Annotated in this window: 99 protein-coding genes, 4 tRNA genes, 1 pseudogene and 1 riboswitch (2 of these 105 cut by a window edge); of the genes and pseudogenes, 36 read left to right on the top strand and 68 right to left on the bottom strand. The window is 39.6% G+C overall.

From position 1 onward, the window contains the following. Positions 1-486: the 5' portion of an exodeoxyribonuclease III gene (gene xthA, locus A9500_RS00785; protein WP_065243539.1), read on the bottom strand. 318 nt of this gene lie to the left of the window's left edge; the window shows 486 of its 804 coding nt (coding positions 1-486); the start codon lies at positions 484-486; the stop codon falls past the left edge of the window. Positions 487-537: 51 nt separating this feature from the next. Beyond that, positions 538-1,230, bottom strand: coding sequence for a TIGR01621 family pseudouridine synthase (locus A9500_RS00780; protein WP_065243538.1), 693 nt, complete (start codon positions 1,228-1,230; stop codon positions 538-540). A gap of 18 nt (positions 1,231-1,248) precedes the next feature. Here A9500_RS00780 and cls point away from each other — a divergent pair, with 18 nt between their 5' ends. Beyond that, complete coding sequence (cls, locus tag A9500_RS00775) at positions 1,249-2,709, top strand: cardiolipin synthase (RefSeq protein WP_049375991.1); 1,461 nt, start codon at positions 1,249-1,251, stop codon at positions 2,707-2,709. Positions 2,710-2,770: 61 nt separating this feature from the next. On the opposite strand, the gene A9500_RS00770 is transcribed toward cls, so the two are convergent. Further along, positions 2,771-4,291, bottom strand: coding sequence for a Na+/H+ antiporter NhaC family protein (locus tag A9500_RS00770; RefSeq protein ID WP_005696292.1), 1,521 nt, complete (start codon positions 4,289-4,291; stop codon positions 2,771-2,773). Between the two features lie 60 nt (positions 4,292-4,351). Next, positions 4,352-4,529, bottom strand: a riboswitch (Lysine riboswitch). Positions 4,530-4,825: 296 nt separating this feature from the next. Here A9500_RS00770 and A9500_RS00765 point away from each other — a divergent pair. From A9500_RS00765 to aroA, 3 genes are all read left to right on the top strand, one after another. After that, the gene (locus A9500_RS00765) at positions 4,826-5,230 is read left to right on the top strand and encodes an H-NS family nucleoid-associated regulatory protein (RefSeq protein WP_049366998.1); all 405 of its coding nucleotides are present in this window, start codon (positions 4,826-4,828) and stop codon (positions 5,228-5,230) included. Between the two features lie 71 nt (positions 5,231-5,301). Continuing rightward, positions 5,302-6,138: a formyltetrahydrofolate deformylase gene (gene purU / locus A9500_RS00760; RefSeq protein WP_005696295.1), complete on the top strand. Its 837-nt coding sequence runs from the start codon at positions 5,302-5,304 to the stop codon at positions 6,136-6,138. After that, positions 6,138-7,436 (top strand): 3-phosphoshikimate 1-carboxyvinyltransferase, encoded by a 1,299-nt coding sequence (aroA, locus tag A9500_RS00755; RefSeq protein WP_065242682.1) that lies wholly within the window; start codon positions 6,138-6,140, stop codon positions 7,434-7,436. Before purU ends, aroA begins: the two co-directional genes overlap by 1 nt. 81 nt (positions 7,437-7,517) lie before the next feature. Here the strand turns inward: aroA and A9500_RS00750 are convergent, their stop codons facing one another. Both A9500_RS00750 and folE read right to left on the bottom strand, forming a co-directional pair. Continuing rightward, a complete protein-coding gene (locus A9500_RS00750) occupies positions 7,518-8,693 on the bottom strand; it encodes a multidrug effflux MFS transporter (RefSeq protein ID WP_049370462.1) in 1,176 nt (391 codons plus the stop codon). A 110-nt stretch (positions 8,694-8,803) separates the two neighbouring features. Continuing rightward, positions 8,804-9,460, bottom strand: a complete 657-nt coding sequence (gene folE, locus A9500_RS00745; protein ID WP_049370463.1) for a GTP cyclohydrolase I FolE — start codon at positions 9,458-9,460, stop codon at positions 8,804-8,806. Between the two features lie 155 nt (positions 9,461-9,615). Here folE and moeA point away from each other — a divergent pair, with 155 nt between their 5' ends. The 4 genes from moeA (at position 9,616) to yedF (ending at position 13,310) form a co-directional block, all read left to right on the top strand. Next, a complete protein-coding gene (moeA, locus tag A9500_RS00740) occupies positions 9,616-10,833 on the top strand; it encodes a molybdopterin molybdotransferase MoeA (protein ID WP_065243537.1) in 1,218 nt (405 codons plus the stop codon). Then, positions 10,833-11,555 carry a molybdopterin-synthase adenylyltransferase MoeB gene (gene moeB / locus A9500_RS00735; protein WP_065243536.1) on the top strand — a complete coding sequence of 241 codons (723 nt, stop codon included), beginning with the start codon at positions 10,833-10,835 and terminating at the stop codon, positions 11,553-11,555. The genes moeA and moeB overlap by 1 nt, the downstream gene beginning before the upstream one ends. Positions 11,556-11,775: 220 nt before the next feature. Next, a complete protein-coding gene (yedE, locus tag A9500_RS00730; protein WP_065243535.1) occupies positions 11,776-12,999 on the top strand; it encodes a selenium metabolism membrane protein YedE/FdhT in 1,224 nt (407 codons plus the stop codon). A 41-nt stretch (positions 13,000-13,040) separates the two neighbouring features. Further along, entirely contained in the window at positions 13,041-13,310 is a 270-nt protein-coding gene (gene yedF / locus A9500_RS00725) for a sulfurtransferase-like selenium metabolism protein YedF (RefSeq protein WP_005696304.1), read from the top strand. 101 nt (positions 13,311-13,411) lie between these two features. On the opposite strand, the gene A9500_RS00720 is transcribed toward yedF, so the two are convergent. From A9500_RS00720 to rsmI, 5 genes are all read right to left on the bottom strand, one after another. After that, entirely contained in the window at positions 13,412-14,251 is an 840-nt protein-coding gene (locus A9500_RS00720) for a hypothetical protein (protein WP_065243534.1), read from the bottom strand. A 119-nt stretch (positions 14,252-14,370) separates the two neighbouring features. After that, positions 14,371-15,750: a Re/Si-specific NAD(P)(+) transhydrogenase subunit beta gene (pntB, locus tag A9500_RS00715; protein WP_065243533.1), complete on the bottom strand. Its 1,380-nt coding sequence runs from the start codon at positions 15,748-15,750 to the stop codon at positions 14,371-14,373. 10 nt (positions 15,751-15,760) lie between these two features. Next, entirely contained in the window at positions 15,761-17,302 is a 1,542-nt protein-coding gene (pntA, locus tag A9500_RS00710) for a Re/Si-specific NAD(P)(+) transhydrogenase subunit alpha (protein WP_065243532.1), read from the bottom strand. 308 nt (positions 17,303-17,610) lie between these two features. Next, positions 17,611-19,059 carry a metalloprotease TldD gene (tldD, locus tag A9500_RS00705; RefSeq protein WP_065243531.1) on the bottom strand — a complete coding sequence of 483 codons (1,449 nt, stop codon included), beginning with the start codon at positions 19,057-19,059 and terminating at the stop codon, positions 17,611-17,613. 81 nt (positions 19,060-19,140) lie between these two features. Further along, positions 19,141-19,989, bottom strand: a complete 849-nt coding sequence (rsmI, locus tag A9500_RS00700) for a 16S rRNA (cytidine(1402)-2'-O)-methyltransferase (protein ID WP_049368847.1) — start codon at positions 19,987-19,989, stop codon at positions 19,141-19,143. A 69-nt stretch (positions 19,990-20,058) separates the two neighbouring features. Between rsmI and A9500_RS00695 the strand changes: the two genes are divergently transcribed. The 4 genes from A9500_RS00695 (at position 20,059) to dolP (ending at position 23,406) form a co-directional block, all read left to right on the top strand. Beyond that, positions 20,059-21,780, top strand: a complete 1,722-nt coding sequence (locus A9500_RS00695; RefSeq protein WP_065243530.1) for a penicillin-binding protein activator — start codon at positions 20,059-20,061, stop codon at positions 21,778-21,780. A 3-nt stretch (positions 21,781-21,783) separates the two neighbouring features. Next, positions 21,784-22,143 (top strand): YraN family protein, encoded by a 360-nt coding sequence (locus A9500_RS00690; RefSeq protein ID WP_005696312.1) that lies wholly within the window; start codon positions 21,784-21,786, stop codon positions 22,141-22,143. 12 nt (positions 22,144-22,155) lie between these two features. Further along, positions 22,156-22,740, top strand: a complete 585-nt coding sequence (locus A9500_RS00685) for an SIS domain-containing protein (RefSeq protein WP_065243529.1) — start codon at positions 22,156-22,158, stop codon at positions 22,738-22,740. A gap of 84 nt (positions 22,741-22,824) precedes the next feature. Further along, on the top strand, positions 22,825-23,406 hold the full coding sequence (gene dolP, locus A9500_RS00680) for a division/outer membrane stress-associated lipid-binding lipoprotein (RefSeq protein WP_065243528.1): 582 nt from the start codon (positions 22,825-22,827) through the stop codon (positions 23,404-23,406). A gap of 52 nt (positions 23,407-23,458) precedes the next feature. Here the strand turns inward: dolP and A9500_RS00675 are convergent, their stop codons facing one another. The 4 genes from A9500_RS00675 to A9500_RS00660 form a co-directional block, all read right to left on the bottom strand. Further along, entirely contained in the window at positions 23,459-24,265 is an 807-nt protein-coding gene (locus A9500_RS00675) for an IS3 family transposase (RefSeq protein ID WP_179854540.1), read from the bottom strand. Next, positions 24,262-24,636, bottom strand: coding sequence for a transposase (locus A9500_RS00670; RefSeq protein ID WP_065243527.1), 375 nt, complete (start codon positions 24,634-24,636; stop codon positions 24,262-24,264). The genes A9500_RS00675 and A9500_RS00670 overlap by 4 nt, the downstream gene beginning before the upstream one ends. 90 nt (positions 24,637-24,726) lie before the next feature. Then, positions 24,727-25,815: a 23S rRNA (cytidine(2498)-2'-O)-methyltransferase RlmM gene (rlmM, locus tag A9500_RS00665; RefSeq protein ID WP_065243526.1), complete on the bottom strand. Its 1,089-nt coding sequence runs from the start codon at positions 25,813-25,815 to the stop codon at positions 24,727-24,729. After that, positions 25,808-26,701 carry a transcriptional regulator GcvA gene (locus A9500_RS00660; RefSeq protein WP_065243525.1) on the bottom strand — a complete coding sequence of 298 codons (894 nt, stop codon included), beginning with the start codon at positions 26,699-26,701 and terminating at the stop codon, positions 25,808-25,810. The genes rlmM and A9500_RS00660 overlap by 8 nt, the downstream gene beginning before the upstream one ends. A 482-nt stretch (positions 26,702-27,183) precedes the next feature. On the opposite strand from A9500_RS00660, the gene A9500_RS00655 reads away from it, so the two are divergent. From A9500_RS00655 to A9500_RS00640, 4 genes are all read left to right on the top strand, one after another. After that, positions 27,184-28,215 (top strand): branched-chain amino acid aminotransferase, encoded by a 1,032-nt coding sequence (locus A9500_RS00655; RefSeq protein WP_065243524.1) that lies wholly within the window; start codon positions 27,184-27,186, stop codon positions 28,213-28,215. 286 nt (positions 28,216-28,501) lie between these two features. Further along, positions 28,502-28,768, top strand: coding sequence for an oxaloacetate decarboxylase subunit gamma (locus A9500_RS00650; RefSeq protein WP_049370319.1), 267 nt, complete (start codon positions 28,502-28,504; stop codon positions 28,766-28,768). A 15-nt stretch (positions 28,769-28,783) separates the two neighbouring features. Next, a complete protein-coding gene (gene oadA / locus A9500_RS00645) occupies positions 28,784-30,574 on the top strand; it encodes a sodium-extruding oxaloacetate decarboxylase subunit alpha (protein ID WP_065243523.1) in 1,791 nt (596 codons plus the stop codon). A 10-nt stretch (positions 30,575-30,584) separates the two neighbouring features. Continuing rightward, positions 30,585-31,889, top strand: coding sequence for a sodium ion-translocating decarboxylase subunit beta (locus tag A9500_RS00640; protein WP_065243522.1), 1,305 nt, complete (start codon positions 30,585-30,587; stop codon positions 31,887-31,889). Positions 31,890-31,981: 92 nt separating this feature from the next. On the opposite strand, the gene A9500_RS00635 is transcribed toward A9500_RS00640, so the two are convergent. The 4 genes from A9500_RS00635 to A9500_RS00620 all read right to left on the bottom strand — a co-directional run bounded on the left by A9500_RS00635 (position 31,982) and on the right by A9500_RS00620 (position 38,123). Beyond that, the gene (locus A9500_RS00635; RefSeq protein WP_065243521.1) at positions 31,982-35,431 is read right to left on the bottom strand and encodes an acyl-[ACP]--phospholipid O-acyltransferase; all 3,450 of its coding nucleotides are present in this window, start codon (positions 35,429-35,431) and stop codon (positions 31,982-31,984) included. After that, complete coding sequence (locus A9500_RS00630) at positions 35,428-36,069, bottom strand: MerR family transcriptional regulator (RefSeq protein WP_065243520.1); 642 nt, start codon at positions 36,067-36,069, stop codon at positions 35,428-35,430. The genes A9500_RS00635 and A9500_RS00630 overlap by 4 nt, the downstream gene beginning before the upstream one ends. Positions 36,070-36,205: 136 nt before the next feature. Further along, the gene (locus tag A9500_RS00625; protein WP_065243519.1) at positions 36,206-37,768 is read right to left on the bottom strand and encodes a peptide ABC transporter substrate-binding protein; all 1,563 of its coding nucleotides are present in this window, start codon (positions 37,766-37,768) and stop codon (positions 36,206-36,208) included. Next, positions 37,761-38,123 (bottom strand): YbaN family protein, encoded by a 363-nt coding sequence (locus tag A9500_RS00620; RefSeq protein WP_065243585.1) that lies wholly within the window; start codon positions 38,121-38,123, stop codon positions 37,761-37,763. The genes A9500_RS00625 and A9500_RS00620 overlap by 8 nt, the downstream gene beginning before the upstream one ends. A gap of 230 nt (positions 38,124-38,353) precedes the next feature. On the opposite strand from A9500_RS00620, the gene prlC reads away from it, so the two are divergent. Then, a complete protein-coding gene (gene prlC / locus A9500_RS00615) occupies positions 38,354-40,393 on the top strand; it encodes an oligopeptidase A (protein ID WP_065243518.1) in 2,040 nt (679 codons plus the stop codon). A 113-nt stretch (positions 40,394-40,506) separates the two neighbouring features. Here the strand turns inward: prlC and rpsO are convergent, their stop codons facing one another. From rpsO to A9500_RS00570, 10 genes are all read right to left on the bottom strand, one after another. Then, positions 40,507-40,776: a 30S ribosomal protein S15 gene (gene rpsO / locus A9500_RS00610; RefSeq protein ID WP_005628925.1), complete on the bottom strand. Its 270-nt coding sequence runs from the start codon at positions 40,774-40,776 to the stop codon at positions 40,507-40,509. Positions 40,777-40,908: 132 nt separating this feature from the next. Beyond that, the gene (locus tag A9500_RS00605; RefSeq protein WP_257005655.1) at positions 40,909-41,463 is read right to left on the bottom strand and encodes a substrate-binding domain-containing protein; all 555 of its coding nucleotides are present in this window, start codon (positions 41,461-41,463) and stop codon (positions 40,909-40,911) included. Between the two features lie 7 nt (positions 41,464-41,470). Then, positions 41,471-41,626, bottom strand: coding sequence for a substrate-binding domain-containing protein (locus A9500_RS10840; RefSeq protein WP_257005654.1), 156 nt, complete (start codon positions 41,624-41,626; stop codon positions 41,471-41,473). Continuing rightward, positions 41,619-42,395, bottom strand: coding sequence for an ABC transporter ATP-binding protein (locus A9500_RS00600; protein WP_083180188.1), 777 nt, complete (start codon positions 42,393-42,395; stop codon positions 41,619-41,621). The genes A9500_RS10840 and A9500_RS00600 overlap by 8 nt, the downstream gene beginning before the upstream one ends. After that, positions 42,388-43,401 (bottom strand): iron ABC transporter permease, encoded by a 1,014-nt coding sequence (locus A9500_RS00595; protein ID WP_065243516.1) that lies wholly within the window; start codon positions 43,399-43,401, stop codon positions 42,388-42,390. Before A9500_RS00595 ends, A9500_RS00600 begins: the two co-directional genes overlap by 8 nt. Then, a complete protein-coding gene (locus A9500_RS00590; RefSeq protein ID WP_065243515.1) occupies positions 43,391-44,431 on the bottom strand; it encodes an ABC transporter substrate-binding protein in 1,041 nt (346 codons plus the stop codon). Before A9500_RS00590 ends, A9500_RS00595 begins: the two co-directional genes overlap by 11 nt. Positions 44,432-44,520: 89 nt before the next feature. Further along, complete coding sequence (gene modD, locus A9500_RS00585; protein ID WP_065243514.1) at positions 44,521-45,366, bottom strand: ModD protein; 846 nt, start codon at positions 45,364-45,366, stop codon at positions 44,521-44,523. Positions 45,367-45,375: 9 nt separating this feature from the next. After that, positions 45,376-46,125, bottom strand: a complete 750-nt coding sequence (locus tag A9500_RS00580) for an ABC transporter ATP-binding protein (protein WP_065243513.1) — start codon at positions 46,123-46,125, stop codon at positions 45,376-45,378. Further along, on the bottom strand, positions 46,122-47,135 hold the full coding sequence (locus A9500_RS00575) for an iron ABC transporter permease (protein WP_065243512.1): 1,014 nt from the start codon (positions 47,133-47,135) through the stop codon (positions 46,122-46,124). The genes A9500_RS00580 and A9500_RS00575 overlap by 4 nt, the downstream gene beginning before the upstream one ends. A gap of 2 nt (positions 47,136-47,137) precedes the next feature. Further along, complete coding sequence (locus A9500_RS00570) at positions 47,138-48,136, bottom strand: iron ABC transporter substrate-binding protein (protein WP_065243511.1); 999 nt, start codon at positions 48,134-48,136, stop codon at positions 47,138-47,140. Positions 48,137-48,281: 145 nt separating this feature from the next. Between A9500_RS00570 and A9500_RS00565 the strand changes: the two genes are divergently transcribed. Together A9500_RS00565 and A9500_RS00560 are read left to right on the top strand one after the other, a co-directional pair. Further along, a complete protein-coding gene (locus tag A9500_RS00565; RefSeq protein WP_054418701.1) occupies positions 48,282-48,797 on the top strand; it encodes an MnhB domain-containing protein in 516 nt (171 codons plus the stop codon). Beyond that, positions 48,766-50,761 (top strand): annotated as a pseudogene (locus A9500_RS00560) (TonB-dependent receptor plug domain-containing protein). The gene A9500_RS00565 and the pseudogene A9500_RS00560 overlap by 32 nt, the downstream one beginning before the upstream one ends. Before the next feature lie 55 nt (positions 50,762-50,816). On the opposite strand, the gene hldE reads toward A9500_RS00560, so the two are convergent. Then, entirely contained in the window at positions 50,817-52,247 is a 1,431-nt protein-coding gene (gene hldE, locus A9500_RS00555; RefSeq protein WP_065243510.1) for a bifunctional D-glycero-beta-D-manno-heptose-7-phosphate kinase/D-glycero-beta-D-manno-heptose 1-phosphate adenylyltransferase HldE, read from the bottom strand. Between the two features lie 97 nt (positions 52,248-52,344). Between hldE and A9500_RS00550 the strand changes: the two genes are divergently transcribed. From A9500_RS00550 to rnb, 4 genes are all read left to right on the top strand, one after another. Continuing rightward, positions 52,345-53,280 carry a Kdo(2)-lipid IV(A) acyltransferase gene (locus tag A9500_RS00550; protein ID WP_065243509.1) on the top strand — a complete coding sequence of 312 codons (936 nt, stop codon included), beginning with the start codon at positions 52,345-52,347 and terminating at the stop codon, positions 53,278-53,280. A gap of 243 nt (positions 53,281-53,523) precedes the next feature. Beyond that, on the top strand, positions 53,524-54,279 hold the full coding sequence (locus tag A9500_RS00545; RefSeq protein WP_065243508.1) for a Nif3-like dinuclear metal center hexameric protein: 756 nt from the start codon (positions 53,524-53,526) through the stop codon (positions 54,277-54,279). 85 nt (positions 54,280-54,364) lie between these two features. Beyond that, the gene (locus tag A9500_RS00540) at positions 54,365-55,153 is read left to right on the top strand and encodes an SDR family oxidoreductase (protein ID WP_049383399.1); all 789 of its coding nucleotides are present in this window, start codon (positions 54,365-54,367) and stop codon (positions 55,151-55,153) included. 66 nt (positions 55,154-55,219) lie between these two features. Next, on the top strand, positions 55,220-57,199 hold the full coding sequence (gene rnb, locus A9500_RS00535) for an exoribonuclease II (protein WP_065243507.1): 1,980 nt from the start codon (positions 55,220-55,222) through the stop codon (positions 57,197-57,199). Positions 57,200-57,409: 210 nt separating this feature from the next. Here rnb and A9500_RS00530 read toward each other — a convergent pair whose 3' ends face one another. Genes A9500_RS00530 through malQ form a run of 3 tightly spaced genes read right to left on the bottom strand, consistent with a single transcriptional unit; the run spans position 57,410 to position 63,659 of the window. Further along, positions 57,410-59,074, bottom strand: coding sequence for a PTS transporter subunit IIBC (locus A9500_RS00530; protein ID WP_049371258.1), 1,665 nt, complete (start codon positions 59,072-59,074; stop codon positions 57,410-57,412). A 10-nt stretch (positions 59,075-59,084) separates the two neighbouring features. Beyond that, positions 59,085-59,876 (bottom strand): endonuclease/exonuclease/phosphatase family protein, encoded by a 792-nt coding sequence (locus A9500_RS00525; RefSeq protein ID WP_065243506.1) that lies wholly within the window; start codon positions 59,874-59,876, stop codon positions 59,085-59,087. Between the two features lie 9 nt (positions 59,877-59,885). Beyond that, a complete protein-coding gene (gene malQ / locus A9500_RS10420; RefSeq protein ID WP_083180186.1) occupies positions 59,886-63,659 on the bottom strand; it encodes a 4-alpha-glucanotransferase in 3,774 nt (1,257 codons plus the stop codon). A 195-nt stretch (positions 63,660-63,854) separates the two neighbouring features. On the opposite strand from malQ, the gene A9500_RS00515 reads away from it, so the two are divergent. After that, on the top strand, positions 63,855-64,568 hold the full coding sequence (locus A9500_RS00515) for a GntR family transcriptional regulator (RefSeq protein ID WP_065243505.1): 714 nt from the start codon (positions 63,855-63,857) through the stop codon (positions 64,566-64,568). 78 nt (positions 64,569-64,646) lie between these two features. Here the strand turns inward: A9500_RS00515 and tehA are convergent, their stop codons facing one another. Beyond that, positions 64,647-65,591 carry a dicarboxylate transporter/tellurite-resistance protein TehA gene (gene tehA / locus A9500_RS00510; RefSeq protein ID WP_065243504.1) on the bottom strand — a complete coding sequence of 315 codons (945 nt, stop codon included), beginning with the start codon at positions 65,589-65,591 and terminating at the stop codon, positions 64,647-64,649. A gap of 157 nt (positions 65,592-65,748) precedes the next feature. Further along, positions 65,749-67,038: a serine--tRNA ligase gene (serS, locus tag A9500_RS00505; protein ID WP_065243503.1), complete on the bottom strand. Its 1,290-nt coding sequence runs from the start codon at positions 67,036-67,038 to the stop codon at positions 65,749-65,751. A 238-nt stretch (positions 67,039-67,276) separates the two neighbouring features. Here serS and A9500_RS00500 point away from each other — a divergent pair, with 238 nt between their 5' ends. Then, positions 67,277-67,495, top strand: coding sequence for a YdcH family protein (locus A9500_RS00500; RefSeq protein ID WP_049357594.1), 219 nt, complete (start codon positions 67,277-67,279; stop codon positions 67,493-67,495). 51 nt (positions 67,496-67,546) lie between these two features. On the opposite strand, the gene A9500_RS00495 is transcribed toward A9500_RS00500, so the two are convergent. Together A9500_RS00495 and A9500_RS00490 are read right to left on the bottom strand one after the other, a co-directional pair. Beyond that, on the bottom strand, positions 67,547-68,425 hold the full coding sequence (locus tag A9500_RS00495; RefSeq protein WP_065243502.1) for a DMT family transporter: 879 nt from the start codon (positions 68,423-68,425) through the stop codon (positions 67,547-67,549). Then, the gene (locus A9500_RS00490; RefSeq protein ID WP_065243501.1) at positions 68,425-69,225 is read right to left on the bottom strand and encodes a hypothetical protein; all 801 of its coding nucleotides are present in this window, start codon (positions 69,223-69,225) and stop codon (positions 68,425-68,427) included. The genes A9500_RS00495 and A9500_RS00490 overlap by 1 nt, the downstream gene beginning before the upstream one ends. Positions 69,226-69,358: 133 nt before the next feature. Here A9500_RS00490 and A9500_RS00485 point away from each other — a divergent pair, with 133 nt between their 5' ends. Both A9500_RS00485 and proA read left to right on the top strand, forming a co-directional pair. Beyond that, positions 69,359-70,021 carry a trimeric intracellular cation channel family protein gene (locus A9500_RS00485; protein ID WP_065243500.1) on the top strand — a complete coding sequence of 221 codons (663 nt, stop codon included), beginning with the start codon at positions 69,359-69,361 and terminating at the stop codon, positions 70,019-70,021. A 15-nt stretch (positions 70,022-70,036) separates the two neighbouring features. Next, positions 70,037-71,290 carry a glutamate-5-semialdehyde dehydrogenase gene (gene proA, locus A9500_RS00480; protein WP_065243499.1) on the top strand — a complete coding sequence of 418 codons (1,254 nt, stop codon included), beginning with the start codon at positions 70,037-70,039 and terminating at the stop codon, positions 71,288-71,290. A 66-nt stretch (positions 71,291-71,356) separates the two neighbouring features. Here proA and A9500_RS00475 read toward each other — a convergent pair whose 3' ends face one another. The 10 genes from A9500_RS00475 to seqA all read right to left on the bottom strand — a co-directional run bounded on the left by A9500_RS00475 (position 71,357) and on the right by seqA (position 84,202). Beyond that, a complete protein-coding gene (locus A9500_RS00475) occupies positions 71,357-72,205 on the bottom strand; it encodes a DUF808 domain-containing protein (protein WP_065243498.1) in 849 nt (282 codons plus the stop codon). Positions 72,206-72,244: 39 nt separating this feature from the next. After that, positions 72,245-74,404, bottom strand: a complete 2,160-nt coding sequence (gene dnaX / locus A9500_RS00470; protein WP_065243497.1) for a DNA polymerase III subunit gamma/tau — start codon at positions 74,402-74,404, stop codon at positions 72,245-72,247. A 16-nt stretch (positions 74,405-74,420) separates the two neighbouring features. Next, positions 74,421-74,963 (bottom strand): adenine phosphoribosyltransferase, encoded by a 543-nt coding sequence (apt, locus tag A9500_RS00465; RefSeq protein ID WP_065243496.1) that lies wholly within the window; start codon positions 74,961-74,963, stop codon positions 74,421-74,423. 113 nt (positions 74,964-75,076) lie between these two features. After that, complete coding sequence (gene lpxM, locus A9500_RS00460; RefSeq protein WP_065243495.1) at positions 75,077-76,036, bottom strand: lauroyl-Kdo(2)-lipid IV(A) myristoyltransferase; 960 nt, start codon at positions 76,034-76,036, stop codon at positions 75,077-75,079. A gap of 9 nt (positions 76,037-76,045) precedes the next feature. Next, complete coding sequence (locus A9500_RS00455; protein WP_065243494.1) at positions 76,046-76,813, bottom strand: TSUP family transporter; 768 nt, start codon at positions 76,811-76,813, stop codon at positions 76,046-76,048. A gap of 10 nt (positions 76,814-76,823) precedes the next feature. Next, positions 76,824-77,696: a penicillin-insensitive murein endopeptidase gene (gene mepA, locus A9500_RS00450; RefSeq protein WP_065243493.1), complete on the bottom strand. Its 873-nt coding sequence runs from the start codon at positions 77,694-77,696 to the stop codon at positions 76,824-76,826. A 63-nt stretch (positions 77,697-77,759) separates the two neighbouring features. Further along, positions 77,760-78,833 carry a chorismate synthase gene (aroC, locus tag A9500_RS00445; RefSeq protein WP_065243492.1) on the bottom strand — a complete coding sequence of 358 codons (1,074 nt, stop codon included), beginning with the start codon at positions 78,831-78,833 and terminating at the stop codon, positions 77,760-77,762. Positions 78,834-78,848: 15 nt separating this feature from the next. Next, positions 78,849-82,190, bottom strand: a complete 3,342-nt coding sequence (gene mscK, locus A9500_RS00440; protein WP_065243491.1) for a mechanosensitive channel MscK — start codon at positions 82,188-82,190, stop codon at positions 78,849-78,851. Positions 82,191-82,203: 13 nt separating this feature from the next. Next, entirely contained in the window at positions 82,204-83,556 is a 1,353-nt protein-coding gene (menE, locus tag A9500_RS00435) for an o-succinylbenzoate--CoA ligase (protein ID WP_065243490.1), read from the bottom strand. Positions 83,557-83,560: 4 nt separating this feature from the next. Then, positions 83,561-84,202, bottom strand: coding sequence for a replication initiation negative regulator SeqA (seqA, locus tag A9500_RS00430; protein WP_065243489.1), 642 nt, complete (start codon positions 84,200-84,202; stop codon positions 83,561-83,563). Positions 84,203-84,272: 70 nt separating this feature from the next. Here seqA and A9500_RS00425 point away from each other — a divergent pair, with 70 nt between their 5' ends. The 3 genes from A9500_RS00425 (at position 84,273) to fur (ending at position 86,175) form a co-directional block, all read left to right on the top strand. Beyond that, on the top strand, positions 84,273-85,058 hold the full coding sequence (locus A9500_RS00425; RefSeq protein ID WP_065243488.1) for an alpha/beta fold hydrolase: 786 nt from the start codon (positions 84,273-84,275) through the stop codon (positions 85,056-85,058). Between the two features lie 124 nt (positions 85,059-85,182). Continuing rightward, positions 85,183-85,707 (top strand): flavodoxin FldA, encoded by a 525-nt coding sequence (gene fldA / locus A9500_RS00420; protein ID WP_065243487.1) that lies wholly within the window; start codon positions 85,183-85,185, stop codon positions 85,705-85,707. 33 nt (positions 85,708-85,740) lie between these two features. After that, positions 85,741-86,175: a ferric iron uptake transcriptional regulator gene (fur, locus tag A9500_RS00415; protein ID WP_049366031.1), complete on the top strand. Its 435-nt coding sequence runs from the start codon at positions 85,741-85,743 to the stop codon at positions 86,173-86,175. 106 nt (positions 86,176-86,281) lie between these two features. Here the strand turns inward: fur and argG are convergent, their stop codons facing one another. The 3 genes from argG to A9500_RS00400 form a co-directional block, all read right to left on the bottom strand. Further along, complete coding sequence (argG, locus tag A9500_RS00410; RefSeq protein WP_065243486.1) at positions 86,282-87,616, bottom strand: argininosuccinate synthase; 1,335 nt, start codon at positions 87,614-87,616, stop codon at positions 86,282-86,284. A 51-nt stretch (positions 87,617-87,667) separates the two neighbouring features. After that, a complete protein-coding gene (locus A9500_RS00405) occupies positions 87,668-88,498 on the bottom strand; it encodes an NAD(P)-dependent oxidoreductase (RefSeq protein WP_065243485.1) in 831 nt (276 codons plus the stop codon). A gap of 71 nt (positions 88,499-88,569) precedes the next feature. Further along, the gene (locus tag A9500_RS00400; RefSeq protein ID WP_065243484.1) at positions 88,570-89,430 is read right to left on the bottom strand and encodes a phosphoribosylaminoimidazolesuccinocarboxamide synthase; all 861 of its coding nucleotides are present in this window, start codon (positions 89,428-89,430) and stop codon (positions 88,570-88,572) included. 222 nt (positions 89,431-89,652) lie between these two features. On the opposite strand from A9500_RS00400, the gene prfC reads away from it, so the two are divergent. Then, entirely contained in the window at positions 89,653-91,236 is a 1,584-nt protein-coding gene (gene prfC, locus A9500_RS00395; RefSeq protein ID WP_014065633.1) for a peptide chain release factor 3, read from the top strand. A 130-nt stretch (positions 91,237-91,366) separates the two neighbouring features. Here the strand turns inward: prfC and A9500_RS00390 are convergent. The 7 genes from A9500_RS00390 to gloB form a co-directional block, all read right to left on the bottom strand. Next, positions 91,367-91,441 (bottom strand) — tRNA-Gln (locus A9500_RS00390). 47 nt (positions 91,442-91,488) lie between these two features. Then, positions 91,489-91,563, bottom strand: a tRNA-Gln gene (locus tag A9500_RS00385). 27 nt (positions 91,564-91,590) lie between these two features. Further along, positions 91,591-91,675 (bottom strand) — tRNA-Leu (locus tag A9500_RS00380). Between the two features lie 5 nt (positions 91,676-91,680). After that, positions 91,681-91,757 (bottom strand) — tRNA-Met (locus A9500_RS00375). A 123-nt stretch (positions 91,758-91,880) separates the two neighbouring features. Beyond that, positions 91,881-92,624 (bottom strand): phosphodiester glycosidase family protein, encoded by a 744-nt coding sequence (locus tag A9500_RS00370; protein WP_065243483.1) that lies wholly within the window; start codon positions 92,622-92,624, stop codon positions 91,881-91,883. Then, positions 92,608-93,930, bottom strand: a complete 1,323-nt coding sequence (gene hemA, locus A9500_RS00365) for a glutamyl-tRNA reductase (RefSeq protein WP_065243482.1) — start codon at positions 93,928-93,930, stop codon at positions 92,608-92,610. The genes A9500_RS00370 and hemA overlap by 17 nt, the downstream gene beginning before the upstream one ends. A 135-nt stretch (positions 93,931-94,065) precedes the next feature. Next, positions 94,066-94,767 (bottom strand): hydroxyacylglutathione hydrolase, encoded by a 702-nt coding sequence (gloB, locus tag A9500_RS00360; RefSeq protein ID WP_065243481.1) that lies wholly within the window; start codon positions 94,765-94,767, stop codon positions 94,066-94,068. Between the two features lie 28 nt (positions 94,768-94,795). On the opposite strand from gloB, the gene A9500_RS00355 reads away from it, so the two are divergent. Beyond that, positions 94,796-95,494: a class I SAM-dependent methyltransferase gene (locus A9500_RS00355; RefSeq protein ID WP_080971646.1), complete on the top strand. Its 699-nt coding sequence runs from the start codon at positions 94,796-94,798 to the stop codon at positions 95,492-95,494. Here the strand turns inward: A9500_RS00355 and A9500_RS00350 are convergent, their stop codons facing one another. Next, a complete protein-coding gene (locus A9500_RS00350) occupies positions 95,495-95,833 on the bottom strand; it encodes a YegP family protein (RefSeq protein ID WP_049355357.1) in 339 nt (112 codons plus the stop codon). A gap of 179 nt (positions 95,834-96,012) precedes the next feature. Here A9500_RS00350 and ycaO point away from each other — a divergent pair, with 179 nt between their 5' ends. Beyond that, positions 96,013-97,776, top strand: a complete 1,764-nt coding sequence (ycaO, locus tag A9500_RS00345) for a 30S ribosomal protein S12 methylthiotransferase accessory factor YcaO (protein WP_065243480.1) — start codon at positions 96,013-96,015, stop codon at positions 97,774-97,776. A 153-nt stretch (positions 97,777-97,929) separates the two neighbouring features. Beyond that, the gene (gene gyrA / locus A9500_RS00340; RefSeq protein WP_065243479.1) at positions 97,930-100,575 is read left to right on the top strand and encodes a DNA topoisomerase (ATP-hydrolyzing) subunit A; all 2,646 of its coding nucleotides are present in this window, start codon (positions 97,930-97,932) and stop codon (positions 100,573-100,575) included. 98 nt (positions 100,576-100,673) lie between these two features. On the opposite strand, the gene A9500_RS00335 is transcribed toward gyrA, so the two are convergent. From A9500_RS00335 to sstT, 6 genes are read right to left on the bottom strand one after another with little or no spacing between them, the layout of a single operon-like run. Further along, positions 100,674-101,231 carry a molecular chaperone gene (locus tag A9500_RS00335; protein ID WP_065243478.1) on the bottom strand — a complete coding sequence of 186 codons (558 nt, stop codon included), beginning with the start codon at positions 101,229-101,231 and terminating at the stop codon, positions 100,674-100,676. A gap of 23 nt (positions 101,232-101,254) precedes the next feature. After that, positions 101,255-101,860, bottom strand: a complete 606-nt coding sequence (locus A9500_RS00330; RefSeq protein WP_065243477.1) for an NAD(P)H-dependent oxidoreductase — start codon at positions 101,858-101,860, stop codon at positions 101,255-101,257. Beyond that, positions 101,857-102,312 (bottom strand): NfeD family protein, encoded by a 456-nt coding sequence (locus A9500_RS00325; protein ID WP_065243476.1) that lies wholly within the window; start codon positions 102,310-102,312, stop codon positions 101,857-101,859. Before A9500_RS00325 ends, A9500_RS00330 begins: the two co-directional genes overlap by 4 nt. 52 nt (positions 102,313-102,364) lie before the next feature. Then, a complete protein-coding gene (locus tag A9500_RS00320) occupies positions 102,365-103,279 on the bottom strand; it encodes an SPFH domain-containing protein (RefSeq protein WP_049366068.1) in 915 nt (304 codons plus the stop codon). Between the two features lie 45 nt (positions 103,280-103,324). After that, positions 103,325-104,773 (bottom strand): molybdate ABC transporter ATP-binding protein ModF, encoded by a 1,449-nt coding sequence (gene modF / locus A9500_RS00315; RefSeq protein ID WP_065243475.1) that lies wholly within the window; start codon positions 104,771-104,773, stop codon positions 103,325-103,327. 58 nt (positions 104,774-104,831) lie between these two features. Further along, a complete protein-coding gene (gene sstT, locus A9500_RS00310; RefSeq protein WP_054418625.1) occupies positions 104,832-106,073 on the bottom strand; it encodes a serine/threonine transporter SstT in 1,242 nt (413 codons plus the stop codon). A gap of 273 nt (positions 106,074-106,346) precedes the next feature. On the opposite strand from sstT, the gene A9500_RS00305 reads away from it, so the two are divergent. Beyond that, positions 106,347-106,796 carry a LexA family transcriptional regulator gene (locus A9500_RS00305; protein ID WP_081000808.1) on the top strand — a complete coding sequence of 150 codons (450 nt, stop codon included), beginning with the start codon at positions 106,347-106,349 and terminating at the stop codon, positions 106,794-106,796. Positions 106,797-106,874: 78 nt separating this feature from the next. Here the strand turns inward: A9500_RS00305 and A9500_RS00300 are convergent, their stop codons facing one another. The 4 genes from A9500_RS00300 to aceE form a co-directional block, all read right to left on the bottom strand. Further along, positions 106,875-107,426 carry an NlpC/P60 family protein gene (locus tag A9500_RS00300; RefSeq protein WP_054418623.1) on the bottom strand — a complete coding sequence of 184 codons (552 nt, stop codon included), beginning with the start codon at positions 107,424-107,426 and terminating at the stop codon, positions 106,875-106,877. A gap of 163 nt (positions 107,427-107,589) precedes the next feature. After that, on the bottom strand, positions 107,590-109,014 hold the full coding sequence (gene lpdA, locus A9500_RS00295; RefSeq protein ID WP_054418621.1) for a dihydrolipoyl dehydrogenase: 1,425 nt from the start codon (positions 109,012-109,014) through the stop codon (positions 107,590-107,592). Between the two features lie 91 nt (positions 109,015-109,105). Beyond that, positions 109,106-110,992 (bottom strand): pyruvate dehydrogenase complex dihydrolipoyllysine-residue acetyltransferase, encoded by a 1,887-nt coding sequence (gene aceF, locus A9500_RS00290; RefSeq protein WP_065243474.1) that lies wholly within the window; start codon positions 110,990-110,992, stop codon positions 109,106-109,108. Positions 110,993-111,080: 88 nt separating this feature from the next. Further along, on the bottom strand, positions 111,081-113,747 hold the full coding sequence (aceE, locus tag A9500_RS00285) for a pyruvate dehydrogenase (acetyl-transferring), homodimeric type (RefSeq protein ID WP_065243473.1): 2,667 nt from the start codon (positions 113,745-113,747) through the stop codon (positions 111,081-111,083). A gap of 307 nt (positions 113,748-114,054) precedes the next feature. Here aceE and mgsA point away from each other — a divergent pair, with 307 nt between their 5' ends. Continuing rightward, positions 114,055-114,513 (top strand): methylglyoxal synthase, encoded by a 459-nt coding sequence (gene mgsA, locus A9500_RS00280; protein WP_065243472.1) that lies wholly within the window; start codon positions 114,055-114,057, stop codon positions 114,511-114,513. A 71-nt stretch (positions 114,514-114,584) separates the two neighbouring features. Here the strand turns inward: mgsA and A9500_RS00275 are convergent, their stop codons facing one another. Continuing rightward, a protein-coding gene (locus tag A9500_RS00275; protein ID WP_065243471.1) for a YdgA family protein crosses the window boundary here: on the bottom strand, positions 114,585-115,343 show its 3' portion. 747 nt of this gene lie beyond the right edge of the window; 759 of the gene's 1,506 nt are visible here — the last part of the coding sequence; the start codon falls outside the window, past its right edge; the stop codon is at positions 114,585-114,587.

Below are 115,343 nucleotides of genomic sequence, written 5' to 3'. Positions count from 1 at the left end.
GCCAATATCTAAATCGCTTGGACTGATATTCATATCGCCCATAATTAACACTGGATTGGCTTTATCGTGATCTTGTTCTAAATAGCATTGAAGATCCGCATAAAATTTTTCTTTTGCCGGAAACTTGGTTTCATGTGCACGACTTTCGCCCTGTGGGAAATAGCCATTAATTACCGTTAACAAACCAAATGGCGTTTCTAAATCCGCCATAATTATGCGTTTTTGCGCATCTTCATTATCAGTTGGAAAACCACGACGCACCGCTTTTGGTTCTTGTTTGGTTAACAGTGCTACACCGTAATGCCCTTTTTGCCCATGGTGAAAAACGTGATAGCCCAGATTGTCTGTAATTGCATAAGGAAAATCTTCATCCGCGACTTTAATTTCTTGTAAACCAATCACATCCGGTTGGTATTTTTCAATAATTGCTTCGAGTTGATGAGGGCGGGCACGTAAGCCATTAATATTAAAAGAGATAAATTTCATTTTTATTCCTAATGTGAAAAATTGTGGCTATTATACAAAATAATTGAAATCTTAACCGCACTTTTCCTGTTCAGTTGACTCAGCACTTGCTGAACTAAATTTTTGAATCTGAGATTGAACAGCATCACGATGCCACCACTCTCCTTCTTTCGGAGGGGTAAACACATCAAATGCTTTACCTTTAAATTCAAATTGCAATCTTGCGGCGTGTAAATAAGTGCGGTCAATATTTTCAGTGTTTTTAGCATAAAGCGCATCGCCTAAAATGGGACTAGCTAAGCTTTTCATCGCTACACGCAATTGATGAGTTTTGCCTGTTTGTGGCTTTAAGATAAATAATCGTAAATTAGGCTCACAACTCACACTTTCAAAACGCGTAATTGCAGGATTTTCTTTCGATTGGCAAAGTTTCCAAGCCCTATTACGAGACTTTTGCATATCGCCGACAATCAATCCTTGCTTCTTTTTTGGTTTTTGATTACTGAGTGCAAGATAAGTCTTTTGAATATGATGTTCAGAAAAAAGTCGGAAAAATTCAGCCGCACTTTCGGCATTTAATGCCAAAATAAGTAAACCTGATGTCACTTTATCTAATCGATGAACAAGCCAGGCTTGTGGCACATCAAGCTGCCTGGCAAGCAAAGTGGTTAAACCAATTTCACTTTGATCTTTATGCACACTTAGCCCACAAGGCTTATAAATAATGATAAAATCATCAGTCTGATAAACAATGTCTAATTTCATAAGTGCGGTCAAAAATTAATGAGTTTTGAACATATTATACTGGTTTATATTATTCCCGTGTTAATTTGGGTGGCAGTTATTTCTGTCACATTGCGTTTACTCGTCAAAAAACAAGCGGTTTCTGCTACGTTGTCATGGCTGATGATTATCTACCTTGTGCCACTGATTGGCGTTATTGCTTATTTAATTTTTGGTGAGATTAAACTCGGTACTCGCCGAGCCAAAGTATTTCAATCATTAAAACCTAAATATACACAATGGCTTCAGCAGCTGTCTGGGCAAAAAGATCTGGTTGCGCATTCCCAGGATCCTCGTTATCGTGCTTTATTTAAACTAGTTCACCATCGCTTAGGTATTCCAAACATTCGAGGTAACGAATTACATATTCTTGATACCCCAGAAAGCATCATTCGAAGTATCATTCGTGATATTCAACAAGCGCGTCATTCCATTAATATGGTGTTTTATATTTGGAGTAATGATGGATTAATTGATGAGGTAAAACAAGCCTTAGAAGAAGCCGTACAGCGCGGGGTTAAAGTTTGCCTTTTACTCGATTCCGTAGGTAGTAAAGCCTTTCTTAAAAGTGCTATTTGTAAAGAAATGCGAGCGAAAGGCATTGAAATTACAGAAGCGCTACATGTAAATTTATTCCGGATGTTCTTCAGCCGAATTGATTTACGCCAACATCGTAAAATCATCATCATCGATAATCAAATTGCCTACACAGGCAGTATGAATATGGTGGATCCGAATTTCTTCAAACAAGATAGCAACGTAGGCAATTGGATCGACGTGATGGTGAGAATCAACGGCCCTGTTTCACCAATTTTAAACAGCTTACATGCTTGGGATTGGGAAATTGAAACGACAGAAGAATTACCCCTGTTATTACCAAATTGTCCCCTTGTTGAAATTGACGATAATGACACCCATTCTGTACAAGTTATTGCGAGTGGCCCCGCGTTCCCGGATGATTTAATTGCGCAATCTCTTGCAACGGTTATTTATGCGGCAAGAGAAAGCATTGTGATCACATCACCTTACTTTGTGCCAAGTCACAACATTGCTGAAGCATTACGTATTGCCGCATTCCGTGGTGTTGATATCACGCTTATTTTACCTAAAAACAATGACTCCTTGATGGTTCGTTGGGCGAGTCGAACATTCTTTGATGATTTACTCGAAGCTGGCGTCAAAATTTATCATTTTGAAGCAGGGCTTCTGCATACTAAAAGTGTGTTAATCGATAATAAACTTGCACTCGTTGGTACAGTAAATATGGATTTACGTAGCTTCTTGCTTAACTTTGAAATCACTGTTGCTGTAGAAGATCGTAATTTTGCCAATGAAGTCGCTACACTTCATGAAAATTATTTAGCGAATTCTTCTGCACTCAATATGCAAGAATGGATCAATCGTCCTTTCTATCATCGAATCATAGAGCGGTTATTTTTCTTGTTTAGTCCATTACTCTAATTTTCACAATAAATACAAGAAGGGCGTACATAAGTACGCCCTTTCTTTTTATCTTTTATGATTAACGTTTTTTCACGATAAACACCAAAGCTACTAAAACAGCTGCTGTTGTCACAAATCCAGCTAAACCAGATTCTGTAAAGCCAACCACAATGTAGCCCACAGCACTTGCTGTCGCAACAGTTGCCGCATAAGGTAATTGTGTCGTGACGTGATCCATGTGGTTACATTTTGCTCCAGTTGATGACAGAATCGTTGTATCCGAAACCGGTGAACAGTGGTCGCCACATACCGCGCCAGCCATGACGGCAGATAGGCAAGGAAGTAATAACTCTGGAGCAGAGTTGGTCGCCATTGCAGCTGCGATTGGTAACATAATGCCAAATGTCCCCCAACTTGTCCCGGTTGAGAATGCCATTGCTGAACCAAGGATAAATAAAATCACAGGTAAAAATTGAACAGGAATACTGCCACTCACTAAAGAAGATAAGTATTTACCGGTTTGTGCATCACCCACCACTTTATTGATTGTCCACGCAAAGAATAGGATTGCAATTGCACCTAACATAGATTTAATACCGGCAATCCACGCTTTTCCGTATTCTTGTAAAGAAACTTGACGCTCAAGAATAATCAATAATGTTGACATAGCAACCGCACTTGAACCACCAACAACAAGCGAAATACCTACTGTTGTATTTTCAAATGCACCTAAGAGGCTAAATGGTTTTCCATCTGCCGCTAAAGCCTCACTACCCGTATGAATCATCATGAAAACAGTGACGGTAATTAAGACTAAAATCGGTAAAATTAAGTTGCGAACTTTACCTTTCACACCTTCAATGACTTCTTCTTTATAATCTCGCTCCATAGCTAATTTTTCATGACGTGCCATTGATGCAATATCAAAGGAGAAATAAGCCACAAAGAACACCATCAATAATGAGAAAATCGCATAGTAGTTCATTGAACTCATGGCAACGAATGCCCCCATCGGTGTATAAGAGGTAATAGAATATGTCGCCAATAGACCTGCCACGAGTGTAATAATGTATGCACCCCAGCTTGATACCGGCATCATGACACACATTGGTGCAGCAGTGGAGTCAAGGATATACGCTAATTTAGCACGAGAAACTTTAAAACGATCGGTTACTGGACGTGCAATGGCACCCACTGCAAGACTATGGAAATAATCATCAATAAAGGTTACAAACACTAAAGATGCCGCTAATAATTTCGCACCACGACGACCTTTAATTTTATTTTGTGCCCACTCAGCAAATGCACGGTTGCTGCCTGATACGGTTAAAAGTGCGGTCAATACGCCAAGTAAAACTAAGAAAAAGACGATATTCATATTTGAATTCATGCCTTCTTCGCTACTATAAACTAATGCCACAACATTATCTTTTAAATAAATAAGTGCATTCAATGGGTTGAAATCAACCAACATTAACGCACCGACAATAATCCCTGCACTGAGGGAGACCAAAACCCGACGAGTTGCAATTGCTAAAATAATCGCAAGTAATGCGGGTATAATTGAATAAATAGATGAAGAATAATCGACTAGTTCCATTAAGTTATACCTAATAATTTAATGGAGACAACGGCAAGAAAAGACACAATGATGACCAGACCGAACCGTAGCGCTCCATAGTTAACACACAAAAACTATGACAGTCACGTTCCTTTCGAAGACGTGACCAACCGAATAAGATGACGCCTATTCGATTTCGGCAATCATTCCTTTCCTTTCCCTTCAACGCTATCCACTCTAGGAAAATACTTATAATGACCGCACCTCTACTGTTGTATAGGATGTGGAAAGATTACATTAAAACGAATAACATTACCAATAAAATCTTATCATCTTAGATAAAATTTTCTTTTTTTCAAAAAAGTTACATGTATTGTTAACATTTTATGAACTATTATTACAATAAATACTCAATTACAAAGTAGGGAATATTTATCGTTATTGTCATAATGAAGTCTGACCAATTAATTTTGAGTTTTAATTGCAAGATTTAATATTTACCTAACTTCTACTTTTCGTTATTATAGCTAACAGAGATAAATTAAATATTCACACATCATATAGGGGTTATTTATGAATGAATTGACAAAAGGTTTAACAAATCTTCGAAGTTTACGTGCTGCGGTACGTGATTTAACATTAGAGCAAGCAGAGAGCTCACTTTTAAAATTACAAACTGCAATTGAAGAAAAGCGTGCTCAAGCCGCGGAAATTGAACAAGCAGAACAAGAACGTCGAGCACGTATTGCAAAATATAAAGAATTAATTAAACAAGAAGGCATCACTGCTGAAGAATTAACTGCAATTATTGGTGCTGCACCTTCTTCAATTCGTAAAAAACGTGAACCTCGTCCAGCAAAATACAAATATACTGATGAAACTGGTCAAGAGAGAACATGGACTGGCCAAGGTCGTACACCTCGTGTGATTCAAAAGGCCTTAGATAAAGGTGTTTCTTTAGCTTCTTTTGAAATCTAATTTTATTATCGACTATGTAGAACCCATTTTTATGGGTTCTCTTTTTTTATTTACCTGGCAAAACATTCATTATGTTAGAAAAGAAAATATTACTGACCGACTGTCCTGATGATAAAGGCTTAATCGCTAAAATCACCAACATTTGTTACAAACATCAATTAAATATCCTCCACAATAATGAGTTCGTTGATTTTGAAACGAAACATTTCTTTATGCGTACTGAATTGGAAGGCATTTTTAATGAAGAAACCTTGTTAGCTGACTTAAATTATAGTTTGCCGGCTGGGACAAATTGCCACCTAATCAGCGCAAAACGTAAACGAATCGTGATTTTAGTCACCAAAGAAGCGCACTGCTTAGGTGATATTTTAATGAAAAATTACTACGGTGCATTAGATGTAGAAATTGCGGCAGTAATTGGAAATCACGATAATTTACGCGAATTAGTTGAACGCTTTGATATTCCATTCCATTGTGTCAGCCATGAAGGACTCACGCGCGTGGAACACGGTAAATTGCTCGCTGAAAAAATTGATGAATATGCACCTGATTATATTGTTTTAGCTAAATATATGCGTGTATTAAATCCTGAATTCGTGGCGCGTTATCCAAATCGTGTGATTAATATTCACCATTCATTCTTACCCGCATTTATTGGGGCAAAACCTTATCAACAAGCCTATGAGCGCGGCGTGAAAATTATCGGTGCAACAGCTCATTTTATTAACAATGAATTGGATCAAGGTCCGATCATCATGCAAAACGTGATTAACGTAGACCACACCTACTCTGCCGATGCAATGATGCGTGCAGGCCGTGACGTGGAAAAAACCGTATTAAGCCGTGCACTCGATCTTGCCTTACACGATCGTATTTTTGTGTATAAAAACAAAACGGTGGTCTTGTAATGAAAGCTATCACCTTAGAGCCGATTTCCCGTATTGAAGGTGAAATCAACTTACCGGGTTCGAAAAGTTTATCGAACCGTGCATTATTATTAGCGGCATTAGCTAAAGGCACCACAACGGTTACTAACTTGTTAGACAGTGATGACATTCGCCATATGTTAAACGCCCTCAAAGCTTTAGGGGGGAATTACCAACTATCTGAAGACAAAACTTGCTGCGAAGTTGAGGGCTTAGGTGGCGCGTTTCAGGTTGAAAATGGCTTATCACTGTTTCTCGGCAATGCCGGTACGGCCATGCGTCCTTTAACAGCGGCGCTTTGCTTAAAAGGCAACACAGAAGGCGAAGTTATTTTGACTGGTGAGCCACGTATGAAAGAGCGCCCAATCAAACATTTGGTTGATGCGCTTCTTCAAGCGGGTGCCGATGTTCGTTATTTAGAAAATGACGGCTACCCTCCACTTGCAATTCGCAATCAAGGGATTAAAGGTGGCGTAGTTGAAATTGACGGTTCAATTTCTTCTCAATTTTTGACCGCACTTTTAATGGCTGCTCCGCTTGCTGAGGGCGATTTAGATATCCATATTGTGGGTGATTTAGTCTCAAAACCTTATATTGATATCACCCTCGAGATGATGAAAGATTTTGGTATTTCGGTTGAAAACCACAACTATCAAGTGTTTAAGGTGAAAGGTAACCAATCCTATGTGTCACCGGGCAAATACATGGTAGAAGGTGATGCGTCATCTGCCTCTTATTTCCTTGCCGCCGCCGCGATTAAAGGCAATGTAAAAGTGACAGGAATTGGCAAACATTCCATTCAAGGCGACCGCCTATTTGCTGATGTACTCGAAAAAATGGGCGCCAAAATCACTTGGGGTGAAGATTTTATTCAAGCGGAACAAGCTGAGCTTCACGGTGTTGATATGGATATGAACCACATTCCTGATGCAGCCATGACGATTGCCACAACCGCCTTATTTGCAAAAGGTGAAACCGTTATTCGCAATATTTATAACTGGCGTGTGAAAGAAACTGATCGCCTTGCTGCAATGGCGACTGAATTGCGAAAAGTCGGTGCGGAAGTTGAAGAAGGTGAAGATTTTATTCGTATTCAACCGCTTGCGATCTCCCAATTTAAGCATGCTGAAATTGAGACCTATAACGATCACCGTATGGCAATGTGCTTTGCGTTGATTGCATTATCGGATACACCTGTCACGATTTTAGATCCCAAATGTACGGCTAAAACGTTCCCAACATTCTTCGATGAATTTGAGAAATTAAGTGTTCGAAGCTAAAACTGAAATAACAAAAGGCGAACAAATGGATGTTCGCCTTTTTCTTTTTTAAAACACCGTAAAAAATGACCGCACTTTTCACTACTCTGCTGAAGTTGGGATTTTATGACGAATCGACCAATAGATAGCGAGTCCCAATACCCCACAAGCTAAAATCACTAAAGCGGTTGAATAGAAAATATTGCCGATACCCACCAGTGGAGAGACGATGCCGCCTAAAAAGAAGGGGGCAAAACCTAATAATGCAGAAGCACTGCCCGCATATTGACGTTCACTTTCCATCGCTAAAGTAGAAATCGCAGGGAAAGTAATGCCCATTAATAACAACATAGCAAAAAAACCGATTTCAACAAATAACCAGTGCGGCTGAATAATTAATACGGCAATGGTATAAAGTGCAGCAACCACAAAAGCCAATACGCCAATTGCTAAAGCCTGACGATTTGGCAATTTACCACCAATATTTGCCCCGATGACTAACGCAGCACCATTGGCCCCAAAACATAAACTAAAGATAAATGCACTTAATCCATAGAAACTTTGTAAAATAAATGGTGAAGCAGCAATATAAGCAAACATTGCGCCAAGTAAAAAGCTTTCAATACCAACATAACTCATAAATAAACGGTTTTTGATAATCACACCAAAGGTTGAGAATGTGGCAAATATTGAACCTTGTAAGCGATTTTCGATGCTTAAGCTTTCTTTTAAACGGAAGCAGAAAAGCAAAACAATCACCCCAATCAAAGCAAGGAAAACAAATACCCCTTTCCAGCTAATGTATTCCAACAATAAACTACCAAGAATTGGCGAAATAATTGGTGCGATCCCATTAATTGTCATTAATAAACCAAAGAAACGTGTCATTTCACGCCCTCGATAAAGATCCGTTGCGACAGCACGAGAAATAACCACACTTCCTGCCGAAGAAAGTCCTTGAATCACTCGCAAGACAATCATCGATTCAATATTCGGTGCATAAACGATTAAGACTGTGCTGATAATATAAATAACTAATGAAATAATAAGCGGAATTTTTCGCCCAAATTTATCACTGAGCGGCCCAAGAAGTAATTGCCCTACTGCTAAACCAATCATAGCGGTAGTGAGCGTAAGTTGCGTCATTGAGGCGCTTGTTTCAAAAAAACTCGCGAGTTGTGGCAGTGAAGGTAAATAAAGATCCACCACAAATGGGCCAAAGGCTGAAAGGACACCGAGTAATAAAACAAGAAACAATTTTGAATTGGCTTTTATCATGAGAATCCTCAATAAAAATCAAAATAGAAATAAAAAAATGAAAGGGGCTAATTTTACTTATATTCGCACAATAAATAAACAAAAAAGCACCGAATCCTCAGTGCTTTTTGTTATTTCTGAATGGAAGATAAAAATTCCTTTCGAGTTTCGCGATCTTCTAAAAAGACCCCGCCATAGGCTGATGTCACAGTATAACTATGAGTATCTTTTACCCCGCGCGCTTTCACACAGAAATGTGTCGCTTTCACATAAACTGCCACATCATCGGTTTCTAAAATGGTTTGAAATGCCGTTAAAAGCTGTTCGGTTAAACGCTCTTGTACTTGTGGACGTTGCGCAAAAAACGCCACAATGCGATTGATTTTAGACAAGCCAATCACCCAATCTTTTGGATAATATGCCACAGCAACATTGCCATCAATCGTCACAAAATGATGTTCGCAAGTACTGGTTAAGGTGATGTCATTCACTTGCACCATTTCGCTCACTTTCATTTGGTTTTTGATTTTTGTCATTTTCGGGAAATTGGCATAATCCATTCCACTGAAAATTTCATCAATAAACATTTTAGCTAAGCGATTTGGTGTTTCTTCTAGGCTATCATCACGTAGATCTAACCCAATCAATTTCATCACTTCACGCATATGCGAAGCAATCGCCACACGGCGCTCATCTTTACATTGAGTCGGATCAATCATTGGTGTTTCGATGCCTTTGGCAACCAAGGCTCGGCGGACATTTTCCGCATCAGGTGAAATCGCGTTCATTCACTTTCCATTTATAAAAAAATAATGCGGCATTTTAGCAAAAGATGAATTATTCGTAAAATGCGAAAAATCACCCTAATTTATTAATTTCCTTCATATTGTATTTCGGGCTACAATATATCCACTTTTATTTCGCTCAACCCAAAGGATTGATTATGTTGCCACTTGAAGATGCCTTGGCGCAAATGCTCAACCAACTTCCCTTCCCAACAAAAACTGAAACTCTGGCTTTAACTGAAGCCGCTGATCGTGTGTGTGCGGAAGATGTAATTTCTCCGATTAATGTACCGTCTTTTGATAACTCCGCGATGGATGGCTATGCAGTTCGTTTAGCCGATTTACAGCAATCTATGACACTTTCTGTCGCAGGAAAATCTTTTGCGGGTAATCCATTTCAAGGGGAATGGGTAGCACAAAGTGCGGTCAGAATTATGACGGGTGCGATGATTCCTGAAGGTGCCGATGCGGTGGTCATGCAAGAAGAGGTCACCGTCAATGAAGATGGTACAGTTACCTTTGCGGCATTACCTAAAGCCAATCAGAATATTCGTCGCATTGGTGAAGATGTGAAAAAAGGTGATGTGGTCTTACATCAAGGCGATGAGTTAAATACCGTTTCTTTACCTTTGCTCGCCTCATTAGGTATCGCTGAAGTCAAAGCTTACCCACGTTTAAAAGTGGCCGTGCTTTCAACCGGTGATGAATTAGTCCCCGTCGGTCAACCGTTACAAGCAGGACAAATTTACGACACTAATCGTTTCACCGTGAAGTTAATGCTAGAAAAATTAAATTGTGATGTGCTTGATTTCGGTATTCTGCCGGATAACCAAGCGGAATTTGAAGCGGCTTTTGTGAAAGCACAAGCGCAAGCAGATCTGGTTATCACAAGCGGTGGCGTTTCAGTGGGTGAAGCTGACTTCACGAAAACTGTGTTAGAAAAAGTCGGTCAGGTGAATTTCTGGAAAATTGCGATGAAACCCGGCAAACCATTTGCATTTGGTAAATTAGAAAATGCTTGGTTCTGCGGTTTACCCGGCAATCCGGTCTCTGCATTAGTGACATTCTATCAATTGGTTCAACCGGCTATCGCTAAATTAAGCGGTAAAAAACACCCGAAAAAACAACCGCACTTTCAAGCGATTGCCCAAACTAATTTGAAAAAAGCGCCTGGCCGTTTAGATTTCCAACGTGGTTTCTATCAAATTAATGAAAATGGTCAACTTGAAGTGCATCCAGTGGGTTTCCAAGGCTCGCATTTATTCAGTTCTTTTGTGAAAAGTAACTGTTTTATTCGCCTTGAAAAAGATCTTGGCAATGTGGCTGCAGGCGAAATTGTCACCATTGAACCCTTTAATCACCTATTGGGGCAATAATGGCTGAATTAAGCTACGAAGAAGAACTGCGTTATAACCGCCAAATTATTTTAAAAGCGGTCGATTTTGACGGACAAGAAAAACTCAAAGACAGCCGCATGTTAATTATCGGCTTGGGCGGTTTAGGTTGTGCTGCAAGTCAATATCTTGCAGCCGCTGGCGTGGGTCATTTAACCTTATTGGATTTTGACACTGTATCGCTTTCTAATTTGCAACGTCAGGTGTTACATACTGATAGCCGATTAAATATGCCTAAAGTGGAATCAGCAAAAATTGCGTTACAACAGATTAATCCTCACGTAGAAATTGAAACCATCAATGCACAACTTTCCGAAGAAAAACTCGCGGAAATCATACCGCACTTTGATGTGATATTAGATTGTACCGATAACGTGGATATTCGTAATGCGCTCGATCGTGGTTGTGAGAAAGCGAAGATCCCGCTAATTTCAGGTGCGGCGATCCGTTTAGAAGGGCAAGTTTCTGTCTTTACTTATGAACCCAATACTCCAACCTATCGCCAACTTAGCCAGCTCTTTGGGCAAAATGTTTTAAGTTGTGTTGAGGCGGGCGTACTAGCCCCAATTGTGGGTGTCGTAGGCTCTATTCAAGCCTTAGAAGCCATTAAAGTGCGGTTAAAAATCGGTTCAAATTTATGTGGACGTTTGTTGTTAATCGATGGATTAACCATGCGTATCCGAGAAATGAAATTACCCGTCTAATAGTTGGACAGACATCAAGTCTGTCCTTCTCTCAAATTACCTACAAATAATTATCCCTCCCCTCGTGCATTAACAAAAAACAAATGCTATTATCTTGCTCGACAATTCATTTGTCTTATATCGCAAGTTTTGTGTATAGGAAAATGGCAGACACTTCAAAATATCTTCATTTTATACCTCACTTGCAAATCATCATTTCAATTTAAGGATTTATTCACTAATGAAAGAGATTTTGCAGCAATTCAAACAAAATTATCTGATCAAATACTGGAATCCTGTCGCTGCAGTTATTGCTGCCGGACTCATTTCAGCTTATTACTTTGGGGTAACTGGCACTTATTGGGCGGTTACCGGGGAATTTACCCGTTGGGGTGGACATGCTTTACAAGCGCTAGGCGTCGATGTATCCGACTGGAGCTATTATAAAATTATCGGCATGCAAGGCACAATCTTCACCCGTATTGATGGTGTAATGATCTTAGGTATGTTCGCCGGTTGTATTTCTGCTGCACTTTGGGCAAATAATGTGAAATGGCGTAACCAGCCGCACAAACGCCGTATTGTTCAAGCTCTCATTGGTGGTGCATTAGCCGGTTTCGGCGCTCGTTTAGCAATGGGCTGTAACCTTGCCTCTCTCTTCACGGGTATTCCACAATTTTCGGTTCATGCTTGGTTCTTTACTATTGCGACTGCTGTAGGTACTTATGCCGGGGTAAAAGTCACCTTACTGCCGATATTCCGTGTGAAATTAGAATTGAAAAAAGGCGCGGCAAAATTACAAGAAACTGACCCGAAACAAGCTAATCGTCGTTTCTGGATTGGTATGGTGATCTTTTTTGCTTACCTAATTGCTTCACTTTATGTGATGACAAACTCCGTCAAACTGGGTTTTGCGATGCTTTGTGGTTTAGCATTTGGCTTATTAATTGAACGTGCTCAAATCTGCTTTACCTCTGCCTTCCGTGATTTATGGGTAACGGGCCGTGCTTATATGGCAAAAGCCATCATCTTCGGTATTATCGTGGGTACGCTTGGCGTATTTAGCTACATTCAATTAGGCGTACCAGCCAAAATCATGTGGGCGGGTCCAAATGCCATTATCGGTGGTTTATTATTTGGCTTCGGTATTGTATTAGCAGGCGGATGTGAAACCGGTTGGATGTATCGCTCAATGGAAGGTCAAGTTCACTTTATGTGGGTAGGCGTGGGTAATGTTGTTGGTTCAACCTATTTAGCCTACGCCTGGGACGATCTTGCCCCTGTACTTGCGTTAGATTACGAAAAACTTAACTTATTGAAATCCTTTGGCCCAGTTGGCGGTTTATTAGTAAATTACGGCTTGCTTATTCTCTGCTTAATCGCTGTTGTTTGGTGGGAACACCACTTCTTGAAAAAAGCCAAAGCAAAAATCGCTGCAGCAAATCCACAAGCTTGTGGTTGCTAATTAAATATTAACGAATTCATTCAAAAAAAGAGGACATTATTATGGCATTTACCGTTGTTCAAAAATTAGATAAAGATCCAAAAGACATCACCCCAGATTATACGTTAGATACGCTAGGTGAACCTTGCCCGTATCCAGCGATCGTGATGCTCGAAACTATGCCACAATTACAAAAAGGCGAAATTTTAGAGCTATTAAGTGACTGTGCCCAATCCATCAACAACATTCCTGTTGATACTAAAAACCACGGTTACACACTATTAAGCGTGGAACAAGATGGCACTAAATTACGCTATTTGATTCAACGTTAATGTAAAAAGTGCGGTCAATTTTGACCGCACTTTTATATTTTTTAGCAAGACACATCTGATAAAAAACAACTCCATTTTACTATCAGCGCTTACATTGAATCCTATTCATAATACTCATATTGATAAGTCTTTTTGGTTTTCCATACACCATCTTTGTTATAGATTATCTCTTCAATAACATTGCCATGTTTATCAAATTGGTATGATACGGTTATCCAGTTGATGCGTTTTCCAACGCTAAAAATTTCACTTTTTAATAAGCGATGATTTTTATCAAAATAATTTTTCACACTATTGATAAAAACGTTTAAAGATTCGGTAAATGAACCATCATTTTCGTAATGATAAGTATCGCAATCTCTTTCTACATTATCTTCAATACGACATATTTTGCTCAGTTTACCATTCTCATAATCGTATTTTTTTATATCGGACGTTGTTTTATTCTCTACATCATACTCTTGAGTTTTGAGCAAAGTACCCGCTTTATCATAAAAATGTTCTTTATATGATGATGAAAAATCTGGTGTGTCCTTATATTCCACAAACTGCACCACACCACTACCATCCTGATTTTCTAAATAACGATAAAATTTACTAAAGGTTTTTAGCTCTGGGTTAGTTTCAGTCACATTATCATCTTGAATTTCTAATAATCGATTCTGATCATCATACTTATAGTAACGAATTGTGATCTTTTCTTTATCAAAAAGAACGCCCTGTTCCTTTTCTTTTATCAAAAAGCCTTGTTCGTTATAAAAGCTATCTAGATAACTTACTGTCCCATTATCGGGCAAGGCTGAATTACCTTCTTCCTTAGATTTAATCGACTTAACTTTTCCTTGCAAATGATGTTTTGTCCAGTCATTCTCAATTGGAAATAATGCGAAAGCAGAAGTTGAAAAAGAAAAAAATAATAAGAAAAATAAGGATTTATTCATAAAATTCTCTTTAAAAATAAAATATTGAATTATTCTAAATAATTACAAGAAAAATTCAATCGATAAAAAACCGCACTTTAATCTCTCAAAGTGCGGTCAGTTTTACTTCAGTTTTTTGCTTATTTGTTTAATGCTGTAAGAATGTCATCAACACGTTCTTTTGCATCACCAAAGAGCATTTGAGTGTTTTCTTTGAAGAATAATGGATTTTGAACGCCTGCATATCCCACCGCCATAGAGCGTTTGAATACGATAACGTTTTGTGCTTTCCATACTTCTAACACCGGCATACCTGCGATTGGGCTGTTTGGATCTTCCATTGCCGCTGGGTTTACGGTGTCGTTTGCACCGATAACCAATACCACATCGGTATCCGCGAAATCATCATTGATTTCATCCATTTCAAGCACGATGTCATAAGGCACTTTCGCTTCCGCTAAAAGCACGTTCATATGACCCGGTAAACGACCTGCAACAGGGTGAATACCAAAACGCACGTTAATGCCACGTTCACGCAATTTCGCCGTAATTTCTGCGACTGGATATTGCGCTTGTGCTACCGCCATACCGTATCCTGGTGTGATGATCACAGAGCTTGCATTTTTGAGTAATTCAGCCACTTCTTCTGCGGTTGTTTCACGGTATTCGCCTTGTTCTTCATCAGAAGATACTTGAACATAATTACCAAAACCACCAGCGATAACACTGATAAATGAGCGGTTCATCGCTTTACACATAATGTAAGAAAGAATCGCACCAGAAGAACCCACTAATGCACCAGTGACGATAAGCAAGTCATTGCTTAGCATGAAACCTGCTGCAGCCGCTGCCCAACCAGAGTATGAGTTAAGCATTGAAACCACAACCGGCATATCCGCACCACCGATAGATGCCACTAAGTGCCAGCCGAATGCAAGTGCAATCGCGGTCATGAGTAACACTGGGAAGATATTATCTGGGTTGTTTAAGAAAGCGACCATCAATAAAGCCGAAACTACTAACGCCGCTAAATTTAATTTATGGCGATGTGGCAACATTAATGCTTTTGAATTGATTTTGCCGCTTAATTTACCGAATGCTACGATAGAACCCGTGAATGTTACCGCACCGATGAAGATCCCTAAGAATACTTCAACGTTATGGATATTCATTAACACAGGATCAGTTTCGTGTGTTAAGCCGTAACTGTTAAAGCCTACGAGCACTGCTGCTAAACCTACAAAACTGTGAAGGATCGCAACGAGTTCAGGCATTTCAGTCATTTCAACTTTTAATGCACGTTGAACACCAATCACGCCACCGATGATCATCGCAATAATGATCCATAATGTACCTTCAGATTGTGGGCCGAAAATAGTTGCAACAAGGGCAATTGTCATACCGACAATACCATACCAACAACCGGCTTTTGCCGTTTCATGTTTAGAAAGACCGGCTAAGCTCATAATGAAAAGTAATGCAGCGATAATATAGGCTGCTTGTACTAAACCTTCAGACATCATCTTCTCCTTAACCTTTTCTAAACATCGCCAACATACGTTGGGTTACACGGAAACCACCAAAGATATTGATGCTTGCCACCAAGATTGCCACAAAGGCTAATGCATCAATAAAGAAGTTGCCTGTTGGTTGTCTAATTTGCAGTAATGCACCTACAATGATGATACCTGAAATCGCATTGGTTACCGCCATAAGTGGAGTGTGTAAAGCGTGGCTGACGTTCCAAACCACGTAGTAACCAACTACACAAGCCAATACGAATACGGTGAAGTGAGAAAGGAATGCCGCTGGCGCCACAGACGCAAGCCAGAGGAATAACACTCCCACACCTGCCATCACACCGTATTTGATGCGAGGATCCGCTGGTTTTTCTTCCTCTTTTTTAACCGCACTTTGTGCCGCTTTCGCTTCTTGTTTTGGTTGTGCTGACACTTGGATTTGCGCTGGTGGAATTTCTTCACCATCACGTACCACAGTCACACCGCGTAATACCACATCTTCAAAATCGATATTGATATTACCGTCTTTTTCTTTACAAAGTAGTTTTAATAAATTAACTAAGTTTGTACCGTAAAGTTGGGAAGATTGTGTTGGTAAACGACTTGGGAAATCGGTATAACCAATGATTTTTACTTGGTTTTCAGTGGTGACGACTTTTCCTGCTTCAGTGTAAGCACAGTTACCACCAGTTGCAGCCGCTAAGTCCACTACCACAGAACCTGGTTTCATGGAATCAACCATTTCTTTTGTGATTAAGCGAGGTGCAGGTTTACCCGGAATCGCTGCAGTGGTAATAATGATATCCACTTCTTTGGCTTGTTCCGCATAAAGCTCCATCGCACGACGGTTAAATTCTTCTGACATCACTTTCGCGTAACCATCGCCACTACCGCCTTCTTCTTTGAAATCAATTTCTAAGAAAGACGCGCCCATACTTTGTACTTGTTCTTTTACTTCAGGACGAGAGTCAAAAGCACGTACAATCGCACCAAGGCTATTCGCTGCACCAATCGCCGCTAGACCTGCAACACCCGCACCAATGACTAACACTTTTGCCGGTGGCACTTTACCTGCGGCGGTAATTTGTCCAGTGAAGAAACTACCAAATTCATGAGCTGCTTCAATCACCGCACGATAACCAGAAATATTCGCCATAGAGCTTAATGCATCAAGCGCTTGCGCACGGGAAATACGTGGCACAGAATCCATCGCTAATACATTAATTTTTTTCGACGTGAGTTTTTTCATTAAATCCGGATTTTGTGCGCGCCAAATGAAGCTCACAAGTGTTGCACCTTCCTTCATTTGATCAATTTCTGCATCCGTTGGTGGATTCACTTTAAAAATCACATCCGAATGCCACACTTCTGAACTTGAGCCAATTTTTGCGCCGACGTCGATAAATGCTTGGTCTTCAAAACTTGCTTTGAATCCCGCATCGTGTTCTACGATGACGTCAAAGCCCAGTTTTAAGATCTGCTGAACCGTTTTTGGCGTCGCCGCCACACGATTTTCACTCTCAAGCAGTTCTCTAGGTACACCAATTAACATAAATGTTTCCCTCTGGTTGATGAAATTTCAGACAAACTCACGCCTGTCCCTGTCTCTTAAATGACAAAAAGTCATGCGACGATAAATGTATCACTTATTAAGGTTATTTGGGGAATTTTTTTAACTGGTTTTACAAGATATTGTGATAGGGATCATAAAAGAATCGAGATAAACGCGCATGGTGTTTAACTTTTAGCCTAACGCAATGATTATTCATCAGAAACTGACTAATCAAAAATAGATGAAAAACGGACCGCACTTAGATACGAAGGAAATAAAAAGCCCGATATGATTATCGGGCTGTATGTTTAATTGGTTCCACCAACAGTGATTTCATCTATTTTCAAGGCTGGCTGACCAACGCCGACCGGCACGCTTTGGCCATCTTTGCCGCATACACCAATACCAAGATCTAAGTCTGTTTTATCGGCCACCATAGAAACCTTTTGCATCACATCGATACCACTACCGATTAATGTAGCCCCTTTAACCGGTTTGGTAATTTTGCCTTTTTCAATAAGATAAGCTTCAGATGTCGAGAACACAAATTTACCTGAGGTAATATCCACTTGCCCACCACCAAAGTGCGGTGCATAAATACCGCGATCCACAGAGGCTACTAAATCTTCAAATTTGCTTTGACCTGCCAACATATAGGTATTCGTCATTCGTGGCATTGGCAAATGTGCATAAGATTCACGGCGACCATTCCCTGTTGGTTTCACGCCCATTAATCGCGCATTGAGTTTATCTTGCATGTAGCCTTGCAAAATCCCGTCTTTGATTAAAACGTTGCACTGACTTGGCACGCCTTCATCATCAATGGTTAAAGAACCACGGCGGTTTTGTAATGTACCGTCATCCACAATCGTACATAATGGTGACGTCACTAACTCACCAATTTTACCCGTAAATAAGGAACTTTCTTTGCGATTGAAATCCCCTTCCAAACCATGTCCCACTGCTTCATGAAGCAATACGCCAGGCCAACCAGCCCCTAATACCACAGGCATTAATCCTGCTGGCGCAGCGACCGCACTTAAATTCACAAGGGCTTGACGAACCGCTTCTTTGGCAAAATTAACGGCACGAATGTCCCCATTTACCACTTCAAAAAACCAATCTAAGCCAAAGCGTCCACCTGAACCGCAACTACCACGCTCACGTTTGCCATCTTCTTCCACGAGAACAGAAATGGATAAACGCACAAGTGGACGAATATCTGCAGCAAGTGTGCCATCTGTTGCGACTACTAACACTTCCTCATAAATCGAACTTAATGCTGCAGAAACATGTGTAACACGAGGATCTTCAGATCGTGCAGTACAATCCACGAGATGTAATAACTCGATCTTTTTCTCTTTACTTAAACTTTCTAACGGATTAATTGCTGCATAACGCTGAACCGCATTCACTGCATTAAATGCTTGAGGCGAAATTAAATTGCCTTCTTTAATTTGTGCAATACCTTTTACGGCCTCTGCACATTGTTGTAATGACGCTAAGTTAATTTGATCGGAATACGCAAAGCCTGTTTTCTCACCAGAAACAGCGCGTACACCAACACCGCGATCAATATGAAAGCCACCTTCTTTAATAATGCTGTCTTCTAATACCCAGCTTTCATCTTGGCTTAATTGAAAATAAAGATCCGCATAATCAATATGACGATGCGACATCACATCAAAAATATTAAGCAATGATTGATGCGATAAATTGCTTGGTGCAAGTAAGGTATCTGAAACCTGTTTTAACATTTGTTCTCCGAAATTTATAAAAATTAATTCTGCCAAATCTCCCCTAGCCCCTTTTTGCTAAAGAGGGAGATAGTTTTTTGACTAATCTAAATTATCCAATCCAAATTGGTATAAGGCATTTTTCTTATAACCATAAAGTTCAGCCACAATTGCCGCGGCTTTTTTTAAAGGTAATTCTTTAGCTATCAAAGTAAGCGCTTTAATTGCTTGTGGTGAAAATTCTTCGCTATCTTCTGATTTGGGTTTGCCTTCCACGATTAACACCATCTCACCTTTCGTGCGATTCGGATCTTCACTTAACCATTGACGAAGATCACTTAATTTATCCCCTGCAATGGTTTCCCACGTTTTCGTAATTTCACGTGCAAGTACAACATAGCGTTCGCCACCTAATACATCTTGCATATCAGCAAGGGTATCTAAAATGCGGTGAGTTGATTCATAGAAGATTAAAGTGCGGTCTTCTTCCGCAACATTTTCTAACTTATCTTTACGCGCCTTGGTTTTGGCTGGTAAAAAACCTTCAAAGCAAAAACGGTCTGATGCAATACCCGATGCGCATAATGCAGTAATCGCTGCGCAAGCACCGGGTAATGGCACCACTTTAATGCCTGCCTCACGACATTGACGCACTAAATGAAAACCCGGATCGCTAATTAAGGGGGTTCCTGCATCTGAAATTAATGCGATATTGGTGCCTTGTTTTAACTTTTCGACCAACACATGAGCTTTTTCTTGTTCATTGTGATCATGCAAGGCGAAAAAAGGCTTTTTGATACCATAATGACTGAGCAATAAACCACTGTGGCGTGTGTCTTCCGCAGCAATTAAATCCACTTGTGAAAAGGTCTCTAAAGCACGTTGTGTAATATCTTGTAAATTCCCGATTGGCGTGGCGACAATATATAAAATTCCGGTTAAATCATTCATTTTTGTTTGCTTTTACATTGTGAGATAAGTAAGATCGACCATTATTGATTTATTCATTATGGAGCGAATATGTCTATTCTATTACAAGGCGGTCGTTTTAAAAAACGTTTAATGCCGATTTTATTGTCTATTGCATTAGTGGGTTGTTCTAACTTATTTGGCAGCAGCTTTACCCAAACATTACAGCGTGATGCCAATGCAAGTTCTGAATTTTATATGAACAAATTAGGACAAGCACAAGATAAAGAAGATCAACAAACTTACAAACTCTTAGCCGCACGTGTATTAATTACTGAAAATAAAGTGCCACAAGCCGAAGAGTTATTAAATGAATTGGTTGACTTAAACGAAGCGCAACAATTAGACCGTACTTTAGTTGAAGCACGTATCGCTGCGGCGAAAGGTGCTAATGAGATGGCTGAAAGTAAGTTACGTGCGCTTGATCTCACGAAATTAAGTCCATCACAAAAATCTCGTTATTACGAAACTTTTGCTCAGACTGCAGAAAATCGTAAAGACGTGATTGAAGCGGTGAAAGCACGCATCAAAATGGATGAAAACTTAACGGATGTACAACGCCGTCAAGATAATGTAGATAAAACTTGGGCTTTATTGCGTTCAGCCAATACAGGTGTCATTAATAATGCATCAGATGAAGGCAGTGTTGCATTAGGTGGCTGGCTCACTTTAATCAAGGCATATAACGATAACATTCGTCAGCCAGTGCAATTAAGCCAAGCATTACAAAGCTGGAAATCGGCTTATCCAAATCATGCAGCTGCAATCTTATTCCCGAAAGAATTACAAAGTATGTTGAATTTCCAACAAACTAATGTGGCACAAATTGGTTTAGTGTTACCTTTAAGTGGTGATGGTCAAATTTTAGGCTCAACCATTCAATCAGGTTTTAATGAAGCAAAAGGCGATTCAACTATTCCAGTGCAAGTGTTTGACTCATCAACTACACCGATTAATAACATTATTGCACAGGCAAAAGCATCGGGTATTAAAGCGTTAGTGGGTCCATTGCTTAAACAAAATGTCGATGCCATCATTGCGAATCCAAGCGCAGTACAAGGCATGGATGTACTCACATTAAATGCAACAGCAAATACTCAAGCAATTAACCAAGTCTGTTATTACGGTTTATCTCCAGAAGATGAAGCAGAGTCTGCTGCAAACAAAATGTGGAAAGATGGTATTCGCAATCCAATTGTTGCCATGCCGCAAAATGATTTAGGACAACGTGTTGGTAATGCTTTCAACGTGCGTTGGCAACGTTTAGCGGGTACAGATGCGAATATTCGCTACTATAACTTACCAGCTGACATTACCTACTTCTTCCAAGGTGCGCCGCAAGATACAAGTGCACTTTATGTCATCTCTTCACCAGATGAATTAGCTGAAATTAAAGGTTATTTAGATACCAGTAATCCGAATGTCCGTATTTATGCAAGCTCTCGTTCTAACGCGGCAAGCAATACACCAGAATACTATGCGAAAATGAATGGCGTCCAATTTAGTGATATACCATTCTTTAAACAAAGCGATTCTTCACAATATCAAAAAGTGGCCAGCTCAACCGGTGGTGAATTCCAATTAATGCGTTTATATGCAATGGGTTCTGATGCATGGTTACTCATCAATCACTTTAATGAATTACGCCAAGTGCCAGGTTACACCTTAAGTGGTTTAACTGGTCAGCTTAGCGCGGATTCAAACTGTGATGTAGATCGCGATATGACATGGTATCAAGTACAAGATGGTAACGTGGTAGCGGTTGCGAACTAATCCATGTTTTCATTAAAACGTCAACAAGGGGCGGGCTTTGAACATCAAGCCCGCCTTTTCTTAGAGTCTAAAGGTCTCAAATTCATCGCCGCAAATCAACATTTCAAATGCGGTGAATTAGATCTCGTTATGCAAGACGGGCAGACCATTGTGTTTGTTGAAGTACGCCAACGCTCCAGCTCAGCATTTGGATCTGCTGTTGAAAGTGTAGATTGGCAAAAGCAACAAAAATGGCTAAATGCCGCAAATTTGTGGCTTGCCAAACGTAACCTAAGCCTCGAAGATGCGGATTGTCGTTTTGATCTTATCGCCTTTGGAAAAACCGCCAGTGATATCCAATGGATTCCTAATTTTCTCGATTAACCTTTTCCGATTATGTTACAAAAAGTTAAAGATATTTATAGCGAAAGTATTCAGATTCAAATCTCTGCTTCAAGCCTATTATCAGAAAATATTGCAACTGCCACACAAATGGTCATGCAATGTTTGTTAAGTGGTCATAAAGTGATTGCCTGTGGCGTCGCTCGCTCTTACGCGAATGCGCAGTTCTTAGTGTCAAATTTGCTTAATCGTTACGATTTTGAGCGTCCTAGCCTGCCATCCGTACAGCTTAGCCTTGAAAGTGCGGTCGGTTCTTCGCTGGTTTTTGATCAACCTATCGATCAACTGTATCAACATCAATTTAACGCTATCGCGAAGCCTGGCGATTTATTGATCGCCTTTGCACCGCTTGGAACAGAAAAAGCGGTACTGAATACGATTGCTAATGCCGTCAACAAAGAAATTCAGGTCATTGCCTTAACCGGTGCAAATAATGATGCGATTCAAGGTGTGTTAGCTGAAGCAGATTTGGAAATCTCTATTCCTGCAACGAAAGAAGCACGTATTTTGGAAAATCATTTATTCGTCATAAATGCACTGTGTGAGCTTGTTGATAGCACACTTTTTCCAAGAGCTTGACATTAAAGGCTTTTCCAACCAAACTATTTCTAAAATTAATTGACTAATTAGTTAACTCACTCATTTATAAAAAGGAGATTAATGATGAAATTAACCCCATTAAAAAAACTCGCCTTCGTACTTGGTGCATCTATTATGTTACAAGGCTGTGTGGCGGCTGTACTTGGCGGTGCAGCAGCAGGTGCTAAAGTCGCAACGGATCCTCGTACAATGGGGACGCAAGTCGATGATGAAACTTTAAAAGTAAAAGTTGAAAATGCATTAGATAAAGATGCACAAATTAAATCGGAAGGTCGTGTCCATGCCGTTTCTTATAGCGGACGTGTATTATTGATTGGTCAAGTGCCGAGTGAAGGCGTGAAAGAAACCGCAACCAGTCTTGCAAAAGGCGTGGACGGTGTGAATGATGTCTATAATGAATTACGTGTGGGCAATAAAATTAACTTTGGTCAAATTACCAAAGACAGTTGGATTACCACACAAATTAAATCAAAACTCTTCGTTGGAGATAATGTAAAAGCCACAGATGTGAAAGTGATCACCGAAAATGGTGAAGTATTCTTACTCGGAAACGTCACTCAATCACAAGGTGACTCAGCGGCAGAAATTGCAAGTAAAGTTACTAGTGTTCAAAAAGTCGTCAAAGCATTTAAATACTTGAATTAATTAAATTTTTAAAATTTAAAGTGATCTGCCCCCCAAAAGTTGGACAGGTTAGTTAACTTAAATATTGAGCTCGGTATTGCACTGGGCTCAATCCTTTTAAACCAAGTTTAATTCGTTTTTGGTTGTAATACACTAAATATTCTTCAATTTCAGCCTGTAATTCAGCAATTGAATGATAAGTTCGAGAGTAAAAGCACTCTGATTTTAATATTGCAAAAAAACTTTCAATCACCGCATTATCGTAGCAATTTCCTCGGCGGCTCATACTTTGAACCGCTTTACCCTCCAACATTTTCACCCATTCCGCCGAGCCATACAATACGCCTTGGTCGCTATGAATAATCGGGCATTCTATCGGTTTAATTCGACTAAGTCCTTGTTCTAACATCTTTTTTACCAATGAAAATTTGGGGCGTGTCGCAAAGCTATAGGCAATAATTTCTCGGTTAGCCAAGTCCATTAACGGTGAAAAATAAAGCTTTTCTTGCCCAACATGAAATTCCGTTGCATCCGTTACCCATTTTTGATTGAGTGCTATCGCTGTAAAATCACGATTCAGCAAATTTGGGGCAATATGCGATGTTTTTCCACGTTTCCCATGTCTTTTTTTGCGTAAAATGGAATGAATACCTAACTCGTTCATTAGCTTTAACACCGTTTTATGGTTCAAATTAAAACCCATTTGGCGTAATTTAAACGTCATGGGGCGATAACCATCTCGTTTTCTGTTCTTTTTATACAGCGATAAGATAGCTTCTTTAGCTTCGTGATAATTTCGCTTAATCTCTTTATAGTAAAAGCTTGAGCGAGGCATTTTAGCCACACGAAGTAAATCATTTAACGCATGGTCCGGCTTCAATCTTTCAATGATTTTTCTTTTTTCTGTCGTTGTTTTTGACGGTCGAGCGCCTCCAACTCCTTTAGATAAGCGATCTCCGCACGAGCCAAGGCGAGCTCTCGTTGTAACTTTTTAAACGCTTTAGGTGAAAAGTCTGTAGTTTCCGGAGTTTCAATGTCTTTCTTTTTCATCTTTGGCTTCACTATTTTCGGGGGGGGAAGGTTTGTATGAGGCGATTTTACGCCATCAAGCCCTCTTTCCCGAAATGCTTTTAGCCAATAAATGACGAGAGCGTGGGAAATTTTATGAAGTTTAGCCACCTCACGGATACCATAATCCTGTTCGGTGACGAGTTTGATAATTTTCAAACAAAATTGATAAGAATAGGACATAATCTGCACCTCAAAATAGGTGTCCAGATTTTGGGGTGCAGATCAAAGAGCAGTTAAAAATCCTATGTTTTTTGACCGCGCTTTGCTCTTCTATTTTAAGGCAATATGCACCGTAATCTCTTCGCGATCGTGATACAAATGCTTCGCCTGAATATCAAATTCCAGTTCTTTTTCTGCCAACATCACTGCAAGATTTTCTAGGCACAACATCACTTCTTGATAACGTTTTTTCATTGGCAATTTCAAGTTGAAAATGGTTTCTCGGCACCAGCCGTTAATCAGCCATTTTCCGATTAAATTGGCTATGCGGCTTGGTTGTTCCACCATATCACACACAAGCCAATCAATATGCTTGCGTTTTGGTGGTTGGAATTTAAATCCGTCTTCTGGGCAATGTTCTATTCTACCGGTATCATGCAAACTGGCCGCCATTTTGCCGTGATCGACCGCATACACAAATAAACCACGTTTCACTAATTGATAGGTCCAGCCGCCAGGGCAAGCTCCAAGATCAACGCCAACCATATTTTCATTTAAGCGTTTACTTTCTTCATTTCGAGGAATAAAGGTTAAAATCGCTTCTTCCAATTTTAAAGTTGAACGGCTTGGCGCATCCGCTGGGAATTTCAAACGTGGTATCCCCATAAAATGGGTAGAGTTATTGCCAAGATAAGAATACCCTACATAGCAGCAATTCGGCTGAGTGAAAAAACAATGTAAAATCTGACCGCGCTTTGCATTCGGCTTACCTTGTAACCAACCTTGTTTTTTCAACGCTTGACGTAACGGCACGGTGAATTTTCGGCAAAATGTCGAAAGCTCTTTGGCTTCATTGGTATCTGCTGTTTCGACAAATAACTCTACCGCTTGCTTAAGATTAATGTCTTCTGCAATATGTTTATATTGAGCAAGAATTGGCGAGATACGATCTTGAGGATCGAGATTTTCTAAGAGATCTGAAACAACGAGCATTTGACGCGCAAAAATCAAACGATTAAAAGGGATTTCTCGCGCTAAACGATCTGCATCACCCGGTTGATAACATTCAAAAATGACATAGCCGCTGTTTTCTACTACGCGAGCAAAACCAAATACACCACGCTCAGAGGCTCGGTCAGTAATTTCTGCGGCGACTTCTTTTTCAAAGCCAATTCGACAATATAAGGCTAATTTATTCATGTTTTCCTAATTTAATTGAATCTTTAATCCATTTTCTAAAGGCTTGAATTTGTTCATCATCTAAACGATCTAAATGATTGACCACATAGAATGATTTTGGATCCCGCAATTCGGTTGGTAACACAATTTGCAAATGACCGTTTTCAATTTCTTGCTGAGCCAAAATACGATTAGCTAACGCAATACCCTGCCCATGAACGGCCGCTTGCAATGCCATAAAAGTATGGCTAAATAACGGACCTTGCTGAATATTCAAATCATCTAATTTGAGATAATCCGCCATCGCTTGCCAGTTATCTCGAGTATGCGTATGAATCAGCGTATGCTTTTTCAAATCATTAGGACAACTTACTGGTATTTTCTCAAGCAATGAAGGCGCGGCTAAAATCACGAGATTTTCTTCGCCTAAACGATCGACCTGTAAATTTTCCCAATCACCTTTTCCATAATAAATGGCAATATCAATTTCTTTATTCAATAAACCTTCATCTTGATCGACGCCCTTCAAGCGTACCTCAATTTCAGGGTGTTGCTTATTAAAATCACTCAAATGTGGCACAAGCCATTGAATACCAAAGGTTTGTGGTACGCTAATTGCCAAATGTGGTTCAGCTTTAAGCGTTAATAAACGTTCGGTTGCTTCATTTAATTTTCGTAATATTTTATTGATATCAACAAAGTAGGCTTTCCCAAATTCCGTCAATTCGAGTGAACGATTTTTTCGAATAAAAAGCTCAACACCTAAAAAATCTTCTAATAATTTTATTTGATGGCTCACTGCGGCTTGTGTCACAAAAAGTTCATCTGCCGCTTTTGTGAAGCTTAAATGTCGTGCAGCAGACTCGAAAGACTTTAATGAATTCAAGGGAGGCAAACGTTTATACATAATTCTTCCCAACAGCTAAATTTTAGTTTATAATAATAAAAGTTCAATTCGGATTAGTTTTTTTTATGCGTCAAATAAAAAAACATCATTTGTCCTTCCATCACCTTCTACCTACAATACACCCATACTTAATGATTGGTAATTCCTTACAAGTTAATGAGTTTCAGACTTAAGTATGATGTTGTGTTTGCATATAGTTCGGTTCTCCGAGCTGGAGTAACAATTAAGTTACTCATTTACTTCCTATATATATTAAACCATTCTGGTTAAGCGCTGCTCGTTTCGAGCGGCGTTTTTTTATTCTTAGCATTCTAACATAAGCAAAATTTTATTTCCTGACCAACTTCACAAATTTGAAAATCCAATAAAAATTTTGAGAAATCACAATATTTTTGTGTTTAAAGGTTTTCATAGTTATCGTAATGGTGTAGATTAACTGCATTTCCATTCATAAAATTATTTATACAAATTAAGGAAGCAAAATGAAAGACTTAGACTGGAACAATCTTGGATTTAGTTATATCAAAACAGATTACCGATTCATCGCACATTGGAAAGATGGTAAATGGGATGAAGGTAAACTCACCACCGATAATATGCTACATATCCACGAAGGTTCAACTGCAATTCACTACGGTCAACAATGCTTTGAAGGCTTAAAAGCCTATCGTTGTAAAGACGGTTCAATCAACTTATTCCGTCCTGATCAAAATGCAAAACGCATGCAACACACCTCTGATCGCTTATTAATGCCACAAGTGCCAACAGAATTATTTATCCGTGCTTGTAAAGAAGTGGTGAAAGCAAACCAAGAATGGTTAGGTCCTTACGGATCTGGCGCAACATTATATTTACGTCCATTCCTCTTTGGTACAGGCGCGAATATCGGTGTAAAAACCGCACCTGAATTTATTTTCTCTGTATTCTGCTGCCCTGTTGGCGCTTATTTCAAAGGTGGTTTAGCACCATCTAACTTCATTACGACTGATTACGACCGTGCTGCCCCTATGGGTACAGGTGGCGTAAAAGTGGGTGGTAACTATGCTGCAAGCTTACTTCCACATGAATTAGCGGCAGAGGCTAGCACATCAGAGCGTAAATTTGCAGATGCGATCTATCTCGATCCAAAAACACATACTAAAATTGAAGAAGTGGGTGCAGCAAACTTCTTTGGTATCACTAAAGATAATAAATTTATCACTCCTGCATCTGAATCCATTTTACCAAGTATCACCAAATACTCCTTACTTTACATTGCAAAAGAGCGTTTAGGTATGGAAGCTATCGAAGGTGATGTGTATATCGATCAACTTGATCAATTTGCAGAAGCGGGGGCTTGTGGTACTGCCGCAGTGATTACGCCAGTAGGTGGTATTCAACACAAAGGTAAATTCCACGTGTTCTATTCAGAAACTGAAGTAGGCCCTGTTACACGCAAACTTTACAACGAGCTAACCGGCATCCAATTCGGTGATGTGGAAGCACCTGAAGGCTGGATTGTAAAAGTAGAATAATTTTCCTTTCTATCAACAAATCGAGATTCATTTAATTCAAGGACTAAGTTCTATCACTATAGGACTTAGTCCTTTTAATTTTTACACGCTTTGTATAACGTATGTTTCAGTAGAAATACCTCATTAATAATATTTAACTCACGCCCAAATACTTCAAAATCAACCGCACATTTCCCCTTTTATTGTGTGCCTATATTTCAAATTATGATCTTCATCACAGTTTTATTCAAACAGATCGATTAGAATAAAATTGTCCATTTTTTCAAGCAAATAAGGAAGAAAAATGATGACTCCCTCTGCACTTATAGGCGAAGGAATTAACCTGATGTTTTCAGGGATGGGTTTTGTATTGGTCTTTTTGCTCATTTTAATTTGGGCAATTGGAGTGATGTCTAAACTTATCAACCGATTCTTTCCAGAACCTCAACCCGAACCCAAAACTTCCCAAAATTCAACCGCACTTTCTGCGGCACCTACTGACGATTTTGAGCGGTTACGTCCTGTGATTGCAGCGGCTATCGCACACCATCGCCGTACCCAACAGTTCAAATAAAATAAGGATTTTACCATGGCTAAAAAAATTAAAATGACAGAACTGGTGCTTCGTGATGCCCACCAATCACTTTTCGCAACTCGTTTGCGTCTTGATGATATGTTACCAATCGCTCATGAATTAGATGATATTGGCTATTGGTCGTTGGAAGCTTGGGGCGGTGCAACATTTGATAGCTGTATTCGCTTTTTAGGGGAAGATCCTTGGGTTCGTTTGCGTGAATTGAAAAAAGCTTGTCCAAAAACTCCATTACAAATGTTATTACGTGGCCAAAACCTATTAGGCTATCGCCACTATGCTGATGATGTAGTAGAACGTTTCGTAGAACGTTGTGTAGCGAATGGTATGGATGTTTTCCGCGTATTCGATGCGCTCAATGATCCGCGCAACATGAAAGCAGCGTTGCAAGCAGTACGTAAATTTGGTGGCCATGCTCAAGGGACTTTAAGTTATACCACCAGCCCAGTTCATACCATGCAAACCTGGCTCGGTACAACTGAACAATTACTTGAAATTGGTATCGATAGCTTGGTCATCAAAGACATGTCCGGTATTTTAAATCCAATGGCGGCTGCAGACTTAGTACGCGAAATCAAAAAACGTTTCGACGTAGAGTTGCATTTACACTGCCACTCCACCACTGGTATGGCAGAAATGGCGTTATTAAAAGCGGTTGAAGCTGGTGTAGATGGTATTGATACAGCGATTTCTTCTATGTCAGGTACTTATGGTCACCCTGCAACTGAATCCCTAGTCGCCACCTTACAAGGTACTGAATATGACACCGGTTTGGATATTCCTCGCTTGGAAAAAATTGCTGCCTATTTCCGTAATGTGCGTAAAAAATATGCCAAATTTGAAGGCCAATTACGCGGTGTAGATAGCCGTATTTTAGTAGCACAAGTACCAGGTGGTATGCTCACCAACTTGGAAAACCAATTAAAACAACAAAATGCGTCCGATAAATTAGATTTAGTATTAGAAGAAATCCCACGTGTGCGCAAAGACTTGGGCTACATTCCACTCGTTACACCAACTTCTCAAATTGTTGGTACACAGTCGGTTATTAACGTTCTCACTGGCGAACGCTACAAAACTATCGCCAAAGAAACTGCCGGTATTTTAAAAGGTGAATACGGTAAAACGCCTGCACCAGTAGATAGTGCGTTGCAAGCTCAAGTATTAGAAGGTGCGGCACCAATAACAGACCGCCCTGCCGATCACATTGCGCCTGAAATGGCGAAAATTGAAGCTGAAGTTGCAGAACAAGCTAAAGTGAAAGGCGTGAAATTAGCAGACAATGCTGTGGATGATGCTTTAATCGTGGCGCTCTTCCCTCAAATTGCGTGGAAATTCTTAGAAAACCGCAACAACCCTGCCGCCTTTGAGCCAGCCCCTACCGGCAATGAAAGTGCGGTGGAAAATAAACCTGTTTCTAAAGCTGCACCATCTACTTCTGGTTCCGCTGTTTATACCGTGGAATTGGAAGGCAAAGCCTTTGTGGTAAAAGTAAGCGAAGGCGGTGATATCTCTCATGTGGCGACTACTGCTCCTCAAGCTGCGCCGCAAGTGGCTCCTGCTCCAGCAACCGGTGGTACACCAGTAACGGCGCCGATGGCGGGTAATATTTGGAAAGTTGTTGCAACAGAAGGTCAAACCGTAGCAGCTGGCGATGTATTATTCATTCTCGAAGCCATGAAAATGGAAACCGAAGTGAAAGCTGCACAGGCTGGTACCGTACGTGGCATTTGCGTCAAAGCCGGTGATGCAGTCGCCGTAGGTGACACCGTGATGACCTTAGCATAAGGAATAGTCTATGGAGAGTATTATTGCGTTAATTAAAGGGATGGGTATATTCCATCTGCAATGGGGACAAGCAGTAATGATCGCTGTGAGCTTGCTGTTGCTGTGGCTTGCTATCTCGCGCAAATTTGAACCTTTGCTGTTGCTACCAATTGGTTTCGGCGGATTATTATCCAATATCCCTGAGGCTGGTCTTGCTATGACAGCATTGGAGAATTTGCTTCATCTCGGCTCACCAGAACAAATTGCTGTAATCGCTTCGCAATTGGGTGTACCACCCGATCCAGCCTTGATAAAGGCAGCACTAAATTCTGCGCCGATATCGATGATAAATCAATTAGAAGCGTTATCTGTGGATATGGGTTATAGTGCTGGTATTTTAGCATTGTTCTATAAAGTTGCGATCAGCTACGGCATTGCACCATTGGTCATTTTTATGGGCGTAGGTGCAATGACAGATTTTGGTCCGCTATTAGCCAATCCGAAAACATTGCTACTTGGTGCCGCTGCTCAATTCGGTATTTTCGCTACCGTACTCGGTGCGCTAGCGTTAAATTATTTCGGTATTATCGAATTTACGCTACCTCAAGCCGCGTCTATCGGTATTATCGGTGGTGCGGATGGTCCAACTGCGATTTATCTCACGAGCAAACTGGCGCCTGAATTGCTTGGCGCGATTGCGGTGGCTGCCTATTCCTACATGGCATTAGTGCCGTTGATCCAACCGCCGATTATGAAAGCCTTAACCACAGAAGAAGAACGCAAAATTCGCATGACGCAAATGCGCCATGTGAGTAATCGTGAAAAAGTGTTATTCCCGGTTATTTTGCTGTTGCTCGTTGGTTTACTCTTACCAGATGCTGCCCCATTACTCGGGATGTTCTGTTTCGGTAATCTCATGCGCGTCAGCGGCGTAGTAGAACGTTTAAGCGATACCACACAAAATGCCTTGATTAACATTGTGACTATTGTGCTTGGCTTATCTGTGGGTTCTAAACTGATTGCCGATAAATTCCTACAACCACAAACATTAGGCATTTTAATTCTTGGTGTAATTGCTTTCGGAATCGGTACAGGTAGTGGCGTATTAATGGCAAAATTAATGAACAAATTCAGCAAAAATAAAATTAATCCGCTCATCGGTTCTGCTGGCGTATCTGCCGTTCCTATGGCCGCTCGCGTTTCCAATAAAATCGGATTGGAAGCGGATAACCAAAACTTCCTCCTTATGCATGCCATGGGACCAAACGTTGCTGGTGTAATTGGCTCGGCTATTGCCGCTGGGGTCATGTTAAAATATGTCGGTACGTTGATGTAAGATTAAAGATGCTGAAAAACACCTAAATGAGGTTCATTAAATAACAAAAAGAGCGGTCAAATTGACCGCTCTTTTATTTATGACGATTTTCTTTATTTAACCAAACTCATCGCTAAGTTCTTCGCACCTTTGAAATCCACTTTACCACTTCCGAGCATCGGAATTTCATCCACTAAGAAGACTTGGCTTGGGAGCATAATCGGCGGTACATTTAATCCTTTAATACGTTCATTAATCTCGTCTAAAGAAAGTGCAGATTTGATTAAAAGTACAATGCTCTCGCCTTTTTTATCATCGCTCAATGCGACAGCAACAAATTGATTTTCTTCATCAAATACTTGTGAAAGTTTCTCTTCCACGCTGCCAAGGCTGATCATTTCACCGCCGACTTTAGCAAATCGAGAATAACGATCCACAATGGTAATAAAGCCGTTATGATCGATATGGCCTTTATCGCCAGTTTTGTAATAACGTACACCGTCAATTTCAACGATCACTTCTGCTGTTTTTTCTGGTGCATTCAAATAACCTTTCATGACTTGTCCACCACCAATCAAGATCAAACCGTCTTCGCCGACTGGTAATTCTTGCAAGCTTTCCGGATCCACAATTTTAATAATGGTGCCTGGTAATGGCATGCCGACTGTACCAGCTTGATTGAAGGTAAATTCTTGTAAGGTTTCCGGATCAAGTAAATTAGGCATATTTACACTAGCTACCGGTGCTGTTTCAGTTGCGCCATAACCTTCGTAAATTTCTAAGCCAAATTTAAGTTTAAAGGCTTCTTTTACATCTGCTTTCAATTTTTCAGCGCCCGCAATAACCATACGTACGTTTTGTAGCATTAACGGATGGAATTTCTTATTGCGTACATACAATCTAAAGAAAGTTGAAGTACCAAATAAAATACTCACCCGATGTCGAGCACACATTTTTCCTACTGTCGCCCCATCAGTCGGATCCGCCACACTCACCATTTTAATGCCTTCACACAATGGCAATAAAGTTGTCACTGTTAAGCCAAATGAGTGGAAAATTGGTAAGGAATTCAAAATCACATCATCTTTATGAAAGTTTAATAATTCACCGATCTGTTTAATGTTAGTCAGTAAATTTTTATGGCTTAATTCAATGCCTTTTGGATCACCTTCACTACCACTACTGAATAAGATGGTTGCATTATCGTCCAAGCTTACGTCTGCAAAGTAACGTAATTTAATCCACCATTGTGGCGCTAAAAACGCCGTTAAAAATGACCGCACTTTATTCGCTTTAGTGATCGATTTCCCTAAATTTTCCATAAAGAGGGCTTTATCAGCCACCACTTGGCTAAAGTCAAAACCTTTTGCGTTCAACTTATCCAAGAATTTTTCAGAGGTAATAACTTGCGAAATATTGGCTTTTTTCAACGCTTTTTCCATTACTTCTGGGCTTAGCGTGTAGTTTAAATTTACCGGTACTTTGCCCATCACCATTAAGGTCATATTGATAATTGCCCCGATTGATGAACTTGGTAATAACACGCCAACATTTTTTTCATTCCCTAAAGCAGCTTTCAAGGTTTTCACAAACATTAGCACTGCAGCAATAAATTTCAGGTTATTCAGTTTAGTGCCTTGTGCATCCACCGCGGCTTCTTTGAATAAATTCGATTTTGCTGAATTCAACCAATGATGCATCAACGGTTTACGTTTACTCATGACTTTTTCCCATACTGAGAAAGAAAGTTCGAGTACTTTTTGCTTCATCGCTGTCGCATCAATAAAGCCATGAATGGGTTTACCAAATGCTACTAAAATTTCACGTTTACCTTGGCGTTTAGTTAAATTCTTATAGAAAGAATCGGCACGGGAGAAGCTGCTACCCCACAGTCCACGTAAATAGAACGGAACTGTTGTGACATTCTCTAAATCTTTTAATACGTGCTCAAAGCCTTTTTGGAACTCATTGATTTGACCGTTATAACTGATATGACCTTCTGGGAATAAAGCCACCACTTCACCACGCGCTAAATATTCACGAATGGTTTCAATAGATTCACGGCTTGAGCCTCCACCAATTGGGATGACTTTGAAAATACGGAAGAACCAAGTGAGATACCATTTGTTGTAAATCGGACGATACATGACAAATTTAATCGCACGCGGGCTAGCCGCTTGTAACACCAACCAGTCAATCCAGCTAATATGGTTACCTAATAATAGAACTCCTCCACTTTGTGGAAGGTTTTTTAACCCATCCACATGAAAACGGTAATTTGCTTTTAACGCAAAGAGCAAGAATAAACGCGTAAATAAATGAGGCACTTTCGACATGGTATATAAACTTGCAGCAAAACATGCAGCAGAAGTCACTAAGAACAAACCTTGAGTCGAAACATTAAGTTGTACAAAAACAATGCTTAATAGCAAAAAAACCACCATAAACACGTTTTGCACAAAGTTGTTACCTGCCATAATTTTGCCGCTGATTTTCTCAGGTGCGAAATACTGAATAGTTGCATTCAATGGCACGATCAATAAACCGCCAGAGAAACCAAAGACAAAAGAACAAAGTGCTAATACCACTCCACTTTGGGCTAGAGTTAAGAAGAATAACGACACACAAATACCCAATGCACCAAGCGGAACAATACCTAACTCAATATGCAAACGAGAAGCACGTCCTGCAAGATATGAACCTAGCACAAGCCCTATTCCACTCACCGCGAGAATCGCTTGAATGACAACAGCATTATCTTCATTGAACATTGCTTTATAATGTGCAGGAAATGCCGCCACAATAATTTGTGACACACCCCAAAACAGGCTCAGTCCAATGACACTCAACCAAATATTTTGATCAGCTTTTAATGTGCGAACGTTATCTTTTAAATACCCTAAAGAAAGGTATTTTCTCATATCAAACTGACCATCTGTATTCTCAGCTTCTTGCTTAAAGAATGGGATTTTAAAAGCAAAATAGGCTTCTAGTGCACTCAGTAATACTAACGCCACACCAATCACCCAAACACTTTGTAATACTTCATTCGGATCATCTGATGCCACATAATGCGCTTCAAAGAAGAAAGAAAATGCAAAAGAACTAAATAGAATAGCTACAATGGTGAGTGCTTGAATCACACCGTTTGCCATACCGATATTTTCAGTGCCCACAATCGATTTAATAATGCTATATTTAGCTGGAGAATAGACCGCACTTTGCGCCGCCAAAATCAATGTCAGTACAAAGGAAATAGCAAACATTCCCGTCATATAACTCAATAAAATCCCCGCACTGATCGCCACTGCCGCTAAACTGCTATAACGAATCACATTGGTGCGAGAAAATTTATCGTTAATAAATGCCGACGGGGAAAATAAGAAAATAAACGGCAATAAAATCATCGCATTAATTAATGCCGTTAAAACCACCAAACTCTCACCTGAAAAGCTTTTCAGCAATACATTTTGAATGGTAATTTTATGTGCTAAATCCACACTGGCATTAATAAAGGCAATGGCTAAATAAGGCACAAAGCCGGCGTATTTTAAGAGTTTCATTTCGCACTCTCCGCTTGATAAAGATTAAAGGTTTTCATATTCAAGAGATAAGGTTTCAACACCAACAATAAATCAAATAAATGTTTTAATTTTTCATCTTTTTGTTCGCTATTGGCTAATGCCGCTAAAGTCACATTCACCTCTTTTTCCGCTAACATTTTCGCAGCAGCTAAATAAGCTTTCACCACATCCATTTCAGCTTCATCACAACGAGACAAGATCGCCAAAATATCACGTTCTTTTGCGGTAAAAATACCTTCGCGAGGATTCAATAATCCTTCTGCTACCATGTCTTCGATTTGCTGAGTAGAAAGATGAAACTCTTCAGAGAGTTGCTCGACTGAAAACACTTCATTTTCAGCCCCCATGATGATATCCAATAATCCAATAAGGCTTTCATAAGGATTATTCCAATCAAAACGAGGATGAGCAAAAAGTGCTTTAATTTGTGAAATCGTTGCATTGAAATTACTTTGTAGATATTTAATAAAACTGAGCAACTTCACACAATGTTCATCATAGAGATGAAAATTCGGTTTATCTTTCACCGGCTCTGGCAACAAACCTTCTTTCACATAGTACAGCACCGTGGATTTTGGTGTCTGACTAAGCTTAACCAAATCATTCATTTTTAACATCAGGATTTCCCTCTAGGTTGATTTGTTGTGTATTGTAGCGTATAAAAATAAAAAGTAAATAGTGTTACTTTACGCTTTTAATTAGATTTAATAAAAAAGTTGCTCATCACATTATGAACAACTTTCTTAATCAGCTTTAGTTTTCAACTTTTCGCCATAGATCCTTACTGTAAATGACGCCCACTGGATTTTTCTTCGCCCCCATAATAGTTGGAGAAAGATAAACTGGCGTGGTGTATTGGAAAAGCGGTAAAGCAAGGTTTTCCTGTTGGATCTTCTCACTTAATTTTAAGTAAATTTCTGACCGCTCTTTTTCATTTAAGCTTTTCAATGCTTGCTCAAAAAGTTGGTCATATTCCGCATTGGCATAACCATTTTTATTATCGGGACTTTTAGAATAGAACAAACTCAAGAATGCCATCGGGTGATTAAAGTCCGCACACCAGCCTGAACGAATGACTTGGAAATCATCTTTTTGACGTTTAGCCTGTAAGGTTTGCCAATTGACTGGTTGAGCATCTACACGCAACATATCTGATTGCGTCAATTGCCCCACTAAACGTTGCGCAATATTCACATGCAAGGGGGCATCATCATAGAGCACATTTAAATGTAGCGGATGTTTTTCATCAATTTTATTTTGAGCCAATAACTGCTCGGCAACAACAGGCTCCCATCTTGAATCTTGTCCATTTAACATGGCTTTCGGTAAAAAATACGAACTCGGAATTGCCGCTGGAATCTCATTATTCACAATATTCGTAACCGAAACCAACGAAGCAATCGCCTTACGCACATCTGCCTTAGCAACTTTAGGATCTTTCAGATTAAATTCATAAAAATATCCACAAAGCTGCGGAAAATGTTGAAGGTCCGCGTTCACTTCTGGTACATCAACTACCACATCAAAGTCAGATAATTTAGTGGCGATAAAAGGCAAATATTCTACACGCTCAAAAGCCACATTATTTTTCTGCCAATAATAGGGATTTTTAGTTAAGTGTATGCTTTTCACACTTTCACTTTCGATCATATAAGCCCCGTTTGTCACGGGAGAATCAGGATCGCTATATTGTGGCACGAGGCTAATATGCGCCAACATTTCCGGCAAATACGGTGTTGGTTTATCAAGCTCAATACGTAAAGTGCGGTCATTTTCCGCATAAATTCCTAAGCTCTTAAAAGGTTTATTTTTTTCTAAAACGCCTTTCGCATTTTTTAGATTAAGATAAGCCAAATAAGATCTTAATGGACTATTTGATTGAGATAATGCTTGCCAAGAAAGCATGACATCCTGAGCAACTAAAGGATCGCCATTTGACCAACGAAGCCCTTCTCGCAAGGTAAAGATCCAGGTTTTGTTATCTTTCGTTTGCCAACTTTCTGCGATACCCGGCACGATTCGCCCTTCCGAATCATAAGCGGTTAAACCTTCATATAAATCACGCAATAAGTTTTCTTGTTCTGGATAACGCACAAACCAAGGCTCAAAAGAAGGGGGATGAGTAAACGCTCGAGTCAGCAAAGTTCGACTCGGTTTTGATGTATTTTCTTGTTCGATAGACTGACTTTGTGTTGGTTGCTCTTCTGCTGCCGCGTTTGTAGATTTAGGACTGTTTAATTTATCACAACCACTCAATCCAAAAACGATACCGAAAATGACCGCACTTTTAAGCCAAGTAAAGAAAGAATTATCCATTTTCAACGTCTTCTGTTTTAATCCAAAAGAAAAAGAACCAATATTTTACCGCAATTAAAATAGCAATGATCGTCCGACCCACAATGCTTGGGGTAAAATAAAAGCCAATTAAAAGCATTGTGGTTGAAAACGTTAGAATAGAAATTTTTGCTTTTTTTGTCAATGCACGACGTTCATTAAAGGATTTTAGGTGCTTTTGATAAAGCTTAGTCCCTAAAAACCATTGTTCTAAACGAGAAGAACCTTTCGCAAAAGAATAAAGTGTAAGCAGTAAAAAAGGTGTTGTCGGAAGAATAGGTAAAAAAATACCAATAACACCTAATATTAAAGAAATGCATCCAAGAACAACATACATGGCCTTGGTTAAAGAAGTTTTTGGGAAAAACTTAAGTGAAACAACACCTATAACGATCGCAAGAGCAATGATGCCAGAAAAAATGATAATAGAAAAAAAGGAAGCGCCGTTCATCATAAACCCTAAATAAAAGTGATACGCAATTATCACTGATTTTTTAGATTTTTCAACCTTGATATTATAGAATTTGCCGCAATTTATTAAAGAAACTATTAGCAAAAGGAATATTTATGTCTAATCCATTACTTCATATTGAAGGCTTACCTCCGTTTTCTCAAATCAAACCGGAGCATATTCAACCGGCAATCCAAAAACTCATCGAAGAAAATCGTCAAGCCATTGAACAAGTTCTAAAACAACCGCACTTTACTTGGGAAAACTTTATTGAACCGCTTTCTGAAGCAGGCGAGCACTTAAGTCGTGCTTGGTCACCGATCTCCCATTTAAATTCAGTTAAAAACAGCCCTGAATTACGTGATGCGTACCAAACCTGCTTACCACTACTCTCTGAATACAGCACTTGGGTAGGCCAACACAAAGGCTTATACAACGCTTATTTAGCCTTAAAAAATAGCCCTGAATTTTCAACTTATTCTGTCGCACAAAAGAAAGCCATTGAAAATGCACTACGTGATTTTGAGCTTTCAGGTATCGGTTTATCCGAAGAAAAACAAAAACGTTATGGTGAAATTGTTGCGCGTTTATCTGAATTAAGCTCACAATTTAGTAATAATGTACTCGATGCCACCATGGGCTGGGAAAAAGTCATTGAAGATGAAAGTGAATTAGCGGGTCTTCCTGAATCCGCATTACTTGCGGCAAAACAATCCGCCGAAAGTAAAGGCTTAAAAGGCTATCGTTTTACGTTAGAAATCCCAAGTTATTTGCCAATCATGACCTATTGTGAAAATGCAGCATTACGCGAAGAAATGTATCGAGCTTATGCGACTCGCGCTTCTGATCAAGGGCCAAATGCCGGTAAATGGGATAATACGGCGATTATTGAAGAAATCATGACGTTACGTGTGGAGCTAGCTAAATTGCTAGGTTTTAATACCTATACTGAACGCTCACTTGCCACCAAAATGGCAGAAAATCCACAACAAGTGTTAGATTTCTTAAATAACCTTGCAGATCGCTCAAAAGCACAAGGTGAGAAAGAATTAGCTGAACTCAAAGCTTATTGTGAAAAAGAATTTGGTGTCACTGAACTTGCACCTTGGGATATCAGTTTCTATTCCGAAAAACAAAAACAACATTTATATGCGATCAATGATGAAGAACTTCGTCCTTATTTCCCTGAAGATCGCGTTATTTCGGGTTTATTTGAATTAATTAAACGTATTTTTAATATTCGTGCAGTTGAACGTTTTGGCGTAGATACTTGGCACAAAGATGTACGTTTCTTTGATTTAATTGATGAAACCGATGAAGTACGCGGCAGTTTCTATCTCGATCTTTATGCACGCGAAAATAAACGTGGCGGTGCATGGATGGATGATTGTATTGGTAGAAAACGTAATGCCGATGGTTCAATTCAAAAACCGGTTGCCTATTTAACGTGTAACTTCAATGCGCCTATTGGGGATAAACCTGCGTTATTCACCCATGATGAAGTCACCACTCTCTTCCACGAATTTGGTCATGGTATTCACCATATGCTCACCAAAGTTGATGTGCCGGATGTTGCGGGTATCAATGGTGTACCTTGGGATGCGGTAGAGCTTCCAAGTCAATTTATGGAAAACTGGTGTTGGGAAAAAGAAGCGCTTGATTTTATTTCTGGTCACTTTGAAACGCACGAACCATTGCCAGAAGAAAAATTAAATCAACTTCTCAAAGCGAAAAACTACCAAGCAGCCATGTTTGTGTTACGTCAGCTTGAATTTGGCTTGTTTGATTTTACCCTTCATCATACTTTTGAAGTGGGCAAAGCTAACCAAGTGCTTGATACCTTAAAAGCAGTGAAAGATAAAGTTGCCGTGATTAAAGGTGTTGAATGGGCAAGAGCACCACATAGCTTTAGCCATATCTTTGCTGGCGGTTACGCAGCAGGTTATTACAGCTATCTATGGGCTGAAGTGCTATCTGCAGACGCCTTCTCTCGCTTTGAAGAAGAAGGGATTTTCAATCCAGTTACGGGTAAATCCTTCTTGGATGAAATTCTCACTCGTGGTGGCTCTGAAGAACCAATGGTCTTATTCAAACGCTTCCGTGGACGTGAACCTCAATTAGACGCATTGCTCCGCCATAAAGGCATTGCGAACTAATAACTAAAAAAAGAGCGGTCAAATTTTTGACCGTTTTTTTATTTTCCAATATGCAGAAAATAAAAAAGCCCTCGGTAATCCGAAGGCTTTTATTTTTACTATCGTAATAAAAATTAGCGACGTAAACCTAAACGAGCGATAGTGCTTTGGTATAAAGCAAGATCAGTACGTTTTAAGTAGTCTAAAAGTTTACGACGACGAGAAACCATACGTAATAAACCACGACGACCATGGTGGTCTTTTTTGTGCTCAGCGAAGTGAGCTTGTAAGTGGTTGATTTGTGCAGTTAATAATGCGATTTGAACTTCAGAAGAACCAGTATCTTTCGCATCGCGACCAAATTCAGCAACGATTGCTGCTTTTTTTTCAGTACTTAGAGACATTTTTTACTCCTAAAAGGTAGTGTTATTAATACATCATTCGCCGATCTCTAACTCAGCGATGACAAGGAGCCTGAATTTTAACGATTGAAGCCAATAAAAGCAAGGAATTATTACGCTGTTCTCCCTAAATGTTCAATCATTTTTAAATCCATTCTTTCGAATGATTTCTTGTGCGGTCTCACCCAATAAAAATTGATAAAATCGTTGCGTCAATTCGGTATCATTCAGCATAGCGAGGACATACTCTGCGCGAATATCATATTCGGATGGTAATGTATGACAAAGCATCCCCGCATTTTCTAATCTTGTCTGGTAATGCGCATAGCCCAACATCATATCCGCATAATCGTTTTTCAAGAGATAATGTGAAGCCATTTCACCTGGTGGTATAACAACTTGATTTTCTGTTCCTCCAACCAATTTCAATGCCTTCGATTTTAACCTTTTACCTTGTTCTGGATAATCTTTTTCAATGAGGTCAAAAAGCTGCCAAGTATAATCACCACAAGGATCATAAACCGGCGTTGATGTAGCTAATCGATATTGATCATCAAAAAGTAGCTCAAGGGTATCTCGCTGAAATTCTAGCTTATTTTTTGTTGTAAGCATAAGTTGATTATAAGTGAGCACCTGCTGCTGAAAAACTCGACTCCCTAATGCCGATACATTTTCTGAATTCGCACTAATAAAAACATCAGCTAACTCCCCCTTCCATTATGCGCGTTTTCAACAAACCAGCAGGACCAAATATACATTCAATTTCTACTTCATTACATTGCTTAAATGCACCAGTAATCTCCAATAAGGCATATCGAAAGCTTCCTGCGCTATAAATAGTGAGTTTATTCATCTCTCTTTCCTTCTAACAACACCTCATAAACTGGCACAAAATGGCTAAACTGTTGCTGTTGATATTGCGATTGTTCAACAATCATCGGTAAATGAAAGAGTGCGGTCAGATTTTCAGAAGTTAATATTTCATCCGTTTGCCCAAAGCGAATAAAATCTCGATTGAACAAAAGTGTTTTATCCGCAATCGCTTGTGCATGGTTAGGTTGATGCGTGGTGAAAATAATTCCCAAGCCGCGCTTTTTCGTTAATTGTCTTAAAAGTGATAACACCGCATCCTGATTGGCTAAATCAAGTGCTGAAGTTGGTTCATCCAACAGCATTAAACGACATTCGGATGCAATGGCACGCGCAATCAAGATCAACTGGCGCTGCCCTCCTGAAAGTGAAGAAAAATCTTGTTCAGCTAAATGTTGCAAGCCTAAATCCGTTAATGCCTGTAGAGCCACTTCAATATCTTTGGGTTTGGGCTTACTAAAGGTGGCAATATGGTTTGAACGCCCCATTAGCACAATATCCAATACCGAATAGGCAAAAGGTGCACTGAAAAATTGCGGGACAAAACCAATTGAGTTATTCAGCTGAATATTACCTTGTAAGGGGCGATGAATGCCAAGTAACAGATCTAACAAGGTACTTTTGCCACAACCATTTTGTCCTAAAATAGCAAGAATCTCTCCTTCCAGTAAAGCAAAATTGAGATGTTGAAAAAGCAGGTTATTTTTTTCATAAGCAAATGCAAGCTCACTTACTTTAATCAAATCAGTCACGCATCGCTCCATTTCGTTTTAAACGATAAACTAATATACCAAACAGAGGTGCGCCAATAAGTGCGGTTAAAATACTGATTGGAATTTCATTATCGGTTAAGGCACGGGCGGCATTGTCCACCCACAGCATATAAATAGCACCAACTAACATTGTACAAGGCAGTAAACGTTGGTGATTAGCACCGACCAACATACGACTAATATGCGGAATAATTAAACCAACCCAACCGATACTGCCACTAATCGCCACTTGGCAAGCGACTAACGTTCCGCTAAGACCAATAACCAACCAGCGTAATCGTCCAACTTTCACACCTAATGCTTTAGCCTCTTTATCCTCTAAGGAGAGCAAATTTAAGCGCCAACTAAGTTTCAGCAATAAAGTCGAACAACACACAAAAGGGACTAAGAAAAATAGCCATTTTTCTGTATTGGCTGTAGCGAAACTGCCCATCAACCAAAACACGATACTCGGTAATTTTTCTTCAGTGTCGGAAACGTACTGCAATAAGCTCACCAATGCAGAAAACAGCCCACTTAAAATCATCCCGATTAAAATTAACATCAGTAAACTTCTTCGACCAAACTTTACGCTAAACAAAAAAACGAGTACTAATGTACTTAAACCGAAAAAAATCGTACTGGCAAATAAGCCATACAGACTCAAACTAAAAAAAATGGCCAACGTGCCGCCAAATGCTGAACCTGAGGTAACACCAATAATATGCGGATCCACCAACGGATTACGAAAAATGCCCTGTAATGCGGCGCCGCTTAAGGCTAATCCGGCCCCCACACAAAGGGCAGATAAAATACGCGGTAAACGAACTTGGAAAATAACTTGCTGATGGATTGGATCAATAGGAAGTGCGGTCAATTTTGCCGTTAAAATTTGCAAAATCTGCTCTAGGGATAAAGCATAACGCCCGATTCCTAAAGAAATCAGGGCGCTAGCGACCAAAACAATGAGCAATAAGCCCATCAATTTAGAATGTTTATTTACCATTGTTATACGGTTGACGATAGAATTTTAAATAATAGTCATTCACCATTTTATCTAAATCGATATCTTGAAATTTTTGCGGATATAGCGATTTTGCTAACCAAACTTCGCCTAATGCTAAGGCTTCTGGCATCGGATAACCCCAAGCTTTCGCATATTCCGGCATTAAAAATACTTGGTTATTTTTCACTGCATCAATATTAGCCCAAGCTGCATCTTCTTTAATTTGTGACACCACTTTAGGATAACGATCTTGTACCAAAATCACTGCTGGATTCCACTCAAGCACATTTTCCATAGATACCTGTTTAAAGCCTTTCACTGTCGCTGCCGCAACGTTGTAAGCACCTGCATGTTCCAACATTAAACCAGTATATTTACCCGAACCATAGGTATTTAAATCCGGGTTGGCCATATAGGTACGCACTCGTTTATCTGCAGGAATTGCCCCTAAACGATCGGCTAACATTTTACGATTCGCAAATGCCTCTTTAACTAATTCTTTGCCTTGTTGTTCTTTTTCAAATACTTGGGCGATCAACTCAATACCTTGAGTTAAGCCTTCGTTATAAGCTTTATCTTCATCGGCCAAAGTTGGATTAAGTTTATCTTTATCGCTGCCAGTTCGTAGAGAAATGGCAATCACCGGAATACCAGTATCAGCAATTTGCTTAATCATTTCTGGTGGCGCATAGTTGGTAACAAACACCACATCCGGTTTTAATTCCAACAAACTTTCAATATTCACCGAATTTAAATCGCCTGGCATGGCCATTTTTTCTAATTCCGGCGCTAAACGTACATAATTTTGCCCCAGTTGTTTTTTCCAATTTGATAACACTCCAACAATCTGTTTAGTGGCATCTAATTGCACGGCAATATTAAGGGTTTGATGCTGTAATACTACAGCACGCTGAATATGATCGGGAATCGTCACTTGACGATCCAATTGATCAGTTACAACACGATCAGCTAATGCCGATGTGGAAAAAATGCCGAACAAAGCTGCAGCAAATAAGCGATTAAATTTCATAAATTATCCTTAAAATGAAAACGGATCTGAATTATACAACAAAATATATAGCGATAGATAAAAAACAATAGATGTTCTAAGCAAAACGACTATGCTTTACTGATCACCACCTTAATATCCTCTGGTGCAGCATAATAAGGCGCAGAGGTAATAAACAAATTAATACCTAGCTTGGCATAATCCGCCACATTATTTTTATTCACACCACCCGCTACAGAAAGCGTAATATTTTTGCCTTGCGCATTGATGAGATCCAGGGCGGTTTTAACATCTTCAACCGACCATTTATCTAGCTGAATAATATCGGGAGAGGCTGTAATCATTTGTTCGAATTGAGCAAAATTGTCTGCTTCGAGAGTGATCTTATTTTCTGGTGCTTCACGCTTTAAGGTTTCCACAATATGCACCCAGTTATTCGGTTCAGCCAATAAATTACGGTGGTTAGTGAAAACCAATACAGTCTCGCTCACACCTTGCCGATGGATATGTCCACCGGCAGCCAGCACCGCATTGGTCGCCAGTTTTCGGGTATTCGGAATACTTTTACGGGTACAAGACACCACCGCATTCGGGTTAATGGATTTGGCATTAGCAATCATCTCTGCCGTGTATTGTGCCACGCCACAAGACCATTCCAATACAAGCTGCACGACTTTCCATGCCTGCTGTAATTTGTCCGCAGAATCGACCGCACTTAGCAACACTGCTCCTGCTTCAACGGATTCCCCTTCATTCACATAAATCTGTGGAGTAATGTCTAATTTTTTCAGTAATCGTTCTGCTACCGAAATCCCTGCCACTACACCGGCATTTTTACGTTTGAATTCAATTTTTGCTGGGACTTTTTCCACTCCTAATGCGCGCGTGGTTAAGTCTCCGCGATAAATATCTTCTAATAAAAGATCATCGAGTTCTTTGTCTGAGAAATAAATCATAGTTTATCCTTAAATGTTGAGATGCTTTTGCAATTCCTGAACTGAAGTGCGGTAAATTTTGGCGAGGTTTTCCAATGTCATCAGTTCATCTTTTTGACCTTGCTGAAAACCAAATTCTTGATCGAGCATAGCAATATTCTCGGCTAAATATGCCGCTTGTTGAGGGTTGTGAGTCGTAATCAGCAAGGCGATGTTTTGATGCTGTAGTTGCTTAATTTTTTCCAATACTCGAATTTGATTACCGAAATCAAGACTAGCTGTCGGTTCGTCCATAATCAATAATTTCGCCTGTTGAGCGATAGCTCGTGCAATGAGTACAAGTTGTTTTTCGCCGCCACTGAGTTCGTGGTAATAACGTTTGGCAAGGTGCGTTATTTGTAATTCATCTAAGGCTGAAAAGGCAAAATCTTTATCTTCAGCTTTCGGCGTTTGATACCATTTCAAATAAGCAGAACGCCCCATTAATACCATATCTTGAACAAGAAAAGGAAAAAGTTGAGCATGTGCTTGCGGCACATAGGCAATTTCACGTGCTAATTCAGCGGCAGAATATGTAGCAAGCGGTCTATTTTGAAAAAGAATTTGCCCATTGAGTGCAGGTTGCAAACCAAGCAAGGTTTTTAAGAAAGTACTTTTCCCTGCCCCATTGGCGCCAAGTAAACAGCAAATTTGCTGAGGTTTTAAAGCAAAATTGATCTTGTCTAGCAGGGGCTTATCGCCATAACCAATCTTGAGTTGTTGGGTTTCAATTAAATTCATTTTCGCCCTCTCAACAATAAATAGAGGAAAAACGGTGCACCACAAGCGGAGGTTAAAATCCCTATTGGGAGTTCAATGCTCGCAACTGTGCGAGCAAGTGTATCCGTGAGAAGTAAAAAGCTTGCGCCGAGCAACAACGATGTTGGCAGTAATAAAATGAAATTAGCCCCTACTAATAATCGAGCAATATGAGGCACGAGCAAGCCAACCCAGCCAATAATCCCGGTAATGGAGACCGCACTTGCGGTACAAAGCGTAGTGAAAATAATCAAAATATAGCGAGTACGTTGGATAGGAATACCAAGGCTTTTGGCTTCATCTTCTTCTAAGGCAAGTAGATTTAATCGCCAACGTAATAAGAAAAGCGGCAAAATACCGAAGATTAAAATTGGGGCTAGTTGGCTTAATTCTTTCACACCAACCGCGGTAAAACTGCCTAAGAGCCAAAAAGTAATGGAAGGTAGCTGGGTAAAAGGATCAGCTAAAATTTTTAACAGTGAAATACCTGCGCCAAGTAATGAACCGATAGCAATCCCTGAAAGCACTAAGACCAAAATGGGATCTTGATTACGGCTTCTTGATCCGACCATGGAAACACACAGCACCGCCAAGATACCGCCAGTAAAGGCAAAAAGCTGCACATAAAACATCGGTAAATTGTAGAAAATTGCCAGTGATGCACCTAGTCCTGCGCCGCTTGAAACACCTAAGATATCAGGAGAAACCAACGGATTTTTAAACATCCCCTGATAAGTCGCCCCCGCTGCAGCCAGCGCTGCTCCCACCAAACAAGCCACTAAAATACGTGGTGTGCGAATATACCAAAGCACCGTTTCAACGGAAGATGGGGTTTGACATTCGGTTTCAAATACACAACGAATTGCTTGCCCAAGTTGAAGTGGCGAAATCGGAAATTTGCCCACATTCAACGAGAGCAAAATGGTGCCGACTAGCAAAATCACCAGCGAAGTAAAAAATACTTTCGGGTTACGCTGAACAAAATACGGCATAGCTATTTCACATCATGTAGCAATTGAGCCGCTTGTTCTGCGGTTAATTCAATCTGATAGAACAAGTGATAAAACGTTTGTACTTCTTTTGCAAATTCAGCAATAGGTTTACCGCTGACTAAATGAGAGACCCAACGTACTCCAAGCAAACGATTCACACTAGGTGGCGAATCTAACCAACCGAATGGATTATTCGGAATTAAAAAAACGTGTCCATTTTTGACCGCACTTAATTGTTGCCATTGCGGATTATCTTTTAAGGTTTGCAAAAACTCAGGATATTGGCTAAAAATCACATCAGGATTCCATAATAAAAGCTGCTCCATCGAAACCTGTGTGAGCCCTTTATGATCGCCTTCTACCACGTTTTTTAAACCGACGATTTCAATGGCTTCCGTATGAATCGAACCTTTTTGTCCTGTTTGTAAGCCATCTGCACTACGAGCTAAATAGAAGGTTTTGGTAAATTTAGAGGCATTGTCGACCGCTTGTTTAAGTGTTTCTTCTGCATACTTAGCCTGAGGTTCAGTTAAGTTCTCTGCACCTAATATTTTGCCTAAATAACGTAAGGTAGTCGGTGTTTCACTGAGTTTGCCATCTAACAATAAATAAGGCACGCCCGTTTGTTCAAAAGTACGTTTTGCTTGATCGATATAGTTTGGCGTGACATTACCCACATCAATAATTAAATTCGGTTGTAATGCCACAATTTTCTCTGGCGAGAGCGTGCTGCCTTTTCCAGCTATTTTCCCTAAGGTTGGTAAAGATTGCAGTGCTGCAGGAAACAGTTTTCCGCGTTTTTCCATATTAAATCCTGCCAATCCCAGCAATTTATTCGGTGCACTTGAAAGCAATAATACATCGGCTGGATTACCTGCACTTAAGACTTTTTCAATTTTAGCTGGAGGAGGTAATTCCCCTCCCAAATAAGACACTTCCTCGGTTGCTAATGCTGCAGTTCCTACACAGACTGAAAGTACAATGGTTATCCATTTTTTCATGTTTTCTCCCTCTTTTAGCCATTCAACTGATACAACTTAATTTTAACGTTATATATTCTTTAACATAACAAATAAATTTTGTTAGAATAACATCGTTATATTTTTAATTATATAATATTTATTATTCATAGCTAAAGGTGAAAAAATGAAATGGGATGTGATTTATAAGTTTTGCTTGCTTTGCATGCTCATTGCAGGATTAGCAGGGATATTGTTCAGCGGCTTAGGGATTTACTTCCAGTGGCCCATTCAAGGCATCTTTCAGTTGCATTTAGGTTCTGCTTTACTGTTTATTTTGGGCGTAGCTTTACACTTCTTCAATCGTAAAAATAAAGCGGTCAAAATTGTGCAACAATTTAACGATTTGGTGACGCATAGTCGCTATCCCACCTATTGCAATTTAGACCGTTTGATCATGACGTTTGAGCACTTTTCAATTCTACAAATTGCGGAGCAACTTCAACTTACCCCTTCGATTTTACTCACAGAATTAGCTAACGGAAAAATAAACTTCAGCGATTCTAACCGCACTTTACGAGAAAATTTCCCCCATAATGATGAGAAAATTTTCGCCGCGATCACCATTGCATTGAAGTTACGTTTCAACCCCAACCTAAAAGGATGTTCCAATGGAAAAGAAACTGCTTTGCATCGCCATTAGTTTGGCTTACTTGCCTGCTTATGCCGAAAATGTATTTACCCTTGGTCAAATTGAAGTCATCGGTCATCGGTGAAAAATCGAGTGATCTCAGCACCGCTCGTATTGACCAGGCTGAATTACAAAAAAATAACCAAGATCGGGTGTCTGATGTAGCAAAAAGCACATCGGGAGTGTTTGTCGAACATGGCGGCGCACGCAACGAATACAATTTATTAGTACGTGGTTTTAATGCTCGCCGCGTACCGGTATTTATGGATGGTATTCCGGTTTATGTCCCTTATGATGGCGAAATGGACTTAGGTCGTTTTACCACCTTTGATTTATCTCGTATTGATATTTCTAAAGGCGCAAGCTCTGTGCTTTATGGCGCCAATACGATGGGTGGTGCAGTGAATTTAATTTCTAAAAAACCAACTCAACCTTTCGAAGGTTCTATTGGCTATGGCTTTTCACACGGTAAAAATGGCGGCACAGCAACCAATAAAACAGATTTTAATTTAGGCACTAAACAAGAACTATTCTATGCGCAAATAAGTGGTTCTTTTGTTGAAAAACAAGGCTTACAACTCTCTCATCATTATCAACAAATCAATCCAAAAGGCGATGATGGCGGTCGAGCCGAAAATTCTAAACAACGTGATAAAAAATTAAGTTTGAAAGTCGCTTATACGCCAAATGAGCATGATGAATACGCACTGGCGTTCTCCACACAAAAAGGCACCAAAGAATCACCTTTCTATTCTGGATCTGATAGTTTTGAACGCTATTGGCGCTGGCCGATGTGGGATAAAGACAGTATCTATTTCCTTTCCCATACTGAATTTAGCGTCCACAATCTCACGCTAAACACGAAAGCATTTTACGATACCTTTAAAAATGACCTACGTGCTTTTGATGATACCACATTCAGCACTCAAAAGAAAAAATCAAGCTTTAATAGCTATTACCGTGACTATTCCTACGGTGCTGGCTTTGATTTAGGCGGGGATTTAACCTCAAAAGACCGCTTAAAATTCTCTACCATCATTAAATATGACGTACATCGCGAACATAATGATGATGAACCAACCGCAGTAGATAAAGATCGTACCTACAGCTTTGGTTTAGAAAATACTCATCGTTTTAATGAGCAAACGTCACTGATTACCGGTATCAGCTACGATAAACGCGATGCCAGCCGTGCAGAGAAGTTTGAAAAGCAATGTGTCTCAACTCACCAAAAAAATGCGATTTGCCCGTTTGATATTGGTAATAAACACGCCTTTAATTATCAAATCAAACTTGCCCATCATTTCTCTGAACATGATGAATTTGCACTAAGTTTTGCGAAGAAAACACGTTTTGCTACCATGAAAGAACGTTATTCTCGCCGATTTGGTCGTACTGAGCCGAATCCATTCTTAAGCCCAGAAACCGCTTATCATTACGAAGCTAGTTATATGCATACCTTTGGAGATTGGTTAAGAGTGGATAGCGCACTTTTCTATTCTGAAGTAAAAGATGCCATTGAAGAAGTTGCGATTAGCAAAAAACTCAATCAATATCAAAATGTAGGCAAAGAAGCCTTTAAAGGTGCTGAATTAGCGGTTAATCTTTTTGCAACAGATAATTTAACGTTAGGGGCAAACTACACCTATACCCATGCAAAAAATAAAACACAAAACACTATTGTGAAGAATGTGCCAAAACATAAATTCTTTGCATTTGTCGATTGGAAAATGTTACCAAACCTTTCACTTTATGTGAGCCAAGAAGCGGAACATGGGCGTTATTATTTAGATGGCGGTGATACTGTGAAACTCTCTGGTTTTGGAAACAGCAATGCAAAATTGATCTATGAACCTATTTCAGGATTAAGTTTAGAAGCAGGGGTATCAAACCTCTTTGATAAAAACTACTACTATCAAGCGGGCTACCCAGAAGAAGGTCGTGTTTATTTCGGCAATATCCGATATAAATTCTAAAATAAAAAACGGGCAACTTGTAAAACAGGTTGCCCGTATTGTTTTTATAAAGTCATTAATCTTTCAGCGCTTTAATTTTCTCAATCACGTTTGTGGTTGAACAGCCATTTTCGAAATTCAATACGCGAACATCGCCGCCGTTCGCCCACACTTCTTTACTGCCTGCAATCTCTTCTGGTTTGTAATCGCCGCCTTTTACCAATAAATCCGGTAAAATATCGCCGATTAAACGTTGTGGTGTATCTTCATCAAAAGAGACCACCCAATCCACTGAAGCTAAACCAGCCAATACTGCCATACGTGCATTAAGATTGTTAATTGGGCGACTTTCACCTTTTAAGCGTTTGACTGAATCATCCGTATTCACGGCAACAATTAAACGATCGCCAAGTTTGCGAGCATTTTCTAAATAAGACACATGGCCTGGATGAAGAATATCGAAACAACCGTTTGTCATCACAATTTTCTCACCGCGCGCTTTAGCATGAGATACTGCAGTTTTTAATTGGCTTTCTGACATAATACCGAAACCGGTTTCAGAACGGCCATGGATTGCATTCTCTAATTCCACAGTAGAAACCGTTGATGTACCCAATTTACCGACCACAATACCTGCCGCCACATTAGCTAAATAGCAAGATTCTTCAAAAGAACGTCCATCTGCAAGTGCGGTTGCTAGAACACTGATTACCGTATCGCCCGCACCTGTTACATCGAATACTTCTTTGGCAACGGTTGGTAAGTGGAATGGCTCTTGATTTGGACGAAGTAGTGTCATGCCTTTTTCAGAACGGGTCACTAAAAGTGCGGTCAATTCGATGTCTGAAATTAATTTTAAGCCTTTCTCAATGATTTCTTCTTCAGAATCACACTTACCTACCACCGCTTCAAACTCTGACATATTTGGCGTCAGTAAAGTCGCACCACGATAACGCTCAAAATCTGTGCCTTTTGGATCGATCAAGACTGGTACGTTTGCTTTACGTGCAATTTGAATCATTTTTTGCACATCTTTTAACGTGCCTTTACCATAATCAGAAAGCACTAACGCACCAAAGTTTTTCACTTCCGCTTCTAATTTTGCAAGCAACTCATAACATTCCACATTTTGGAAATCTTCTTCAAAATCCAAACGAAGTAATTGTTGATGACGAGACAAAATACGTAATTTTGTAATGGTTGGGTGAGTATCCAATGCCACAAAATTACAGTCAATTTTTTGATGTTGTAATAAATTGGTTAAGGCTGTGCCTGTTTCATCTTGACCAATTAAACCTAAAATTTGCACAGGTACATTAAGAGAAGCAATATTCATTGCCACGTTTGCTGCACCACCTGCACGCTCTTCATTATCTTGTACACGAACCACAGGAACTGGTGCTTCCGGCGAAATACGATTAGTCGCACCAAACCAGTAACGGTCAAGCATGACATCGCCTAACACTAATACTTTCGCTTGATTAAAATTGGCAGAATATTGAGCCATTTTGAAATCTCTCTGTTGGAATAATAAAAATTTAGCGCAATTTTACCACAACTCAAATTTGCGATAAACTACACGCCGAACTAACCAGAAAAGAATTATGAAAAACGAAAAACTCCCTCAATTTCAACCGCACTTTCTAGCCCCTAAATACTGGGGATTTTGGCTTGGTGTGGCGATTTGGCGAAGCCTTTTGTTACTTCCCTATCCAATTCTACGTCATATCGGCAATGGCTTAGGCTGGCTTTTCTCAAAATTAAAAGTGGGAAAACGTCGTGCCGCGATTGCTCGCCGAAATCTTGAGCTCTGCTTCCCAGAAATGCCCGAGCAAGAACGTGAAGCCATTTTGCAAGAAAACTTGCGTGCTGTTGGTATGGCGATTATTGAAACCGGCATGGCGTGGTTTTGGTCTGATGCGCGCATTAAAAAATGGTCAAAGGTTGAAGGCTTAAATTATTTAAAAGAAAATGCTCAAGACGGCATTATTTTTGTGGGTGTTCATTTCCTCACTCTTGAGTTAGGCGCGCGTATTGTGGGCTTACATCATCCTGGAATAGGTGTTTATCGTCCAAATGACAATCCTGTACTGGACTGGTTACAAATTAAAGGTCGCTTACGTTCAAATAAAGATATGCTGAACCGAAAAGATCTACGTGGAATGTTCAAAGCTTTACGCAAAGGTGAAACCATTTGGTATGCCCCTGATCATGATTACGGCAGAAAAAATGCCGTATTTGTACCTTTCTTTGCTGTACAAGAAGCAGCAACCACGACGGGCAGTTATTATCTACTTAAATCCGCGCCAAATTGCAAAGTCGTACCTTTTGCCCCATTACGTAATAAAGATGGTTCAGGCTATACGGTCAGTATTTCTCCACCTGTGGATTTTTCTGATCTTTCAGATGAAACTGCAATTGCTGCAAGAATGAATAAAGTCGTGGAAAAAGAAATCTTAAAAGGTGTTGAACAATACATGTGGCTACATCGTCGATTTAAAACCCGTCCAACTGAAGATGAGCCAAGTTTATACTCATAAGCGCGGTTGATTTTTCATCTGTTTTTGAATGCTAAAACGACATATCGAAAAATAAGGAAAATTTTCCTTATTTTTTTCTTGATCTTTATATAATTAAATATATAATGAATCTCGTTTTAGATAGTAAACTTGTGTTATGACAGACACTCTACTGGCTAGTGCATTCCCCCCACTCCTTTTGCACTAGCCATTTTTTTTGAAATCTCTTACCATATCTCACCTTTTTCTTTTTTTTTAGAAATCATGAACAATCTAGAACTTGAACGTTTACTAAACGAAAAACTTAGCACAGACAGAATTAACGATTATGCACCTAACGGTTTGCAAGTAGAAGGCAAAACGGAGATCAAAAAGATCATCACGGGTGTCACCGCAAGCCAAGCACTAATTGATTATGCCGTTGCACAACAAGCTGATGCGGTACTTGTCCACCATGGCTATTTTTGGAAAAGTGAAAATCCTTGTATTCGCGGCATGAAAGGAAAACGTATCAAAACCTTGCTTGTGAATGACATTAATTTATACGGCTACCACTTGCCTTTGGATGTTCATCCAGAATTAGGCAACAACGCAAAACTTGCTCAGTTATTAGGGATTGGCGATCTTCAACCTTTAGAAAATAGCTCAACCAGCATTCCTGTTTGGGGAACGTTAAAAGATCCCGTTACTTCTGAAGAATTTGCGCAACGTATTGAACAAGTGCTTCATCGTAAACCGTTAATTTGCACGGAAAACGGACCGCACTTAATCCGTAAAGTAGGCATTTGTACCGGTGGCGGACAAGGCTATATTGATTTAGCGGCAGCACAAGGTTGTGATGCCTTTATTACGGGCGAAGTTTCGGAGCAAACAATTCACTCAGCTCGTGAGCAAGGTATTCATTTCTTTGCGGCTGGTCACCATGCAACAGAACGCTACGGCATTAAAGCATTAGGTGAATGGTTAGCAGCTGAATATGGCTTAGATGTAGAATTTAAAGATATTGATAATCCCGCCTAACTGGTACAAAGTGTGATTGATTGCCGAAAGCACACAAAACAAGTATAATCTCGTCGATTTTTTTAACTCAAACATAGGAAAAAATATGGGTTTCTTAACTGGTAAACGTATTTTAGTAACAGGTCTTGCAAGCAACCGTTCTATTGCTTACGGGATTGCAAAAGCAATGAAAGAACAAGGCGCTGAACTTGCTTTCACTTATTTAAACGATAAATTACAACCGCGCGTAGAAGAATTTGCAAAAGAATTTGGTTCTGACATCGTCCTTCCTTTAGACGTAGCGACCGATGAAAGCATCCAAAATTGCTTTGCAGAATTAAGCAAACGTTGGGAAAAATTTGATGGTTTCGTACACGCTATTGCATTCGCACCAGGCGATCAATTAGATGGTGACTACGTAAACGCAGCAACTCGTGAAGGCTACCGTATCGCTCACGACATCAGTGCATTCAGCTTCGTTGCTATGGCACAAGCGGCACGTCCTTACTTAAATCCAAATGCAGCATTATTAACCCTTTCTTACTTAGGTGCAGAGCGCGCAATTCCTAACTACAACGTGATGTGTTTAGCGAAAGCATCTCTTGAAGCAGCAACTCGCGTAATGGCAGCTGACTTAGGTAAAGAAGGTATTCGTGTGAATGCAATTTCTGCAGGTCCAATCCGTACTTTAGCGGCATCAGGTATTAAAAACCTCAAGAAAATGCTTGCTACATTCGAGAAAACAGCAGCATTACGCCGCACTGTTACTATCGAAGATGTGGGTAACTCAGCAGCATTCTTATGCTCAGATTTAGCATCTGGTATTACCGGTGAAATCGTTCACGTAGATGCAGGTTTCCGCATCACTGCAATGGGCGAATTAGGCGAAGAATAATTTTTCGTACAATCTATTTTTAGGCAGGCTTTTCAGTCTGCCTTTTCTCTTTTTTTAAATATAACTATGTTCCAAGATAATCCACTACTCGCACAACTTAAGCAACAAATCCACGATAGCAAAGAACACGTTGAAGGCGTGGTAAAAAGTACTGATAAAGCTTATGGTTTTTTAGAGTGCGATAAAAAAAGCTACTTTATTGCCCCTCCTGCAATGAAAAAAGTGATGCATGGTGACAAAATCAAAGCCACCATTGAAAAGCAAGGCGATAAAGAGCAAGCTGAACCTGAAGAATTAATTGAGCCAATGCTCACGCGCTTTATTGCCAAAGTGCGGTTCAATAAAGACAAGAAATTGCAAGTTTTGGTTGATCATCCAAGTATCAACCAACCCATTGGTGCGCAACAAGCTAAATCCGTCAAAGAAGAATTACAAGAAGGCGACTGGGTCGTCGCAAATTTGAAAACGCACCCATTACGTGATGATCGCTTTTTCTATGCTACTATCAATCAATTTATCTGCCGTGCTGACGATGAATTAGCCCCTTGGTGGGTCACGCTGGCACGTCATGAACAATCTCGTCATCCTGTGCAAGGTGCAGAAAGTTATGAGATGTTAGATCAACAAACACGTGAAGATCTGACCGCACTTCATTTTGTCACCATTGACTCTGAAAGCACTCAGGATATGGATGATGCCCTTTATATCGAACCTATCGAGCAAAATGGTACACAAAGCGGCTGGCGATTAGTCGTTGCCATTGCTGATCCAACAGCTTACATTGCATTAGATTCACAAATTGAAAAAGACGCTAAACAGCGTTGTTTCACCAATTATTTGCCTGGCTTCAACATTTCTATGTTGCCTCGTGAATTGTCTGATGGATTATGCTCATTAATGGCAAATGAAACTCGTCCTGCATTAGTGTGTTACATTGAAACAGATCTTGCGGGTAATATCACGGCGAAACCACGTTTTGTGTCCGCTTATGTACAATCTAAAGCAAAATTAGCCTATAACAAGATTTCAGATTATTTAGAACAAGTACCGGATGCATGGCAACCGGAAACACCTGAAATTGCCCAGCAAATTGATTGGTTACATCAATTTACTCAAGCACGTATTCAATGGCGTAAAACCCATTCCTTGTTATTTAAAGAGAAACCAGACTACTCTTTTATTCTCGCTGAAAATGGCAAAGTGAAAGAAATTAAAGCGGAATATCGCCGTATTGCAAATCAAATCGTGGAAGAATCCATGATCATTGCCAACATTTGTGCCGCCCAATTCTTAGCGGAGCATGCTAAAACCGGTATTTTCAATACACACACTGGTTTTGATAAAAAATTCTTAGAAAATGCACATAATTTCTTAATGGCAAATTTAGCCAATGAAGAAAATCAAGCTGAACTTGCTGAACGTTATTCGGTAGAAAATTTGGCAACCTTAAAAGGTTATTGCCAAATGCGTCATGATATTGAACCGATTGAAGGTGACTATTTAGAATTCCGTTTACGTCGTTATTTAACCTTTGCGGAGTTTAAATCCGAACTTGCTCCACATTTTGGGCTTGGATTAGAAGGTTATGCGACCTGGACATCGCCTATCCGTAAATATTCCGATATGGTAAACCATCGTTTAATCAAAGCTGTGCTCACACAGCAAGCTTGTGAAAAGCCACAAGATGAAGTGCTTGCACGCTTACAAGAAGCCCGTCGTCAAAATCGCTTGGTTGAACGTGATATCGCAGACTGGTTATATTGTCGCTATCTTGCTGACAAAGTCGCTGAAAATGCTGAATTTGATGCAGAAGTGCAAGATGTGATGCGTGGCGGTTTACGTGTTCAATTATTAGAAAATGGTGCATCCATGTTCGTACCAGCTTCCACGTTGCATCCAAATAAAGATGAAATGCAAGTGAATGCTGATGAATTAGCGATGTATATTCAAGGAGAACGCCGTTACAAAATCGGTGATTTGGTGAAAGTGAAACTCACCGAAGTTCGAGAAGAAACTCGTAGTATTATCGGCCAATCAATCATTTAATAACCACTTCCCTTCTAACACTAGAAATACCGCTCGTTACATAACGGACGGTATTTTTTTATAGCGCTAAAATTGTGGAAATTTTTTCTACGTTGATAGTATCAAATAAAAAGATTTTTAGGGTAGATTGAAGATGAGCAATATAGAAATGAGTTATTGAGATAATATCCCCGCCTTGAAGGCGGGGATAAAATAGATATTTAGGTAGAATTACATTTTAGGAATTTCTACGCCCGATGAAAGCACATCTTGAATATCGGATTTTAAGACATCTGCTTTTGGTCCATAAATCGCTTGGATACCAGAGCCTTTCACAATAAAGCCCATTGCACCTGCTTGTTTCCAACTTGCTTCATCACCCACTAACTCAGGATTATGTACGGTGATACGTAAACGTGTCATACAAGCATCAACATCTGCAATATTATTACGTCCACCAAGTAAGTTGATGATTTGGATAACTTGTGCGCTAGCATCCGCAACTTTTGTCTCATTGCTAGAAGCTTCATCTGAACCTTTCGCATCATAGTTACCATTACGACCTGCTGTCGCAAGGTTAAATTTCTTAATCATAAAGTTCGCGATAAAGAACATGGCTACTGCAAAAAGGATAGATACCCAAATAAAGTTGATCACATCCATACCAATGCCGGCTTTAATCGCCATTGGTGTACGTGTTAAGAACTCAATGTTACCGAATGAATGCACACGTAAGTCCACAATATCTGCCATGGCGAAAGCACAACCTTGTACTAACGCATAAACAATATAAAGCGGTAAAGCGACAAACATAAACATGTATTCGATTGGTTCAGTCACACCAGTTAAGAACACCGCAAGTGCAGAAGAAAGGAAAATACCTTTATAGAGTTTTTTCTTGTCTTCATCCACATTGATATACATTGCGAGAGTCAAGCCCATTAAGATACCGGTTGAACCAATCATTTGTCCTACTTTAAAGCGAGCAGGTGTCACAGTTGAAAGAAGTTCGTTATATTGCGTTAAATTACCTGCATCTTTAAGGTTGATTAAGTCAGTCACCCAGGCAAGCCAAAGTGGATCTTGACCAAATACTTGTTTACCTTGTTGTGCACCGGTTAAGAACTCATAAGTACCGCCTAATGAAGTGTAGTTCATTGGGATGGTCAACATGTGGTGTAAACCAAATGGAAGCAATAGACGCTCTAAGGTACCGTAAATAAATGGTGCTAAAATTGGCGCTGAGTTTTGTGAGTTAGCAATCCATTGACCGAAATGATTAATTCCTGTCTGAACTAAAGGCCAGAATAATGATAGGAAGATCGCCACTAATACAGAACGATAAATAACAACGAAAGGAACGAAGCGTTTACCATTAAAGAACGTCAGTACTTCAGGTAATTTACGGAAATTGTAATAACGGTTAAAAGTTGTTGCCCCCACAAAACCGGCGATAATACCAACGAATACACCCATATTTAACGCAGGTTGTCCAAGCACATTCACAAAGTAATTCGCCACAGGAATTTCACCGGCCAATACTGTACTTACATGTGCATTTGGATCCGCTAGCATTTCAAGTTTCACACCGAAAAAGTTACCGGTAATTAAGTTAATTAAAATGAAAGCCAGGCCTGCTGCAAATGCCCCACCCGCACGCTCATTTGCCCAGCTACCACCAATTGCTAAAGCAAATAATAAATGAAGGTTACCAATAATCCCCCAACCAATTTGGGCGATAATGTTTCCGACAAGCGCTAGCCATTCCGCATCGCTAATCAAAGGCAGTGAGTTACCAATACTCACCATTAAACCCGCGGCTGGCATCACGGCAATCACAACCATTAGGCACTTACCGAATTTTTGCCAAAATTCAAAACTGAGCATTTTTTTCATATTGATTCTCCTACAAGATGAGAGCTACTTCTACGCCAAAATGGTCGGAAACAATCGGTTTATTTTTACCATTAAAAATAACCTGACTGGATAAAACCCTTTTTGCTTGGTTTAAAAAAATATAATCTAATCGCTTTTCTTCACTATGGCCTTTCCAACCGTCAATCGCTTTCTCCACAGTGATACCGCTATCCTTCTGCTCTGCCATTTCAAATGTATCGAATAAGCCTAAGGATTTAATCTGCTGGTAAGCTTGCTGATCGCTTATTGCATCAGTATTGAAATCACCCATCAGGATTTTAAGATTCGCACTTTGACTTCGCTCTACAATATAACGAACATTATCAAGTTGATTTTCTCCATCACAATTTGGCAAATTGATATGGCAAGAATAACATTCAATTAATTGACCTTGATATTCTACCGTCAAGCCAATGATTTTACGCGAGAGAATCGAGTCAAGACGTTGATGTTGGCTACAATAAAACGCATCAACATCATAAACGGGCAAGCGCGTTAAAAACGCAATGCCCTCATCATATTTATCGTAACCAATATGCGAATTGCTCCAAAAAAGCGAGTATTTCTGTGCAACGCGTTGATTGATTTTATTTAACAGAATGACACCATAGTTATCTTGCTTTAACGTTGGTGAAATAGCAGGAGACGACATCAATTGATTAACCTCTTGTAAGGCAATGATGTCATAACCCTTTTCCACAATAGTCTCAGCAAGAATCTCTATTTTTTCCGCTTGGTTAGCTTCTAACCAAGCGTGTACATTCAGGGTAAGTAGTTTCATTGCTTCCCCTTAGTCCTCACAATGCCAAATGTCTGCATTATATTGAGCGATAGTGCGATCTGATGAGAAGAAGCCCGCTTTTGCGATATTGTGCACTACTTTCTCATTCCAACTATCTTGATCTTCATAATCGGCTAAAATTTGTTCTTTCGCGTCGACATAAGCATTAAAGTCGATTAACGTCATAAACCAGTCTTTATTCAATAATTCGTTATAAAGACGTTCTAAACGTGTTTTATTGCCTAATTTCACCACAGCAGGATTCAGAATAAAATCAACCGCTCTTTTAATCTCTTTGTCGTTTTCATAATACTCTTTTGAAACATAACCCGCTGTTTCATAAAGTTTAATAATGCTTTCTGAATCTTTACCGAATGTATAGATATTTTCAGCTCCTGCTAATTCTGCAATTTCAACATTAGCCCCATCCATTGTGCCTAAGGTTAACGCGCCATTAAGCATAAATTTCATATTACCTGTACCAGAAGCTTCTTTAGAGGCAAGTGAAATTTGTTCTGAAATATCGGTTGCTGGAATCAGTTTTTCCGCCACACTCACATTATAGTTTTCCACCAAATGTACGTTTAAATACTTGTTCACTTTAGGATCATTATTGATTAACTCAGATAAACAAAGAATTAAGTGAATAATATCCTGTGCAATCACATAAGCAGGTGCAGCTTTTCCGCCAAAAATCACCGTAATTTTACGTTTTGGTAATTTACCTGCTTTAATTTCTAAGTATTTATGAATCACATAAAGTGCATTCATTTGTTGGCGTTTATATTCATGGAAACGCTTAATTTGCGTATCAATGATTGAATTTTCATCTAAATCAATGCCTTTATTTTCTTTAAGGTACGCTTTTAATGCTAATTTGTTTTCAAACTTAATTTTTGCTAATTGTTGATGAACCTTTTTATCATCTTTAAAGGCTAACAATTTTTCTAATTTCGTTGCATCATGCAAATACTCATCGCCAATCAATTCTTTAATGTAAGCCGCTAATGGTTGGTTAGAAAACTCTAACCAACGGCGGAAGGTAATGCCGTTTGTCTTATTATTGAATTTTTCAGGATATAACGCATAGAACGCTTTAAGTTCTGAATTTTTCAAAATCTCTGTATGTAATGCCGCCACACCATTCACAGAATTTGAAAAATGAATATCCATGTGCGCCATATGCACACGTTTTTGTTTATCGATAATTTGTACGGCAGGATCTTTATATTCTGCACGCACTAATTTATCTAATTTCTTAATGATCACCACTAAATGCGGCACCACTTCATCTAAATAAGCGAGTGGCCATTTTTCTAGCGCTTCAGCCAAAATTGTATGGTTTGTATAGCCCACCATCTTACGTACGATTTCAACGGCTTCGGCAAACTTAATTTGATGTTTTTCGGTTAATAAGCGAATTAATTCAGGAATCACCATTGAAGGGTGTGTATCATTGATCTGTACATACGCATAATCGGCTAAATCATGTAGATTACTGCCACGCGCAATTGCTTCATCAATTAATAATTGTGCCGCATTTGATACCATGAAGTATTGTTGATAAATACGCAGTAATTCCCCATTTTTATCTGAATCGTCTGGATAAAGGAATAATGTTAGATTTTCTTCAATCGCGGTTTTATCAAACTCGATACCTTTTTTAATCAGTTTAGGATTCACTGATTTAATATCAAACAAATTGAGATAGTTTTTCGTGTCTTTCTTATAACCTAAAATATCAATACGATCTAATTTAGAGGTTAACGTAAATTTCTTAAATGGCACCTCATAGCTAATATCCGTTGGAATTAACCAAGAGCTATCTTCAATCCAGTCATTAGGTTCAGCATGTTGTTCATTCTTTTTAAAGACTTGTTTAAATAGGCCATAATGATAATTTAAACCGACCCCTTCCGCATTTAAGCCAAGGGTAGACATTGAATCAATAAAACAAGAAGCCAAACGACCTAACCCCCCATTTCCTAAAGACGGTTCTGGCTCAATATCTTCGATATGGCTTAATGATTTACCCGCACTTGCTAATTCTGTTTTGATATCTTGATACACACCAAGGTTAATCAGGTTATTAGAAAGTAGTTTACCAATTAAAAACTCAGCAGAGATATAGTAAACCTTACGTTTACCTGTGTTTTTAGGTTTATCTGCAGAGAGTGTTTTCACGTAATTTAATAATTGAATATAAGTTTCTTTATCGCTTAATTGTTCAAGCGATTTATTCGTTTTGTTTTTTACAAATGTACTAAATTTAATCATAGGGATTTCCTGATTAGCACGTTGATATAACGTGGTCATTTTAGCTAAAAAGTCTTTTTTATCTTGCGTTAAATCAGATTTCTGCATTCTCCATTGCCAGTTTCCACCAATCGTTGAAGGAAGATTCATTCTTGAACTCGCAGGCGAATCTAAAATATCTTGCATTGTTGCAATCGCAGTATTGTTGACCGTTGCAAAGAGCTGACGAATCATTGCTTGGCAAATCGACTCATCATTATGACGGTGCGTATAATCATTGATATATTGCTGCTGTTGGATGGTAAGACCGTTATACCAACCATTGGTCACATCATTATCATGCGTGCCTGTATAAGCAATAGAATGTGGTATGCAATAATGCGGGCTATCTAAGCTTTTTCCACTGACATCTTCAAAGCCAAATTGCAAAATCTTCATGCCTAGATAATTACAATCTGTAAGTAGCTTTCTGGCTTTTTCATCAATATTACCTAAGTCTTCAGCAATAATCGGCAAATCGCCTAGTTGTTCTTTAACCACTTTGAATAAGTCATAACCCGGACCAGGCTGCCAACTACCGTATTTAGCAATATCAGCTTTTCCATCTACTTGCCAATAATCGGAGAAACCTTTGAAATGGTCGATGCGGAGTACATCATAAATCTTGAAGCTTTCTTCAATACGGTGAATCCACCAAGTATAGCCTTGTTTTTTATGTTCTTCCCAATCGTAAAGCGGGTTGCCCCAAAGCTGCCCCGTTGCACTGAATTGATCGGCTGGAACCCCCGCAACAAAAAGCGGATTACGTTCTTTATCTAATTGGAAGAGTTCTGGTTTTGTCCAAACTTCCACGCTATCTGCAGCCACGTAAATCGGCATATCACCGATGATCTTAATGCCCCTTTGATTCGCGTAATCTTTTAATTCGCCCCATTGTTTGAAGAAGAAATATTGCGTCACTTTAAAGTACTGAATTTGATCTGCTAACAGAGTGCGATATTTTTCTAGTGTTTTTGGATCACGCGCTACCGCTTTTTTATCATCCCATTTTTGCAATGCTTGATTACCGAAATGCTCTTTAATTGCCATAAACTCAGCAAAATCGTCTAGCCACAAGCGGTTGTTTTTCTCAAAACTCTTGAAATCAGCTTGGAGTGATTGATTCGCTAAAAAATTTTTTACGGCTGTTTCTAAAATCGGACGGCGTGCGTAAAAGATACGTTCATAATCCACGCTAGTTGGATCATCCCCAAAATTGACTGAAGCATAATCCGCTTCTTTCAACAAGCCCATTTGGGTTAATAGATCAAAATCAATAAGGTGAGTATTACCTGCAATTGCAGAGAAAGATTGATAAGGTGAATCACCATAACTGGTGGTGGTCAGTGGAAGAATTTGCCAATAAGTTTGTTTAGTTTCAACTAAAAAATCGACAAAATCATAAGCCGATTGCCCAAAACTACCAATACCGAATGCATTTGGTAGCGAGGTAATGTGCATAAGAACACCACTTGAACGAGTAAGCATAATATTTCCTCTAGGAAGTTATCATTTTGGCTCATTCTAACCTAAACGTATTTTTATGCAACAACTTATACGTAAAAGTTAATGACATTTTCGTAAATGTGTGACTTTTGTCACATTTTATACGTATAACATTTATGATTTTATGATATGCTATGACGACACCTATGGAACAAACGGTCGATAAAAGGATTAAAAATGAGCAAGTACAAGCAGGTCTATAACGAGATAAAGACCCAAATAAACAATGGTAATTTCGCACCATTGCAAGAACTCCCGAGTGAAAATGAACTCATGCAAAGCTATGGTTTTTCCAAGGATACTATTCGAAAAGCGCTTTCTTTACTTGAAATTGATGGCTACATTCAAAAGCAACAAGGCCGAAATTCGATTGTTTTAGAACATGATTTATCTAAACCACAAATGCTTTCTGAAATTAAAACCGTTAGCGAATTAAATAGTGCATCAACACACCAAGTAAAAACCACATTAACCAGCTTGTATATTGTGCAAGGTGAAGAAGAACTGATGCATATTTTTAATGTCGATGATCAGATCGATTTCTACCGCATTGCTCGTCTGCGTGAAATTGATGGCGAAGCCGTTGAATATGAGGTTTCTTATTTTGATCGCCGCATCGTGCCGTTTATTAGCCGAGAAATCGCTGAACACTCTATTTATCACTATTTAGAAAACGAATTAAAATTAAAAATTAGCCACTCACAACGAAAAATTGTCTTTCGCTATGCGAATGAAGAAGAAAAAAATGCGATCGATCTTGGTGAGTATGACATGGTTGTGAATGTGACGAGCACCACTTATTTGGCGGATGGTCGACCATTTCAATATGGGAGTATTAGCTATCGACCAGATAAAATTGCATTTACATCAACAGCAAAACGACATGTCTAGTTTTTGTAAATGATAGGTTGTTATTTAAAAAATTCATAAAAAAAGTGCGGTCATTTTTAACCGCACTTTTTATTTAAGCTATTTTAACCAAAATTGTCCTTTGAAAATTTTTCCTAATGTCATCAGCACTAAACCGCTCATCATCAAGTTAGCAAAGATAAATGCACCGTTTGCCAAGCCACTCAATACATTATGATGAACAAAAGAAACAGCCCCATTTGCTAAAGAAGCTAATCCGAATGAAAAAGCCCAGAAGCCAATATTAAGCCCTTTTTCACTAATCCAAGGGAACAGGCGAATTAAAAAGAACATTTGTAAAAAACCGTATCCCCATAAGAGTTTAACGAAAAGATCGATCTCTCCTCCATTAAGCGATAAGTAAGCCGACGAGCCCACAAATGCTGGGGCGAGAATGATCCCCATTGTTGGTCGAAATTGTGGTTCAATCTGCAACACGCGTAAACGTTGGAATAACACCGGTTCATAAATAATCCAAGCAATCATCCCTGCACCTAAGAACAAATAGCCTAAATCTTGATAGCCTAACAAAGCTAATGATGAGGCACTTGTAAAGTTAGTCGCGACAGATGGCAAATAAAACGGTGGCAGTGTTGATTTTTCCTCAAATGTGCCATCTTTCCATAATGCACTAATGCGCACTGAAGCAAACAACAATTGTCCAATTGTTCCGATCCAAATTAATCCCTCACCTAGGGTAGGAAACCAACGATACAGAACATCACCGCTTAACATCGTTGTAATCGGTATTAGGGCGAGAAAAGAAAAACGTATCGGACAGCAATATTCATCTCGCACTTCGTGAGAAAAATAAATCATTTTATAAATATAGAGCAAGATGAAAAGTGCCCATACTGAAACAGCCGTTATGCCAATAATATCACTCACATTTCGAGAAAAAGAGAGCGTATCACCCATATGCAACCAGGCTAAAGACAAGGCACTTAAACCTAATGGAATCGCAAAATACCCTGTTGGTAATGGAAATGGTCGTTTATCAGTCATTATTATTCTCCTAAAAATTTATACCTTATTATATTACCTATAAATGCATGAATATTGATGTGGATTTATCTCAAAGACTAGAATAAAAATCTCATTGCTCTAAATGAAAGAAAGGGCTAATAAACATTAGCCCTAAATTGAATTAATATATTGTTGATTATTTGCAGATCACTTCTAATCCGCCCATGTAAGGACGTAATACTTCTGGCACAGTAATTGAGCCGTCTGCGTTTTGATAGTTCTCAAGCACGGCCACTAATGTACGGCCTACCGCTAAACCAGAGCCGTTTAATGTGTGCACTAAGCGAGTTTTCTTATCCCCTTTCGCTTTGCAACGTGCTTGCATACGACGGGCTTGGAAATCCCACATATTTGAGCAAGAAGAAATCTCACGATAAGTATTTTGTGCAGGCACCCACACTTCTAAGTCGTAAGTTTTGCAAGAACCAAAGCCCATATCACCGGTACAAAGTAAGACTTTACGATATGGTAGATTTAAAAGTTGTAATACTTTTTCTGCATGGCCTGTTAATTCTTCAAGCGCTTCCATAGATTTATCTGGATCGACGATTTGTACCATTTCCACTTTATCGAATTGGTGCATACGAATTAAACCACGGGTATCACGACCATAAGATCCTGCTTCAGAACGGAAACATGGTGTATGTGCAGTCATTTTGATTGGCAAATCTGCTTCATCAACAATCACATCACGTACAAGGTTAGTAACCGGCACTTCCGCTGTTGGAATTAATGCATAAGGTTGTTCGCCTTCTAACGCTAAAGTATGAAATAAATCTTCACCGAATTTTGGTAATTGACCTGTACCATAAAGAGTCGCATGGTTGACTAAATAAGGTACATAAGCTTCTAAATAACCATGTTGTTCGGTATGAAGATCCAGCATAAATTGCGCTAATGCACGGTGCATTTTAGCAATTTGACCTTTCATCACCGCAAAGCGCGCACCCGCTAATTTAGCTCCGGCGGCAAAATCTAAGCCATTGGCATCTTCACCTAATGAGACGTGATCTTTGATCTCAAAATCAAATGTACGCGGTGTACCCCAACGTAAAATTTCTTTATTTTCAGTGTCATCTTTACCTAATGGCACTTCATCCGCAGGGATGTTTGGAATGCTTAACGCAATTTGATTGATTTCTGCTAACACGGCATCAAGTTGAGTTTTCGCTTCGTTAAGCTGTTCACCCATGTTATCCACTTCGGCCAATAATGGCGCAATGTCTTCACCACGTGCTTTTGCTGCACCAATAGCTTTGGAACGCGCGTTACGCTCGGCTTGTAATGTTTCAGTTTTGACTTGTAAATCTTTGCGTTGTTCTTCTAATGCGGTAAGTTTTTCCGTATCAAGAATAAAGTTACGTTTTACTTTTAATTTTTCTGCTACTTCAGCCAGATTATTACGGAGTAAATTTGGATCGATCATTGGAATTCCCTATTTTTCATTATGAAACAGATACCTTTATTCTAGCGCGCTTTCGCCAAATAAACCAGTTAAAAGCCTGATTTTTCTTTTATTAACTCTTTCAAAAACATCAAATTTTATGACCGCACTTGGCCATAATTTAATTTTGTGATCTCTGTCAAATTCTGAGAATGAGACACTAGAAACAGCAAAAAAAAGTTCTATAATGAAAATGAACGTTAACCAAGAGGAGTAACCTATGTTTCCTGAATTTCGCGATTTAATCACTAAGCTTAAAAACAAAGATGCTTATTTCGATCGCTTGTTTGAAAAACACAATGCATTAGACCAAGAGATCAAAAATAAGATCGATAACATAGAACTCGCAACTCATACGGAAATTGAGAACTTGAAAAAAGAAAAATTACGGATTAAAGACGAGCTCTATCAATACTTGAAAAAGAAAGCAGCTGAGTAATTGGTTTAATGTAAAGACAAAGTGCGGTGAAATTTACCGCACTTTTTTATTTTAAGAGGTTTTGCTTTTTTGAGAGCCAAGATAAATTGCGACTAATGTCAGCACTGCACCCGCCCATTGCCAATGATTGATGGGCTTATCCAAGCCAAAATAATCAATCACAAGCGCCACCACCGGTTCAGAAAGAAGCAATAAACCCGTTAAGCCTAACGATAAATAAGGGATTGTATAAGCAATCATGCCCCAAGCGACACATTGCATCACCGCGCCATAAATGAAGACCAATCCCCAATCGGCGAAGTTGGTCGGATAAAGATTATCAGGATTAAAAATTAGTGAAGGAATAATTAAGATGAAGGCTCCACTCAAACTTAGAATAAACATTAACGAAAATAAAGCAGTGGGTTCTTCTTCGTACACTTTTTTAATCATAACCATTGAGGCTGCAAGCAAGCCAGCAGAAATGAGCCCAATGATAATGCCGTACATGCCTTCAAAATTATGCTGTAGCTCTTCCCCTGATATTAAGACAACACCAACAACGGCTAAAAAAAGGCTTAGCATTTGTAGTTTAGTTTGGCGTTCGCCAAAGAAAAAATAGCCAATTGCTGCCAAAAAGAAAATCTGCAGGCTATTCAACAAGGTTGAAATGCCTGGCCCTACGGCATATACACTTTCATGCCAAAAGGATAAATCAAAGGCTAAAAAAATGCCGGCTAATACAGCATACATCATTGCTTTACGGCTTTTTGGAAAACGCTGTCTTTTTAATTTCATTAAAAACCAGAAAATAAAAGAGGCAATAAGTAAGCGCCAAAATGCAATGGCATAACCACCTACTGGTACAAACTTCACAATTAGGCTTCCTAAACCGAATAGCACGCAGCCCGCGACTAACATCGGGGCGGCATAAGATTTTATTTTATCCATTAAATAAACATCGCCCAGACAGCCAAACTCGCTGCTATAAAGAACAATATGAGTAAGCTGTTATAGCTGAGTTTCCATTTATTCACACTATGTAAAAGCAGAATGCCCGCTATCACTAAGTGAAGCAGAAAATAAATGCCGTATGCCCAAGCACTGGCAAAACGGACCGCACTTACACCTTGATAAATAATAAAAATCAGAACTGCCAATGCATTAAGGGCAAGCAGTAAAATCATCAATAACGGCAGTAACGCAATGAAACCTTGCAGACGATTACGAGAAACAGATAGGCATAAATTCGCTAACAATACGCCCATCACCGCTTGCGCCAATAGATTATATTGCACGAAATTTGGTGTTGGATTGCCGAAGAAAATCATCAAATAGGCAATTACACCAAATCCACTCACCAAAGATGCCATTAAGAGAAAACCACGGCGAGCGACTTCATCTTTAGGTTGTTTCCATACTGCATATACGGCAGATAATCCAGATAAGCTAACAATATCAGTTATCACGTAATGATGTGGTGAGGCCAGGCTCATCCCTAACCAAATGAACCAATAAAGCGCAAAACAAACATTTGCTTTGATTAAACGTCCACGCTGCCCTGGACAAATTTCTCCTTTAATAAAGGCAACCAAACAAAGCAATTGGGCGATCAGCACACCAAAGGCTAAATGGGGAATCAGTTTTTCAGCAAGTTGCAAAGCTTCTACAAAAAACTCGATCATTAATAGCAACCCAATTGGCAATATCGCAAGAAATGCGGCCAAGGGTTTGGATTGTTCTTCTGACATAAAATTCTCGATTAGAAAAAGAAGGCGTCATTATGCCAAAATTTATGGCTTTTTTTAATGGCTTTCGTGCATTTTGGCTCATTCCCTTTTAAAATAAGCAAAATGATAACCGCACTTTAGGAACTACAAAAAAATGCTATTAAGCGTACTTTATATTATTGGAATTACCGCCGAAGGAATTACTGGCGCATTAGCCGCTGGACGAGAAAAAATGGATATTTTCGGGGTAATTATTATCGCCTGCGTGACGGCGATTGGCGGAGGTACAGTACGCGATGTATTACTAGGGCACTACCCTGTTGGCTGGGTTAAACATCCTGAATATTTCATCATGGTAGCTGGTGCGGCTGTATTAACGGTTTTTATTGCGCCCTTCATCAAACATTTTATGCGCTACTTTCGCACGATTTTCTTGGTGTTAGATGCTTTAGGATTAATCGTGTATTCCATTATCGGTGCGCAGATTGCTATTGATATGGGTTATGGCTTTACCGTGACATCCATTGCGGCAACCGTGACAGGGGCATTTGGTGGTGTATTACGTGATTTACTTTGTAACCGCATTCCTCTTGTATTCCAAAAAGAACTTTATGCTAGCGTGTCATTCTTCTCTGCCGCCATGTATATGGCATTACAACACCTTCAAGTAGAACACACGCTTTCAATTTTACTTACGTTATTCAGCGGTTTTTCACTGCGTTTACTTGCAGTTCGATTTGGTTGGGGATTACCCGTTTTCGATTTCCAAGAGCAAGAAGATGAAACTCATGATAAATTACCGAAGAAAACGAAATAATTCAAAGGAATAATTATGTTAGAACAAATGGGCAAACAGGCCAAAGATGCAGCCTTTATTTTAGCGCAGTTAAACACCACTGAAAAAAATCATGCACTTAGTATCATTGCGGAACAATTAGAACAACAAGCGGAGCGTATTCTAGCCGCAAATCAAAAAGATATTGAAATCGCAAAACAAAACGGTTTATCTGAAGCCTTAATTGATCGCCTCTTATTAACCGAAGATCGCCTAAAAGGCATTGCGAATGATGTACGCCATGTGATTTCGCTCGCCGATCCAGTGGGAAAAATTATTGATGGGGGCACCTTAGATAGCGGATTAAAAATTGAACGCGTTCGTACACCGCTTGGCGTGATTGGTACCATTTACGAAGCACGTCCCAATGTCACCATTGATGTAGCGAGCCTTTGCTTAAAAACCGGTAATGCCGTGATTTTACGTGGAGGAAAAGAAACGCAACATTCCAACCAAATTTTAGTAGAAGTGGTACAAAATGCTCTTGAACAAGCGGGATTACCACGCCATGCAGTCCAAGCTATTACGGATCCAAATCGTGAACTTGTGATGCAACTACTTAAATTGGATCGCTACGTGGATATGATTATCCCTCGTGGCGGAGCAGGTTTACATGAGCTTTGTAAACAACACTCTACCATTCCAGTGATTGTCGGTGGTGTGGGTGTTTGCCATATTTTTGTAGAAGAAAGCGCTGACCAAGAAAAAGCCCTAGCGGTAATTGCTAATGCAAAATGCCAACGTCCAAGCACATGTAATACGTTGGAAACGCTTTTAGTTCAACGCTCGATTGCAGAAACCTTCCTACCAAAACTCGCGAAATATTTAGCCGAGAAAAAAGTAAAATTCCATGCAAAATCGACCGCACTTTCTATTCTTCAAGCTGCAAATGTCGATGTGCAAGAAGTGACTGAACAAGCATTACGCCAGGAATGGGGCTCATTGGATCTCAATGTTGTGGTGGTTGAAGATATGGATGCGGCAATTGCTCACATTCGTGAATATGGCACACAACATTCAGAAAGTATCTTGACGGAAAATCAACGACTAGCCACGCAATTTATCAATCAAGTAGATGCGGCAGCCGTGTATGTTAATGCAAGTACTCGATTCACCGATGGCGGACAATTTGGTTTAGGTGCAGAAGTGGCGGTAAGTACCCAAAAACTTCACGCACGTGGCCCAATGGGATTAGAAGCCTTAACCAGTTATAAATGGGTCTGTGTCGGCGATTACACTTCTCGTAAATAATCTATTTCGCCCATAAAAAAACCGCACCTTGAAACAATCAAAGTGCGGTTATTTTTTATCTCGTTTTTAGTGTTTACCAAATAATTTCATTACGGGTAATACAATCGCACAAGCAATCGCGCCTACAATCACACCCACGACTAACGTCGCCACATTACCAAGTAAACCATCTGCTAATTGATAATCAGCGAGCAAATGATGAATGAAATCCACATTATGTACGAAAATACCGCCACCGACTAAGAACATCGCAAGTGTACCGATAAAACTAAGTGAACGCATAAATTTTGGCATAATCACTAAAATTGCATTTCCGATTGACTTCGCCACACCACCTTTTTTGATAAGGTATAAACCGAAATCATCCGCTCTAACAATCAATGCGACTAAGCCATAAACAAAAATAGTAATTCCGATACCGACTATCGAAAGGGAAATAATGCGAGTCAGCAAGCTCGCTTCGGTTAATTCGCCCAATGCAATGATAATAATTTCAGCGGAAAGAATAAAATCGGTACGAATTGCCCCTTTAATTTTAGCGGCTTCATTAAAGGTTGTTTTTTCTTCGTGCTCTTCATGAGCAATAAATTTATGTAGAATTTTCTCTACACCTTCAAAACATAAATACGCTCCACCAATCATCAGAAGTGGCACGATCAACCAAGGTAAAAATGCAGAAAGCAGTAAAGCAATTGGAATTAAAATGACTTTATTGACTAAGGATCCTTTGGTGACTGCCCAAACAATGGGTAATTCACGATCGGAAGATGCCCCTGTTACCTGATTAGCATTTAAGGCTAAGTCATCGCCTACTACGCCAACGGTTTTCTTGGCTGCTATTTTGGTCATCAAGGCGACATCATCAAGAATCGATGCAATGTCATCAATAAGAGTAAAAAGAGAGCTAAACGCCATATTTTTCCTTTATAAAGTTAAAATTTAGAGAAACGAGTTTTAAACTGGTCGAATGCTTTCAACATCCAACTTCGCATCAAACTCTTTTTGTAATAAAAGCAGTTTTTTATCTTGCTGTAAATCCGTACGCGCCTGTTCACGCAAGTCTTGATAAACTTTTTTGCGGTAATCCATCGGGGTTAAAACATCGGAATCTTCAACAAAAATCGACAATTTGACTGGCTTTTCATATAAACGTTCAAGATGCTCCAGTAAATTTTTAATATTTCGATCTTGTTTTAAATGGGCTTTTTCAGAATGAAGCCCGAGTTGAATTTCATCTTCTGTTTGCGACTTAATAAAGCAATTTAATGCCAACTCTTTTGAAAAGCCAATCACGCCAGAACGTTCGACAATATCCGCCCAAGGATCTTGTTTTTGCGTAATTTGAATAATTTTCTCACGCAATTCTGGTGTCACATCTTTCAACATTGCCTGTTTAATATCAGAAGGACGCACACCACTATCTACTTTGGCTAAATCCGGATTACTCCACTCCCAACGGTAGGTTTCCGCATCGAGAATTTCTTGCTCTTCCGCATCCATTTCAGCATTGTCATCAATGGTATTTTCCACCGTTTCAATACCTTGCTTTAACTCGTCAGCCTGTTGAGTCATTGGATTTAGTACCGCTACTTTCGTTTGCGTAGCTTTCGTTTGCGCAGCTTTCGGTGGTGTCATCTCTCGCACAGGAAGTGCGGTCATTTTTGGCGAATTTTTTTGCTCATCTAACTCTTTGAGGTGATGCAAGGTTTCTTCCACTGCGGCTTGCTGTTCATCATGATGATGCTGGCGCTCTGATTGCTCAATTTTCGTTAATTGATTCAATGCCTCTAGCGCAGCAAGGCTGGCTAAATTAAATGAAGATGAGGTTTGAGTGGAAACAGGTTGAGAAGTTGAAGAATGCACAGCCGCTGATTGAACCATTGGCTTTTGCACTTGTGCAGAATAATTTGCTTTGATGTTTTGCGACAGCACCGGCATATCCACATAACCAGAAACAGGCTGATTTTCAACCGCACTTTTCTGTGTATTTTGTTCAGGGGATAGCCCGCCTTGTTTAGGCGTTTGTGCTGCCGTAAGGAACTTTGGGTGGAATGCCAATGCCCTCAATAATGTCATTTCTGCACCAATTCGACGATTTGGTGCTGAAGCCAATTCTTTTCGACCCGATACAATTACTTGATAGAAAAATTGTACGTCTTCCGGTGAAATATGTTTGGCCAGAAAACCTAAGTGATCGTTTTCATCGGTGGCATTTTTAGCAAGCAACTGCATTAAGGCAATTTGATGTAATTTCTCAGCTGTTTCTGCCAATAACTCATCCCAATCGCCCGCTTTTTCAGCCACCGTTTGGATAGTTTTCATTAAACGCTCACCGTTACCTTGATGTAAAGCGTAAATGATTTCAATCGGCTGATCTTCATCTAACAGCCCAAGCATGGTATTCACCACATCAGTGGAAACTTTACCATTTCCCATGGCTATCGCCTGATCCGTTAAACTTAAGCTATCACGAATACTACCCTGTGCCGCTTTGGCTAATTTATCCAATGCAGGCGTATCAAAAGGAATATTTTCGGCAGTAAGCACGCGATTAAGATGCGCTGAAATTTGCGGTTCATCTAATGCTTTAAGATGAAATTGCATACAACGGGATAAAATCGTAATCGGTAATTTTTGTGGATCCGTTGTAGCCAATAAGAATTTCACATATTCAGGCGGCTCTTCCAAGGTTTTTAACAACGCATTGAAAGAATGGCGAGAAAGCATATGGACTTCATCGATAAGATAGACTTTATAACGCCCTACTACCGGCTTATATTGCACATTGTCTAATAGCTCACGCGTATCCTCTACTTTGGTACGAGAAGCCGCATCGATTTCAATTAAATCAATAAAGTTGCCTGCTTCGATCGCTTTACAGTTTTCACATTCACCGCAAGGATCGGCAGTAATACCATTTACGCAGTTCAAGCCCTTCGCAAATAAACGAGCAATGGAGGTTTTACCTACGCCACGAGTGCCGGAAAATAAATAAGCATGATGTAAACGGTTTTCTTTTAAACCGTTTTCCAAAGCAGTGAGTACATGGCTTTGCCCCACTACTTCAGAAAAGTTTTTTGGTCGCCATTTTCTGGCTAAAACTTGGTAGCTCATTGCATCTCTTTAAAAATTAATGGCCTTCAAAATTCACTAATGTGTAGCAATCAATGCCTAAATCACGTAAGCGTTTTTCGCCCCCTAAATCTGGCAAATTAATTACAAAGGCAGCATGTTTCACTTCACCACCTAAACGTTGAACTAATTTCACGGTGGCTTCAACTGTCCCCCCTGTCGCCAATAAGTCATCAATGATTAACACGTTATCGCCTTGTGAAATGGCATCAGTGTGCAATTCAAGGGTGTCTTGACCGTATTCTAACTGATAAGACTGTGCAATCACTTCACGCGGTAATTTGCCCGGTTTACGAACGGGGATAAATGGCAAGCCTAATGCTAATGCAACTGGCGCACCAAAAATAAATCCACGTGACTCAGTACCAATGACTTTTGTGAGACCTTGATCTTTATACTTTTCAACGATCAAATCGATTGTGGCTTTGAAAGCTGCAGGCACTTCAAGCAAGCTCGTGATATCACGGAAAATGATGCCTTCTTTTGGATGATTTGGGATAGATTTGATAGAAGATTTGATTAATTCAAGTTGTTTGTTCATAAATAATTGCTCAAAAAAGAGTAAGAAAAAATCCTGTTTTTAGGCTCGCATTCTAGCATATAAAAATGCAAAAGTGCGGTGAATTTTGACCGCACTTTTGTAAATAAAATGAATTAATCTGGGTAAATATCTTCCCCGTCTTTTCGAGTACGAAGAAGCTGTAAAATCCAGACATATTGTTCGGGTGTTGGCGTAACGAAATACTCAATTTCTTCGTTCATCGCACGGGCTGATTGCTCAGGATCGTCGCTTAATTGCATCGGTGGGCGAATTTCCATTTCATATTTCCCACTCTTGGCGTTATAGCGAGGGAACATTGGAATAACCACCGCTTTCGCTAATTTTGCCATTTTGTTTAACCCAGGAAGCGTCGCCTTATAAGTAGCAAAGAAATCCACAAAGACACTTTGCTCGGCGCCAAAATCTTCATCAGGAAGATAATACCCCATTTGGCCTTGTTTGATGTGTGCTAAAAACGGCTTAATACCATTTTGGCGTGCATGCATTTTTCCACCAAAACGTTGACGCGCTAAAGTCCACAACCAGTCCACCAACGGATTTCGGTGCGGGTTATACATTGACGTCATCGGCATACCGTGTGTATGCAAAATAATGCCAGAGGCATCTATCGCCCAACCATGTGGCACCATCAAAATGATGTTATGCCCTTCGGCTTTGGCTTGTTTGATATGCTCAAGACCAATGAATTCACTGCGTTTTTGTAAATGTTTTTTAGAACGAATGGCAATTTCACCAATACCAAGCATGACTTGTGCGACCGTCACAAACATCTCTTCAATCACTTTTTCACGCTGCTCAGCCGTCCAATCTGGGAAACAGAGTTTCAAATTAATCTCGGCACGAATACGTGGTTTACCGATTTTTTTCGTCAGAGCACGAGCCAGTTTCTCGGCCATTTTATCGCGTAAACGAAATGGCACAAAAGCAAGTAACAAAAGCACAAAAATACCAAGCCAAATGCCCCAATTTTTCGGGTGCAAATATGACCATGAAAAATGTGGTTCATAGCCTGTTCGAGCCGTAATACGTAATTTTTTCTGAGAGTCTGTCATAATCAATCGTTAAAAATGAAACCAACCTTGATCATACGCCATTTTTATTGTCATGATAAATGACACTATCACCACCATCGGTCTAATTAATTGTTTGCCTTTTGCCATCACCATTTTGGCGCCTAAATTCGCACCAATCAGACTTCCTGCCATCATCACTAAACCGACAGTCCAAATGACATGCCCCCCAATAAAGAAGAAAATTAATGACGCAAAATTTGAGGTTAAATTCATCACTTTAGCATGTGCGGTGGCTTTGGTGAGATTAAATCCAAGCAATGTGACACAAGCCAAGTTCATTAATGAGCCTACACCTGGTCCAAAAAAACCATCATAAAAACCCAGCAATGAGCCAAAACATAATGCAAAAACAGCGTAAGAAATTCGTTGTTTGCGATCACTTTCGCCCAATTTAGGTGTCAATAAAAAGTATAAGCCGATCGCTAAAATAAGAAATGGAAGCCCTTTTTTAATTAATGTCGCATCTAAATTTTGAATGAGTAACGTACCAATCACCGAGCCAATAAAAATCATCAGTAAGATGAAAGAAAGCTCCGATAAATTGACCGCTCTTTTACGCAAAAAGTAAATACTTGCCGACAACGCGCCGCCAAAAGCTTGTAATTTATTTGTACCTAATGCCATGGCGGGTGGCATACCGGTCATTAACAAGGCGGGGATTGTAATTAAGCCTCCGCCACCTGCAATCGCATCAATAAATGCAGCAATAAAGGCTGCTGCAAAAAGCATAGCTAAAATATCAATCCCCAATTCCATGATTAAACTCCTACTCTAACCATTCGCTACTATTTGGCGAACTTAACACTTGCTGACATAAAAACGGTTCTGGTGGTGTCACTTTTGGTTTAGAAGAGCCTGAACCTGGTTTTGCGGGTTCAAACCAAGAATAAAGTTCATCGCCACAACCATCGCCTGCTGGTACAGGTGCTTGATCTTCACAATAAGCGGCATCTTTCGGACAAGCAATGCGCACGTGGAAATGTGAATCATGCCCAAACCATGGGCGAATTTTGTGTAACCACGCACGATCATCACCCGCAGTTTGACAAAGTTTTAATTTAATCGCGGGGTTCACAAAAATACGGGTCACTTGGGGATCTTGCGCAGCCAATTTAATTAAGGTTGCGTGATTGTTATTCCACACATTTTCATCAACACGTTGTGTTTGACGGTTCACCACAAGCAAGCCTTTTCCATCAGAATTTAACGCTTCACTGTCTGTCATGGTACCCATGCGCAACCAAATATCTGCGTCTAATCCCATTTGATGGCTTGCATGCCCCGTTAAGAATCGACCACCACCTGGCATAGCAATATCTCCAACTAACATCGTTGGTAAGCCTGCTGACTTCGCTTTTTGCCCAAGACGCTGTAAGTAGGCAATCATATCCGGATGACCATAATAGCGATTTTTATTCATACGAATGACTTGGTACCCCTCACCTTTATAAGGCAAAGGTTCAGCCCCAATAATACAACCATTCGAATAGCTACCAATTGGATTTGCCTTACCATCTGTTGCAGGAATTGGACGTTTAATTCGTTGCCAGTCTTGTGGCGAGGCTGTTGTTTGTAACGAGAAAAAAACGCTCCCTAAAACAACCGCAATTGAAAGTAATTTTGTTAAAGATTTATTCATAAGATTTCCTAAAACGAATTACCTTATCTTTAATAAAAGAAAAATAAGCTTAATTTAAAATAGTTATTTACACTGCGCCTTAAAACGCAATAAATGGTCGAGTAAAACAATTGCAACCATAGCCTCTGCAATGGGTACTGCACGAATACCCACACAAGGATCATGACGACCTTTTGTCACGACTTCTACGGGTTCTCCCTCTAAATTAATCGAGTGTCCTGGAATGGTAATACTGGATGTTGGTTTTAGTGCAATGGTCGCAATGATTGGCTGACCTGAGCTAATGCCCCCTAAAATACCGCCAGCATGGTTGCTTTCAAAACCATTTGGCGTCATTTCATCACGATGTTGACTGCCACGCTGTTCAACCACGGCAAAACCATCGCCAATTTCTACACCTTTAACGGCATTAATTCCCATTAACGCATGGGCTAAATCCGCATCAAGTCTATCAAAAACGGGCTCACCTAAACCAACAGGGACATTCTCTGCAATCATGGTTAGTTTGGCACCAATCGAATCCCCTTCTTTTTTCAATTCACGGATTAATTCATCAAATTTTTCGACCGCACTTTCATCTGGACAGAAAAATGGATTGCTATTCACTTTATCCCAATCAATTTTGCCGACAGTCTGTGGTGCAATCTTTACTTCGCCGATTTGGCTTAAAAAACCACGCACTTCAATACCAAACTGCTCACGTAGATATTTCTTCGCAATCGCACCCGCAGCAACACGCATGGCGGTTTCTCGTGCAGAAGAACGACCACCACCGCGATAATCACGAATACCGTATTTTTGTTGATAGGTAAAATCTGCATGCCCAGGACGGAAACGATCTTTGATATCGCCATAATCTTGTGAACGTTGATCACCATTTTTAATGATCATTCCAATGCTGGTACCGGTTGTTTTACCTTCAAATACCCCAGATAAAATCTGTACTTCATCGTTTTCACGACGCGGTGTGGTATAGCGTGATGTACCCGGTTTACGACGATCTAAATCAGGTTGAATATCGGCTTCCGATAATTCAAGATTCGGTGGCACACCATCAACGATGCAGCCTAATGCAATACCATGTGACTCCCCAAAGGTTGTCACACGAAAAAGTTGTCCGATAGTATTCCCTGCCATATTTTCTCTCTTTAATTAATGATTTTGGGCTAATTTTGCCACATCAATAAATGGAATTTCTTCGCCTGTATCTTTATTCTTAATAAAGATATCTAATTGATTGAATGCAATATCAATATTATTTTCTGCAAATAACTCATTCACACGGCGATTGAGTGCATCAAGCGTATCATTTCGCTCAGAGACTTGCCCTACATAAACACGTAATTCGTGATCTAATGTACTTGCCCCAAAGGTCAAGAATAATGCTCTTGGTTCTGGATCTTTTAAGACACTTGGTTGCTCATGCGCGGCTTGCAATAATAAGCGTTTCACTAAGTCTAAATCTGAACCATACGCCACACCAACGGAAACCACTAAACGAGTAACGGTATTAGACAATGCCCAGTTGATCACTTGACCTGTTACAAAGGACTTATTTGGCACAATCACTTCTTTTCGATCAGGATCAATCATGGTAATCGCACGAATACGGATTTTCGCCACCGTCCCTGTCACGCCATTAATTGTCACGGTATCGCCCACACGAATTGGACGTTCAAATAATAAAATGATACCCGAAACAAAGTTTGCAAAGATTTCTTGCATACCAAAACCGAGACCAACGGAAAGGGCTGCAAACAACCATTGTAATTTCGACCAAGACATCCCGAGTGTTGAGAATGCCCATGCACCACCCACTGCAACAAAGATATAGGTTAATAAGGTGGTAATGGTATAAGGTGTACCTTGTGAAAGTTTCACTCGAGAGAAGATTAATACTTCTAAAATACCCTGAATGTTACGCACTAAAATATAGGTAATCACGACAATGATTAATGCAACAATCAAGTTAAAGAGTGAGATGGTTTCTGTCACTACACCCGCTTCAGTCGTTGAAGTTTGCTGCCATAAGGTAATGTCTCGCAAGTAACTTACAACAGTGACTAAATCTGACCATACATAATAGAAGATGGCAAAAAGTGCGGTCCAAATAAAGAGATCGGCAAAGCGTAGTAACTGGCTACGCACTTCATTTAAGGCCAATCCCTCTTCTTGTTCGGTAATTACGACCACATCATCAGATGGTGAGCCATCATTTAAATCTTGTTGTTTTTGCTGACGCTTCTCTTGTAAACGACGATAAGCTAAACGTCTTGATGCTACTGTGACACCACGATAAATTGTATGACGCACCAACGACCACACAACCCATGCAATATAAGTATTAATAATATGTGTAATTAAGTTTAAGGCGGTGTAGTAATACCCTAAAGCAATTAACGCAATTAAAACAACAGGTACCAATTGCAATAAGATTCGCACAATCTTGAAAATGCTTCTATCACGCTTATCTGTTGTCGTTGAACTCAGTGATTTTTCAGTACGAATAAAACGTGGTGCAATAATTACAATGCAGAAAAGCAAGGCAACAATCGTATTAATTTCACCGAGGACATCATTGGCTAAGCCGGTATCCATGACATTACTGAAAATTGATGTATTCAGTAATAACACAACAGAAACAATAATACGTTTTGTGACGTCTTGCAGAGCAATCGCACTCTCTTTAGAAAAACCGAAATGGCGGACTAAAATACCATTCGGTCGAAGAGTGGATAAAACAAAACTAAAGAACCACCAATAGGCTGCCATGCGAAGTGACCATTCCCAAAATTCTTGTGGATTTTTCACCAAGAAAAAGCCCAACAATTGGCAAGCCGCTAAGAACCAAAGGGTGCCTGATAAAGATAAAAGTGCGGTATAAAATAACGCAAGAGGCGTATGCCATTGGCTATCCGAACGAAGCGTATTAATTTCGCCATTAATCACGCTCAAACGGTGTTTAATCGATTCTTTAAATTTGAAAATCAATCCACCAATCACAAACAAAATAAAGACATAAGTAAGTAAATACGGCAAATTATCAAAATTTGTCGGGAAGCCGATTTTCTTTCCAATGCCATCAAATTGTGCCTTGAGTGACATTGGCAGCTTTTTGATCCAATCTAAATTAATTGGATTGTTACTTTTTACCCAGAAACTTTGTTGATCAAGTTTAGACTGAATTTGATCACTGATTTGAGTAATCTGTTGTTGGGTTAGCTCTAAGGAAATTGCCAAATTCAACTGATTATTCAATGACTTAATCAAATCAGAGGCCACTTTTCGACGTTCTGTCAATAAACTGGCTAATTGTGCTTTTTCCGTAGGGGTAAAAGACTTATTTTCATCTTGCTCTATTTTACTGATATAGGCATCAATATCATAAAGCTCGTTACGTTTCTGAGTAATATCAAAGATCTTCACGCGCAAATCTGCGATTTGTTTTGAAAGCCCTTGAATATTTAAATTGGTTGGTAATTTTTGTTTTTGTTGTTGAATGATACGTGAAAGCACCAACGTTCCTTGCAAAGCACTAATTTGCTCATCAATGGTACGTTGGGTTTGAGTTAAATTGTCCAATACATTGCGCATACGCAATTCATCTTGCGTTAATGTATTCGTCTTCGCTGTTTGCTCAAGTAAATATTGGCTCAGCTGCGCATTCAGATCTAATTCTTTCTGAATAAATGGATTTTTTACAGCACTTTGACTTTGTTGTTGTACCTGTTCAACTTGGCTTTGTGTTTGCGCCAAATTCTTTTGGTTAATCGCTTCTTGAATGGCTGCAATTTGTTTCTGCTGTGCTTGTACACGTGCATTTAATAAGTCATAGCGGCTCTGGTAAAGAACCGTAAATTGGTCGCTATTTTTTAATAAAATTTGATTGTATGCATTTTTTAGCTCAATCAATTGCAACTCAAGTTGAATTTGCTGTTTTAAAAGTGCACTTATCGCTGGATCATTCAACTGCTGATTCAATACCTGAGTACGTTTAACATTGTCTGTCAGCGCAGTTTGAGCACGCTCTGATACTGAGCTCTGCCCTGCAAGTTGCGTATTCACTACACTTAATGAAGCTTGCGTCTCTTGTTGTTGGTTTGTCAGTTTCTCAAGCTGTGCCTGCAAAGTCGCTAAACTTTGTGAAGCATAATCGGTGTTATTTGGTGAGCTCAGCTGTTTTTTGAGATTTTGTAGATCGCTATTGTTCTTCTGAATTTCAGAATCTGCATCAATAAGCGTCTCTTGCAGCTCATTATTGCTTTTTTGCTGCGTTTGAATTTGTTGTAAGAAATCGAGTGACGCCTGAATTGTAGCCACTTTACTTGTTTTTTCATCACCATCCGGTAACTTTTCCGCCTCAGCTAATTCACTTTTAAGTGTTTTTTCAGTTGGTAAATCAGCATTATTCTCTGCCCAAACAGGCTGAGAAAGTGCCAGAGTAAAAACAAATGAAAGACCAAGTGCGGTCAAAACACGAGAGATTTTTTTCATTAAACTAACTTTCCTATTGTTGCGACAGCCAATCGGCGAGTGCTTTGCGAGAAATCTTTATTGCCCCTTGGATTAAATCCTGCGGGAGTTCATAGTAGGCAACGGGTTGCTTAAATCGTTCCAATCGCCCTTGTAAAAAAACATTGAGAGATTCAACCGCACTTTCATTAAACGGCATGTGAAATTCCACCAACGCCACGGGGCGTTGTCCAAATTCCTCATCACGTTTAGGTAAAACAAAGACTTGCTTCACCAAATCTGACTGTGCAATCACTTTTTCAATTTCTTCTGGTTGAATATTTTCACCGCCAGAAATAAACATATTATCCAATCGGCCTTGAATAACTAATTCGTCATCAAGCCATTGAGCTTTATCTTTTGTTTGGAACCAACCTTCTGCATTGGTGAGTGGAACAATATGTCCTTCTCGCCAATATCCCATGGCAAGTCCGGCTCCTTTTAGCCAAACTTCTTCATTCACTAACTTGAACTCTCGGCCAAGTAAAGGCTGTCCCACGCCTATTTTTCGATCCGATTGCTTAGCAAATACGGTAGAAGCCATTTCTGTCATGCCATAGCCTGAATAGCTTCGAACACCTAATTCATTTAACGCTTGGGTTAATTTTACGGGAATTTGTGTCCCACCTAATAACACGGCTTGCGTTTGGATAGGTTGAGGATGTTCTGCCAAATAATCAAACCAACGCTGTAATTGCGTTGGCACGAGAGAAACATGGGAAACCTCACCAATAGATTGATAAAAATCTTCTTTCGGTAGTACTAAGGTTGCTCCCGCATACAGCCAGCGCCACACAATCCCCTGTCCGGAAACATGATAAAGCGGTAAAGAAAGTAGCCATAATTGATCTTTGCTAAAATTCATTAAGGCACAAACGCCTTCCGCATTAGCTAAATGAGCAGCAATATTATGCACCACCGCTTTGGGCAAACCAGTTGAACCGGATGTGAGTGTCATCGTAGCGGCTTTTGTAAAATCAGCGTTATGTTCAGTTAATGATTCAGCAGCTAAATAACGAATATCTTCGGTTTGATAACAAAAATCCACGCCATATACTTGGCACAATTCAGCTACTTTTTCTTGAGGAAATGCTGGATTGATCCCTAAAACTTTTGCACCTAACTGAATGACCGCTAAATAGAGAAATAAGATCTGTTCTGAATTTTTACCACAAAAAGCAACCGCACTTTGCGCTGTCACACCTTGTTGTAAAAGAAAAGCTTCTACCTGGTTAATTTTCTCAGCAAGTTCTACCCAAGTAAAAGGATCGCCCTGCGAATTTCGCAACGCGATCTGATCTGCATACGCTGAATTTTGGGCAAATGCTTGCCAAGGTAATTTTTGCATTGACTTAGTTGCTAACAAAATAAGGGCGAACTTCGTCAATTAAATATTCCGGCAAATGCATAGATTGCATCGCCCCTTCTAGCATCAGCATCTTACGACCACTATTGGTATTAGTTATCACCCAATATGGTGTGTCAGGAATTTGTTTCGGTTTCGTGTGATTACCCGCCACTAGTAAAGTCCCTTCATCACGAGCAAAATACACACGAGTACGGCCTTGTAAGCTTTCAGTTGCCTGTGCAAAGCTTTCTGGATTGGTACGATAAAGCGTACGCAATATACTTAGAAAACGCACGACTGCTTTTGGCTCTTCTTTAAATTCAGCAGAATTCAAGAGTGCACGGACTTTATCAACAATATGATTAATTGCTTCATCCGATTGTTTCTTCACTACTTTTGGCGGCTCAACAGGTTCAACTTTTGGTTGAGATGCTTCGGTTGTTTTTTCCGTTAAAACAGTCTCAGAATGCACCACACTTTTTGCGTTTTCAGCTGATACATCTGATTCAAAGAAATCAACCTTGCTTGTTGCGTGAGCGGGTAAATTCAACAAACGGCGAAGAATATCAGACGCACTTTCTCCAATAGACTGAGTTTGTGCAGCAATGTATTGATATAATTCTTCATCAACTTCAATTATCTTCATTTTTTTCTCTCCGTTTGCTAAAATTTTCACCCATTATAACGATTTCTAACCAAATTCTCACGCAAAATATATGTCATCTTCCGAATTATTAAACTATCAATTTCATCAAACAAAACAAGCAATTAATTCACCTACCTTAGTTTTTATGCACGGCTTATTTGGGGATATGAATAATCTTGGTGTGATCGCTCGTGCATTTAGCGATAACTATAATATTTTACGTGTGGATTTACGCAATCATGGACAAAGTTTTCATTCAGAAACAATGAATTACGATGTCATGGCTGATGATGTATGGCAACTTATCGATCACCTTAAATTAGATAAAGTGATCTTAATTGGTCATTCAATGGGCGGAAAAACGGCAATGAAAATGACCGCACTTCAACCACATCGCGTGGAAAAATTGGTTGTCATTGATATTGCTCCAGTGGCAAATAGCAGTGCGGGACATGATGATGTGTTTCGTGGTTTGTTTGCAGTGAAAAAAGCGCAGCCACAAACTCGCCAACAGGCCAAACCGATTTTAGAAAGTGAAATTGCCGAGCCTAGCGTGGTACAGTTTATGTTGAAATCTTTTGAGCCGACTTCAAGTGAATATTTTCGTTTCAATTTGACCGCACTTTTTGAGCATTATGCAGAACTGATGGATTGGCAGGAAGTTTACGCTAATACGCCTACTCTCTTTATTAAAGGCGGGCTTTCATCTTATATTAAACCTGAATATACAGAAATTATTCTAAAACAATTCCCGAATGCGACCTCTTTCACTATCAATGGTTGTGGGCACTGGGTTCATGCGGAAAAACCAGATTTTGTGATACGTGCAATTGATAGGTTTCTAAATAAGAATTAATCGTTTTAAATGAGAATTATTCTATTCAAATGAGAATTCATTTGTGGTATAGTTCGCACAAATTGTAGGGCTTTGCCCCTAATTTTTTTCTATTCACCTAATTTTATTTCAAAAGGAAAGAACAATGGCAGTTGTCGGTTTATTTTACGGTAGTGACACAGGTAATACAGAAAACATTGCAAAAATGATTCAAAAACAATTAGGCAATGAATTAGTCGATATCCGTGACATTGCAAAAAGCACGAAAGAAGATATCGAAAGTTATGATTTTTTACTTTTCGGTATTCCTACTTGGTATTACGGTGAAGCACAAGCTGACTGGGATGATTTTTTTCCTACCTTAGAAGAAATTGATTTCACTGACAAGTTAGTCGGTATTTTTGGCTGTGGCGATCAGGAAGATTATGCTGATTACTTCTGTGATGCGATCGGTACAGTACGTGATATCGTTGAACCACGTGGCGCGATTATTGTAGGGAACTGGCCAACGGATGGTTATACCTTTGAATCCTCAAAGGCATTGTTAGATGATGGAAACTTTATCGGTTTATGTATTGATGAAGATCGTCAACCTGAACTTACTGCAGAGCGCGTAGAGAAATGGACAAAACAAATCTACGATGAAATGTGTTTAGCAGAATTAGCTTAACCATCTCTAATTTAGCAAATTTAAGGGAACATTATGTCTGAAGAAAACATCAAATTACTCAAAAAAGCAGGATTAAAAATTACTGAACCTCGGCTCACTATCCTTGCATTAATGCAAGAGCATAAACATGAACATTTCTCAGCTGAAGAAGTATATAAAATCTTGTTAGAGCAAGGCAGTGATATAGGCCTTGCAACTGTATATCGCGTGCTTAACCAATTTGATGAAGCGCATATTTTGATTCGCCATAATTTTGAAGGCAACAAATCTGTTTTTGAGCTTGCGCCAACAGAACACCACGATCACATTATCTGTGAAGATTGTGGCAAAGTATTTGAGTTTACTGATAATATTATTGAACAACGTCAAAAAGAAATCAGTGAACAACATGGCATCAAATTAAAAGCACACAGTTTATATCTCTACGGCAAATGTAGCGATATCAACAAATGTGAAGAGAAAAAATAATCTGTGCTAAAAAACAAAAACCTTAGGTTAAAACCTAAGGTTTTTTATTATTTCTACTAAAAGTGCGGTCAAAATCGACCGCACTTTTTATATTTAAGGGAGAAAATTATTTTTTACCTAATTGTGGTAAAACGGAATCTTTTCCTGCTGTTAATAGACCAACTTGAGAGTAGATACTTAATTTTCCGCGCGTATCCGCTACGTCTAAGTTACGCATAGTTAATTGACCAATACGATCGATTGGATCAAATGGTGCATTTTCCACTTTTTCCATACTTAAACGTTCAGCCGCATAAGTTAAGTTTGGTGATTCAGTATTTAAGATTGAATAGTCATTACCACGACGAAGTTCTAATGTCACTTCACCAGTCACCGCACGAGCGACCCAACGTTGTGCTGTTTCACGTAACATTAACGCTTGTGGATCAAACCAACGACCTTGGTATAACAAACGGCCTAAACGTAAACCGTTGATACGATATTGTTCAATAGTATCTTCATTATGAATACCCGTTACTAAACGTTCATAAGCGATATGGAATAATGCCATTCCCGGTGCTTCATAAATACCACGTGATTTTGCTTCAATAATACGGTTTTCAATTTGGTCTGACATGCCTAAACCGTGACGACCACCGATGCGATTTGCTTCTAAGAAAAGCTCCACCACGTTATCAAATGTTTTACCGTTTAATGCAACCGGCACACCCTCTTCAAAACGAACAGTCACCACTTCTGGTTTTACTTGAACATTTTCATCCCAAAATGCCACGCCCATAATTGGTTTCACAATTTTAATACCAGTGCTTAATTCTTCTAAGTCTTTCGCTTCGTGTGTCGCACCTAACATATTAGAGTCAGTTGAATACGCTTTTTCTACCGACATTTTGTAGTCAAAACCATTTGCGATTAAGAATTGTGACATTTCAAAACGACCGCCCAGCTCATCGATGAATTGTTGATCTAACCATGGTTTGTAAATTTTTAAATTTGGGTTGGTTAATAAGCCATAACGGTAAAAACGCTCAATATCGTTACCTTTGAAAGTTGAACCATCACCCCAGATATTCACATCATCTTCTTTCATGGCTGCAACAAGCATCGTACCTGTTACTGCGCGACCTAGTGGTGTGGTATTGAAATAGGTTGCTCCACCAGTAGAAATATGGAATGCACCACATTGAATAGCCGCAATCCCTTCATGGGCTAACTGCGCACGACAATCCACTAAACGCGCATTTTCCGCACCATATTCCATCGCTTTTTTGGGAATTGCATTGTAATCATCTTCATCTGGTTGACCTAAGTTTGCTGTATAAGCATAAGGTACTGCACCTTTTTGACGCATCCAAAGTAATGCCGCGCTGGTATCGAGCCCGCCTGAAAAAGCGATACCAACTTTTTGACCTTTAGGTAAATGTTGCAGAATCGTATTTGACATATTTTATTTCCTTCATTGTGGTTATGGTGAGTGAGTCTTTAAAAAGTGCGGTCAAAAATCACTGCGCTTTTCTAACATATCATCGGGATTTGGATAATGATAAGCGAAGCCTAAATCTCGACAAATTTTATCTGCCATAATGATTCGTTTCGGATCCGAATCACTACATTCAAATTGTGGTATGGATAAATCATAAAATACTGCTGCTTTTGTGTAATATTCTGCTCGAGTAGGATGAATTGGGGCACAAAGATGGTAAGTTCGCAATCCATTTGAATTCATGAGTAAGGCGGTAATAGCTTGAATACAATCCTCTAGATGCACCAAATTAACCGGTGAATAGCCCTGTTTTAAATTGCATTTTCCTGCTAAGAATTTAACCGGATGGCGCTGTTTACCAATTAATCCTGCAAGTCGAAGAATATCGCAATGAGATATTTCTGATCGGAATAAACACTGCTCGGCTTGTATCAGTGTTTTACCAATTTCTGTTTCAGCTGAAAGTTGAGAACTTTCATCGAATTGTCCCGAAATATCAGGAAAAACAGAAGTTGAACTGGTAAAAATCAAGTGCTGTACACCTTGTTTCTTTGCTTGATTAGATAAAAAAGCAAGATGTTCACAATACTGTTGAGAAGAAAAACGGCTAGGCGGTAAGGTGACAATGAGTGCATCCACATCAAAAAGAGATTGAATATTATCAGGCAAACTATTCATTTTTTCTGAAAAAGAAAAAGGATAAGCTTCAATGCCTAACCGATGCAATCGTTGAGCATCCTCAGCGGATTGTTTTGATCCTTTTACATACCAACCAAGCTCTTTTAAGTGCAGCGCCAGCGGTAAGCCTAACCAACCTAAACCAACTATCGCAACAGATTTCATTTTCTTTTATTCACAAATTTTATCCGCAAAAATCCCTGCTATTCTAAAGCATAGCAGGGAGATTGTTAATGTTATTTTGTTAATAAATCCAACGCCTCTTGATATTTAGCAACTGTTTTTTCAATCACTTCTTTTGGTACTTTCGGCGCTGGTGGTTGTTTATTCCAACCACTTTGCTCTAACCAATCTCGTACAAATTGCTTATCAAATGAGGGCGGATTTGTTCCTTCTTTATAAGTATCAACTGACCAAAAACGGCTAGAATCCGGTGTTAATACCTCATCCATTAAAGTGAGTGTACCATTTTCATCTAAACCGAATTCAAATTTAGTATCACAAATAATAATACCTTTAGTCAGCGCATATTTGGCAGCCTCAGTATAAAGCGCAATCGCTTTTTCTCTCACTTGTGCCGCTAACTCTGCGCCAATTGCTTTTTCACATTCTTCATAGCTAATATTGATATCGTGATTGCCCACTTCTTCTTTGCTTGATGGTGTGAAAATCGGCTCTGGTAATTTACTTGCCTCAACTAATCCTTCTGGCAATTTCAAACCACAAATAGTGCCAGTTTGCTTATAATCTTTTAGCCCACTACCTGTTAAATAACCACGCACGATAGATTCAATTTTTATTGGTTTCAAACGCTTACATACCACTGCTCGATCTTTTACTAAATCAGCTTCTTCTTTTGGTAGCACATCATAAACTGAATCGCCAGTAAAATGATTCGGCATAATATGGGCTAACTTATTAAACCAGAAATTGGAAATTTGAGTCAGAATTTCACCTTTACGTGGGATAGGATCATCTAAAATCACATCAAATGCAGACAAACGGTCACTGGCTACCATTAACATTCGTTTATCATCGATCTCATAAAGATCACGCACTTTCCCAGAATAGATTTTTTTTAGACTAAGTTGTGTCATTGTTTGCACCTTTTATTATAAGAATAAAAAATCGGCGCATATTATACCGCACTTCTTGCGCAAACGTTTGCTTTTTTTTTATAAAAAAATTTCAAAGAAAAGAAATTACAGAGTCATACACCTAAATAAGCTATAGATAACAAAAGAAAAGCAATTTAATTTGAGCTCAATCTGAAAATCAGCGACAATACGGCATTATTTAAAACAGAAGAAACAAGACAAATGAGTTATCCATTAGAAGAAGTGAATAAACGTCGCACATTTGCGATTATTTCCCACCCTGACGCGGGTAAAACCACCATCACCGAAAAAGTATTGCTATACGGCAATGCCATTCAAAAAGCGGGCTCTGTTAAAGGTAAAGGCTCTGCACAGCATGCAAAATCTGACTGGATGGAAATGGAAAAACAACGTGGTATTTCTATTACCACTTCCGTGATGCAATTCCCTTACAATGAATGCTTGGTGAATTTATTAGATACGCCGGGGCATGAGGATTTCTCGGAAGATACCTACCGCACTTTGACGGCTGTGGATAGCTGCTTAATGGTTATCGATTCTGCAAAAGGGGTTGAGGAACGTACCATTAAATTAATGGAAGTGACCCGTTTACGCGATACGCCAATTATCACTTTCATGAATAAACTTGACCGTGATATTCGCGATCCAATGGAATTATTAGATGAAGTGGAAAACGTATTAAAAATCCATTGTGCGCCGATTACTTGGCCGATTGGTTGCGGTAAATTGTTTAAAGGGGTTTATCATTTATATAAAGATGAAACCTATCTTTATCAAAGTGGCCAAGGCTCGACCATTCAAGAAGTACGTATTGTGAAAGGCTTAAATAGCCCCGAATTAGACGCTGCCGTAGGCGATGACTTAGCCCAACAATTGCGTGATGAATTAGAGCTTGTAAAAGGTGCAAGTAATGAATTTGATTTGGATTTATTCCTAAGTGGTGAATTAACACCTGTCTTTTTCGGTACGGCATTAGGTAACTTCGGTGTCGATCATTTCTTAGATGGTTTAACCGAATGGGCGCCTGCCCCACAAGCTCGTCAGGCAGACACGCGTAAAGTCTCAGCTGAAGAAGACAAATTCAGCGGTTTCGTGTTTAAAATCCAAGCCAATATGGATCCAAAACACCGCGACCGTGTGGCGTTCCTACGCGTAGTTTCTGGCAAATATGAAAAAGGGATGAAACTTAAACATGTGCGTATTGGTAAAGATGTGGTTATTTCCGATGCGCTCACCTTTATGGCAGGAGATCGTACTCATGCTGATGAAGCCTATGCTGGCGATATTATCGGCTTGCACAATCATGGCACAATTCAAATTGGTGATACCTTTACGCAAGGTGAAGAGCTTAAATTTACTGGTATTCCAAACTTTGCTCCTGAATTATTCCGTCGTATCCGTTTGAAAGATCCTCTCAAACAAAAGCAATTGTTAAAAGGCTTAGTACAACTTTCTGAAGAAGGTGCTGTGCAAGTTTTCCGTCCATTAAGCAATAATGATTTGATTGTTGGCGCGGTCGGTGTATTACAGTTTGACGTGGTTGTTTCCCGTTTGAAATCTGAATATAACGTTGAAGCCATTTACGAAACGGTCAATGTCGCAACGGCTCGTTGGGTGGAATGTGCGGATAACAAAAAATTTGAAGAGTTCAAACGCAAAAATGAGCAAAATCTAGCATTAGATGGTGGAGATAATCTTACTTACATTGCACCAACTATGGTTAACTTAAATCTTGCACAAGAACGTTATCCTGATGTGACCTTCTTTAAAACAAGGGAACATTAATTGTAATATAAAGTGCGGTCAAAATTTATAGTGAATTTGTACCGCACTTTTTTATAGATAAAAAAATGAAATACTAAGGTGCGGTTAAATTTAATCGCATTTTTATTTAAAAGAAATAGAGAAAATAAGATGGCTGGGGTACTAGGATTCGAACCTAGGGATGCCGAGATCAAAACCCGGTGCCTTACCGCTTGGCGATACCCCAACAGAAATTCTTTGATTGGAAATAAAGAAGATTTTATTTAGATAGTATGGCTGGGGTACTAGGATTCGAACCTAGGGATGCCGAGATCAAAACCCGGTGCCTTACCGCTTGGCGATACCCCAACTACTATTTGACTGCAAGCTGATAAATGGTGCGGGACGAGGGACTTGAACCCACACACCTCTCGGCGCCAGAACCTAAATCTGGTGCGTCTACCAATTTCGCCAGTCCCGCAAATTTGGTGGCTACAGCGAGATTCGAACTTGCGACCCCAACATTATGAGTGTTGTGCTCTAACCAACTGAGCTATGTAGCCATCATTTGCTTTACCTTATCGGCTTTGCGGGGCGTATTATCCTGATTTGACCTATTCTCGTCAATCATTTTTTTGCAAAAAACAGATTTTTTGATTTAGTTGATTATAAATAAAACGCTTTTGCTATTTTTTGTTCACATCAAGAACGGAGATCATTCCCACAAAATGCTTCCAATGCAAAGAGCTAAATTGCCCTGGAATGTACCAATTAGAAATAGTTCCATCAAGATATAAGGCATCCTGACAACCAATTTTAAGTAAACCTTGACTCAAGGTATAAAGATTAGGCTCACCTCTTATCGTCATCAAAAACAGCAATTCATTTTGCTTCGTCAAACACACTGCATTACGCTTATGATAGCTTTCTAGGCTTGCTCTAAATTGCGGATTTATTTTGCCATGAATAATCAACATTGGGCCTGATTGCAACGCAAAATCCGGCTTGAGTTTGCTTTTCTGATAAGCTGCTGTTGTTAAAATGTAGGGCTTATTTCCTGCAATGGCAAACACACCATTGGGTTGTACATGAAAGTTACCTTTGCCTGATTTTGTATTTAACGCATTGAGCTCTTTTCCATGCTCAATCCACAATCCCGCTGGCGTGTTATTCATGCTATAAATGCCTGCATTCATGATCATTTTCACGTTATAGCTAGGCTCTAAGGCATTTTTGAGACGCGTTAAACTTTGATAATCGTTACCTTCAGCATCTTTCCAATGTAGCTGTACTTCTTCTGGCTTTGCTTGAAAAATTCCGTAAGTAATATTGCCATCATCAAAAGTTCGGTATTCAGCTAGGGCTGACACACTCATCAGTAACGGTACACTACTGAAAAGTGCGGTCAAAAATTTAATCGTTTTTTTCATTTAAAGGATGGGTTAAATGCAACGCATTTGAAAAGGCATGCAACCCTTCTGCATTACCTGATCTCATCATGGATTGCATGGTTTGGGTTGGAGCATGAATAAGTTTATTTGTTAATTTATAACTTAATTCTTGTAGAATCTTTTCAGCATTCTCACCTTGTTGAATTTGGTGTAACGCTTTTTCGAGTAATTCTTGGCGAGTATTCTCTGCCTCATCACGATAATGACGAATTAAATTAGAGAACTGTTGCACTTTCAACCACTCAAAGAAGGCATTACATTCTTGCGTGATGATATCTTGTGCTTGCTCCGATGCTTGCTCACGTTGAGAAAGATTGCGTTGGATAATATCTTGCAAATCATCCACGGTGTAATGATACACACTTTCTAATTCAGAGACATTTTCATCAATATCACGAGGCACGGCGATATCAACCATTAAAGTCGGTCTAAATTGGCGTGCTTTCTCCGCAATTTCAGCCATCGCTTTAGTGATTAAAATAGTCGGACTGCCTGTAGAGCTGATAACAATATCGGCTTGATTTAGCGGTGTTTGCAATTCATCAAGCGAATACACATCAATCGGTGTATTAGACGCTAATTTTTCCACCAACTGCTCAGCACGAGATAAAGTGCGGTTAGCAATCATCAATTTTTTTACACCGTGGCGTAATAAATGACGACTCACCAATTCAATGGTTTCCCCTGCCCCAACGAGCAAAATTTGTAATTCACGTAAAGATTCAAAAATTTGACGCGCTAAGCTACAAGCTGCATAAGCCACCGACACAGCGCTTTCACCAATATTGGTTTCAGTACGCACTCGTTTTGCTGTTGCAAAGGTTTTTTGGAACAAACGAGAAAGCGTGCTTGAAAGTGGAATATTCGCCGCTTGATAATAATCTTCACTGATTTGAAACGCTTGTTTCACCTGTCCTAAAATTTGCGGCTCGCCCAAAATTAATGAATCCAAACCACATGCCACGCGCATTAAATGATTTGCGGCTTGTTGATTTTGATGTGTGTAAATACTTTTATTTAATTCATCGACAGAAAGCTGATGAATATTAGCAAACCAATTTATACAGTTCGTTTGCCATTGCTTACACTCTTGGGGTGAAATTTGACGATGGTGAAGATAAATCTCTGTACGGTTACAGGTAGAAAGAATAACCGCACTTTCAGCCAAATCTTGTTGGTGAATTTGTTGTAAGGCAAGCTGCCGCTTTTCTTCAGAAAAAGCGACTTTCTCACGAACAGCGACAGAAGCTGTTTTATGATTAATGCCTAGAACAAGAAGGGTCATAAAAACCTAATAAAAACAACCGCACTTTTATGAATATGCGGCTTAAGTAGAAAGTAAAAGTTTCGCTATTTTAATGAATTGTTGAGAATTGAGCAAATTTCAAGAGAAAAAACTCAAACAAATAACTAAAATGAGTTAAAACTTATCTTTCGCTAAACGCCATTGTGTAAATTCGTCTAAATTTTTTGCTTGTAAAAACGGATTAATTTGTTTCTCTAATCCAATCGTTGTCGGCAAACTCGGTTTACCCTCTGCACGATAACGCTCCACTAAAACACGTTGATTTTCAACCGCACTTTTATCCGCCAATACGGTTTCCGCAAAAGCTAAATTACCCAGCGTATATTCATGAGCAGGGCAAACGACGGTTTCATTCGATAATTGGTTAAAACGCTGCATAGATTCAAACATTTGAGCAAAATTTCCCGTAAATACGCGACCACAACCCGCAGAAAATAACGCATCACCACAAAATAGATGCCCATCCACCAAATAGCTGATATGCCCTGCCGTATGGCCACCGCTTGGCAAAACTTCAATATGATAATGTGCCGTATTAATCACACCACTATCCATAATATTGGTTGCCCCTTTATTTGCACATTCTGTTGGACCGAAAACTGGCACATTGGGATAATATTGCTTAAATTCCGCGACACCTTGAACATGATCATCATGATTATGGGTTAATAACACCGCTTCTATGTCTAGCTTATTGGATTCTAAATACGGAATTAAACGGGTTATTTCTGGGATATCGATCACAATTACGGAGAAATTTTCTCGTCTATAAAGCCAAATATAGTTATCATTGAGCGCAGGAATAGGAACTAGCATAAATTACCTTATGAAAATAGGATTAACATTGAATTGGAAAGCCAAATGGCACAAACCTCTTCTTTCACCTGAAAGTTGGCAAGCGTTACCACAAGGTGAAGCCTATTGTAACGTATTAACACATTATTTTACCCAATGGACACCAAAAATTTTAGGCTATCAAATTCTGAAAGTCGGTGCCTTAAGTGGAGAAATTGCCTTTGATTTACCTTTACGTCATCAAATTGTATTAGCTGAAAAAACAGCGCATTTTCCCACCGCATTTTTAAATGAAAGTGGCAGTTTGATCCAAGCCTCACCGTTAGCCTTGCCTTTTATTGAAAAAGAAATGGATGCCTGCTTGTTGGCAAACACCTTAAATTTTGCGCAAGATCCTCATCAAATATTGCGTGAAGCGCATCGTGTTTTAAAGGATGACGGCTGGATTTTCATCACGTTATTTAATCCAATGAGTCCATTGCTTTTCAAACCTAAGTTAGGTGACTTCAAATTCCGACAATATGCCACTTGGCGAGTCATTGACTGGTTATCGTTATTAAATTTTGATGTGATTGCAGAAGAAAGACTATCTATAAAACAAGAAAAGACCACGCTCTGCTCTCCGCTCACGGTCATCGTTGCCCAAAAACGAACCTATCCCTTAACACTGAATCCGGAGAAAGCGCGGTCAAAAATGCCGGCGTTTTTAGAGCCGGCAGGTGCATTTAAAGAAATAAGAACAGAATGATTATTCTGTGACTTCTTTGATTACTGCAGAAGATGCGTTATTGATCACTGACTCAACGCCTTTTTCTGCTGCAGCTTGAGAAGAATAATATTGGCTACGGCCAATTTCTTGGTGGTTAGCTGCTTTTAAAATGAAGTAAGGTTTGTCATTTTTCGCTACGCGATATTCAAAGTTTTTCGCATCCACACCATTTTTTTGCACTGAAGCAATACCATTTTCAGCTGATGCTTTTGTTTTATAAAGTTCGCTAGTTAAAATAACTTGTCCGTTTGCTGCTTTTAAGTTGAACATAAATTGTCCGTCTTTAGCCACTTTTAATTCATAAAATCCTTGAGCCATAATGTCTCCCAATTGATTGATTTGTTTATAATTTTACCTACACAGAAAATGCCTTTCTGCGCAAGGCTAATTTACCCTTAAAAATAAAGGAAAACAAGAGCTAAAGCGTATAAATTTTATGCTTGATTAGCCCACTAAACTCCCCTATGATGCGGGAACTTTTTACAACAGGAACAATTATGACCGAACAAACATTTATTCTCGGCAAAGATGCCGCACTTGAAGACAGTATTTCAAAATTTCAACAAAAATTGACCGCACTTGGTTTCAATATCGAAGAAGCCTCTTGGCTTAATCCTGTGCCAAATGTCTGGTCTGTACATATTCGTGATAAGGATTGCCCACAATGTTTTTCTAACGGTAAAGGCGCGAGCAAAAAAGCCGCATTAGCATCTGCATTAGGTGAATATTTCGAACGTCTCTCTACCAACTATTTTTTTGCTGATTTCTATTTAGGGCAAGAGATTGCCAATGGCGATTTCGTCCATTATCCCACTGAAAAATGGTTTCCTATTGAAGATGAAGACCTTTTACCTCTAGGGATTTTAGATGATTACTTATGGGATTATTTCGATTCAAATCAAGAACTAACTCCAGAATTGCTTGTGGATCTGCAATCCGGTAATTACGATCGCGGTATTGTCGCGATGCCTTATGTGCGCCAATCTGATCAAGAAACCATCTATATTCCACAAAGTATCATTGCGAATTTATACGTCTCTAACGGGATGTCTGCCGGTAACACAAAAAATGAAGCGCGAGTGCAAGGGCTTTCAGAAGTTTTTGAACGTTATGTAAAAAATCGCATTATTGCAGAAGCAATCAGTCTTCCTGAAATTCCAAAATCTGTGATGGATCGCTATCCATCCATTCAAGCCTCTATTACAAAATTAGAAGAAGAAGGCTTCCCAATTTATGCTTTCGATGCCTCATTAGGTGGCAAATATCCTGTCATTTGTGTTGTGTTGCTTAACCCAAATAACGGCACTTGCTTTGCTTCTTTTGGTGCACATCCAAACTTTCAAGTGGCATTAGAGCGTACCGTAACGGAGCTTTTACAAGGTCGCAGCTTAAAAGATCTCGATGTATTCTCGCCTCCATCATTCAATAATGATGATGTGGCGGAGCATGCTAACCTTGAAACACACTTTATTGATTCTAGCGGTTTAATTTCTTGGGATTTATTCAAAAATACGCCAGATTATGAATTTGTAGATTGGGATTTCTCAGGTTCAACGCAAGAAGAATATGAAAACTTGATGGCAATCTTTAATGCAGAGGAAAAAGAAGTCTATATCATGGATTACAACCATTTAGACGTTTACGCTTGCCGCATTATCGTACCAGGCATGTCTGATATCTATCCTGCTGATGACCTCATTTATGCCAATAATAATATGGGTATGGACTGGCGTGAGATCTTATTGGATCTACCACACCATCATCATGATGCTGAAACTTATGAAGAATTATTAGCAGAATTAGATGAGCAAGATATTGACGATGCTACACGCGTCCGCGAATTTATCGGTATCGTTGCACCAAAAGCAAGCGGCTGGACAACATTACGTGTTGGTGAACTGAAATCCATGCTTTACTTAGCATTAGGTGAATTAGAATTAGCCTTAGATTGGGCAAACTGGACGATAAATATGAACAGCTCTGTGTTTACACCAGAGCGTGCAAATTACTATCGTGCTTTAATCAGCATCATTGAATTGCATTTAGACAGTACTCGCGATCCACAACAATATCGCACTGTATTTGAAAGAATGTATGGCAAAGAAGCCGTTCAACAAGCTTGGGCTGCGGTGGCAGAAAAAGGTAACCCGTTCTATAGCTTGCCAGCCAGTGATGAAACGCTTGAAAACTTCAAAGAACACCAAGCTTTACTTGGTGCTTATGCGAAATTACAAAAAGCCAAACGAGAAAATTGGAAATAGACGATTTTCTCTCAATCATAAGGCGGACTTAATGTCTGCCTTATTTATTTCCACATTAAAAAACTGCTTTAAAATCAACCGCACTTTTCACACAAAAATGCTTAAATTTATGCTATAATCCGTCACAATTTTTTGATCAAAAAAGGAATAAAAATGACGGATTCAATCCATTCCTCTATTACCCCAGTCAATATTGAAGAAGAACTCAAATCTTCTTACCTTGACTACGCCATGTCGGTGATTGTTGGGCGTGCTTTGCCTGATGTGCGTGACGGTTTAAAACCGGTGCATCGACGTGTGCTTTTCTCCATGGATCAATCTGGCATCACTGCCGGCAAAAAATACGTAAAATCTGCCCGTGTGGTAGGTGATGTAATCGGTAAATATCACCCGCACGGTGATTCTGCGGTGTACGACACCATTGTGCGTATGGCACAGCCGTTCTCATTACGCTACATGTTGGTAGATGGGCAAGGTAACTTCGGTTCAATCGACGGTGACGCGCCAGCGGCAATGCGTTATACCGAAGTCCGTATGCAAAAAATCACCCAAGCGTTATTAACTGACTTGGATAAAGAAACCGTGAATTTCTCGCCAAACTATGATGGCGAATTAATGATTCCGGATGTATTACCAACCCGTATTCCTGCACTTTTAGCAAACGGTTCTTCCGGTATTGCGGTGGGGATGGCAACGAACATTCCACCACACAACTTAAATGAAGTTTTAGATGGCTGCTTGGCTTATATTGATAATGAAAACATCACCATTGATGAATTAATGCAATATATTCCTGGCCCAGATTTCCCGACAGCGGCATTAATTAATGGCCGTAAAGGGATTGAAGAAGCTTATCGCACAGGTCGCGGCAAAGTGTATGTTCGCGCGCGTGCTAGCGTAGAAACCACAGATAAAGGCAAAGAGCAAATCATTGTGACCGAATTGCCTTATCAGGTGAACAAAGCCAAATTAGTGGAAAAAATTGCTGAGCTTATCAAAGATAAAAAAATCGAAGGCATCAGCAATATTATCGACCTTTCTAACAAAGAAGGAATCCGCATTGAAATCGACATCAAACGCGATGCCGTAGGCGAAGTGGTATTAAATCACCTTTATGCCCTTACTCAAATGCAGGTGACCTTCGGGATCAACATGGTGGCCTTGGATCACGGTCAACCACGTTTATTCAACTTAAAACAAATCATTGAAGCCTTTGTGATGCACCGTCGCGAAGTGGTGATTCGCCGTTCTTTATTTGAATTGCGTAAAGCCCGCGAGCGTACCCATATTTTAGAAGGTTTAGCGGTTGCAACATCAAATATCGATGAAATCATCGACATCATCCGTCAATCGAAAGAGCGTAAAGAAGCGGCAGAAAAATTAATCTCTCGCCCTTGGAAACTGAATAACGAAATTTTAGGTTTGCTTGATGCAGCGGCACGTCCGGCTGAATTAGCGGCTGAATTTGGTATTCAAGGTTCTGATTACTATCTTTCTCCAGAACAAGTTGATGCAATCTTAGAACTTCGCTTGCACCGTTTAACCGGTCTTGCTACCGAAGAAGTGATCAATGAATACAAAGAGTTATTGGTTAAAATTGCAGAACTTCTCCACATCATCAACAGCCCTGAGCGCTTGATGGAAGTGATTCGTGAAGAGCTTGAACAAGTACGCGCTCAATTCGCGGATGAACGTCGTACTGAAATTACCGCGGCTTCCGGTGATATTGATTTAGAAGATTTAATTGCCCAAGAAGATGTAGTAGTGACTCTTTCTCACGAAGGTTATGTGAAATATCAACCACTTACCGACTACGAAGCACAACGTCGTGGCGGTAAAGGTAAATCTGCAACGAAGATGAAAGATGAAGACTTCATCGAAAAACTCTTAGTGGCGAATACTCACGATACGATTCTCTGCTTCTCGAGCCGTGGTCGCTTATATTGGTTGAAAGTATATCAATTACCACAAGCGAGCCGTGGTGCACGTGGTCGTCCAATTGTCAATATTCTACCGTTACAAGAAAACGAGCGTATCACCGCAATCTTGCCAATCTCTGCTTATGAAGAAGATAAATTCGTCATCATGGCAACCGCTGGTGGTATTGTGAAGAAAATTGCGCTAACCGAATTCAGCCGTCCACGTTCAAGCGGCATCATCGCCTTGAACTTGCGTGATGAAGATGAATTAATCGGTGTGGATATCACTGATGGTTCTAACGAAATCATGTTGTTCTCCTCTCAAGGTCGCGTAGTGCGTTTCGCAGAAAGTGCGGTCCGTGCAATGGGTCGTTTAGCAACAGGTGTACGCGGTATTAAACTTGCCCTTACTAATGACATCGCTGACGATGAAAGTGTGGTCGAAATTGAAGATGTTTCTGACGATAATGCAGAAGAAACACTCGATCTCAACATCGATAAAGTCGTATCCTTAGTTGTGCCGAAAAATGATGGTGCAATCCTTACGGCGACACAAAACGGTTACGGTAAACGTACACAATTAAGCGAATACCCAACCAAATCGCGTAATACCAAAGGGGTGATTTCGATTAAAGTGAGCGAACGTAACGGTAAAGTCGTTGCCGCGACACAAGTAGAAAAAACCGACCAAATTATGCTTATCACTGATGCAGGTACCTTAGTGCGTACTCGTGTAAGTGAAATAAGTATCGTTGGCCGTAACACCCAAGGGGTTCGTTTAATTCGTACCGCAGAAGATGAGCACGTAGTCAGTCTTGAACGTGTTTGTGATGTAGATGATGAAGACGAAGGCACTGAAGATGTGACTTCTGAAGAATAATTGATCTTCCATTAAATAAAAGCCCCGCGTTTTGATACGCAGGGCTTTTTTATTAGCATCTAAAAATCTCTTTTAGAGATCTATTCTATTGATGAAAACTACTCGCCTTCTTCTAATTCATCAGCCATTGCAGCCAAGATTTCACGGGTTAAATACGCTAATGAACGATAGAAAGGAAGCGTTGCATAAGTTTCTACTTGGGTTAAGAATTTCGCTGCGCAAGGCAAGAGAAAATCACCGAATAAATCTTGTTGAGCAGATAGCGATTCCGTGTTGTCTTCTAACCAAGAAGCCGTAAGCAATAGCAAAGCGAAATGATCCACATTCTCTGCTTTAGGCACATTACGCACATGACGAAAATCCACAAAACGTTGCACATCCATATCATAACTTGAAATAGCTGTCGGCACGTTACCGTTTGGTCCAAACAATTTTTGATATTCTTGATCAAGCAACGTTAAATCAATTTTCATTTGTAAATTATCAATGGCCGCTTCGCTTTCTTTATCCGTAGAAAGTGCCCACACTTGACTTAAACCTTGTTGCTGCAACCAATCAAATACCCCACTCAAAATGGGATCCGTAGGGCTGCGATAAAATAAATTGCCAAATAGGCGGCTTATTAAAGAAAAATTATTCACTTGAGTTTCTGACATCTGTTGCTTTCCTATGATTGTGCTCACGATTGAGCTAAAAGTGCGGTCAATTTTGCCGTTGTTTTTTCGGCAGCTTCGTCAAGCATCGCCTGGCGAGCGGCATCATCAATAATATGAATATCACCAAATAAAGAGTAATCCACATTCTCGATACCACAATAATTAAATAAACCATTGATCAAACAATGATTGAGGGATTTATCTACACCGTATTCTTGATATTTTGCTACGCTACTCCCTATGGTGATAAATTGTTGCATCGCTTTACCTTGAAGCAGACCTTTGGACTCGCCATTTTCTGTTTTATAAGCAAAACCATGACTTAATACACGATCCAAATAGCCTTTTAGCATTGCAGGAAAGCCCATCCACCATAAAGGATAAACCATCGTAATCAAATCTGCTTGGCGAATAAACTCATGCTCTTGCTGAATTTCTGCCGGAATAATCCCTTTATTCGCCGATTGCAATTCTTCAAAGGAAATAATCGGGTTAAATTCCATGGTGTATAGATCACGCAGATGGGTTTCAACACCAAGCTGCTGACTCGCTTTCACAATACGATCTACGATGGCACGACCAAAACTTTTTTGGCTATTGGGATGTGCAAAAATAATTAAATGATTCATTCCGTTACCTTTTTCACTAATAATGTGATGCCATCAACGCGTTCTACCACCACCAGATCATTCACTGTTAAATGGTCGCCTTGAATACGCCATGTGGTATCGCCAAAAGCACCGCGACCAATCCCATTAGAACCAATTTCTAATACCGTGCCTTTTTTACCTAACAGAGTATGATCTCTTTGATTTAAGGTCGTACGTGATTGGTCCTGATTATCTTTGCTATGTTGATATTTCCACCAGAGCAACGAGAGAATAATCGCTAAAATCGCATAAAAAATAGCTAAGGCGGTTAAGGATAAACTCGGTACTAACGCCATTACGCCAGCAGTCACAATCGCAGCTAATCCCCACCATAATAAAAACACGCCGGGTACGAGGGTTTCAGCGATTAACAATACAAAACCTAATACTAACCAATGCCACACCGACCAAGTTGTTAACCAATCTGCCATATCAACTCCTTGAGAGAAAAAGTGCGGTCATTTTTAACCGCACTTTAGGAAATTACGCTTTTTTGTCGCCTTTTAACAGTTCGGCAATGCCCGCTACCGAGCCGATTAAATTACCGGCTTCAAGCGGCATCATGACCACTTTGCTATTCGGTGAACCACCGATTTGTTTTAAGGCTTCTGTATATTTTTGGGCGATAAAGTAATTGATCGCTTTGGTATCACCGCTAGCAATCGCTTCTGACACCATTTGGGTTGCTTTCGCTTCCGCTTCTGCTGCACGTTCACGCGCTTCTGCTTGTAAGAAGGCCTCTTGACGCTCCCCTTCTGCTTTCAGAATACGGGCTTGTTTTTCCCCTTCTGCACGTAAAATTTCCGCCTGACGAATACCTTCTGCTTCCAAGACTTCCGCGCGTTTATTACGTTCAGCTTTCATTTGTGCGTTCATGGAATCAATCAATTCACGTGGTGGACGCACATCGCGAATTTCAATACGGGTGACTTTAATCCCCCAAGGATTGGTCGCTTCATCCACAATTGCCAATAAACGACCATTAATGGAATCACGTTGAGAAAGCATTTCATCCAATTCCATCGAGCCTAGCACGGTACGAATGTTGGTCATGGTTAAATTGATAATCGCTTGTTCTAAATGATTTACTTCATAAGCAGCGCTGCGAGCATCAATCACCTGGACGAAACACACCGCATCAATGGATACGTTGGCGTTATCCTTAGAAATAACTTCTTGTGAGGGAATATCTAATACCTGTTCCATCATATTAATCTTACGACCAACACGATCCACAAATGGGACCACAAAGTTCAAGCCAGGCATTAAGGTGTGGGTATAACGTCCAAAACGCTCAATCGTCCAGTTATAACCTTGCGGTACAGTTTTAAGTGCCGAAAATAGCACAACAACAACTAATACAATAAAGACGATTGCGGCAATAGATAAGCCTTCCATAGATTGCTCCTTAATGATGAGGAAATATAAGAAAAGTCTATCAAATTAGACCGCACTTTGTACATAAATATATTTATCGTTTTCTCTTATAAATTCAAAAAGATGCGTAATGCAATTCGGGGCATCTAAATCTTGATGAGAAACAAATAAAAGCTGCGTTTCACTATTATTTACCAGTTGTTCAATAAAATGTTTCACTAGCTTACGATTTAATCCATCAAGCCCTTGAAAAGGCTCATCTAAAATTAAAACAGGTGGATGCTTTACCATCGCTCGTGTAATTAAGAGCAAACGTTGCTGCCCCCAAGAAAGTGAACGAAATGGCGTTTTTGCTAAATGAGTCAGATTTAAACGAGCTAACCACTGCATGGCTTTCAAACGAATTGCCTCTGGCACCTGTTGATAAATCCCTATACTGTCAAAAAAGCCCGAAATAATCACATCAAGCACTGAACAATTCACACGATAATCTAAATGCAGTTGGCTACTTACGTAACCAATTTTTTGTTTAATATCCCAAATGGTTTCGCCTGAGCCTCGTTGTTTACCAAAGATCACCACATGATTCGCAAATGCTTGCGGGTGATCACCTGTAATTAAAGAAAGTAAAGTAGACTTCCCTGCACCATTTGGTCCTTTAATCCACCAATTTTGATGAGGTTGAACAATCCAGTTTAAATGATCCAAAATCACTTTATCACCATACTGAACCGTGACATTTTTAAGTTCAAAGTGCGGTTGGTTTTCAGGCAGTTTTAGTAATGGTGATGCTGGTTCTGGCAAAGCCACATCAACAGATTGCTCCGCATAAACTAATTGTTGATAAATACTTTGTTGCTCAATGGTTTGTCGTTCACCTTCTAATACTAACTCTAAATTTTCCAACATGGCTAAATGAGTGGCTTGTGCTGGAATATCTGCTAGACGATTAACGATCAGAACGATTGCACATTCTTTTTTCAGTTCATTCAACATCGCCATCCAATCTTGCACAGATTGCTGATCTAGCCCTTCAAAAGGTTCATCTAAAATTAATAGATCGGGCTTTTGTAATAACACTTGTGCCAATAATACTTTACGCGTTTCCCCAGTGGAAAGTTTGATAAAGAAACGATCTAAGAGATAAGTAATCCCTAATTTTTCTGCAATTTGTTCACAAAAAGTCTGCTCCTTGCTGCCATTTAAAATGGTTTCGCTTGCCGTTTTACCAAAGAAATCGGGGTCGGTATCATCATTGTTTAAATTCTTTAATGTGGCTTCAAGAATTTCTCGTTGTTTTTCAAAAGAAAAAGATTGAACACGTTTGAAAGAATTATGATATTCGCCTTCCTGCAAAGGCAACTCATTTTGCAAGGCTAAAGCAAACGCTGATTTTCCACTTCCATTACTGCCGACCACAACCCAATATTGTTGTGGTTCAATCGCAAAGTGCGGTAAGTTTAAGGTCTGTTTTTGATAAAGTTCAAATTTTGCTTGCTGAATTAAAAGTGTCATTCTCTTTCCTTTAAAAACAAAAGGCGAGCAATTTGCCCGCCTTGTCAGATTAATTTAATTAACCGTTTTTACGCTCTTCTTCCATACATACTGCCGCAGTAAATAATACGTCAGTTGAAGAGTTTAGCGCAGTTTCTGTTGAGTCTTGTAAGATACCAATTACAAAACCTACACCGATCATTTGTGCCGCGATGTCATCACTGATACCAAATAAGCTACAAGCTAATGGGATTAATAATAATGAACCACCTGCCACACCAGAAGCACCACATGCACAAAGCGCCGCAACAATACTTAATAATACAGCGCTGACGAAAGATACTTCGATACCTAATGTATGAACAGCCGCTAACGTTAATACAGTAATGGTAATCGCTGCCCCCGCCATATTGATATTTGCACCTAATGGAATTGCCACAGAATAGGTTTCTTCATCAAGATTTAAGCGTTTTGCTAATTCAATGTTTACAGGAATGTTTGCTGCAGAGCTACGTGTAAAGAATGCCGTTACACCACTTTCACGTACACAAGTCCAAACTAATGGATATGGATTACGACGAATTTTCCAATAAACGAGAATTGGGTTTAGCACAAATGCAGTAAATAGCATTGTACCGATTAACACGAATAATAAGTGAACATATCCACCTAACGCCGCTAATCCTCTGTCAGATAAAGTTTCAGCCACTAAACCGAATACACCGAAAGGCGCAAAAGAAATAATGATGTGAACAATTTTAGAAATGCCTTCTGCAAAATCAGCCACCACTTGTTTAGTTGCATCAGAAGCATGACGAAGTGCTAAACCTAAACCGATAGACCATGCTAATACACCGATAAAGTTTGCTTTAAAAATCGCATTTAATGGGTTATCTACCACATTCAATACTAAAGCAAGCATCACTTGGCCAACAGATTGTGGTGCTGAACTTGCATCTTCTTTTACCGCAAGAGCAACATCTGACGGGAATGCCATACTTGCAATTACCGCAGCAACAGCGGCTAAGAAGGTTCCCACAAGATAAAGCACTACGATTTCTTTCATATTGCTTTTAGAGCCCACTTTCTTATTAGCCAGTGCAGCCATAACAAGGAAGAAAATCAAAATTGGTGCAACTGCACGTAATGCTTTAACGAAAATTTGACCCAGCACACCAAAGCTAGATGCAAGATCAATGCCTGATGAATTTTTAACACTCTCATTCACCAATGCAACAAGGATCCCGAGTACCAAACCAACAGCAATTCGTTTTACCAAATTACCTTGGAAAAGAAAATGAAATAAACGTGATGTATTCATAATAATTTTAAATAAAGATTAAGTTGAACTTCAGATCGTTACGATCCACCGAAACAGACTAAAGATAGCTTAAATTTTGTTTAAAAGAAAATTTTTTCTTTATTATTTTATTAAAAAATTGAACTTTTTAAGCCTAGAATGAATTTTTTCTAAAATTTTCGCCTATAAAAAAATTTTTTCTATGCCCTATTGACATACTGTATCTAACCACAGTATATTACACCTGTATAAACAACCAATGATTAAAAACACACTAACTAAAAGGAACACAAGATGATGAACTACGCAAATACAGTTGCACAAAATGATATGACGTTTTCTTATCATCCTATGCCATTTTTCAATGATGTTGAAAGCAAATCGACATTTAATAAAAAATTAGATCTCAACCTTTATTGCATCAAACGTCCACAACAAACGTGTTTTATTCGTGTAACGAATCCGAATATGCTTGCTTGGGGAATTGAAATGGGCGATATGTTAGTGGTTGAAAAAAATGACAGCCTTTTCATCGGTGATCTTGTAGTATTGGAAAAACAAGATGAATTCCATATTTATGAATTTGCCGGTATAAGCGGTAATGAATTTGTATTCATGGCATTAGATTCCAAAGTGGAGAATATTAAAACAACACAATGGACAAGCTTACCATTGGTTGGAACAGTAACAAATACCATCCACCAAATGAAACCAAGAAGAGATTTAATGAAATTTGCGGCTTAAGCCAATAAACAGATAATCTACATAAAGAAAAAGTGCGGTTAAAATTAACCGCACTTTTTTTTGAAATAAAAATTGTTATTACATCACGCGACGTGATTGTGTGTAAGTTCTAGCCCAGTAATCTTCATCTAATGAACTAATTGTTACACCTTGGCTTGAACTTGCATGCATAAATTGGTTGTTGCCAATATAAACGCCTACATGGTTATTTCGACGAAAGAATACCAAATCGCCTTTACGTAATTCATGTTTTTGGATTTGGCGACCTAAATAGCGTTGTTCTGAAGTTGTGCGAGGAAGTTCCACACCATAAGCATCAAGGAAAGCGGTTTGCATAAATGCAGAACAGTCAATACCACGTTTTGTGCTTCCGCCCATTCTATAACGTGTACCACCCCATTCGTTATAAACTTGAGCAAGTGCTTTATCACCAATTAAACCAGATTTAGGACGGTTTGTTCTTAATTTAGGGTGAAGTCCACCTTGTTTCCCATCTAAACCTGCAATTAACCCCGTTAGCTCCGCATCATCGCTCTCTGTAATGACTCCATTATGAGCCTGCCTAGAGCCATTAGAACAGGCTGTTGTCAACACTGCCAATCCTACAATAATCAAAATCTTCTTTAACATAGCTTTTAAATAATAAAAAAATATAAAAACAAAACTGGTCGGATTTTATCAAAAAGTCATTTTGACCGCCAGTTTTTATTGAATTTTTATGCAATTTTGTGAGCTATCTCTCAAAAAATAAAGGCCACTCATTCGGGTAGCCTTTATGGAAGATTTCAATTAATTATTTTTTCTTCGCTTTTGCGTTTGGAAGGTCAGTAATTGAACCTTCAAACACTTCAGCCGCAAGACCAACAGATTCGTGAAGTGTTGGGTGAGCATGGATGGTTAATGCGATATCTTCTGCATCACAACCCATTTCGATCGCAAGACCGATTTCACCTAATAATTCACCACCGTTAGATCCAACGATTGCCCCACCAAGTACGCGATGAGTATCTTTATCGAAGATTAATTTGGTCATACCTTCAGCACATTCTGAAGCAATCGCACGACCTGAAGCAGCCCAAGGGAATTTAGCCACTTCGTAGTTTAAACCTTCTTGTTTACATTCTTTCTCAGTTTTACCTACCCAAGCCACTTCTGGTTCAGTATAAGCAATAGAAGGAATGACTTTTGGATCGAAGTAATGTTTTTTCCCTGCGATCACTTCCGCTGCAACGTGACCTTCATGAACACCTTTATGTGCTAACATTGGTTGGCCAACGATATCACCGATTGCAAAGATATGAGGCACATTAGTGCGCATTTGTTTATCAACATGAATGAAACCACGCTCATCCACTTCAACGCCTGCTTTACCTGCATCAATCAATTTACCGTTTGGTGTACGACCGATAGCAACAAGTACAGCATCATAACGTTTAGTATCGTTACATGCTTTACCTTCCATTGAAACATAGATACCGTCATCTTTTGCTTCAACTGCAGTTACTTTCGTTTCAAGCATTAACTTGAATTTTTTCTCGATTTGTTTGGTGTAGATTGCTACCACATCTTTATCTGCTGCCGGGATAACTTGGTCGAACATTTCAACCACTTCAATCTCTGAACCTAGAGAGTGATACACTGTACCCATCTCTAAACCGATGATACCACCACCCATGATAAGAAGTTTTTTCGGTACTTCTTTTAATTTAAGTGCATCTGTTGAATCCCAAATACGTGGATCTTCGTGTGGGATAAATGGTAATTGAATTGGACGAGAACCCGCTGCGATAATGGCATTATCAAATTTAACAGTAGTTGGGTTACCATCACGGTCACGTGCAACTAATGTATTTGGGTCAGTAAATGCTGCTAAGCCTTCAACTACAGTCACTTTACGTGCTTTTGCCATACCTGCTAAGCCACCAGTTAATTTAGCAACTACTGCATCTTTACCTGCACGAACTTCATCTAAATTGATGGTTGGTTCACCAAAGTAAACACCATTTTTAGTTGCGTGTTTTGCTTCTTCAATTACTTTAGAAACGTGTAATAACGCTTTTGATGGAATGCAACCTACGTTTAAACATACCCCACCTAATGTTGAATAACGTTCAACAAGTACTGTTTCTAAACCTAAGTCCGCACAACGGAATGCCGCTGAATAACCTGCTGGACCAGCACCAAGTACTACAACTTGGGTTTTAATTTCTTTACTCATTTTTACCTCGTAAAAACGTTCAAATTTTTGACCGCACTTGCGATCCTTTCTGTAAGATGTGAGCCTAATCACTCACATCTTACCTCGTTAATTACATCACTAAGCGACGTAAGTCAGCTAATACGCCATTGATATAGCTTAAGAAACGAGCACCATCAGCACCATCGATCACACGGTGGTCGAAAGATAATGATAATGGAAGCATTAAGCGTGGCTCAAATTCTTTACCATTCCAAACTGGTTGCATTTCTGATTTAGACACACCTAAGATTGCTACTTCTGGAGCATTTACGATTGGTGTAAAGTGAGTTGTACCAATACCGCCTAAGCTTGAAATAGTGAAACAACCCCCTTGCATATCAGAACCTGAAAGTTTACCGTCACGTGCTTTTTTGGAGATTTCCATTAATTCACGAGAAAGTTCGATAATACCTTTTTTGTTCACGTTTTTAAATACAGGTACAACGAGACCGTTTGGTGTATCTACCGCTACGCCAATGTTGATGTATTTTTTAAGTGTTAATTTTTGTCCGTCTTCAGAGATAGAACTATTGAAACGTGGGAACGCTTCTAATGCTTTCGCTACCGCTTTCATAATGAACACAACTGGTGTAATTTTCACATCCAATTTTTGTTTTTCAACAATCTTATTCTGTTCTTTACGGAATGCTTCTAAATCAGTGATATCTGTGCGATCGAAGTGAGTAACATGTGGAATCATTACCCAGTTACGATGTAAGTTCGCACCAGAGATTTTGTTGATACGGCTTAATTCAACTTCTTCTACTTCACCAAATTTGCTGAAGTCAACTTTCGGCCATGGTAATAAGCCTAAGCCTGCGCCGTTTGCCACACCATTACCCGCTGCTGCAGAAGATACAGTGCCTGTTTCAAACGCTTTAACAGCGGTTTTCACGTAAGCTTGGATATCTTCTTTCACAACACGACCTTTACGACCCGTACCTTTTACGCGATCAAGGTTAATACCGTATTCACGTGCTAAGCGACGAATCACTGGTGTTGCGTGTGCATAACCTGCGCTTGCTACAACTTGTTCTTGGCTTAAACCAGATACATTACCTGATTGTGCTGCCGGCGCTGCTGCTGGTGCAGCTTGTGGAGCTGGAGCTGCCGCTGCAGGAGCCGGTGCTGCACCTGCCACTTCAAATTTCATAATTAATGAACCAGTTGAAACTTTATCGCCTGATTTCACTAAAATTTCTTTTACCACACCCGCAAACGGAGCTGGCACTTCCATTGAGGCTTTATCGCCTTCAACGGTGATTAAAGATTGCTCTTCAGAAACGCTGTCACCAACGGCAACCATGATTTCAGTTACGTTAACTTCATCGCCACCGATATCTGGTACATTCACTTCTTTGATCGCTGAAGCTGTTGTCGTTGCTGCAGGTGCCGAAGCTTGTTGAGCTGGTGCTGCGGCTGGTGCTGCACCTGCCACTTCAAATTTCATGATTAATTTGCCAGTAACAACTTTATCGCCCACATTGATTAAAATTTCTTTTACTACACCAGCAACAGGAGCAGGCACTTCCATTGACGCTTTATCACCTTCAACATTGATGATTGATTGGTCAACTTCAACAGTATCGCCTACTTTCACCATAATATCAGTCACGTTTACTTCGTCTGAACCGATATCGGGTACATTGACTTCAACTACACTTGCAGCTGCTGGTGCGGCTGCCGGCGCAGGTGCTGCTGCAGCTGGAGCAGGCGCTGCCGCATCCGCTGACTCTAAAACAAGCATTGGTGTGCCAGTAGTGACTTTATCACCCACTTTTACTAATACTTCTTTTATCACACCAGCTTCTGGTGCTGGTACTTCCATTGAAGCTTTATCACCTTCAACATTAATAATGCTCTGATCTGCGGTAATGGTATCACCTACTTTCACCATCACTTCTGTTACGGTAACTTCATCACTACCGATGTCAGGAATTTGAATTTGTTTTGACATGTTATCTTACCTTTAAAAAACGCAGTTAAAATCAACCGCACTTTATTTGTAGATGATCCTGTGTGCTCTCACACACAGGATGTTTTTATTAAGCGTAAAGCGGATTTAAAATTTCAGTTTTTAAACCAAATTTCGCGATTGCATCAGCCACCACTTTCGCATCAAATTTGCCTTGTTTTGCAAGTTCATGTAATGCTGCAACTACAACATAACGCGCATCCACTTCGAAGTGTTCACGTAAGTTTTCACGGCTGTCTGAACGACCGAAACCATCAGTACCCAATACGTGATAGCTTTGTGCAGGAATGAAGGCACGAACTTGTTCTGCGAACAATTTCATGTAGTCAGTAGCCGCAACCGCTGGTGCATCGTTCATTACTTGTGCGATGTAAGGTACGCGTGCTTTTTCAGTTGGGTGTAACATGTTCCAACGTACTGCATCCGCACCTTCACGAGCGACTTCAGTGAATGAAGGCACGCTATATACATCTGAGCTTACGCCATATTCATTTGCAAGGATTTGTGCCGCTTCACGAACGTGACGGAAGATTGCACCTGAACCTAATAATTGAACATGACCTTTGTTGCCTTTCGCTTCAACGGTTTCAAATTTATAAATACCTTTACGAATACCTTCTTCTGCACCTTTTGGCATTGCTGGTTGTTCGTAAGTTTCGTTTAATGTGGTGATGTAGTAGAACACATCTTCTTGTTTTTCACCATACATACGGTTAATACCGTCTTGTAGGATAACTGCCACTTCATAAACATAAGCTGGGTCATAAGACACACAGTTAGGAATAACAAGAGATTGAATATGGCTGTGACCATCTTCGTGTTGTAAACCTTCACCATTTAATGTTGTACGGCCAGAAGTACCACCGATCATGAAACCACGTGCTAATTGGTCACCCGCTGCCCACATTAAGTCACCCACACGTTGGAAACCAAACATTGAGTAGTAGATAAAGAATGGAATCATCGGAAGGTTATTGACAGAGTATGAGTTCGCAGCAGCTAACCAAGATGATGCCGCACCTAATTCATTGATACCTTCTTGTAATACTTGACCATCTTTCGCTTCACGGTAGTACGCCACTAAATCACGGTCAGAAGGCACATAGTTTTGACCATGTGGGTTGTAAATACCGATTTGACGGAATAAACCTTCCATACCGAAAGTACGCGCTTCGTCAGCAACAATTGGCACAATTTGTTTACCAATGTCTTTATCTTTCAATAAGGTATTTAAGAAACGTACAAATGCCATTGTAGTTGAAATTGGACGAGCCTGTTCTTCCAATAATGGTGCAAACTCTTCTAATGCTGGCACTTTAAATTCAGTGGTGAATTTTGGTAAACGTTTTGGTAAATAACCGTTTAACGCTTTACGTCTGCCGTGAAGATAATTGTACTCTTCCGAACCTTCTGGGAAAGTGATGTATGGATAGTGAGGAATATCTTCATCTTTAATATCTAATTGGAAATGATCACGGAAAGATTTTAAGCTTTCGAGAGACATTTTTTTCGATTGGTGCGCAGTGTTTTTACTTTCTGCTTCAGGAATTTTATAACCTTTAACCATGTGCGCTAAAATCACAACAGGCTTACCAGCAGTTTGCGCTTTATGGAATGCGGCATAAAGTTTTTCTGAATCATGACCACCACGTCTTAATGCCCAGATTTCATCATCTGTCATGTCTGCTACTAATGCAGCGGTTTCTGGGTAACGACCGAAGAAGTGTTCACGAACGTATGCACCATTCTTAGATTTGAAGGTTAAATAGTCACCGTCAACTACTTCCATCATTAATTGGGTTAATTTGCCGGTAGTATCTTTTGCAAATAATTTATCCCAGCCACCACCCCACATGACTTTGATCACTTCCCAACCTGCACCAGCAAATAAACCTTCTAATTCTTGAACGATTTTGCCGTTACCCGTTACTGGACCATCTAAACGTTGCAAGTTACAGCTTACAACAAAGATTAAGTTATCTAAGCCTTCACGTGCTGCGAATGTTAAATCACCTTTTGCTTCGATTTCGTCCATCTCACCGTCACCAAGGAAAGCATACACTTTTTGATCTTTGGTGTCTTTTAAACCACGGTTGTCTAAGTATTTTAAGAAACGAGCAGTACGGATCGCATTTACAGGACCTAAACCCATAGATACGGTCGAGAATTGCCAGAATTCAGGCATCAATTTCGGGTGTGGGTAAGAAGAAAGACCTTTGCCTGGTTCACATTCCTGACGGAAATTATTCATTTGTTCTTCAGTAATACGACCTTCAATAAATGCACGAGCATACATACCTGGTGCTGCGTGGCCTTGGAAGAAGACTAAGTCACCGCCGTTTTTATCAGTCGCCGCTTTGAAGAAGTGGTTAAAACAAACTTCATACATGCTTGCTGCAGATTGATAAGTTGAAATGTGACCACCTAATTCAAGATCTTTTTTCTGGCCACGTAATACCGCCATGATCGCATTCCAACGTACAGCACTACGAATACGACGCTCAATAGCTTTATCACCTGGGTATGCTGGCTGTTCAGAAAGTGGGATGGTATTAACATAAGGGGTTGTTACGCCACCTTTTGCAATGTTCACACCACCATTACGTGCCTGATCAATCACCTGATTGATGATGTAATGTGCACGCTCTGCACCCTCTGCACGAATTAATGAATCAACAGCTGACAACCAATCCTGTGTTTCAATTGGGTCAATATCGTTTACTAAGGTATCTGACATAGTCTTTCCTTATTTTACTGAGTGAAAATAAAGTTTGGTCATGACCAAACACGAAAATCAAGCTTGTTAATCAATGTTACAAACATTTAACAAATCTTGTAAATTTTAGAAGATTTTTTGCAAGAAAGATAGTAGATTTTGACTGTTCTTGCGGTTTTCTTCCTGTTATTTCCATACTTGTGATTAAAAGTGCGGTCATTTTTAAAGGATTTTTAGGTTTAAGTTAAAGCATACTTTATATATTGCATTCTCTACCCGCTTTGATCTAAAGTGTTCGTATGCTTTTGAGCTTTTTAGAGGACAAAATATGAACACGACAACTCGCCCAATCTTTTCTCATAAACGAATAGCGCTCGTTGCCCATGATAGCTGCAAACAAAACCTGCTCGATTGGGTAAAGAAACACAAAGATGCACTCGCTCCCCATCAACTTTATGCAACAGGTACAACTGGCCATCTATTGGAAAGAGAAACTAGACTCAAAATAGCCTCACTATTAAGTGGCCCGATGGGAGGCGATCAACAACTTGGTGGACTAATTGCTGAGAAAAAAATTGATATGATGATTTTCTTTTGGGATCCGATGAACGCGGCACCACATGATCCCGATGTAAAAGCCTTAATGCGTATTGCAACTGTTTGGAATATTCCAGTGGCAATCAATCAAAGCACCGCTGATTTTCTTTTAACATCAAGCTTATTTGAGCAAGAAATCAATATTGATATCCCTGATTATGACGGGTATTTAAAAGCTCGCTTGGATTAAAAGTTAAATAAGCTCAACCTAATAAAAAAGGAGATAAATTGCTTTATCTCCTTGTGATTGTTTAGCCGTTATTACTTAGCTTGCATTGCTGCGCCCATCATTAGCATAAATAACACGCCTTGAACCTGCTCTTCTGGAATCACTTGACCATTAAGTTTGAGTTCGCCTTTTTCAAGCACTAAGTTAAGCGTCACATTTTTATCATTATTCACCACAATATTTTGTGCTGCCGCTTGCTTAGCTTGCTCTTCAATTTGTGCTTTAATCAACGCTTTATCTGCTTCTGGATCTAATTGTGTCATAAGTTTTTCTGCAGTTGCTTTATCTACATGAATATTCACTGCAAAATCTGTAAACTGTTTATATAAACTCCCCGCCATTAAATCAAATTTCGGATCTTTCGCTAGCGCCACATTTAAATCTAATGACACTTTGCCTTGATCATCTGAAATTGACACAGGATTGAGTTTAATTTGAGGTTGATTATTAAAAATAGCCATACCATGATTTTCAACCCATGAACTTAAAATTTCAGATACCATTTCATCATTCACATTTTTATTATCATCTTTGACTGACTTGAAGACAGTGAAAACAGCTTCAATCAAAGCATTTACTGCGTTTGCTTCAATATGGTTTAATTCACTATTGTTAGTTAATTTCCCTAACTCTTTTCCATCTAACACGAATGAATCTACTGCACTTTCACTTTTTAAGTTTACAAAATCACCATTAAGTGAAATATCAGATGTGGCTTTTAAGCCTTTTTCAATAAGAGAGGTCGTTTTTCCAGCATAATCCGTGCTCGTCATTTCGAAGCTTTCAGTAGT

It is taken from the genome of Haemophilus sp. CCUG 60358, assembly GCF_001679485.1.
Taxonomy (GTDB): domain Bacteria; phylum Pseudomonadota; class Gammaproteobacteria; order Enterobacterales; family Pasteurellaceae; genus Haemophilus_D.
Note: the sequence above shows the minus strand (reverse complement) of the source record. Positions and strands in the feature narration are given on the sequence as shown.

Coding starts and splice junctions, on each gene's coding strand:
- fldA (WP_065243487.1), top strand. CDS start 85,183: ATGGCAGTTGTCGGTTTATTTTACGGTAGTGACACAGGTAATACAGAA.
- A9500_RS00660 (WP_065243525.1), bottom strand. CDS start 26,701: ATGTATAAACGTTTGCCTCCCTTGAATTCATTAAAGTCTTTCGAGTCT.
- A9500_RS00640 (WP_065243522.1), top strand. CDS start 30,585: ATGGAGAGTATTATTGCGTTAATTAAAGGGATGGGTATATTCCATCTG.
- A9500_RS10840 (WP_257005654.1), bottom strand. CDS start 41,626: ATGAATAAACTCACTATTTATAGCGCAGGAAGCTTTCGATATGCCTTA.
- yedE (WP_065243535.1), top strand. CDS start 11,776: ATGAAAGAGATTTTGCAGCAATTCAAACAAAATTATCTGATCAAATAC.
- A9500_RS00695 (WP_065243530.1), top strand. CDS start 20,059: ATGTCTATTCTATTACAAGGCGGTCGTTTTAAAAAACGTTTAATGCCG.
- pntB (WP_065243533.1), bottom strand. CDS start 15,750: ATGTCTGAAGGTTTAGTACAAGCAGCCTATATTATCGCTGCATTACTT.
- modD (WP_065243514.1), bottom strand. CDS start 45,366: ATGATTTATTTCTCAGACAAAGAACTCGATGATCTTTTATTAGAAGAT.
- A9500_RS00350 (WP_049355357.1), bottom strand. CDS start 95,833: ATGGCTCAAGGATTTTATGAATTAAAAGTGGCTAAAGACGGACAATTT.
- A9500_RS00320 (WP_049366068.1), bottom strand. CDS start 103,279: ATGGAAGGCTTATCTATTGCCGCAATCGTCTTTATTGTATTAGTTGTT.
- A9500_RS00625 (WP_065243519.1), bottom strand. CDS start 37,768: ATGGATAATTCTTTCTTTACTTGGCTTAAAAGTGCGGTCATTTTCGGT.
- lpxM (WP_065243495.1), bottom strand. CDS start 76,036: ATGACAGACTCTCAGAAAAAATTACGTATTACGGCTCGAACAGGCTAT.
- A9500_RS00630 (WP_065243520.1), bottom strand. CDS start 36,069: ATGTTAAAAATGAATGATTTGGTTAAGCTTAGTCAGACACCAAAATCC.
- moeA (WP_065243537.1), top strand. CDS start 9,616: ATGTTGCCACTTGAAGATGCCTTGGCGCAAATGCTCAACCAACTTCCC.
- A9500_RS00370 (WP_065243483.1), bottom strand. CDS start 92,624: ATGAAAAAAACGATTAAATTTTTGACCGCACTTTTCAGTAGTGTACCG.
- A9500_RS00490 (WP_065243501.1), bottom strand. CDS start 69,225: ATGTCAGAAGAACAATCCAAACCCTTGGCCGCATTTCTTGCGATATTG.
- A9500_RS00650 (WP_049370319.1), top strand. CDS start 28,502: ATGACTCCCTCTGCACTTATAGGCGAAGGAATTAACCTGATGTTTTCA.
- A9500_RS00455 (WP_065243494.1), bottom strand. CDS start 76,813: ATGGAATTGGGGATTGATATTTTAGCTATGCTTTTTGCAGCAGCCTTT.
- tldD (WP_065243531.1), bottom strand. CDS start 19,059: ATGTTAAAACAGGTTTCAGATACCTTACTTGCACCAAGCAATTTATCG.
- lpdA (WP_054418621.1), bottom strand. CDS start 109,014: ATGAGTAAAGAAATTAAAACCCAAGTTGTAGTACTTGGTGCTGGTCCA.
- sstT (WP_054418625.1), bottom strand. CDS start 106,073: ATGAATACATCACGTTTATTTCATTTTCTTTTCCAAGGTAATTTGGTA.
- proA (WP_065243499.1), top strand. CDS start 70,037: ATGTTAGAACAAATGGGCAAACAGGCCAAAGATGCAGCCTTTATTTTA.
- A9500_RS00595 (WP_065243516.1), bottom strand. CDS start 43,401: ATGGTAAATAAACATTCTAAATTGATGGGCTTATTGCTCATTGTTTTG.
- aceF (WP_065243474.1), bottom strand. CDS start 110,992: ATGTCAAAACAAATTCAAATTCCTGACATCGGTAGTGATGAAGTTACC.
- A9500_RS00570 (WP_065243511.1), bottom strand. CDS start 48,136: ATGAAAAAATGGATAACCATTGTACTTTCAGTCTGTGTAGGAACTGCA.
- aroA (WP_065242682.1), top strand. CDS start 6,138: ATGAAAGCTATCACCTTAGAGCCGATTTCCCGTATTGAAGGTGAAATC.
- A9500_RS00770 (WP_005696292.1), bottom strand. CDS start 4,291: ATGGAACTAGTCGATTATTCTTCATCTATTTATTCAATTATACCCGCA.
- A9500_RS00620 (WP_065243585.1), bottom strand. CDS start 38,123: ATGTATGTTGTTCTTGGATGCATTTCTTTAATATTAGGTGTTATTGGT.
- mscK (WP_065243491.1), bottom strand. CDS start 82,190: ATGAAAAAAATCTCTCGTGTTTTGACCGCACTTGGTCTTTCATTTGTT.
- menE (WP_065243490.1), bottom strand. CDS start 83,556: ATGCAAAAATTACCTTGGCAAGCATTTGCCCAAAATTCAGCGTATGCA.
- A9500_RS00780 (WP_065243538.1), bottom strand. CDS start 1,230: ATGAAATTAGACATTGTTTATCAGACTGATGATTTTATCATTATTTAT.
- yedF (WP_005696304.1), top strand. CDS start 13,041: ATGGCATTTACCGTTGTTCAAAAATTAGATAAAGATCCAAAAGACATC.
- A9500_RS00400 (WP_065243484.1), bottom strand. CDS start 89,430: ATGACACAACTTAGTCTAAAAAAAATCTATTCTGGGAAAGTGCGTGAT.
- purU (WP_005696295.1), top strand. CDS start 5,302: ATGTTAGAAAAGAAAATATTACTGACCGACTGTCCTGATGATAAAGGC.
- A9500_RS00685 (WP_065243529.1), top strand. CDS start 22,156: ATGTTACAAAAAGTTAAAGATATTTATAGCGAAAGTATTCAGATTCAA.
- A9500_RS00690 (WP_005696312.1), top strand. CDS start 21,784: ATGTTTTCATTAAAACGTCAACAAGGGGCGGGCTTTGAACATCAAGCC.
- dnaX (WP_065243497.1), bottom strand. CDS start 74,404: ATGAGCTACCAAGTTTTAGCCAGAAAATGGCGACCAAAAAACTTTTCT.
- A9500_RS00485 (WP_065243500.1), top strand. CDS start 69,359: ATGCTATTAAGCGTACTTTATATTATTGGAATTACCGCCGAAGGAATT.
- gloB (WP_065243481.1), bottom strand. CDS start 94,767: ATGCTAGTTCCTATTCCTGCGCTCAATGATAACTATATTTGGCTTTAT.
- A9500_RS00590 (WP_065243515.1), bottom strand. CDS start 44,431: ATGAAATTTAATCGCTTATTTGCTGCAGCTTTGTTCGGCATTTTTTCC.
- hldE (WP_065243510.1), bottom strand. CDS start 52,247: ATGGCTCAATATTCTGCCAATTTTAATCAAGCGAAAGTATTAGTGTTA.
- modF (WP_065243475.1), bottom strand. CDS start 104,773: ATGACACTTTTAATTCAGCAAGCAAAATTTGAACTTTATCAAAAACAG.
- A9500_RS00765 (WP_049366998.1), top strand. CDS start 4,826: ATGAATGAATTGACAAAAGGTTTAACAAATCTTCGAAGTTTACGTGCT.
- prfC (WP_014065633.1), top strand. CDS start 89,653: ATGAGTTATCCATTAGAAGAAGTGAATAAACGTCGCACATTTGCGATT.
- prlC (WP_065243518.1), top strand. CDS start 38,354: ATGTCTAATCCATTACTTCATATTGAAGGCTTACCTCCGTTTTCTCAA.
- rsmI (WP_049368847.1), bottom strand. CDS start 19,989: ATGAATGATTTAACCGGAATTTTATATATTGTCGCCACGCCAATCGGG.
- aroC (WP_065243492.1), bottom strand. CDS start 78,833: ATGGCAGGGAATACTATCGGACAACTTTTTCGTGTGACAACCTTTGGG.
- A9500_RS00720 (WP_065243534.1), bottom strand. CDS start 14,251: ATGAATAAATCCTTATTTTTCTTATTATTTTTTTCTTTTTCAACTTCT.
- A9500_RS00330 (WP_065243477.1), bottom strand. CDS start 101,860: ATGAATCATTTAATTATTTTTGCACATCCCAATAGCCAAAAAAGTTTT.
- A9500_RS00565 (WP_054418701.1), top strand. CDS start 48,282: ATGAAATGGGATGTGATTTATAAGTTTTGCTTGCTTTGCATGCTCATT.
- rlmM (WP_065243526.1), bottom strand. CDS start 25,815: ATGAATAAATTAGCCTTATATTGTCGAATTGGCTTTGAAAAAGAAGTC.
- argG (WP_065243486.1), bottom strand. CDS start 87,616: ATGTCAAATACGATTCTGCAACATTTACCTAAAGGTCAAAAAGTTGGT.
- A9500_RS00425 (WP_065243488.1), top strand. CDS start 84,273: ATGTCATCTTCCGAATTATTAAACTATCAATTTCATCAAACAAAACAA.
- cls (WP_049375991.1), top strand. CDS start 1,249: ATGAGTTTTGAACATATTATACTGGTTTATATTATTCCCGTGTTAATT.
- A9500_RS00300 (WP_054418623.1), bottom strand. CDS start 107,426: ATGTTAAAGAAGATTTTGATTATTGTAGGATTGGCAGTGTTGACAACA.
- moeB (WP_065243536.1), top strand. CDS start 10,833: ATGGCTGAATTAAGCTACGAAGAAGAACTGCGTTATAACCGCCAAATT.
- gyrA (WP_065243479.1), top strand. CDS start 97,930: ATGACGGATTCAATCCATTCCTCTATTACCCCAGTCAATATTGAAGAA.
- hemA (WP_065243482.1), bottom strand. CDS start 93,930: ATGACCCTTCTTGTTCTAGGCATTAATCATAAAACAGCTTCTGTCGCT.
- A9500_RS00750 (WP_049370462.1), bottom strand. CDS start 8,693: ATGATAAAAGCCAATTCAAAATTGTTTCTTGTTTTATTACTCGGTGTC.
- rpsO (WP_005628925.1), bottom strand. CDS start 40,776: ATGTCTCTAAGTACTGAAAAAAAAGCAGCAATCGTTGCTGAATTTGGT.
- mepA (WP_065243493.1), bottom strand. CDS start 77,696: ATGAATAAATCTTTAACAAAATTACTTTCAATTGCGGTTGTTTTAGGG.
- oadA (WP_065243523.1), top strand. CDS start 28,784: ATGGCTAAAAAAATTAAAATGACAGAACTGGTGCTTCGTGATGCCCAC.
- pntA (WP_065243532.1), bottom strand. CDS start 17,302: ATGTTAATTGGTGTACCTAGAGAACTGCTTGAGAGTGAAAATCGTGTG.
- malQ (WP_083180186.1), bottom strand. CDS start 63,659: ATGCTTACTCGTTCAAGTGGTGTTCTTATGCACATTACCTCGCTACCA.
- ycaO (WP_065243480.1), top strand. CDS start 96,013: ATGACCGAACAAACATTTATTCTCGGCAAAGATGCCGCACTTGAAGAC.
- A9500_RS00655 (WP_065243524.1), top strand. CDS start 27,184: ATGAAAGACTTAGACTGGAACAATCTTGGATTTAGTTATATCAAAACA.
- A9500_RS00500 (WP_049357594.1), top strand. CDS start 67,277: ATGTTTCCTGAATTTCGCGATTTAATCACTAAGCTTAAAAACAAAGAT.
- A9500_RS00335 (WP_065243478.1), bottom strand. CDS start 101,231: ATGTCAGAAACTCAAGTGAATAATTTTTCTTTAATAAGCCGCCTATTT.
- A9500_RS00575 (WP_065243512.1), bottom strand. CDS start 47,135: ATGCCGTATTTTGTTCAGCGTAACCCGAAAGTATTTTTTACTTCGCTG.
- serS (WP_065243503.1), bottom strand. CDS start 67,038: ATGATCGATCCAAATTTACTCCGTAATAATCTGGCTGAAGTAGCAGAA.
- A9500_RS00525 (WP_065243506.1), bottom strand. CDS start 59,876: ATGAAACTACTTACCCTGAATGTACACGCTTGGTTAGAAGCTAACCAA.
- mgsA (WP_065243472.1), top strand. CDS start 114,055: ATGAACACGACAACTCGCCCAATCTTTTCTCATAAACGAATAGCGCTC.
- A9500_RS00515 (WP_065243505.1), top strand. CDS start 63,855: ATGAGCAAGTACAAGCAGGTCTATAACGAGATAAAGACCCAAATAAAC.
- A9500_RS00635 (WP_065243521.1), bottom strand. CDS start 35,431: ATGAAACTCTTAAAATACGCCGGCTTTGTGCCTTATTTAGCCATTGCC.
- A9500_RS00475 (WP_065243498.1), bottom strand. CDS start 72,205: ATGGCGTTTAGCTCTCTTTTTACTCTTATTGATGACATTGCATCGATT.
- A9500_RS00530 (WP_049371258.1), bottom strand. CDS start 59,074: ATGAAAAAAATGCTCAGTTTTGAATTTTGGCAAAAATTCGGTAAGTGC.
- rnb (WP_065243507.1), top strand. CDS start 55,220: ATGTTCCAAGATAATCCACTACTCGCACAACTTAAGCAACAAATCCAC.
- A9500_RS00545 (WP_065243508.1), top strand. CDS start 53,524: ATGAACAATCTAGAACTTGAACGTTTACTAAACGAAAAACTTAGCACA.
- A9500_RS00405 (WP_065243485.1), bottom strand. CDS start 88,498: ATGAAATCTGTTGCGATAGTTGGTTTAGGTTGGTTAGGCTTACCGCTG.
- A9500_RS00495 (WP_065243502.1), bottom strand. CDS start 68,425: ATGGATAAAATAAAATCTTATGCCGCCCCGATGTTAGTCGCGGGCTGC.
- seqA (WP_065243489.1), bottom strand. CDS start 84,202: ATGAAGATAATTGAAGTTGATGAAGAATTATATCAATACATTGCTGCA.
- A9500_RS00580 (WP_065243513.1), bottom strand. CDS start 46,125: ATGAATTTAATTGAAACCCAACAACTCAAGATTGGTTATGGCGATAAG.
- apt (WP_065243496.1), bottom strand. CDS start 74,963: ATGAACAAACAACTTGAATTAATCAAATCTTCTATCAAATCTATCCCA.
- A9500_RS00305 (WP_081000808.1), top strand. CDS start 106,347: ATGATGAACTACGCAAATACAGTTGCACAAAATGATATGACGTTTTCT.
- fur (WP_049366031.1), top strand. CDS start 85,741: ATGTCTGAAGAAAACATCAAATTACTCAAAAAAGCAGGATTAAAAATT.
- tehA (WP_065243504.1), bottom strand. CDS start 65,591: ATGACTGATAAACGACCATTTCCATTACCAACAGGGTATTTTGCGATT.
- aceE (WP_065243473.1), bottom strand. CDS start 113,747: ATGTCAGATACCTTAGTAAACGATATTGACCCAATTGAAACACAGGAT.
- folE (WP_049370463.1), bottom strand. CDS start 9,460: ATGAACGCGATTTCACCTGATGCGGAAAATGTCCGCCGAGCCTTGGTT.
- A9500_RS00670 (WP_065243527.1), bottom strand. CDS start 24,636: ATGTCCTATTCTTATCAATTTTGTTTGAAAATTATCAAACTCGTCACC.
- dolP (WP_065243528.1), top strand. CDS start 22,825: ATGAAATTAACCCCATTAAAAAAACTCGCCTTCGTACTTGGTGCATCT.
- A9500_RS00540 (WP_049383399.1), top strand. CDS start 54,365: ATGGGTTTCTTAACTGGTAAACGTATTTTAGTAACAGGTCTTGCAAGC.
- A9500_RS00550 (WP_065243509.1), top strand. CDS start 52,345: ATGAAAAACGAAAAACTCCCTCAATTTCAACCGCACTTTCTAGCCCCT.
- A9500_RS00325 (WP_065243476.1), bottom strand. CDS start 102,312: ATGGCAGATTGGTTAACAACTTGGTCGGTGTGGCATTGGTTAGTATTA.